101 protein-coding genes, 5 tRNA genes and 1 pseudogene (1 of these 107 cut by a window edge) are annotated in these 87285 nt (G+C 59.0%); 62 read left to right on the forward strand and 45 right to left on the reverse strand.

Annotated features, from left to right (window positions below; all coding sequences use genetic code 11):
* The 5 genes from rplS to gltX form a co-directional block, all read left to right on the forward strand.
* A protein-coding gene (gene rplS / locus FZZ92_RS08250) for a 50S ribosomal protein L19 (RefSeq protein ID WP_226398280.1) crosses the window boundary here: on the forward strand, nt 1-176 show its 3' end. It extends 301 nt beyond the left edge of the window; 176 of the gene's 477 nt are visible here — the last part of the coding sequence; the start codon falls outside the window, past its left edge; the stop codon is at nt 174-176.
* Between the two features lie 57 nt (nt 177-233).
* A tRNA-Trp gene (locus FZZ92_RS08255) sits at nt 234-306 on the forward strand.
* 37 nt (nt 307-343) lie between these two features.
* Nucleotides 344-532 carry a hyperconserved protein Hcp gene (locus tag FZZ92_RS08260; RefSeq protein ID WP_006043540.1) on the forward strand — a complete coding sequence of 63 codons (189 nt, stop codon included), beginning with the start codon at nt 344-346 and terminating at the stop codon, nt 530-532.
* A gap of 217 nt (nt 533-749) precedes the next feature.
* Nucleotides 750-823 (forward strand) — tRNA-Asp (locus FZZ92_RS08265).
* 21 nt (nt 824-844) lie between these two features.
* Nucleotides 845-2278 (forward strand): glutamate--tRNA ligase, encoded by a 1434-nt coding sequence (gene gltX / locus FZZ92_RS08270; protein ID WP_226422986.1) that lies wholly within the window; start codon nt 845-847, stop codon nt 2276-2278.
* Here gltX and FZZ92_RS08275 read toward each other — a convergent pair.
* Genes FZZ92_RS08275 through wecB form a run of 4 tightly spaced genes read right to left on the reverse strand, consistent with a single transcriptional unit; the run spans nt 2222 to nt 5405 of the window.
* A complete protein-coding gene (locus FZZ92_RS08275; RefSeq protein ID WP_226398282.1) occupies nt 2222-3487 on the reverse strand; it encodes a sodium:proton antiporter in 1266 nt (421 codons plus the stop codon). The genes gltX and FZZ92_RS08275 overlap by 57 nt on opposite strands.
* The gene (locus tag FZZ92_RS08280) at nt 3477-3722 is read right to left on the reverse strand and encodes a hypothetical protein (protein ID WP_115024038.1); all 246 of its coding nucleotides are present in this window, start codon (nt 3720-3722) and stop codon (nt 3477-3479) included. The genes FZZ92_RS08275 and FZZ92_RS08280 overlap by 11 nt, the downstream gene beginning before the upstream one ends.
* The gene (locus tag FZZ92_RS08285) at nt 3722-4324 is read right to left on the reverse strand and encodes a DUF1643 domain-containing protein (RefSeq protein ID WP_226422987.1); all 603 of its coding nucleotides are present in this window, start codon (nt 4322-4324) and stop codon (nt 3722-3724) included. The genes FZZ92_RS08280 and FZZ92_RS08285 overlap by 1 nt, the downstream gene beginning before the upstream one ends.
* The gene (wecB, locus tag FZZ92_RS08290) at nt 4293-5405 is read right to left on the reverse strand and encodes a non-hydrolyzing UDP-N-acetylglucosamine 2-epimerase (protein ID WP_226398284.1); all 1113 of its coding nucleotides are present in this window, start codon (nt 5403-5405) and stop codon (nt 4293-4295) included. Before wecB ends, FZZ92_RS08285 begins: the two co-directional genes overlap by 32 nt.
* 198 nt (nt 5406-5603) lie before the next feature.
* Between wecB and FZZ92_RS08295 the strand changes: the two genes are divergently transcribed.
* A complete protein-coding gene (locus tag FZZ92_RS08295; protein WP_226422988.1) occupies nt 5604-6710 on the forward strand; it encodes a type IV pilus twitching motility protein PilT in 1107 nt (368 codons plus the stop codon).
* Here the strand turns inward: FZZ92_RS08295 and FZZ92_RS08300 are convergent, their stop codons facing one another.
* Nucleotides 6711-6887: a chlorophyll a/b-binding protein gene (locus FZZ92_RS08300; RefSeq protein ID WP_115024352.1), complete on the reverse strand. Its 177-nt coding sequence runs from the start codon at nt 6885-6887 to the stop codon at nt 6711-6713.
* Between the two features lie 42 nt (nt 6888-6929).
* Entirely contained in the window at nt 6930-8003 is a 1074-nt protein-coding gene (tsaD, locus tag FZZ92_RS08305; protein ID WP_226422989.1) for a tRNA (adenosine(37)-N6)-threonylcarbamoyltransferase complex transferase subunit TsaD, read from the reverse strand.
* 77 nt (nt 8004-8080) lie between these two features.
* Here tsaD and FZZ92_RS08310 point away from each other — a divergent pair, with 77 nt between their 5' ends.
* Together FZZ92_RS08310 and psaJ are read left to right on the forward strand one after the other, a co-directional pair.
* Nucleotides 8081-8557 (forward strand): Photosystem I reaction center subunit III, encoded by a 477-nt coding sequence (locus FZZ92_RS08310; protein WP_115024045.1) that lies wholly within the window; start codon nt 8081-8083, stop codon nt 8555-8557.
* 32 nt (nt 8558-8589) lie between these two features.
* Nucleotides 8590-8706 carry a photosystem I reaction center subunit IX gene (gene psaJ / locus FZZ92_RS08315; protein ID WP_006850741.1) on the forward strand — a complete coding sequence of 39 codons (117 nt, stop codon included), beginning with the start codon at nt 8590-8592 and terminating at the stop codon, nt 8704-8706.
* Nucleotides 8707-8791: 85 nt separating this feature from the next.
* Here psaJ and gmk read toward each other — a convergent pair whose 3' ends face one another.
* Nucleotides 8792-9349, reverse strand: a complete 558-nt coding sequence (gene gmk, locus FZZ92_RS08320; protein WP_115024046.1) for a guanylate kinase — start codon at nt 9347-9349, stop codon at nt 8792-8794.
* 86 nt (nt 9350-9435) lie between these two features.
* On the opposite strand from gmk, the gene FZZ92_RS08325 reads away from it, so the two are divergent.
* Both FZZ92_RS08325 and tatC read left to right on the forward strand, forming a co-directional pair.
* The gene (locus FZZ92_RS08325; RefSeq protein ID WP_115024354.1) at nt 9436-11115 is read left to right on the forward strand and encodes an NFACT family protein; all 1680 of its coding nucleotides are present in this window, start codon (nt 9436-9438) and stop codon (nt 11113-11115) included.
* A gap of 125 nt (nt 11116-11240) precedes the next feature.
* Nucleotides 11241-11945, forward strand: coding sequence for a twin-arginine translocase subunit TatC (tatC, locus tag FZZ92_RS08330; RefSeq protein ID WP_226398342.1), 705 nt, complete (start codon nt 11241-11243; stop codon nt 11943-11945).
* On the opposite strand, the gene FZZ92_RS08335 is transcribed toward tatC, so the two are convergent.
* On the reverse strand, nt 11926-12342 hold the full coding sequence (locus FZZ92_RS08335) for a DUF3067 family protein (RefSeq protein WP_115024048.1): 417 nt from the start codon (nt 12340-12342) through the stop codon (nt 11926-11928). The genes tatC and FZZ92_RS08335 overlap by 20 nt on opposite strands.
* A gap of 47 nt (nt 12343-12389) precedes the next feature.
* Here FZZ92_RS08335 and petC point away from each other — a divergent pair, with 47 nt between their 5' ends.
* From petC to FZZ92_RS08365, 6 genes are all read left to right on the forward strand, one after another.
* Nucleotides 12390-12926, forward strand: coding sequence for a cytochrome b6-f complex iron-sulfur subunit (petC, locus tag FZZ92_RS08340; RefSeq protein WP_115024049.1), 537 nt, complete (start codon nt 12390-12392; stop codon nt 12924-12926).
* Between the two features lie 38 nt (nt 12927-12964).
* The gene (gene petA, locus FZZ92_RS08345) at nt 12965-13900 is read left to right on the forward strand and encodes a cytochrome f (RefSeq protein WP_115024051.1); all 936 of its coding nucleotides are present in this window, start codon (nt 12965-12967) and stop codon (nt 13898-13900) included.
* Between the two features lie 5 nt (nt 13901-13905).
* Nucleotides 13906-14784: a prolipoprotein diacylglyceryl transferase gene (gene lgt, locus FZZ92_RS08350; protein ID WP_226422990.1), complete on the forward strand. Its 879-nt coding sequence runs from the start codon at nt 13906-13908 to the stop codon at nt 14782-14784.
* Nucleotides 14781-15542 (forward strand): precorrin-4 C(11)-methyltransferase, encoded by a 762-nt coding sequence (gene cobM, locus FZZ92_RS08355; protein WP_226398291.1) that lies wholly within the window; start codon nt 14781-14783, stop codon nt 15540-15542. Before lgt ends, cobM begins: the two co-directional genes overlap by 4 nt.
* Nucleotides 15543-15567: 25 nt before the next feature.
* Nucleotides 15568-15639, forward strand: a tRNA-Val gene (locus tag FZZ92_RS08360).
* Between the two features lie 100 nt (nt 15640-15739).
* Nucleotides 15740-16531, forward strand: coding sequence for a helix-turn-helix transcriptional regulator (locus tag FZZ92_RS08365; RefSeq protein ID WP_226422991.1), 792 nt, complete (start codon nt 15740-15742; stop codon nt 16529-16531).
* On the opposite strand, the gene FZZ92_RS08370 is transcribed toward FZZ92_RS08365, so the two are convergent.
* The gene (locus FZZ92_RS08370) at nt 16515-18152 is read right to left on the reverse strand and encodes a Ppx/GppA phosphatase family protein (RefSeq protein WP_226398344.1); all 1638 of its coding nucleotides are present in this window, start codon (nt 18150-18152) and stop codon (nt 16515-16517) included. The two genes, FZZ92_RS08365 and FZZ92_RS08370, sit on opposite strands and share 17 nt — an antisense overlap.
* Nucleotides 18153-18239: 87 nt before the next feature.
* Here FZZ92_RS08370 and FZZ92_RS08375 point away from each other — a divergent pair, with 87 nt between their 5' ends.
* Both FZZ92_RS08375 and FZZ92_RS08380 read left to right on the forward strand, forming a co-directional pair.
* Entirely contained in the window at nt 18240-19133 is an 894-nt protein-coding gene (locus FZZ92_RS08375) for a 4-hydroxybenzoate polyprenyltransferase (RefSeq protein WP_226398293.1), read from the forward strand.
* Nucleotides 19133-20017 (forward strand): LD-carboxypeptidase, encoded by an 885-nt coding sequence (locus FZZ92_RS08380; RefSeq protein ID WP_226422993.1) that lies wholly within the window; start codon nt 19133-19135, stop codon nt 20015-20017. Before FZZ92_RS08375 ends, FZZ92_RS08380 begins: the two co-directional genes overlap by 1 nt.
* Here the strand turns inward: FZZ92_RS08380 and ispD are convergent.
* A complete protein-coding gene (gene ispD / locus FZZ92_RS08385; RefSeq protein WP_226398345.1) occupies nt 20001-20681 on the reverse strand; it encodes a 2-C-methyl-D-erythritol 4-phosphate cytidylyltransferase in 681 nt (226 codons plus the stop codon). The genes FZZ92_RS08380 and ispD overlap by 17 nt on opposite strands.
* A 72-nt stretch (nt 20682-20753) precedes the next feature.
* Between ispD and FZZ92_RS08390 the strand changes: the two genes are divergently transcribed.
* From FZZ92_RS08390 to fabG, 3 genes are read left to right on the forward strand one after another with little or no spacing between them, the layout of a single operon-like run.
* Nucleotides 20754-21587, forward strand: coding sequence for a glycosyltransferase family 9 protein (locus FZZ92_RS08390; RefSeq protein ID WP_226422994.1), 834 nt, complete (start codon nt 20754-20756; stop codon nt 21585-21587).
* 10 nt (nt 21588-21597) lie between these two features.
* Nucleotides 21598-22653 carry a TrkA family potassium uptake protein gene (locus FZZ92_RS08395; RefSeq protein WP_226398296.1) on the forward strand — a complete coding sequence of 352 codons (1056 nt, stop codon included), beginning with the start codon at nt 21598-21600 and terminating at the stop codon, nt 22651-22653.
* 47 nt (nt 22654-22700) lie between these two features.
* Nucleotides 22701-23453, forward strand: coding sequence for a 3-oxoacyl-[acyl-carrier-protein] reductase (fabG, locus tag FZZ92_RS08400; RefSeq protein WP_115024366.1), 753 nt, complete (start codon nt 22701-22703; stop codon nt 23451-23453).
* A 9-nt stretch (nt 23454-23462) separates the two neighbouring features.
* Here the strand turns inward: fabG and FZZ92_RS08405 are convergent, their stop codons facing one another.
* On the reverse strand, nt 23463-23639 hold the full coding sequence (locus FZZ92_RS08405) for a hypothetical protein (protein ID WP_166017435.1): 177 nt from the start codon (nt 23637-23639) through the stop codon (nt 23463-23465).
* A gap of 131 nt (nt 23640-23770) precedes the next feature.
* Between FZZ92_RS08405 and groL the strand changes: the two genes are divergently transcribed.
* Nucleotides 23771-25468: a chaperonin GroEL gene (gene groL, locus FZZ92_RS08410; RefSeq protein ID WP_226422995.1), complete on the forward strand. Its 1698-nt coding sequence runs from the start codon at nt 23771-23773 to the stop codon at nt 25466-25468.
* Here the strand turns inward: groL and FZZ92_RS08415 are convergent, their stop codons facing one another.
* From FZZ92_RS08415 to FZZ92_RS08440, 6 genes are read right to left on the reverse strand one after another with little or no spacing between them, the layout of a single operon-like run.
* Nucleotides 25469-26158, reverse strand: a complete 690-nt coding sequence (locus FZZ92_RS08415) for an N-acetylmannosamine-6-phosphate 2-epimerase (RefSeq protein ID WP_115024063.1) — start codon at nt 26156-26158, stop codon at nt 25469-25471.
* 5 nt (nt 26159-26163) lie between these two features.
* Nucleotides 26164-26688 carry a hypothetical protein gene (locus FZZ92_RS08420; protein WP_226398298.1) on the reverse strand — a complete coding sequence of 175 codons (525 nt, stop codon included), beginning with the start codon at nt 26686-26688 and terminating at the stop codon, nt 26164-26166.
* Nucleotides 26689-26692: 4 nt separating this feature from the next.
* The gene (locus FZZ92_RS08425; RefSeq protein WP_115024066.1) at nt 26693-27547 is read right to left on the reverse strand and encodes an ABC transporter permease; all 855 of its coding nucleotides are present in this window, start codon (nt 27545-27547) and stop codon (nt 26693-26695) included.
* Between the two features lie 9 nt (nt 27548-27556).
* Nucleotides 27557-28570: an ABC transporter ATP-binding protein gene (locus tag FZZ92_RS08430; protein WP_226398299.1), complete on the reverse strand. Its 1014-nt coding sequence runs from the start codon at nt 28568-28570 to the stop codon at nt 27557-27559.
* Between the two features lie 50 nt (nt 28571-28620).
* Nucleotides 28621-29604: a heme o synthase gene (locus FZZ92_RS08435; RefSeq protein WP_226398300.1), complete on the reverse strand. Its 984-nt coding sequence runs from the start codon at nt 29602-29604 to the stop codon at nt 28621-28623.
* Nucleotides 29597-30526 carry a heme A synthase gene (locus FZZ92_RS08440; protein WP_370631258.1) on the reverse strand — a complete coding sequence of 310 codons (930 nt, stop codon included), beginning with the start codon at nt 30524-30526 and terminating at the stop codon, nt 29597-29599. Before FZZ92_RS08440 ends, FZZ92_RS08435 begins: the two co-directional genes overlap by 8 nt.
* 202 nt (nt 30527-30728) lie before the next feature.
* On the opposite strand from FZZ92_RS08440, the gene FZZ92_RS08445 reads away from it, so the two are divergent.
* The 4 genes from FZZ92_RS08445 to FZZ92_RS08460 are packed head-to-tail and all read left to right on the forward strand — an operon-like array spanning nt 30729 to nt 34250.
* Nucleotides 30729-31559: a cytochrome c oxidase subunit II gene (locus FZZ92_RS08445; protein ID WP_115024072.1), complete on the forward strand. Its 831-nt coding sequence runs from the start codon at nt 30729-30731 to the stop codon at nt 31557-31559.
* A gap of 1 nt (nt 31560) precedes the next feature.
* On the forward strand, nt 31561-33228 hold the full coding sequence (ctaD, locus tag FZZ92_RS08450) for a cytochrome c oxidase subunit I (protein ID WP_226398302.1): 1668 nt from the start codon (nt 31561-31563) through the stop codon (nt 33226-33228).
* Nucleotides 33225-33824, forward strand: a complete 600-nt coding sequence (locus FZZ92_RS08455; protein WP_226398303.1) for a cytochrome c oxidase subunit 3 — start codon at nt 33225-33227, stop codon at nt 33822-33824. Before ctaD ends, FZZ92_RS08455 begins: the two co-directional genes overlap by 4 nt.
* A gap of 54 nt (nt 33825-33878) precedes the next feature.
* Nucleotides 33879-34250 carry an AbrB family transcriptional regulator gene (locus FZZ92_RS08460; protein WP_226398304.1) on the forward strand — a complete coding sequence of 124 codons (372 nt, stop codon included), beginning with the start codon at nt 33879-33881 and terminating at the stop codon, nt 34248-34250.
* Here the strand turns inward: FZZ92_RS08460 and FZZ92_RS08465 are convergent.
* Nucleotides 34235-34888 carry a riboflavin synthase gene (locus FZZ92_RS08465; RefSeq protein ID WP_226398305.1) on the reverse strand — a complete coding sequence of 218 codons (654 nt, stop codon included), beginning with the start codon at nt 34886-34888 and terminating at the stop codon, nt 34235-34237. The two genes, FZZ92_RS08460 and FZZ92_RS08465, sit on opposite strands and share 16 nt — an antisense overlap.
* A 49-nt stretch (nt 34889-34937) precedes the next feature.
* On the opposite strand from FZZ92_RS08465, the gene FZZ92_RS08470 reads away from it, so the two are divergent.
* Both FZZ92_RS08470 and FZZ92_RS08475 read left to right on the forward strand, forming a co-directional pair.
* Entirely contained in the window at nt 34938-35486 is a 549-nt protein-coding gene (locus FZZ92_RS08470) for a bifunctional nuclease family protein (protein WP_226398306.1), read from the forward strand.
* On the forward strand, nt 35483-36604 hold the full coding sequence (locus FZZ92_RS08475; RefSeq protein WP_226398307.1) for an aldo/keto reductase: 1122 nt from the start codon (nt 35483-35485) through the stop codon (nt 36602-36604). Before FZZ92_RS08470 ends, FZZ92_RS08475 begins: the two co-directional genes overlap by 4 nt.
* Here FZZ92_RS08475 and FZZ92_RS08480 read toward each other — a convergent pair.
* Genes FZZ92_RS08480 through topA form a run of 5 tightly spaced genes read right to left on the reverse strand, consistent with a single transcriptional unit; the run spans nt 36593 to nt 42551 of the window.
* Nucleotides 36593-37603 (reverse strand): ABC transporter substrate-binding protein, encoded by a 1011-nt coding sequence (locus FZZ92_RS08480; RefSeq protein ID WP_226398308.1) that lies wholly within the window; start codon nt 37601-37603, stop codon nt 36593-36595. The genes FZZ92_RS08475 and FZZ92_RS08480 overlap by 12 nt on opposite strands.
* Entirely contained in the window at nt 37600-38799 is a 1200-nt protein-coding gene (locus FZZ92_RS08485; protein WP_226422997.1) for a nicotinate-nucleotide--dimethylbenzimidazole phosphoribosyltransferase, read from the reverse strand. Before FZZ92_RS08485 ends, FZZ92_RS08480 begins: the two co-directional genes overlap by 4 nt.
* Complete coding sequence (locus FZZ92_RS08490) at nt 38771-39424, reverse strand: DUF2232 domain-containing protein (protein ID WP_226398310.1); 654 nt, start codon at nt 39422-39424, stop codon at nt 38771-38773. The genes FZZ92_RS08485 and FZZ92_RS08490 overlap by 29 nt, the downstream gene beginning before the upstream one ends.
* Complete coding sequence (locus FZZ92_RS08495) at nt 39421-39852, reverse strand: hypothetical protein (RefSeq protein ID WP_226398311.1); 432 nt, start codon at nt 39850-39852, stop codon at nt 39421-39423. Before FZZ92_RS08495 ends, FZZ92_RS08490 begins: the two co-directional genes overlap by 4 nt.
* Entirely contained in the window at nt 39852-42551 is a 2700-nt protein-coding gene (gene topA, locus FZZ92_RS08500) for a type I DNA topoisomerase (RefSeq protein ID WP_115024088.1), read from the reverse strand. The genes FZZ92_RS08495 and topA overlap by 1 nt, the downstream gene beginning before the upstream one ends.
* A gap of 111 nt (nt 42552-42662) precedes the next feature.
* Here topA and FZZ92_RS08505 point away from each other — a divergent pair, with 111 nt between their 5' ends.
* Genes FZZ92_RS08505 through FZZ92_RS08515 form a run of 3 tightly spaced genes read left to right on the forward strand, consistent with a single transcriptional unit; the run spans nt 42663 to nt 45331 of the window.
* Complete coding sequence (locus FZZ92_RS08505) at nt 42663-44234, forward strand: NAD(P)H-quinone oxidoreductase subunit N (protein ID WP_115024090.1); 1572 nt, start codon at nt 42663-42665, stop codon at nt 44232-44234.
* The gene (locus FZZ92_RS08510) at nt 44227-44913 is read left to right on the forward strand and encodes an ABC transporter ATP-binding protein (RefSeq protein ID WP_115024092.1); all 687 of its coding nucleotides are present in this window, start codon (nt 44227-44229) and stop codon (nt 44911-44913) included. The genes FZZ92_RS08505 and FZZ92_RS08510 overlap by 8 nt, the downstream gene beginning before the upstream one ends.
* Before the next feature lie 31 nt (nt 44914-44944).
* Nucleotides 44945-45331 carry a response regulator transcription factor gene (locus FZZ92_RS08515; protein ID WP_115024093.1) on the forward strand — a complete coding sequence of 129 codons (387 nt, stop codon included), beginning with the start codon at nt 44945-44947 and terminating at the stop codon, nt 45329-45331.
* Here FZZ92_RS08515 and FZZ92_RS08520 read toward each other — a convergent pair.
* Nucleotides 45273-46463: a PAS domain-containing sensor histidine kinase gene (locus tag FZZ92_RS08520; protein ID WP_226422998.1), complete on the reverse strand. Its 1191-nt coding sequence runs from the start codon at nt 46461-46463 to the stop codon at nt 45273-45275. The two genes, FZZ92_RS08515 and FZZ92_RS08520, sit on opposite strands and share 59 nt — an antisense overlap.
* Nucleotides 46464-46478: 15 nt before the next feature.
* The gene (locus tag FZZ92_RS08525; protein WP_115024097.1) at nt 46479-46865 is read right to left on the reverse strand and encodes a PAS domain-containing protein; all 387 of its coding nucleotides are present in this window, start codon (nt 46863-46865) and stop codon (nt 46479-46481) included.
* Nucleotides 46866-46950: 85 nt separating this feature from the next.
* Here FZZ92_RS08525 and FZZ92_RS08530 point away from each other — a divergent pair, with 85 nt between their 5' ends.
* The gene (locus FZZ92_RS08530; protein WP_115024099.1) at nt 46951-47679 is read left to right on the forward strand and encodes a response regulator transcription factor; all 729 of its coding nucleotides are present in this window, start codon (nt 46951-46953) and stop codon (nt 47677-47679) included.
* 24 nt (nt 47680-47703) lie between these two features.
* Here FZZ92_RS08530 and FZZ92_RS08535 read toward each other — a convergent pair whose 3' ends face one another.
* From FZZ92_RS08535 to FZZ92_RS08555, 5 genes are all read right to left on the reverse strand, one after another.
* Nucleotides 47704-48555 (reverse strand): M23 family metallopeptidase, encoded by an 852-nt coding sequence (locus FZZ92_RS08535; RefSeq protein WP_226423017.1) that lies wholly within the window; start codon nt 48553-48555, stop codon nt 47704-47706.
* Nucleotides 48556-48628: 73 nt separating this feature from the next.
* Nucleotides 48629-49396 carry a biotin--[acetyl-CoA-carboxylase] ligase gene (locus FZZ92_RS08540; protein ID WP_226398317.1) on the reverse strand — a complete coding sequence of 256 codons (768 nt, stop codon included), beginning with the start codon at nt 49394-49396 and terminating at the stop codon, nt 48629-48631.
* Nucleotides 49397-49403: 7 nt separating this feature from the next.
* A complete protein-coding gene (locus FZZ92_RS08545; RefSeq protein ID WP_226422999.1) occupies nt 49404-50594 on the reverse strand; it encodes an aminotransferase class I/II-fold pyridoxal phosphate-dependent enzyme in 1191 nt (396 codons plus the stop codon).
* A complete protein-coding gene (gene trxA, locus FZZ92_RS08550) occupies nt 50581-50907 on the reverse strand; it encodes a thioredoxin (protein WP_170952152.1) in 327 nt (108 codons plus the stop codon). The genes FZZ92_RS08545 and trxA overlap by 14 nt, the downstream gene beginning before the upstream one ends.
* A 56-nt stretch (nt 50908-50963) precedes the next feature.
* The gene (locus tag FZZ92_RS08555) at nt 50964-51737 is read right to left on the reverse strand and encodes a PspA/IM30 family protein (protein WP_115024103.1); all 774 of its coding nucleotides are present in this window, start codon (nt 51735-51737) and stop codon (nt 50964-50966) included.
* A 64-nt stretch (nt 51738-51801) separates the two neighbouring features.
* Between FZZ92_RS08555 and FZZ92_RS08560 the strand changes: the two genes are divergently transcribed.
* Entirely contained in the window at nt 51802-52323 is a 522-nt protein-coding gene (locus tag FZZ92_RS08560) for a DUF721 domain-containing protein (RefSeq protein ID WP_226398319.1), read from the forward strand.
* A gap of 11 nt (nt 52324-52334) precedes the next feature.
* On the opposite strand, the gene FZZ92_RS08565 is transcribed toward FZZ92_RS08560, so the two are convergent.
* From FZZ92_RS08565 to FZZ92_RS08575, 3 genes are read right to left on the reverse strand one after another with little or no spacing between them, the layout of a single operon-like run.
* Nucleotides 52335-54164, reverse strand: coding sequence for a glycosyltransferase family 39 protein (locus FZZ92_RS08565; RefSeq protein WP_226423000.1), 1830 nt, complete (start codon nt 54162-54164; stop codon nt 52335-52337).
* The gene (locus FZZ92_RS08570; RefSeq protein ID WP_226398321.1) at nt 54139-55248 is read right to left on the reverse strand and encodes a glycosyltransferase; all 1110 of its coding nucleotides are present in this window, start codon (nt 55246-55248) and stop codon (nt 54139-54141) included. Before FZZ92_RS08570 ends, FZZ92_RS08565 begins: the two co-directional genes overlap by 26 nt.
* Nucleotides 55245-56186 carry a DMT family transporter gene (locus FZZ92_RS08575; RefSeq protein WP_226398322.1) on the reverse strand — a complete coding sequence of 314 codons (942 nt, stop codon included), beginning with the start codon at nt 56184-56186 and terminating at the stop codon, nt 55245-55247. The genes FZZ92_RS08570 and FZZ92_RS08575 overlap by 4 nt, the downstream gene beginning before the upstream one ends.
* 53 nt (nt 56187-56239) lie before the next feature.
* Between FZZ92_RS08575 and sppA the strand changes: the two genes are divergently transcribed.
* The 14 genes from sppA to FZZ92_RS08645 all read left to right on the forward strand — a co-directional run bounded on the left by sppA (nt 56240) and on the right by FZZ92_RS08645 (nt 67627).
* Nucleotides 56240-57052: a signal peptide peptidase SppA gene (gene sppA, locus FZZ92_RS08580; RefSeq protein WP_226423018.1), complete on the forward strand. Its 813-nt coding sequence runs from the start codon at nt 56240-56242 to the stop codon at nt 57050-57052.
* The gene (aroH, locus tag FZZ92_RS08585; RefSeq protein WP_226423001.1) at nt 57049-57432 is read left to right on the forward strand and encodes a chorismate mutase; all 384 of its coding nucleotides are present in this window, start codon (nt 57049-57051) and stop codon (nt 57430-57432) included. The genes sppA and aroH overlap by 4 nt, the downstream gene beginning before the upstream one ends.
* Nucleotides 57433-57508: 76 nt before the next feature.
* Nucleotides 57509-58084: a DUF2808 domain-containing protein gene (locus FZZ92_RS08590; RefSeq protein WP_226398323.1), complete on the forward strand. Its 576-nt coding sequence runs from the start codon at nt 57509-57511 to the stop codon at nt 58082-58084.
* A gap of 46 nt (nt 58085-58130) precedes the next feature.
* Nucleotides 58131-58268, forward strand: coding sequence for a 50S ribosomal protein L34 (gene rpmH / locus FZZ92_RS08595; protein WP_115024114.1), 138 nt, complete (start codon nt 58131-58133; stop codon nt 58266-58268).
* A 61-nt stretch (nt 58269-58329) separates the two neighbouring features.
* Nucleotides 58330-58716 carry a ribonuclease P protein component gene (locus FZZ92_RS08600; protein WP_115024116.1) on the forward strand — a complete coding sequence of 129 codons (387 nt, stop codon included), beginning with the start codon at nt 58330-58332 and terminating at the stop codon, nt 58714-58716.
* Nucleotides 58713-59120 (forward strand): PH domain-containing protein, encoded by a 408-nt coding sequence (locus FZZ92_RS08605; RefSeq protein WP_115024118.1) that lies wholly within the window; start codon nt 58713-58715, stop codon nt 59118-59120. Before FZZ92_RS08600 ends, FZZ92_RS08605 begins: the two co-directional genes overlap by 4 nt.
* Nucleotides 59121-59176: 56 nt before the next feature.
* Nucleotides 59177-60307 (forward strand): membrane protein insertase YidC, encoded by a 1131-nt coding sequence (gene yidC / locus FZZ92_RS08610; RefSeq protein ID WP_115024119.1) that lies wholly within the window; start codon nt 59177-59179, stop codon nt 60305-60307.
* Nucleotides 60304-60840, forward strand: coding sequence for a DUF177 domain-containing protein (locus FZZ92_RS08615; RefSeq protein WP_226398324.1), 537 nt, complete (start codon nt 60304-60306; stop codon nt 60838-60840). The genes yidC and FZZ92_RS08615 overlap by 4 nt, the downstream gene beginning before the upstream one ends.
* Nucleotides 60837-62327 (forward strand): AAA family ATPase, encoded by a 1491-nt coding sequence (locus FZZ92_RS08620; protein ID WP_226398325.1) that lies wholly within the window; start codon nt 60837-60839, stop codon nt 62325-62327. The genes FZZ92_RS08615 and FZZ92_RS08620 overlap by 4 nt, the downstream gene beginning before the upstream one ends.
* A gap of 15 nt (nt 62328-62342) precedes the next feature.
* Entirely contained in the window at nt 62343-62567 is a 225-nt protein-coding gene (locus tag FZZ92_RS08625; protein WP_115024124.1) for a hypothetical protein, read from the forward strand.
* 42 nt (nt 62568-62609) lie between these two features.
* Nucleotides 62610-63887: a serine--tRNA ligase gene (serS, locus tag FZZ92_RS08630; RefSeq protein WP_226398326.1), complete on the forward strand. Its 1278-nt coding sequence runs from the start codon at nt 62610-62612 to the stop codon at nt 63885-63887.
* A 24-nt stretch (nt 63888-63911) separates the two neighbouring features.
* The gene (locus tag FZZ92_RS08635) at nt 63912-64994 is read left to right on the forward strand and encodes an RIP metalloprotease (protein WP_226398327.1); all 1083 of its coding nucleotides are present in this window, start codon (nt 63912-63914) and stop codon (nt 64992-64994) included.
* Between the two features lie 57 nt (nt 64995-65051).
* Nucleotides 65052-65354 carry a 30S ribosomal protein S14 gene (gene rpsN, locus FZZ92_RS08640; protein ID WP_115024129.1) on the forward strand — a complete coding sequence of 101 codons (303 nt, stop codon included), beginning with the start codon at nt 65052-65054 and terminating at the stop codon, nt 65352-65354.
* 107 nt (nt 65355-65461) lie between these two features.
* On the forward strand, nt 65462-67627 hold the full coding sequence (locus FZZ92_RS08645) for a polyribonucleotide nucleotidyltransferase (RefSeq protein WP_226398328.1): 2166 nt from the start codon (nt 65462-65464) through the stop codon (nt 67625-67627).
* 7 nt (nt 67628-67634) lie between these two features.
* On the opposite strand, the gene FZZ92_RS08650 is transcribed toward FZZ92_RS08645, so the two are convergent.
* Complete coding sequence (locus FZZ92_RS08650; RefSeq protein ID WP_115024377.1) at nt 67635-68552, reverse strand: 3'(2'),5'-bisphosphate nucleotidase CysQ; 918 nt, start codon at nt 68550-68552, stop codon at nt 67635-67637.
* A 26-nt stretch (nt 68553-68578) separates the two neighbouring features.
* On the opposite strand from FZZ92_RS08650, the gene rsmI reads away from it, so the two are divergent.
* Together rsmI and FZZ92_RS08660 are read left to right on the forward strand one after the other, a co-directional pair.
* Nucleotides 68579-69436 carry a 16S rRNA (cytidine(1402)-2'-O)-methyltransferase gene (gene rsmI, locus FZZ92_RS08655; RefSeq protein WP_115024375.1) on the forward strand — a complete coding sequence of 286 codons (858 nt, stop codon included), beginning with the start codon at nt 68579-68581 and terminating at the stop codon, nt 69434-69436.
* A gap of 19 nt (nt 69437-69455) precedes the next feature.
* Nucleotides 69456-69692 carry a hypothetical protein gene (locus FZZ92_RS08660; protein ID WP_115024133.1) on the forward strand — a complete coding sequence of 79 codons (237 nt, stop codon included), beginning with the start codon at nt 69456-69458 and terminating at the stop codon, nt 69690-69692.
* Between the two features lie 19 nt (nt 69693-69711).
* Here the strand turns inward: FZZ92_RS08660 and FZZ92_RS08665 are convergent, their stop codons facing one another.
* Entirely contained in the window at nt 69712-70458 is a 747-nt protein-coding gene (locus FZZ92_RS08665; protein ID WP_226423002.1) for a helix-turn-helix domain-containing protein, read from the reverse strand.
* Nucleotides 70459-70546: 88 nt separating this feature from the next.
* Here FZZ92_RS08665 and FZZ92_RS08670 point away from each other — a divergent pair.
* A tRNA-Arg gene (locus FZZ92_RS08670) sits at nt 70547-70620 on the forward strand.
* 1339 nt (nt 70621-71959) lie between these two features.
* On the opposite strand, the gene FZZ92_RS08675 is transcribed toward FZZ92_RS08670, so the two are convergent.
* Nucleotides 71960-72190 carry a hypothetical protein gene (locus FZZ92_RS08675; RefSeq protein WP_226423003.1) on the reverse strand — a complete coding sequence of 77 codons (231 nt, stop codon included), beginning with the start codon at nt 72188-72190 and terminating at the stop codon, nt 71960-71962.
* Between the two features lie 1073 nt (nt 72191-73263).
* Between FZZ92_RS08675 and FZZ92_RS08680 the strand changes: the two genes are divergently transcribed.
* From FZZ92_RS08680 to FZZ92_RS08705, 6 genes are all read left to right on the forward strand, one after another.
* Nucleotides 73264-73342: transfer RNA gene (locus FZZ92_RS08680), tRNA-Arg, on the forward strand.
* Nucleotides 73343-73502: 160 nt separating this feature from the next.
* Complete coding sequence (locus FZZ92_RS08685; protein ID WP_115095021.1) at nt 73503-73682, forward strand: hypothetical protein; 180 nt, start codon at nt 73503-73505, stop codon at nt 73680-73682.
* A gap of 565 nt (nt 73683-74247) precedes the next feature.
* The gene (locus tag FZZ92_RS08690) at nt 74248-74943 is read left to right on the forward strand and encodes a ParA family protein (RefSeq protein ID WP_115024137.1); all 696 of its coding nucleotides are present in this window, start codon (nt 74248-74250) and stop codon (nt 74941-74943) included.
* 277 nt (nt 74944-75220) lie between these two features.
* Complete coding sequence (locus tag FZZ92_RS08695) at nt 75221-75385, forward strand: hypothetical protein (protein WP_170952153.1); 165 nt, start codon at nt 75221-75223, stop codon at nt 75383-75385.
* Nucleotides 75386-76223: 838 nt separating this feature from the next.
* Nucleotides 76224-76400: a hypothetical protein gene (locus FZZ92_RS08700; protein WP_170952154.1), complete on the forward strand. Its 177-nt coding sequence runs from the start codon at nt 76224-76226 to the stop codon at nt 76398-76400.
* A gap of 216 nt (nt 76401-76616) precedes the next feature.
* Entirely contained in the window at nt 76617-76796 is a 180-nt protein-coding gene (locus FZZ92_RS08705; RefSeq protein WP_115024138.1) for a hypothetical protein, read from the forward strand.
* A 646-nt stretch (nt 76797-77442) separates the two neighbouring features.
* Here the strand turns inward: FZZ92_RS08705 and FZZ92_RS08710 are convergent.
* Nucleotides 77443-77649 carry a hypothetical protein gene (locus FZZ92_RS08710; RefSeq protein ID WP_115024142.1) on the reverse strand — a complete coding sequence of 69 codons (207 nt, stop codon included), beginning with the start codon at nt 77647-77649 and terminating at the stop codon, nt 77443-77445.
* Between the two features lie 436 nt (nt 77650-78085).
* Nucleotides 78086-78277: pseudogene (locus tag FZZ92_RS08715) on the reverse strand (DUF1330 domain-containing protein); the annotation flags it as partial.
* A gap of 1007 nt (nt 78278-79284) precedes the next feature.
* On the opposite strand from FZZ92_RS08715, the gene FZZ92_RS08720 reads away from it, so the two are divergent.
* Both FZZ92_RS08720 and FZZ92_RS08725 read left to right on the forward strand, forming a co-directional pair.
* Complete coding sequence (locus tag FZZ92_RS08720; protein ID WP_226423004.1) at nt 79285-79455, forward strand: hypothetical protein; 171 nt, start codon at nt 79285-79287, stop codon at nt 79453-79455.
* Nucleotides 79456-79579: 124 nt separating this feature from the next.
* Nucleotides 79580-79765 (forward strand): hypothetical protein, encoded by a 186-nt coding sequence (locus FZZ92_RS08725; protein WP_115024146.1) that lies wholly within the window; start codon nt 79580-79582, stop codon nt 79763-79765.
* A gap of 1040 nt (nt 79766-80805) precedes the next feature.
* Here FZZ92_RS08725 and FZZ92_RS08730 read toward each other — a convergent pair.
* The 5 genes from FZZ92_RS08730 to FZZ92_RS08750 form a co-directional block, all read right to left on the reverse strand.
* On the reverse strand, nt 80806-81123 hold the full coding sequence (locus FZZ92_RS08730) for a DUF3288 family protein (RefSeq protein WP_226398333.1): 318 nt from the start codon (nt 81121-81123) through the stop codon (nt 80806-80808).
* A gap of 92 nt (nt 81124-81215) precedes the next feature.
* Nucleotides 81216-81407, reverse strand: a complete 192-nt coding sequence (locus tag FZZ92_RS08735; protein ID WP_006850529.1) for a hypothetical protein — start codon at nt 81405-81407, stop codon at nt 81216-81218.
* Between the two features lie 95 nt (nt 81408-81502).
* Nucleotides 81503-81757, reverse strand: a complete 255-nt coding sequence (locus FZZ92_RS08740) for a hypothetical protein (RefSeq protein WP_226423005.1) — start codon at nt 81755-81757, stop codon at nt 81503-81505.
* A gap of 111 nt (nt 81758-81868) precedes the next feature.
* Nucleotides 81869-82075 carry a hypothetical protein gene (locus tag FZZ92_RS08745; protein WP_115024147.1) on the reverse strand — a complete coding sequence of 69 codons (207 nt, stop codon included), beginning with the start codon at nt 82073-82075 and terminating at the stop codon, nt 81869-81871.
* A 194-nt stretch (nt 82076-82269) separates the two neighbouring features.
* Nucleotides 82270-82758, reverse strand: a complete 489-nt coding sequence (locus FZZ92_RS08750; protein WP_115024149.1) for a hypothetical protein — start codon at nt 82756-82758, stop codon at nt 82270-82272.
* 107 nt (nt 82759-82865) lie between these two features.
* On the opposite strand from FZZ92_RS08750, the gene FZZ92_RS08755 reads away from it, so the two are divergent.
* A complete protein-coding gene (locus FZZ92_RS08755; RefSeq protein ID WP_226423006.1) occupies nt 82866-83162 on the forward strand; it encodes a hypothetical protein in 297 nt (98 codons plus the stop codon).
* Between the two features lie 6 nt (nt 83163-83168).
* Here the strand turns inward: FZZ92_RS08755 and FZZ92_RS08760 are convergent, their stop codons facing one another.
* Nucleotides 83169-83462 carry a hypothetical protein gene (locus tag FZZ92_RS08760; protein ID WP_115024152.1) on the reverse strand — a complete coding sequence of 98 codons (294 nt, stop codon included), beginning with the start codon at nt 83460-83462 and terminating at the stop codon, nt 83169-83171.
* Between the two features lie 582 nt (nt 83463-84044).
* Between FZZ92_RS08760 and FZZ92_RS08765 the strand changes: the two genes are divergently transcribed.
* The 3 genes from FZZ92_RS08765 (at nt 84045) to FZZ92_RS08775 (ending at nt 86636) form a co-directional block, all read left to right on the forward strand.
* Nucleotides 84045-84305, forward strand: coding sequence for a hypothetical protein (locus FZZ92_RS08765; RefSeq protein WP_226423007.1), 261 nt, complete (start codon nt 84045-84047; stop codon nt 84303-84305).
* A 320-nt stretch (nt 84306-84625) separates the two neighbouring features.
* The gene (locus tag FZZ92_RS08770; protein ID WP_226398336.1) at nt 84626-85420 is read left to right on the forward strand and encodes a prohibitin family protein; all 795 of its coding nucleotides are present in this window, start codon (nt 84626-84628) and stop codon (nt 85418-85420) included.
* A gap of 13 nt (nt 85421-85433) precedes the next feature.
* A complete protein-coding gene (locus FZZ92_RS08775; protein ID WP_226423008.1) occupies nt 85434-86636 on the forward strand; it encodes a DUF389 domain-containing protein in 1203 nt (400 codons plus the stop codon).
* An 8-nt stretch (nt 86637-86644) separates the two neighbouring features.
* Here FZZ92_RS08775 and FZZ92_RS08780 read toward each other — a convergent pair whose 3' ends face one another.
* The gene (locus FZZ92_RS08780; protein WP_115024159.1) at nt 86645-86851 is read right to left on the reverse strand and encodes a YqaE/Pmp3 family membrane protein; all 207 of its coding nucleotides are present in this window, start codon (nt 86849-86851) and stop codon (nt 86645-86647) included.
* Between the last annotated feature and the right edge of the window lie 434 nt (nt 86852-87285).

The following is an 87285-nucleotide window of genomic DNA, read 5'->3' on the forward strand; positions in this document are numbered from 1 at the left end:
TCACGGTGCGGCGGATTTTCCAAGGCATCGGTGTCGAGCGGGTGTTCATGGTTCATAGCCCCCAGGTGGCTTCCATCAAGGTGGAGCGGCGCGGTAAAGTGCGCAGGGCGAAGCTTTTCTATCTGCGGGAACGGGTGGGCAAGGCCACCCGCGTGAAGCAGCGCTTCGATCGCTGAGGTTTCGACCTCGTTCAATCAGTTGCCAACAACGTTGGCTTAGGGGTTCATCGCCTTGCGCCGTTAGTTCAGTTGGTAGAACGCAGGTCTCCAAAACCTGATGTCGGGGGTTCGAGTCCTCCACGGCGCGTCCGATGTTCCCCTCGTGCAGTTTCCCGGTTCTGAGCATGGAGTTGGATCTTCAACCTGGTGATGTTGTGAAGGTGTTGGAGTCAGCCGCCCTTGGCTGGGTCCGAGCCCGAGTGATACGCGTCAAATCTGGCGGCCGTGTGGTCGTTCAAAGTGATCAAGGTCGTGAGTTCACCGCTCGTGGCAATCAGGTTCGGCTGATTGAACCAGCTGGATTCCGCCCCTGAACTTTGTTCTGTCGGTTTTCAACCGATGTGAGCTGCTTGTCCCGACGACACAGTCGTCGGGATTTTTTTAATGGCAGCGATCTGATGACAAATAAAGCTTCTTCCTCACTTCATGTTGTTGACGGAGGGCAGGGCGACGGTTGATACTGATCAGGTCGCCAAGGCGACTCAGGTCAAGCTGTTCTGAGGAACACTCCTAAAAAGCTTGCTTTGATCTGGGACCGTAGTTCAACCGGTTAGAGCACCGCCCTGTCACGGCGGAAGTTGCGGGTTCGAATCCCGTCGGTCCCGTTCTCACCACCAAGAGCATCGATGGTGCGCGTTCGATTGGCCCCTAGCCCAACGGGCACGCTTCATATTGGAACGGCGCGAACAGCTGTTTTCAACTGGCTTTACGCCAAGCATGAGCAGGGAACATTCGTGCTCCGCATCGAAGACACCGATAAAGAGCGATCAAAACCGGAGTTCACCCAGAACATCCTTGAGGGCTTGCAATGGCTCGGGCTCAACTGGGATGAGGAGCCCGTCATCCAGAGCGAACGGGTCTCCCAGCATCGTGAGGCGATTCAGTCCCTGCTCGATCAAGGATTGGCCTACCGCTGCTACGCCAGCGAATCGGAACTCACGGCCATGCGCGATGCGCAAAAAGCCTCCAACCAGGCTCCGCGCTACGACAACCGTCACAGGAATCTGACACCGGATCAGAAGCAAGCCTTTCAGGCGGAGGGGCGTGAATCAGTGATTCGCTTTCGGATTGATGACGCCGCCGAGATCCGCTGGAACGACCTGGTGCGTGGCGCCATGAGCTGGCGCGGCTCAGACCTCGGCGGAGACATGGTCATTGCCCGTCGGGCACCAGCCGACGTGATCGGAGACCCTCTTTACAACCTTGTGGTGGTGGTGGATGACGCCGCCATGGAGATCACCCACGTGATCCGCGGTGAAGACCACATTGCCAACACGGCCAAGCAACTGCTCCTTTACGAGGCGCTAGGTCTGCCGTTACCCACCTTTGCCCACGCCCCTCTCATCCTCAATTCTGAGGGACGCAAACTCTCCAAACGAGATGGCGTGACGTCCATCAATGACTTCCGCGCCATGGGATACACCCCTGACGCCATTGCCAACTACATGACCCTTTTGGGTTGGTCCGTTCCGGAAGGCATGGAGGAACGATTCAGCTTGAGCGAGGCCGCTGCCGTCTTCAGCTTCGAGCGTGTCAACAAAGCAGGTGCCCGCTTCGACTGGGACAAGCTCAACTGGCTCAACGCCCAGGTTTTGCATGGCTGGACATCGGAGCATCTCCTGAAAAAGCTGACACCACTTTGGGCTGGGCGCGGTTGGGAGCAACCCAACAGCAACAGTTGGAGCCTCGACCTCTGTGCCTTGCTGGGCCCGTCGCTCACCCTGCTGAACGACGGCGTCGATCAGGCGGCACCGTTCTTTGAATGTCCTGAACTCCAGGAGGATGCTCTTGAGCAACTGGCGGTCGACGGAGCGAAAGCGGCCGTCACCAACCTGATTGAGCGCCTTGAGAGCAAACCATGGGATGGCATGGATACCGATCAAGCCAAGGCCTGGTTGGGGGATGCCGCCAAAGCAGCCGGTGTGAAAAAAGGAGTGGTGATGAAATCCCTGCGCGCCGCATTGCTTGGGCGTCTTCAAGGACCGGATTTGATCACAACATGGTCACTGCTGGCCCGAATCGGTGAGGACCTGCCGCGTCTGCGGCGCTGCCTCAGCTGACATTGGTTCAACGTCATCGCCTTTGACCAGACCGAGAGCCCGAGCTAACGGTTGAGCAGTAAGGCCCTGCAGACCAACGGTCATCAGGATTGTCAGAAACACCAGCCCCTGAAGACGTCCAGCCCCCAAAATGCCGGCCTGTTCGAGACGTATGGCGAACAGTGAGGCCACTGATGCAGTAACGATTCCTCTAGGAGCGAGCCAACCCAGAAACAGGCGTTGCTCAAGGTTGTACGGAAGGCCAATTGTGGCCACCCCTACGCCGATCGGGCGCACTACCAGCATCAACGACAGCACACACAGAATCCCGCCCCAACCGAGCGGACTGAGTTCAGCCCAAGACACGTCAGCCGCCAGAAGCGGAAAGAGCATGGTGATCGCCAACTGCGCCAGTTCCTGAATCAGACCATCCAGTTCGGCGGTGTGCGGTCCTGGACGGCGACCGACGACGATGCCTGCTGCCACCGAAGCGGGAAGGGCTGATTCAGGCAGCAGCCACTCACTGACGCCGTACATCAGAAACAGCAAACCCAGGCTGAGCTGAAGCGGTAACCCCTTCAACTGATCGGGATTGAGTCGTCTCAGGACCTCTGACAAGAGCCAGCCGACGCTCCCGCCGATCAGCACACCGCCACCCAATCGATACAACAGGCCGAGCATGACCTCACGCCAGCCATGCAGATTGCCAATAGCAAGCTCCAACAGCAACAGGGCTAAAACAGCGCCGATGGGCTCAAGGACCAGTCCTTCAGCCTCAAGAACTTCACCCAGAGGCGGTGCGAGCCGAATCTGACGCACCAACGGGGTGACCACCGTTGGCCCCGTGGCTAGCACGATGGCGCTGAAGACGGCGGCAAGCGACCAGCTGAGGCCAGCAAGCCAATGGGCCGCCACCAGACCACCTCCAAGGGAGATCAACAGGCGTAGGGCTGCGATGCGCTGCACCGTGGCCTTGATCGTGTCACCGGGCAGGCGGAGATTGAGTCCGCCGTCGAACAGCACCAGGCTGACCAGCAGACCCACCACAGTCCCAAGCCCGGAGCCAAGGTCGAGGGGTTCCACCCAACCCAAACCCGAGCGACCGATCAGCAGCCCAGACAGGAGCAGCAGAACAACTCCAGGCAATCCAGACGTAGCCGCTAGAAGGCGCGCCGAAGCACCCGAGAACACAGTGACGCCCCAGAGGAGGCCCAGACGCTCAGGCGTCATCGACGGAGGAGAACTGAGGTTCCACGCGCACGCCAATCACAGCCTGGGGCCGAACGACCAGATATTCACCCTCCAGATCGCTGATGGGAACGTTGACGAAGCCGCCCTGCGTCTCGGCATTGACCAAACCTTGGTACCACTCCTGAAAGGTCTCGAGTTTCGGGAAGAACACGCGCTCGGTCTGCCCTCCCACAAGGTGGAGATGGACGGCATAACGGCGAGGCGTGCGGGACATCAGTGCGGAAGGACATCCGTCATGGTTTTCACAGGATGACGGATCGGTTCAGGGTCTGCCCAGAGAAAAGGGTGAAGACCTGCCCGTCGCGGGGCATAAAGCGGATGGCGTGGCTGTCCCGAGGCCGTCAACCCCAACATCAAAGGGTGAGGAGAATCGGGAACAGATCGTTTGCGCTCAGCAAGCAACTGTTGAATCCCGTCAAGAACGGCCTGAGCCCGATCCAGTCGCGCCCCATTCACCCCCCAACCGCACCAGAGATCGACCCCAGGCATCAGGGACCAGTGGTTGAGCCATCGCATCAGGAAATAGTCGTTCCGAACACCAATTGGATCCTTCACCCTGAGCAGCGCCGCAGGCGATGGCGAGATGCGAGCAAACAAATTGAGAACGACCAATTCCCGATATCCCCATTCCCTTGTGAAGCCAATCAATCGACGCAGGGTCGGGTCATCGCGCTGTCCATCAGCCCTTGAGGGGTTCAGTCCGATGAAAAGCAGGCAACCCTCCCCAGCGCCCAGGCAACGCCGCAGCCACCAGCGATAGCAGCCATCGCTGCTCAGCAGCGCCTCAGACTCCGAGGTGGCGGCAACACCGCTCAAGAATGCGTTCGCTGGCGTGACCATCGCCGAAGGGATTAACGGCGCGGGACATCTCTTCATAGGCCGTGGGATCCCCAAGCAGGCGCGAGGTCTCTTCCACAATCACATCGGGATCGGTGCCCACCAGCCGAGCCGTTCCCGCATCAACGGCCTCCGGCCGCTCCGTGGTTCGCCGCAAGACCAGAACAGGTTTGCCGAGCGCAGGAGCTTCCTCCTGGAGACCGCCGGAATCGGTCAGCAGCAGGCAGCAGCCTTTCATCGCCGCAACAAGCCGGTCGTAATCCAAAGGTTCGGTCAGAACGACACGGGGATGACTCCCCAGAAGAGCTTGCAATGGCTCACGCACCGTTGGATTGCGATGCATGGGCAGCAGGAGGGCCGTGTCGGGGTATCGATCCAGCACCTGCAGCATGCCTGCAGCGATGTCATGGAGACGATCACCCCAATTCTCCCGCCGATGCACGGTGGCCAGGATCACCCTCTGTTGGGCCCAGTCGAGTCCATCGAACTGGATATCCGGCGCCGATTCCGCCATCAGCAACAACGCATCGATCACTGTGTTTCCAGTCACGGAGATCTCTCCGACAACACCGGATGCTTTCAAATTGGTTTCCGCCTTAGCCGTTGGCGCGAAGTGAAGTGACGCAATCTGAGAGAGCAGTCGACGATTGGCTTCTTCAGGGAAGGGGTCCAGAAGATTGTCGGTCCGCAGACCAGCCTCCACATGCCCAACCGGAATCTGCTCGTAAAACGCTGCCAGGCCAGCGGCAAAGGCCGTGGTGGTATCACCTTGAACCAGGACCAACTGCGGGGGATAGGCCTGAAAGTCTTCGCGCAGCCCTTGAAGCGCTGCACAGGTGACGTGCGTCAGGGTTTGGCGAGGCGCCATCAGGTTGAGATCCTGATCAGCTTGGAGATGAAATAGATCCATCACCTGGGCCACCATTTCACGGTGCTGACCGGTCAGGACGACCCGAGTCTTCAGCGCATTACAGGCCTGGAACATCCGGATCACCGGAGCCAGCTTGATCGCCTCCGGACGCGTTCCCAGAACGATCGTGACGCGGGGCTGTTCAGCCATTCCATCCAGACGGACCGCTGGAGTTTACGGGCGTCAACCCGGAGAGAACAGTGAGAAAACCTTGCCAGCCTCAGCATCGGGACGATCCTGAAGGGGAATCTCTCGCCATCACCGTGGCTCAGCCGGTTTTCCCCCCCCAGCTTCCCGCCGCGCCCGACGTCAGACCGGACCTCTAAGACGTCAGTACGGAGCCCTGCAGTGACTCCGGTCATCCAGAGCCCAGGGCCGAAAGCGGCGAAGGGTGGTTCTCCAAGCCTGGAAGAGATCGTTCGCATCGCCCATGAAGCCGGCCATTCCGATGTGCACCTGGGGGTTGGAGAAGTCCCGCGCTACCGAGCCCGAGGGGACATCCAGGGCACGGAATGGCCCGTGACCGATGCCGATGTTTTTCAGGGATGGCTCCAGGAAATCCTGACGCCTCAGCAAATCGATGCCTTCATCAGCGACAAGGAATTTGACGGCTCCCATGCTTTCGCCTTCGTGCGCGTGCGCATCAACCTGATGGATTCGCTGCGGGGGCCGGCAATGGTGCTGCGCCTGATTCCGCAGACAATCCTCAGCATGGAGCAGCTGAATCTCCCAAGCGTGCTGGAAGGTCTCGCGGCCCGTCCGAAGGGACTAATCCTGGTGACTGGACCGACAGGGTCTGGCAAGAGCACAACGCTGGCGGCCATGATCGATTGGATCAACCGCAACGAAGCTCGACACATCCTCACGATCGAGGACCCCGTGGAATTCGTGCACGAAAGTCGTAAGTCCCTCATCCGTCATCGCGAAGTGGGGTTGCACACGCTGAAGTTCCACAACGCATTACGGGCTGCCTTGCGGGAAGACCCGGACGTGATCTTGGTGGGCGAAATTAGGGATCAAGAAACGCTATCCACGGCGCTCGAAGCCGCGCAGACCGGCCATCTGGTCTTCGGAACGCTTCACACCAATTCAGCGGTCAAGACCGTGGAACGGGTCCTTGGCATGTATCCCCCTGAAGAGCAAGAGAGCGTGCGCCGGTCGTTGTCAGAGGCACTGATCGGGGTGATTGCCCAGGGACTCATCAAGACCACCGATGGGAAGCGGGCGGCTTATCACGACATCCTGATCAACACAGACGCCTGCAAGGACTACATCCAGCGGGGGGCTCTCGATGAGGTGGAGGAAATCATGGAACGCAGCGGCTTCGACGGGATGGTGACGACCAATCAATCCCTTCTGGCCCTGGTGGAGTCGGATCGGATCGAGGGAGATCAGGCTGTTGCCGTGAGCCTCAAACCCAATGAGCTGGCTCAAGCCCTACGGGGCCGGAGCTAATCAACCTCCGCTGAACACACGCACCAGCAGAACGACAGCGATCCCGGCAGACAGGCCGATCATCGCCAGGCGACCGTTCCAGATCTCAGCCTGAGGAGTGAAGCCCCGCTTCCAAGCATTCAGTTCTTCAGCCTCCACGGGCGCCGGGGAATCTGATCTGGATTCGGGTTGGTCCACGACGCTGGTGCCGAAGAGTGGGCATAAGCCTAAAAGGCTTTCTTAAAAGGGTGGATCTGTTGCATAAAGAGCATTGGCCTGGTCCAAGGGCCAGCGAGGGGCGACCCCTGATTCAAGAGACGTCGAGCCTGTGTTCTGGCTCAGGCGCATCAAGGCCGCTGCACCGATCATCGCGGCGTTGTCTGTGCAGTACGCGAGAGGAGCGATTGAGACAGCAATTCCCCGCTCCTGCCCGCGTTCAAGCATGCACTGGCGCAGGCGGCGGTTCGCCGCGACACCGCCCACCATCACCAGTTGGCCAACACCGTGGTCTTCAGCACAGCGGAGGCTGCGCTGCACAAGAACATCGGCCACCACCTGTTCGAAGCTGGCGGCTAGGTCTGCAAGAGGCAGTGGATCCGCTGTCTGTTGGAGTGTTTCGACCGTGCGGAGCATGGCGGTCTTGAGCCCACTAAACGAAAAGTCGTAAGGATGGAACCCCCCGCCCGGCAATGAAATCCGACCCTTAGGCAACTTGAAACATGTTGGATCACCCGTTTCAGCAACGGCCTGAATAGCTGGGCCTCCGGGATAACCAAGATCCAGTAAGCGAGCCACTTTGTCGAAGGCTTCGCCAGCGGCATCATCATGACTTCGCCCAAGTCGCTTCATGCCCCCGTCAACGGTCACAAAAATCAGTTCGGTGTGACCTCCACTGACCAGCAGCACCAGATAGGGAGCCTGAGGAGGGTCCTCTCCAAGCATCACCGAGGCCAGATGGCCCTCCAGATGGTGGATGCCGAGAAAGGGACGCCGGTGCAATGCCGCCAGAGTGCGGCCGGTCACCGACGCCACCATCAGAGCCCCGGCCAACCCCGGCGTGATCGTGGCTGCAATGGCATCCAGCTGACCCAAGGCCAGACCAGCCTCATCAACAACCGCCGCAATCAACCCAGGCAGGGCCTCAACATGGCGACGGGAGGCGATTTCTGGCACAACGCCACCCCAGCGAGCGTGCTCCTCCACCTGGGATGCAATCCGTGAGGCCAGCACTTCAATCCGACCGTCGTCATCACGACGAAGAACCGCAGCAGCGGACTCGTCACAACTTGTTTCGAGGGCAAGCACCGCATGCATCGAAGTGATGCCCCTCCCCTACTCTCCGACTTGTGACATCTTGCCCTTTCGGGGCACCGTTCAGAGGAATCGTTCCGATGCGTCGTCTCTTCGCCGTCGTGCTTTCAGCACTCCTGGTGTTCGGCTTCGCCCCCGTCGCGAAGGCGGATGTGGCTGGCCTCACACCTTGCTCAGAAAGTGCTCGCTTCCAGCAGCGTGCCGCTGCTGCCACAACGCCTCAGGCCAAAGCTCGCTTCGAGATGTACAGCAAAGCATCTTGTGGAGCAGATGGACTTCCCCATCTGATCGTTGATGGTCGCTGGAGCCATGCCGGGGATTTTGTCTATCCCGGGATCATGTTCCTGTACATCACCGGATGCATTGGTTGGGCTGGTCGTGAGTACCTGAAAGCCACCCGCGGCAAAAATGCCGCCAACTACGAAATTTTCATCGATCGCAGCATCGCCATCAAGAGCCTTTTGGCAGCAGCCACTTGGCCGCTGGCTGCTTTTGGTGAATTCACCAGCGGCAAGCTGCTCGAAGACGACAGCAAGGTGACTGTTTCACCTCGCTGATTAATACGACTTCAAACATTGCCTTCTCAAGAATGAACAAATTTCTTACAGCCGCACCTGTCGTTGCAGCCATCTGGTTCACAGCCACTGCTGGAATCCTGATCGAGTGGAATCGCTTCTTCCCCGATCTTCTGTTTCACCCAATGTGATTCACCTGGTGAACTTTGACCTACGTAGGGAACCTTCGGGTTCCCTTTTTTTATGCCTTGAACGTTCCAAGCAGCAACGTCGGGATCAGCTCAACTCCATCAGCGTCTCCACCTGCTGCAAAGCTGATTCAAGATCATCGTTGGTCACGACAGCATCGAATTCATGTTGAGCTTTGAGCTCCTCTTGAGCCCTGATCAAGCGGCGCTCAATGGCCTGCTCAGAGTCGGTTCCTCGCCCACGAATCCGTCGCTCCAATTCCTCAAAGCTGGGGGGAGCCAGAAAAATCTGGAAGCCGTCCGGGAAACTGCGACGCACCTGGCGAGCTCCCTCCAACTCAATCTCCAAGAGCACGGGGCGCCCCCCAGCCATCTGTTCCTCAACAGGATGGCGAGGTGTGCCGTAGCAATTCCCCGCGAATTCCGCCCACTCCAAAAAACCCCCTTCAGCCACCAAGGCCTCAAAAGCAGCACGGCTGTGGAAGAAGTAGTTGATGCCGTCCTGCTCGCCCTGACGCGGGGAACGGGTGGTTGCCGAGACAGACAACCAGATCTTGGGATGGCGTTCCAGAAGCTGGTTCACCAGCGTTCCCTTGCCGACACCGCTCGGCCCCGTGATCAAGGTGAGCTTTCCACTGGTGGACATCGCGGCGTCTGCGTGGGTCAGCAGAGTAGGAAGCACCACTGCCGCACCCGGTGCTCCCGGTGATCGCCTCCACCAGCCTTCAGCCCATGGATCTCACCACGCTTCGCGCGGTGCTCTGGGATCTGCGTCCAAGGCTGGTGCCCAGCCGTTTCGAAAAGGCCCAACAACCTGACCCGGGAACGATTCAACTGGGCTGTCGCAGCCTGAAAGGGATGGTATGGCTGGAACTCAGCTGGCAAGCCGAGGCACCTCGGCTGGTCGAGGTCAACCCTCCCCCGCGCAGCGGCAGCGGCAGCACCTTCGCGCAACAGTTGCAGCACAGCCTCCGTCAGCTGGCTCTCGTCGAACTCCACCAAAGCGGATTTGAGCGAGTCGTGGAATTCCGTTTCGCCCAGCGTCCGGGTGAACCGATTCACAGGATCCTCGTGCTTGAGCTGATGGGACGGCACAGCAACCTGCTGCTCCTCGATGAGCAACGCCGCATCATTGCTCTGGGAAGACAGGTTCGTGAGCATCAATCCCGCGTGCGCCCTCTCTCAACCGGCGATTCCTACAGCCCACCACCAACCCTTCAGGGCTTGGCACCCGATCGAACGGAAAGCTTTGAACGCTGGCAGGCTCGACTCTCTCTCGTCCCGATCCCACTGCGCAAGGCCTTTCAGCAGACCTACCAGGGCATTAGTCCAGCCCTGGCAGCACAGCTCGCCGGTGACAACCTGAACAAACCCGTGGACACCCTGGAGACCAACCAGTGGCGAGACCTCTATGAACGCTGGTGTCTGTGGTTGGACCAACTCCACCTTGAACAGTTCGCCCTCGTGGTTGAAAACGACGGGCGCTACAGGGTGTGGGGATCTCCCGATGCTGGTGTCAACCCACAACCCTCGTTAGCTCTCAAGCTGGGTTCTCTTCACCAGCAGTGCCTGGAACATCGCGCCTTGGCCAGGGTCAGCCATGAGCTACGACAACGCTTGGAGCGATGGCGAAGCAAAGAACAAACTGCCCACGATGACCAACGCCATCGCCTCGAGGCCACCGACGGACACGGGGTCCTTCAGAGCCAGGCGGATGCTCTCCTCTGCCTTGGCAACCCAAGCCGAGACCAGGTGGATGAAGCCCAATCGCTGTATCGCCGTGCCAAAAAACTGCGACGATCACGCCCGATCCTCGAGCAACGGCTTGAGCACCATCAGCAACGTCTTCAACTGATCAGTGAGAGCGAAACGTTTATCGAGGATCAACTGAGCGCGGAATGGCAGGACTACAAGGCACGACTCTCCGCCCTGAATGATCTGCGGGAGGAGCTCGAACAACTGTTGACGCCCAAGGAGCGCCGTCGCGATGCTCGACTGCAGCGTCGACAAGATCAGCCCAGTCCTCTGGAACTGATCACCCCAGGACGGCTCACGGTTCAGGTGGGGCGAAACCATCGCCAAAACGACTGGATTTCTCTTCGCCAGGCCCGAAGCGGTGACCTCTGGTTCCATGCCCAGGAATGTCCAGGAAGTCATGTGGTGCTGAAAAGCTCCAACGGACTTGCCGACGAAGCAGATCTGGCCATGGCGACGGATCTGGCCGCCTATTTCAGTCGAGCTCGTGGCAACAAGCAGGTGGCGGTTGTGATGGTTCCAACCGATCAACTGCAACGGATTCCCGGTGCCGCCCCAGGCACAGTGCGCCATGGTCAAGCTGAAATCCGCTGGGGTGAACCCCAGCGAGCGGAACAACGGCTGCTTGCCCCTAGCCTGAGCCCACAATCGGGCTGACCTGTTGCGCCGCCCGACCCGCGTCCGTGTCTGAGCGCCCCGACGGTCCCCCAGCCTTGCAGCCACCACCACCCATTCGCATTGGGAGGGCTCCTGGTGATGCTGATCTGCCGAATGAGGTGGAGATGCCCCTGGTGGACCACCTGGAAGAACTGCGTCAACGCGTGCTGCGCAGCCTGTTGGCCGTAGTGATCGGTGCACTGGTCTGCCTACTGGGCGTCAAGCCGCTGGTGCGGCTGCTCGAGGCGCCAGCCAGCGGCATTCATTTCCTCCAGCTCGCCCCAGGCGAGTTTCTGTTCGTCTCGCTCAAGGTGGCCGGTTATGCCGGACTCACCTTGGCCCTTCCCTATGTGCTGTTCCAAATCCTGGCTTTTGTTCTGCCAGGCCTGACAGTCCGCGAACGGCGCCTGATCGCCCCCGCCGTTGCTGGGTCAGCTGTTCTCTTCATGGCGGGCTTGGCTTTCGCCTGGTGGGCCCTCGTGCCGGCCGCACTGCGTTTTCTAGTGAGCTACGGCGCCGATGTCGTTGAGCCGCTTTGGTCGATCGAGCGCTACTTGGACTTTGTTCTTCTGCTGATGCTGGCGACCGGGCTGGCGTTTCAGCTGCCGGTGCTGCAGCTGCTCCTGGGTGCCCTGAGGCTGGTGCGCTGGCGGCCGATGCTTGGTGCCTGGCGCTGGGTTGTGCTGGGATCCGCCCTTGCTGGAGCCGTGCTGACGCCGTCCACGGATCCCATCACGATGTTGCTTCTCGCTGGAGCCATCACGGCGCTGTTTCTTATCGGAGTTGGCCTGGTGGCTCTGACCGAATCGCTCAGACCAGAAACTCCTTGATCAGCGTTTCCGCCTCTGGTCCTGACGCCTGCAGCGGAAGACTCAGCGCCTTCCCCAGACGCGGTTTATCACGGGTGGAAGCGAGCCAATCCCGCACCTCACCCGCCAAACCAAGACGATTCACAACATCCAACACTTCACCGAGATGCTGCCGATAGGCCTCGAGGTCCATTTGAAACGACTGTTGCTCCAGATAGGCCCACATCACCTGGAGGTACAAACGGCGGCGTCGAACCACCAGTTGAAGGTCGTAGGTAGCCCGCCAGCGCTGGCGTAGACAGCCAATCACCTCATCGACGCTGATTGGCGGCTGGGGCACGGCGTTGGTGATTTCAAGCACAGAAGCTGATGCGGCAGGTACAGGAAGACACCAGTCGTTGCAAAGCTTGACAGGCACTTAAGCATCCATAATGGTCGGCAATCCGAGCTGGATGAACGTCCGCCATGACCCAACTCTCCTCGAGCGATGTGCCCGGAATGGGTCGTCGGCAGTTCATGAATCTGCTGACGTTTGGCTCCGTGACCGGTGTGGCCCTTGGAGCCCTTTATCCGGTGGCGAACTACTTCATCCCCCCCAAGGCCGCTGGCAGCGGTGGTGGCACCAGCGCCAAGGATGAGCTGGGCAATGCAATCACAGCCAGTGGCTGGCTTGCGAGCCACCCAGAAGGTGATCGCAGCCTTGTTCAGGGACTGAAAGGCGATCCGACCTACCTAATTGTCGAAGGTGAAGACGCCATCGGCAGCTACGGCATCAATGCCATCTGCACCCACCTCGGCTGTGTCGTTCCTTGGAACAGCGGTGCAAATAAGTTCATGTGTCCATGCCATGGCAGCCAATACGACGCCACCGGCAAGGTGGTGCGTGGCCCTGCCCCTCTCTCCTTGGCCCTGGCCAACGTCAGCGTTGAGAACGACAACGTGTTCATGAGCCAGTGGACCGAAACCGATTTCCGAACTGGTGATAAGCCCTGGTGGGCCTGATCTTTCCCTCCCCTACGCCTGCATCCCCTCACCGTCCCATGCGTCGTCACCTCTCGCTTCTCCTTGGATCGCTGGTCATCGGACTGGCGCTGCTAATTGCCCCGTCTGCCAGCTGGGCATATCCCTTCTGGGCTCAACAAAACTATGAAAGCCCCCGGGAAGCCACCGGCAAAATTGTTTGCGCCAACTGCCACCTGGCCAAAAAGCTGACCCAGGCCGAAGTTCCCCAATCAGTTCTGCCTGACAGCGTCTTCACCGCCAGCGTCAAGATTCCCTATGAGCAGGGTCTTCAGGAAATCGGAGCCGATGGAAGCGACGTAGGCCTCCAGGTCGGCGCCGTTGTGATGCTTCCCGATGGCTTCACCCTCGCTCCTCAGGACCGCTGGACCGATGAGATCAAGGAGGAAACGGAAGGGGTCTACTTCACTCAATACAGCGACGACCAGCCGAACATCCTGCTGGTGGGCCCGATTCCAGGTGACCAGCACCAGGAAGTTGTCTTCCCTGTTCTCTCCCCTGATCCAGCCACCGACAGCAACATCCACTTCGGTAAGTACCAGATCCACGTCGGTGGCAACCGCGGTCGCGGCCAGGTTTATCCCACCGGTGAAAAGAGCAACAACACCATCTTCACGGCACCAGCAACCGGCACCATCGCCTCTATCGAACCTGGTGACAACGGCGCGAGCGTGGTCAGCATCACCACGGCTGACGGTGAAAGCGTGAACGAAACCATTCCTGTCGGGCCCCAAGTTCTGGTCAAGGCTGGCGACAGCATCGAAGCCGGCGCTGCTCTCACCGATGACCCCAATGTGGGCGGCTTCGGTCAAGTGGATGCTGAAATTGTTCTCCAGAACCCCGTTCGCATCTACGGATTGCTTGCTTTCTTCGCCGCTGTGGCTCTCGCACAGATCATGTTGGTGCTGAAGAAAAGGCAGATTGAGAAAGTTCAGGCAGCTGAAGCCAACTTCTGATTTCTATGGCTGTTGAAGCCCTGTTTCCCCTGGCGACATTCCAGTCGCCAGGGGAATTTTTGCCTCACACCGAAAACTGGTTTCTGCCGCTTCGGTGGTACGGCCTGCTCATTGCCACGGCAGTGCTGATCGGCTTGAACCTCTCCAGTCGCCTGGCAAAGCTCCGACATCTTGAGAACGGCTTAATCAGCGATCTGCTGCCCGTACTCGTGCTGTTTTCCGTCATCGGGGCACGCATCTACTACGTGGCATTTGAGTGGCACAACTACGCATCGCACCCGCTCAAGGCCCTTGCCATTTGGGAGGGCGGCATCGCCATCCATGGCGCTCTGCTTGCTGGAACACTCACATTGATCCTGTTTTGCCGCTGGCGCCGTCAATCCTTTTGGGATGTGCTCGACGTTCTGGTGCCATCCGTGGCCTTAGGACAAGCGATCGGTCGCTGGGGGAACTTCTTCAACTCTGAGGCATTTGGCGTTCCAACAGATCTGCCGTGGAAACTGTTCATACCAGCGCAGAGCCGCCCGGTTACTTACAGCACTTCGGAATTTTTCCACCCGACATTTCTCTATGAATCGGTGTGGAATCTGCTGCTCTTCGCAGTCCTGCTGCTGATCTTCCGCCGCGGCTTGAAGTCACCCGGGATCCTCCCGGCGGGCGCTATGAGCTGCGTTTACTTGGTCGGTTACAGCCTTGGCCGCGTCTGGATTGAAGGTCTTCGCATCGATCCCCTCTGCATCGGCTCACTTCCCCCCGCATGCGAAGGGGGCATCCGCATCGCCCAACTGATGAGTTGCACGTTGGTCGCTCTCGGCGGGATCGGGCTTTGGTGGCTATATGGACGAAAGCGACCCCTGCCTGATCCATCAGGCCAACGCAGTTGAGTCACGTTGTCAGTTTCGTTGGAGCAGGCCCAGGTGCTCCAGACCTGCTTACCCTTCGCGCTGCTGAACGGCTCAAACGGGCTGAGGTTCTGGTCTGGACGGATTCCTTGGTGTGTCCTGCAATCACCGATCTAGCTCCAGCCGATTGCGAACGGATCCGCACCAGCACGACAACGCTCGAAGAGCTGATCCCTTTGCTCATCGATCGCTACCGCCAGGGCAAACGGGTGGTCCGGCTCCATGACGGCGATACGGCGCTCTACAGCGCCATCAATGAACAGATCTGTGCCTTGAGTGACGCGGACATCCCCGTGGAGGTGGTGCCTGGAATCAGTGCCTACCAAGCTGCAGCAGCTGGACTCGCTAGCGAACTCACGCTTCCAGGAGTGGTGCAGACCATCGTGCTCAGTCGGGCCGGAGGACGCACCGGCGTGCCGGAACGGGAGGAGCTCGGCAGATTGGCAACCCTGCGCGCCAGCCTTTGCATCTACCTCAGCGCCAGACATGTCGAGGAGGTGCAAACCACCCTTCTGGATCACTATCCAGACGACACTCCCGTGGCGATCGGACATCGGGTGAGCTGGCCTGATCAAATGCTCACAGTGGTCCCTTTGAGGGAGATGGCTGCGGCCAGTCAAGAACGCAATCTGATTCGAACCACGCTTTATGTGGTGAGTCCTGCACTCGCCGGTGGCCCTCAACGCTCACGTCTCTACTCCCCTGACCACGACCACCTGTTCCGTCCAAAAACCCAATAGGCGGTGGTTTAGGATCGATTTGTGCGGGCGATTAGCACAGTGGTAGCGCACTTCCTTCACACGGAAGGGGTCACTGGTTCGAATCCAGTATCGCCCATATTTTTTGGTGCCATTGACTCTTGGGGTTCACCAATGGGGCTGACTGAATGATCAACTGGGCTTAAGTTTCGCCAGGAACTAGGTCGACTTACTCATCCATGCACGAGCGGAGTCTTACGGAAGACCAGAGCAAAGATGCGGGCCTGGTCCAAGTAGGGCGACAGTTGGCTGAAGCACGGGGTGGAGCCGGCCTGACACGGGACCAGCTGGCCAGCCAGATGCACATGGGAGTGGAGCAACTCACCGCACTGGAACGAGGCGATCAAGACGCACTGCCAGAACCTGTCTTTATTAAAGCCATGGTGCGTCGGCTCAGCTCCCATCTGGGTTTAGATGCCGACGCCATGGTGCAGGCCATCGGCCCCCTCTCCACCAGCAAGACCCAACAGCCGGCTCCTGGATCCACAAGTCGGGGAATCGCCCAGCAGAAACCGGCAAGACTCAACCCGCTCCCCCTTCTCGCCCTAGCCGGTTTGACAGGCCTGGGGGTGGTTGTGTGGAGCAACGCTTCAGAACTTTCGCGCTTCGCCCAAGGGTTGAGACCTGCGAGTCGAACGCTCGTCGTGAACGAGCCGGCTTCGCCTCCTAAAGCCAAAACAGATGTCGCCTTGGAGGTTGAGATTGAGTCACTCATCGTCCCAGCGCCTCCGACAGCACAAACAGCTCTCACAATCAGCAGCAGCGAACCCAGCTGGATCGCCCTGCGTCGTGAGGGGATTGTGGAATTTGAAGGGCTTCTAAACGGTGAACGCAGGATTGAAAATCCAGAGCTGGTTGAGATCTACGCCGGTCGGCCCGATCTGGTGCAGCTGACGTCGCCAGACGCTGAAAGAAGAACCCTGGGGGCTGTTGACGACATCCGCTGGATCCGACTCAATCCTGAACTCTGACGCGCAGATCGACTCCGACGGCCTCCCGTACGACCTCAGCGCAGCTCTGCAAACTCCACTTCTCAAGACTGACGTTCTGGTTCACCCGCTCGCGAACGATCTCCAGATCCAGGACTCCTCTCACTGCATGAATGCGCAGTGCTGAGATCACTGGTTCTGGCCTGCGATCCAAAGCAGCGGCCAAGCGCAGCAAAATGGCCATCTGATGAACGCAACGACGGTTTTCTCGGTTGGCCAGGAGCTGCCAGGACTCATGACGCTTCTTGGGCAAGCTGCGGCGGTGATAGCGAGCAATCGCCGCCACCATCAGATGTTCCGCTTCTGAATAGCCCAGCAGCTCCCCATGGCGAATCAAGTACCAAGAATGCTTGTGGTACGCGCTGATGTTGATGTGCTGGCCACAGGTATGCAGCATTGCTGCAGCCCAAAGCAGTTCGCGACCTTCGCCACTGTCGTCATGCATCACCCCCCGCGTGGCGTCGAACAGCTGGAGGGCATGGCTGGCGACCCGTTCTGCCCTGCTCTGATTCACCGCAAACCGCTGCACCTGATGAATCACGGTGCGTTGTCGAATGCTGCTCTGAAAGCTGAAGCGATCCTCAAGAAGACCGTGGCGAAGCATCCAATCGACGATGAGACCTTCCCTGAGGGCCCGCTCACTGAGAACTAGGTCGTCAACACCAAGCATTTGCATCGTGGTTTGCAGAATCAGCGCACCGGGAACAATGATTTCGGCCCGCCGGTCATTGATGGGAGCCAAATTCCGCCGTTCAGCGGGGGTCATCGTGATTAAGCGATCTACCACCCGGTCCAGACGCTGCCTGGTGAGTCGATACCCGTGCAACTTGCGCGGTGGACGCTCCTCTTCACTCGCCGCGAGAGAACCAATGGCCATCGCCGTGCCGCTGGTTGCCACCAGCACAGGTGTTTCACCGGGTTTGATCCTGCGACGCACTTTGTCGACCGCAGGTTCGAGCGATCCCTGAATGAACGCCTGCAGAAACGATCGACGTTTGGGGGGCATCGGATCGTCTTTGACGAAGTCCCGCTGGAGACGCACAGCCCCGACACGGGTGCTGGTGAGGGCGCGGGCATCGCGACCATCCGCAAGGATTAGTTCAGTGGAGCCTCCTCCGATATCGAGCAAAAGATGCGGACGATCTCCAAAAGGCATTCCTGAAAGCACACCCAAATAGATCAGCCGGGCCTCTTCAGGGCCACTGACCAGATCCACCTCCATCTCGAGGTCATCCAGGATGGTTTGGAGAAAATCGCGGCCATTTGGGGCTTCCCGGACGGCACTCGTCGCCGCGGTAACGATCTGCTCAACTTGATGGCTAGCGGCGAGATCCTTGAACTGGCGCAGGGTTTCATACCCTCGTTGCATCGCCGCCGCGGTCAGTTCACCGGTCTCAGGATCACGCTCCCCCAGACGCGTGGTGACCTTTTCAGCCTGGATGATGCGGAAGGTGCGCAGCTTTGGATCAATGGCTGCGACCAGTAGATGGAAGGAATTCGTACCGATATCGATCGCTGCAATCCGACGCAGATCTGGATTCGCCCGCTGGGGCAAACCGTTGTTCTGTTCCGTTGGCTTGGCTGGGGCCTCGGCATCCAGCATCAACGTCAGGAAGGGAGGTGAATCCACTCTGCCACTCACAGCCGGAGCCATAAGACCCTGACTAGGGTTCTTCAAATCTCGTTGATTGTGATCAGCAGCTCTGCCCGTCTTCAGCCCTGGATTGAACTGCTCCGCTGGAACAAACCCACCGGACGGCTAATCCTGTTGATCCCAGCGGGCTGGGCCCTCTGGCTGAATCCAACAGCCCCGCCCGGCCTTGGACTGATCCTGCAGATCCTTGTGGGAGGCCTGGCCGTTAGCGGTGCAGGCTGCATCGCCAATGACCTATGGGACCAGCGGTTCGACGGCAAAGTGGAACGCACGAAAAGCCGTCCTCTGGCCAGGGGTGCGCTGCAGCGAGGACCAGCCTTCGCTTTGCTGCTGACCTTGCTGGTCGTCAGCCTGGCTGTCGTGCTGAGTCTTCCGGCCGCCAGTCTCAGGCTCTGTCTCGCGTTGGCCTGCACGGCCGTGCTGCCGATCCTCGGGTATCCATCAGCAAAGCGGTGGTTCGCCTTCCCCCAGGTGATCTTGGCGCTGTGCTGGGGCTTCGCGGTGCTGATCCCCTGGGCCGCTGCAACGGCCTCCTTGAGCTGGAGTCCTGTCCTGGTGTGCAGTTGGCTCGCGACCGTGGTCTGGACCTTTGGTTTCGACACGGTCTATGCCATGGCCGATCGACGTGACGATGCCAGCCTCGGCCTGCACAGCAGCGCCTTGAGCCTCGGATTCCGCGTGGTGCCTGTGGTGCGTGGCTGCTACCTCGTGACAGCCATCACCCTTGCCATTGCGGCCTGGTCGGCTCAGATCCCAGCACCGTTCTGGCCTCTCTGGTTGCTTGCCACAGTCTTCATGCAGCTCAGCTGCAACCCCTTAAACAAGCAAGATGCCTCCATGGGCACCTACGGGAAGCACTTTTCCCAGCAGGTCCAGGCGGGGATACTGCTCTGGCTCGGCCTGGTTCTAGCCAGGGGATGGGGAGTCTGATGCGCATCACCCCGGCTCCACCGCTCCAGAATGGAGACAGTGTGGCCTGCGTGGCCGCCAGTTCAGCCCTGCAGGACGACATCAAGCTGCAACAGGGCATTGCTGTTCTGCAGAGCTGGGGCCTGGATGTTCAAACCCAGGCCTTGGCCACCCGACGTTGGGGCTACTTCGCAGGCCACGATGACGCGCGCCATGCCGATCTGCATCCGGACGAACCCGCAGCGCTGCTCGCCTGTGCCCGCGGTGGATGGGGGGCTGCTCGGCTGCTGGAGCAGCCCATCCGCTGGCAGAGCGGCTGGTTGCTGGGCTTTTCCGATGTCACAGCACTGCTCTGGGCCCGCCAGGCAGCAGGGTTTGCAGGGGGGATCCATGGCCCCTTGCTGACAACGCTTGCAAATGAGCCGGACTGGAGTCGTGACCGATTGCGCAACCTGCTCTTCGGTCAAACCGTCCCCTCACTACAAGGACGAGGTGGTGGTGGAGGGGTGGGGACAGGCCCCCTACTCGTGGCCAATCTGACCGTCGCCACCCACCTGCTGGGGAGCCGCTTCGTCCCCCCCCTCGAGGGAGCCATTTTGGTGCTGGAAGATGTCGGGGAGGCCCCCTACCGGATCGATCGGATGCTGACCCAATGGAGGCTCAATGGCAGTCTGCAAGGCTTGGCAGGTCTCGGGTTTGGCAATTTCGAAGGGTGCGGAGATGAACCGCGAGATGCCTCGGAATGCTTCAACCTCGAGCAGGTTCTTGAGGATCGAACTGCCGACCTCGGCATTCCCAGAGTGATGGACCTGCCCGTTGGTCACCGAGCAGGCAACGCTGCTCTGCCCATAGGAGAGATGGCACGCCTCGACGGCCAGACAGGCCTACTCAGCCTGCTGACCTGAGGGCGAGCACCGCCTCAGCCACGGTCAAGTCAAACGGCGTTGTGACCTTGATGTTTGCAGGTCCAGCATCCAAGACCTGCACAGGCCAACCAAGACGCTCGTACAACGACGCGTCGTCGGTCACCGTCCAGGCCTGAGCCACCGCCTCAGCGTGACCGCGACGCAGCTGGTCGACGGCAAAGCCCTGCGGTGTCTGCGCCGCCCAGAGCTCCGATCGGTCAGGCGTGTCTCGAATCAAACCATCGGATCCCACACGTTTGATCGTGTCACTGACTGGTGTTGCGGCAATCAGGGCCGTACCGGCCTCAACAGCAGCAGCACAACGGTCAAACAAATCCGGTTCAGCCAAACAGCGAGCTCCGTCATGAATCAAGACATGGCGGGCCTGCTCCGGCAGTCCCGCCAGACCACACAAAACCGACTCCTGCCGAGTGCTGCCCCCTTGAATCCACTGCACCGGCTTGCTGGGTGCATCCAGCACGGCCAGGATGGCCTCTCGATCGACCTCTTGGCCGACGATGCCGATCCACTCAATCCGCTCAGAGCGCAAGGCCGCCTCAAGGGTCCAGGCAATGACAGGGCGTCCGGCCAACGGCAAAAGCAGCTTGTTCCGATCCGCACCCATGCGCCGACCGCTTCCTGCCGCAGCAATCAACAGATGCACAAGCGACTCCTGCCCTGGGCAGGCGTAAACGACCTCCATAAAATCAGTTCGCACCATGGATGACGGCGCTGCATGCGAGTTCTTGCCCTAAGCCCGGGTTCGCTCGAAGACCAGCTGGACCGTCTACCAGCCCTGGCCGAGATCTGCCAGAAGCTCAACGCCACATTGCAGGTGGCGTGTGATCCCCAGCAGGCAGCCCCTTGGAAACTCCTGCCATGCCTAGAAAAGCTGTTGCCATTCAGCTTCGAGGCCAACCCCACCCTTGCTGACTGGGCCAATCTGCTCGGCTGTGTGCGGGAACCTGACTTCCAGGTGTGCATCAACTTTGCTGAAGGTCAGCAGGTCAACCTGATGCTGTCGATGAGTCATATCCCCAAACGGCTGGGATCTGAAGGCTTTGCCTGCACCGACAGGCTCAGCATCGACCAGGGCTGGACTGCGCAGCGTCTGGCTCCTTACCTCCAGGCCCTTGGTCTTGAACTCGAGGCCGAGCAGTTCCGCGTGCCCCTGGCGGCAGGTGTTCTCGATGAAGCCCGAGAAGCATTACCCCGCGGCGATGGTCCTCTGCTGCTGCTGTCCCCGACAGGCCAAGGTCATGACTGGCCTGCAGCCGAATGGCACAAGCTTCCTGAAACCATCAAAAGCCGCCTTCCGGCGCTGCGCAGCATGTTGCTTCCAGCAAAGCTCAGCCTGGCCAAGCGTGCAGCCCTGATTGCCTGTGCCGATGTTGTGCTCAGCAGCTGCCCGATTTCACAACGTCTGGCGACCTATTGCGGCACCCCCTTAGTTGCCCTTGGAGCAGCGGCAAAAGATCTCCCCGAGCGCGCCGAGATCCGCTGTCTCGGCCGCTCTGATGAGCTCGCCACGCTGAAGAGCAGTGAAGTTCTGACAGCCCTCGGTTTCTGAAGGAGGTCCAATGAGGCGCCGCAGAGCCAGAGGACAGCTGAAGCTGATCACAGCTCCATGGCGGGGCCCCATCAGTGCCCTGAGTGCTGTGATCTTCGCCGGTGCCCTTGGATACCGAATCACTGAGGGCTGGGACTGGGGCGATTGCCTCTGGATGGTGCTGATCACGATCAGCACCATCGGCTACGGCGAGGTGGAAGTCCTGTCACCCCAGGGGCGCCTGGTCACCGTGCTGATCGTGGTTGGTGGATTGGTGGTTGTTCAACTGGCCATCCAACGCGTTCTCGGGCTGAAGGACTCGGGATATTTCCTCAGACTGCGTGAATTCCGCTTTCACCGAATGCTGGAAAGCCTGCACAACCATGTGATCCTTTGCGGCTATGGCCGAATCGGGCAGGAAATCGCGGCCCAACTCCAACGCGATGGGGTACCTCTCGTGGTGATCGAGACGGATCCCAATCGAAGGGATGTCGCTGAAATGAAGGGGATGCGTGTTCTGCAGGCGGATGCAACCTTGGACGAAACGTTGCTGGACGCAGGACTCGAACGCTGCTGCAGCCTCGTTGCAGCCCTTCCGAGCGATGCTTCCAATCTTTATGTGATCCTCAGCGCCAAGGATCTAAGGCCGGATTGCCGCTTAATTGCCCGCGCAAACAGCGATGAAGCGGCTTCAAAGCTGCGTCTGGCAGGGGCCACTGTCGTGGTCAGTCCCTATGTGGCTGGTGGCCGCGTGATGGCGGCTTCTGCTCTGCGGCCCCTGGCACTCAACTTCATGGAGCTTCTGGCTGGCTCTGATTACGAGATCGAGGAATTCCAGCTGAGTCACGACCCACTGCACCTGATGGAGATCCGTGGGCGCAGCCTGTCTGAACTGGAGCTGGGCCGCCGCAGTGGAGCCATGGTGCTCGCGATCCGAGAAAAGGGAAAGCTGATCGCCAATCCAGGCGGAGACACCCAGATGGCACCGGGACAACTCCTGATCGTGCTGGGGAGCAAGACCCAACTCGCGACCTTTCAAGCGTTACTGGGGGAGGCCGTCGACACGATTGAAACCATGCCGGGTTGAGGTTGATGACGGCGGCTCCGTACGATCCTGCGATCAAAGGTTCCTCCATGTCTCCCAGCGCTTCTCTTGCCGGTCAGACCGCCCTGGTGACAGGAGGAGGTCGCGGCATCGGCCGTGCCATCGCCCTAGCCCTGGGCGAAGCAGGAGCAGAAGTCGTCGTGAACTACTCCAATTCCGCCGCCGCAGCGGACGACGTGGTCGCTGCGATCACTGCAGCTGGGGGCCAGGCCTACGCCCTGAAAGCCAATGTGTCTGTCGAGGCAGAGGTGGATGGCCTGATCAAACAGGTGCTTGAACGCAGCGGCCGTCTGGATGTGTTGGTGAACAACGCCGGCATCACACGGGACGGCCTGCTGATGCGAATGAAAACCGACGATTGGCAAGCGGTGATCGACCTCAACCTCAGTGGTGTGTTCCTCTGCACGAGAGCTGTGGCACGCCCGATGCTGAAGCAGAAGAGTGGCCGGATCATCAACATCACCTCTGTTGTGGGGCTGATGGGCAACGCTGGCCAGGCCAACTACGCCGCCGCCAAAGCCGGCGTCATCGGTCTGACCCGCAGCACCGCGAAGGAGCTCGCTAGCCGTGGCATCACCGTGAACGCGGTGGCTCCAGGCTTCATCGCCACGGACATGACCAAGGACCTCGATGCGGAGGCCATTCTCAAAGACATCCCGCTGGGGACCTTTGGAACCCAGGAGCAGGTGGCTGGTGCCGTGCGCTTCCTTGCCTCCGACCCAGCAGCGGCCTACATCACAGGCCAGGTGCTGCAGGTTGATGGCGGCATGGTGATGGCCTGAGAACAAGAATCAGGGATCAAGGGGTTGGGCCAATTGATCACGCAAGCGGCGGATGCGCTGGAGCAGGCGAAGGCGACGGCTGCGGGCTGTCGCTGTCAGAAAAATTCGCAAGGGGACGTAAACCAGGGCCATTGAACCGGCCAGCCCCGCCATCAGGACAAAAAAGAGCGCTCCCGATTCAGCCATGACCGGACCCTAATGAGTTCGTTAAGGGGGGGCATCCAGGCGACTCGAAACCATTCGGCTTTCCCCACCACAAGACCTCTCCACGAGTGCCACATCGCTATGGGACAGTGACCAACGGCGTCCCCGCGACTATGGCCAAACTCCTTTCTTTCTCTGACGAATCCCGCAGCGCCCTTGAGCGGGGTGTAGATGCACTCGCCGATGCAGTGCGCGTCACGATCGGCCCCCGGGGTCGCAACGTTGTGCTCGAAAACAAATTCGGCGCACCCGACATCGTCAACGACGGCGACTCGATCGCACGCGAAATCGAACTGGATGATCCGTTCGAGAACCTCGGCGCCAAGCTGATGCAGCAGGTGTCGTCAAAGACCAAAGACAAAGCCGGAGACGGCACCACGACCGCAACAGTCCTGGCTCAGGCCATGGTGCGGGAAGGTCTGCGCAACACAGCTGCTGGCGCAAGCCCCGTGGAACTCCGCCGTGGCATGGAGAAAGCCGCCGCACAGATTGTTGCGGGACTGGGCGAGCGGAGCCAGGCCGTCGCCGGCGATGCCATTCGTCAGGTGGCCACGGTGAGCTCCGGGGGTGACGAAGAAGTCGGTCAGATGATTGCGGAGGCGATGGACAAGGTGAGCACCGATGGGGTGATCACTGTTGAGGAATCGAAATCCCTGGCAACGGAACTCGAAATCACCGAAGGCATGGCCTTCGACCGCGGTTACAGCTCCCCTTACTTCGTCACTGATGCCGATCGTCAGGTCTGTGAATTCGAAAACCCACTGATCCTGCTAACGGACCGCAAAATCAGCACGATCACAGATCTGGTCCCCGTGCTGGAGACCGTTCAGAAAAGTGGATCACCTCTGTTGATCCTCTCGGAGGAAGTGGAAGGCGAGGCTCTGGCAACGCTTGTGATGAACAAGAGCCGTGGGGTTCTGCAGGTGGCCGCTGTTCGGGCTCCCTCATTCGGAGAACGTCGCAAGGCAGCCCTCGCCGATATCGCCATCCTCACCGGCGGAACGCTGATCAGCGAGGACAAGGCGATGACCCTCGACAAGGTGACCCTCGAGGATCTCGGTAAAGCGCGCCGCGTCACCATCAGCAAGGAGAGCACCACGATTGTCGCCACGGACGACCATCGCCAGGCCGTGAGCGAACGCGTTGGCGCGATCCGACGTGAGCTGGAGGCCACCGAATCCGACTACGACCGCGAGAAGCTCAGCGAGCGGATCGCCAAGCTGGCCGGTGGCGTTGCAGTGATCAAGGTCGGTGCCCCAACGGAAACGGAATTGAAGAACCGCAAACTGAGAATCGAGGATGCCCTGAATGCAACCCGTGCCGCTATCGAAGAGGGCATTGTTGCCGGCGGCGGCAGCACATTGCTGCAACTCGCCGACAGCCTGAACTCGCTGGCGTCAAGCCTCAACGGCGACCAACGCACCGGTGTGGAGATTGTGCAACGGGCGCTGACCGCACCGATTCATCAGATCGCTACCAATGCCGGGCAGAACGGCGATGTTGTGATCGCTGGCATGCGCAGCAGTGGCCAGGGATTCAACGCCCTCAGTGGTGCTTATGAAGACCTGATGGCTGCAGGCATCGTCGACGCCGCAAAGGTGGTGCGTCTGGCTGTGCAGGATTCGATCTCAATCGCCTCTCTTCTAATCACGACCGAGGTTGTGATCGCCGACAAACCGGAACCTCCAGCACCTGCTCCGGCAGGAGACGGCGATCCCATGGGTGGCATGGGTGGCATGGGTGGAATGGGCGGCATGGGCATGCCGGGAATGGGTGGCATGGGTGGAATGGGCATGCCCGGAATGATGTGATCAGCTGATCATTCCCTCGCGATAAGCGGTCACCTGGAGATCCACTCCGGTGATCGCCGTCCCAACGACCACGGTGTCTGCACCGGCCTGCAACGCTGAACGGGCGTCGGCCGGTGAGGAAATTCCCCCCTCACAGATCAGGCGCACAGAGCTGGGAAGGTCTGCGCGGAGCTGGGGGAGAAGATCAAGCGCAGGTGGGCGCTGCTGCGCTGTCGCCTCCGTGTAGCCGTAGAGCGTGGTCCCAACCCAGTCACAGCCAAGTTCGGCCGCACGCAGTCCATTGTCGAGCGAATCCACATCAGCCATCAGGGGAGCACGCAGCTCATCACGGGTGCGCTGCACCAACGTTGCAAGGTCCTGACCAGCAGGCCGCTTACGGGCTGTAGCGTCAATCGCGATCACATCGGCACCTGCAGACCACACAGCCTGGATTTCTTTCCATCCCGGGGTGATGTACACCGAACTATCGGGGAACGTGCACTTCCACAAGCCGATGATCAAGGCATCTGGGCAGCGACGACGCACAGCACCAATGTGTTCAGGGCTTTCCAAGCGCACACCGACTGCCCCATTTCGCAGGGAGGCTTCGGCCATGGCAGCGATCACATCAGGGTGGCGCATCGGCGAACCTTGTGGTGCCTGCACCGAAACGATCAGCCCCTGATCAAGGGATTCAGGGTTCGGAATCATGGTGTTCAGGCAGCCTTCTGGAAATCGCCATCCTCTCGGCGCGGAAGCCAACGCCGAAGTGAACGCGGAGTAGTGATGGGGGGAGCCGGCACAGGACCAGCAGTGAAGGTCTGTTGAAGAGCCGTTCCTTCAACCAACAACTCTTCCTCCGCTACAACCTCTTCCTCAACCAACAACTCTTCCTCCGCTACAACCTCTTCCTCAACCAACAACTCTTCCTCCGCCAGGATCTCAGGAGCGAAGCAAGGCTCATCAGCAACCGCAATCTGCAACGGTTCAACAGCAGGAGAAACGCTGGAGTCAGCCACTGTGGAACTGAACTCACGAGTGGAACTGAACTCACGATCCGAGACCGTCGGCTCAGGCAAGCTCAGGTCAAGATCACCAGCGCTTTTAAATCCGTAGCGGTGAACCCACTGACTAATCAGGCGAGACAGCAAGGCCTCATCGCTTGTGGTCCTGGCCTCCTGGATCTGAAGGGCCAGAGCGTTCTGTCGACGCGACGGCTGCTGAAACGGGGAAGAAAGCACGGATTCAGGAGAGTTTGCGGTTGAGCAGCGGGCGAATCACAAGAAACAGCCCGATGGTGAGGAGCAGCAGGATCAGCAGGCAAGTGGTGCCGGTGACATCCCCGTAGGGGGCCTCCAACAAAACTGCCGAGAGGTCAAGAGGACCTTGGTAGGCCGCTCGAATGGGTTCAATCGCGAAGGTAAGAGGATTCAAGGCCGCAAGCCACCCCAGCCAGGTCGGCATGAAGGACAAAGGGGCAAGGGCCGTGCTGGCGAAGAGCAAGGGCAAGTTGGCCACAAAAATCACGGCGATCAACTCGATGTGGCCCGGCAAAGCGAACGCCAACCCAAGGCTGAGGGCTGTCACGGCAAACACCAGGAGCAGCAGCGTCACCAGCACCAAAACAAGGCCGCTGACGCCAGGCCACCCGTAACCGAGCACGGCCGCCGTGCCCATGATGACCAAACTCTGCAGCAGGCTGAGCGCGGTGATGTAGATCACCGACGCAAGCACGATGGAACTGCGGCTTCGCAGGGGTGCCACAAGTAAACGATTGAGGAAGCCGAATTCACGGTCGAACATCACCGGTAGCCCGGCGTTCAGAGCTCCGCTGAATGCCGTGAAGACAATGACTCCAGCGCCAAGAAAACGGCCATAGCTCATCCCGCCTGGGAGCAGGCCCTCAGGGGCGTTAGCGAAGAGCGCGCCGAACAGAATCAACCAAATCAATGGTTGCAGAATCCCAGCGATCAAGGTCGAGGGACGACGCATCAACTGAAGAAACAGACGCCGGGTGAGGGCCCACGTCTCCTGGCTGAGCTCAGCGAAGGCTCCGGATTGCTGCTGCTGAAGAGCAATTGATGCTGTGGGGGAGGTCATCATTGGCACTCAACGCATGGATTGACGCTTTTCCTGCTTGACGTCGCGCTGGCCTGCAATGGCCAGTTCAGCATCCATCAGGGTGCGTCCTGTTGCCTGAAGGTAGACATCATCGAGGCTTGGACGGCTTTGGGCCAAGGCAAAGACAGGGAGGCCTGCACCATCAAGGGTTTGACGAAGCTGGTCGATCACGGGCCCACCTTCAATTACCAGGTTGAGCGAAAAGCCCTGAGCTCGGTTGACCACCACCTCAAGCACCCCATTCAGCGGTTCAAGCAGCGCACGCACCTTGGCCGCCTCTTCAGCAGTGCTGAACTCTCGGACCCGGAGGGTGACGCGATCACCCCCAAGCCTTTGCTTGAGCTGGTCCGGAGTGCCTTCAGCAATCACCCGACCGTCATCAATGATCGCCATCTGATCAGCAAGTGCCTCCACCTCTTCCAGGTAGTGACTACTCAGAAGAACAGTGGTGCCCTCCTGAACCAGCTGACGCAACAGTTGCCAGATGGCACTCCTGCTCTCGATGTCCAATCCAACGGTGGGTTCATCAAGCACGAGCAACCGGGGACGGTGCAGCAAACCGGCCGCCAGATCGAGCCGACGACGCATGCCACCGGAATAGGTACCGCAGCGGCGATCAATCCAGTCGCCCATGGAGAGGCGTTCAATCAGATCAGCAATTCGGGTTTCGCGATCCTTCCGCTGCAAGTGGTACAGATCACCTTGAAGCTGCAGCAGTTCTCGACCGCTCAGAATCTTGTCAATAGCGACCTCTTGGGCCACATAACCCATGAGTTGGCGGACGGCTCTTGGCTCCGCCAGCCCGTCCACACCGCCCACATGTACGGAACCGCCATCCGGGGCAAGCAGGGTGGCCAGAATGCGCATGGCCGTTGTTTTACCGGCACCATTCGGGCCAAGAAGCCCGTAGAGGCACCCTTCAGGAACGGTGAGATCAAGCTCACGTAGAGCCGTAACCGAGCCGTAGGACTTGGAAATCTTGCGCAGTTCAATCAACGCCATCAGGCACCGTCAGGGACATCCTCGGGCAATCCAGGGAATCTAAAGAGTGTTCATTGAATCCCCATGAGCAGGTAGAGAAGCTGCATCACCTGGTAAGCAAAGCCTGATGCAAGATCCGTTCGACTGAGAATCAGCAGCAGGCACACACCGAACAGGTAAAGAATCGACCAACGGAACAGAGCCTTGGCATTCAGAAGGCTGTCGGGATCAAGAGAAAGTCGGTCGACGAGCTGCAGCAGCCGACCGTTGTAGGGAAGCAGCAACAGACCGTAGAAGACACCACCGGAGGGCAGGGCGAACACTCCCAAACCGCTCAGCAGGACGGTGATCCAGCCATAGGTCTTGATCGCCCGCGCTGTCACCACAGGCCCTTTGACGACCGGCAGCATCGGAATACCAACAGCGCGGTAGTCCTCGCGCAACAAAAGTGCCAACGCCCAGAAGTGGGCTGGCGTCCAGACCATCACCAGAGCAAACAGCCACCAGCCCCCGAGGCCAACATGACCGGTGGCGGCAGCAGCCCCCACAAGGGGTGGAATCGCCCCGGCAACGCCACCAATGACGATGTTCTGTGACGTCCGCGGCTTGAGCAGCGCTGTATAGAGCAGGACGTAACTGCAAAGACCGAGCAGGGACAGTCCGGCAGCGAGACAGTTCACACCACTCACCAGCAACATCGCCGCTGCCAAAGTGCATGCGATGGCTCCGGCGAACGCACTGGTGGGCGAAAGCCGACCGGAGGGAAGTGCCCGACCGCTGGTGCGGGCCATCCGGCCATCGAGATCCTGTTCCCACAAACAGTTCAGAACACCAGCGGCAGCTGAAGCGAGAGCTCCTCCCCCCAGGGTGCAAACCAGCCGCGGCGAGGAGAGGGGCCACCCCTCGCTGAGAGCCATTCCCCCCAGAGTGGTGGCAAGCAGCAGAGGGATGAGTCGCGGTTTGGCGACTTCCAGCCAGGCTGGAAGTTTCACCCGCTTGCGGGAGGGAACCACCTCCTCACGGGTCGGACGAACGATTGCTGTGAGTTCAGCCATGACAGGCCTCCAACGAGGTGTCGTCGAGAACGACGGAACGGGACGGTGAGGGGCGGCCCGCCGGAGATCGGACCAGAAGCGCCGCCATCAGGGCGATCAACAGGGCAGCCACGAGCTGGTGCGCAACGGTTACCGCGGGTTGCGACAGACCGAGGCGAAGGGTGAGGACACCCAGCGCCACCTGAGTCAGCACCAGGAGAACCACCCCAGCAAGCCAGGGCCACTGGCGGCGGGCCCAACCACCAGCCAGCAGTGCCACTCCGGCGAAGACCAGCAGAACAACGGCCACCGGCATCGCCGTGACGCGATGGGAGAGAACCAAATGACAGGCCTCGCCCCCAGCGAGGCAACGCTGCCCTGCCCAAGAGGTGGCTAGTCGACCACCGAGAAGACATTGGGAAAAGACCGACAACAGTCCAAGCAGTGCCGAGATGCGCCACCAGAGCGGAGCGGCGACGGCAGCGGGATGAAGCAGGCGTTGCGTCAACCCACTGAGCAGTGCAACAAGCGTTAGAGCAAGAGCCAAGTGGGCAGTCACGACATCCGATGGGAGCAGGTGGGTCACCGTCAAAGCACCCAGCCCTCCCTGCATGGCCACAAGAACCATCAGGCCAGCCGCCAGCCAGGGCAGCCATGAAGGCAGCTGACGCCGCCGAACCATCGTCGTCACAGCCATCACCACCAGGGCGACGCCAACGACGAAAGCGTCAAGGCGATGAAACCACTCCAGAAACACCTGAACATTCATTTGGCGACCCGGCAGAAATGAGCCAAAGCACAAAGGCCAGTCGGGACAGGCCAAGCCGGCCTCCATCACGCGCGTCGCGCCACCGATCACCACCAAAGCGATGACGGCGACTACCAAGTGCGCCGATAACAACCCAAGACGTCGACGAAGGGTCGACATTGAAGAAAGGATCATCGAACAAGCTCCATCCGATGCAACCCAGAAGGGATTGCTCGGACCGTAGCGATGCAGAACATGGCGTCATGCTTTATGGCCATCTGCGAAACAAAAGAGGGAAAGATCATCCCCTTTCCCTGACAGAAATGAGGCCTTAACAATCACTTCATGGAGATACGCAGCCAGGCCCATACGCTGATGAAAACCTGGGATTCATCGGGTGCAGATCCCATCCGCCATTCTCACGTTAGTGATTGGGATGGTCCTTGCTTTGGGCGGTCTTTGGATCGGCCAGAACATCAACCTCCTTCCCATCGACGCGAGCGCCAACGCGCCAATTTACGACGAACTGTTTAAGGTTCTGTTCACGATTGGCAGCATTCTTTTTGTTGGAATTACTGGTCTTCTCGTCTTCAGCTTGATTCGATTCCGACGGCGTAGCGGTCAACTTGGTGATGGTTTAGCCATTGAAGGCAATCTTCCCCTTGAAATTTTCTGGACAGCAGTTCCAGCTGTTGTCGTTCTTTTTGTTGGCCTATACAGCTACGACATCTACGACCGGATGGGTGGCATGGTGCCACTGGCCCATGACCATATGGGTGGGGCCCACGAGGAGCAGATATGGGGAGGCATCAGTTCCGGATCGATTGAATCAGCGGCAGCAACGAATGTCTTGCCCGTTGAAGTGACGGCCATGCAATTTGCCTTTCTCTTTCATTACCCAGATGGGGATATCACTTCAGGCGAGCTTCATGTTCCATCCGATCGACCAATCACCCTTCGCATGGAAGCAAAAGATGTGATTCATGCATTTTGGGTCCCTGAATTTCGCTTGAAACAGGATGTCATCCCAGGCCAACCAACCCAGCTGAGCTTTACGCCAACCCGCACGGGACGCTATCCGATCGTTTGCGCCGAACTCTGTGGCCCTTACCACGGCGGAATGCGCTCCACTGTCGTAGTGGAAAGCCCGGAAGACTGGAACAACTGGTACAAACAAAACGCCAAAGCAGCACCGGAAGACGAGCCCATCAACATCGCGAACGCCTGACATGACCATCAGCCTGCCCCCTGAAACATCCAGTCCCCCACGTCTTCAACCCAGCGGATGGTTGCGGTATTTCAGCTTCAGCGTTGATCACAAAGTGATCGGGCTGCAGTACCTCGTTTGTGGCTTTGCTTTTTATCTCATTGGCGGAGCACTGGCGGGTGCGATTCGAACGGAACTCACCAGCCCCGTTTCCGACTTCATGGCACGGGATGTCTACAACCAGGTTTTAACCCTCCACGGCACTGTGATGATCTTCCTCTGGATCGTCCCTGTGGTGAATGGTGCCTTTGGGAACTATTTAATCCCTTTTTATGTTGGAGCGCGGGACATGGCTTTCCCACGCCTTAATGCTGTTGCTTTTTGGTTGATTCCTCCAGCCGGATTAATGCTGATCACCAGCTATTTCCTAACAGGTGCTGCTCAATCTGGCTGGACCGCTTATCCACCACTCAGCATCACGACGCCAGCCACAGGACAAGTCATCTGGATCCTGAGCGTGCTGCTGCTTGGCGGAAGCTCGATCTTCGGAGGCATTAATTTCATCGCCACAATTCTCAAGCTGCGTCGCCCCGGCCTGAAGTTGATGCAGCTACCCATGTATTGCTGGGCGATGTTGGGAACCAGCATTCTTGTGGTTCTCTCAACACCAGTTCTCGCCGGAACATTGGTGTTACTAAGTTTCGATATTGTTGCCCACACAGGATTTTTCAACCCAACCCTTGGCGGAAATGTTGTCGTCTACCAGCATCTGTTCTGGTTCTATTCTCACCCAGCCGTTTACATCATGGTCTTGCCAGCCTTTGGCTTGGTGAGCGAAATCTTGCCGGTTCATGCCCGCAAGCCGCTTTTCGGCTACGTGACCATGGTGTACTCGATCATGGCCATTGTTGTTTTGGGCCTGATCGTGTGGGCCCACCACATGTTCACCAGCGGAACACCTCCCTGGATGCGACTGTTTTTCACCATTGCCACAGCCTTCATTGCTGTTCCAACCGGCATTAAATTCTTCAATTGGTTGGCAACACTCTGGGGCGGACGCATCAGCCTCAACAGCGCCATGCTGTTTTCTTGCGGCTTCATTGTGAACTTCGTTCTTGGAGGCATCACAGGCGTCGCCTTGGCACAGGTGCCTTTCGACATCCATGTCCACGACACCTACTTCGTCGTCGCTCATTTCCACTACATCGTCTTCGGTGGTTCGGTCTTTGTAATCTTCGCGTCGATTTACCACTGGTACCCCAAATTCACCGGCCGAATGCTGAATGAGGATCTTGGTCGGCTGCACTGTGCTCTCACCTTCATCGGTTTCAATCTGTGCTTCGGTCCGCAGCACTGGTTGGGCCTCAACGGCATGCCGCGACGTGTTGCTGAATACGACCCCCAATTCACCCTGATCAATCAGATCAGCTCCGTCGGAGCCCTGCTGATGGCCATCAGCACCCTGCCCTTCCTTTGGAATGTGATCCACAGCGCCCTGAGCGGTCCTGTCGCAGGAGACAACCCCTGGGAAGCGCTGACTCCCGAATGGCTGACCAGTTCTCCGCCACCAGTTGAAAACTGGATCGGCGAAGCCCCTCTCGTGGAAGAGCCCTACGGATATGGCGTCCCACCAGACGAGCTTGACCTCACCGCAACCAGCGGTCGTGATCTCTGGAGAAGCGGCAAATGACCACCACAGTGACCACCAAAGATCAGGATCACGGCCATACGGAGCATGCCGAGCATCCCGATCACCGCATGTTCGGCCTCGCCACTTTTCTAGTGGCGGACGCCATGACCTTCGCCGGCTTCTTTGCGGCCTACCTCACCTTTAAAGCGGTGAACCCACTCCCGGACGGGGCCATCTATGAACTCGAACTGCCCCTGCCGATCCTGAACACCGTTCTGCTGCTGGTGAGCAGTGCCACCTTCCACCGTGCCGGCCAGGCCATCCGCCAGGACGACCACAGGCGCTGCCGACGCTGGCTTCTGATCACCGCAGGCCTCGGACTGGCCTTTCTGGTGAGTCAGATGGTCGAATATTTCACTCTCCCCTTCGGCCTGACCGACAACCTTTTCGCTAGCACCTTTTTCGCCGCCACGGGATTTCATGGTCTCCATGTAACCCTCGGCGCCCTGATGACCCTGATTGTCTGGTGGCAGGCAAGGCAACCGGAGGGCCGTGTAACCGCAGCCGACCACTTCCCCCTGGAGGCAGCGGAGTTGTACTGGCACTTTGTGGATGGGATCTGGGTGGTTCTTTTCGTGATCCTTTATCTGCTCTGATCCCTTGCCTTGATTGGCGGGCGTGGCCAGAATTCAGTTGAATTAATTCCTGAAATGCTGGTCGGCAAGGAACTGCTAGACAAGGCCAGATCGCTCAGCAATCGGCCGGAAGACGACATTGCCCGCGGCTGTGGCTATGTGGGTCCGAGTGGACGTCTGCTCAAAAAAAGTTTTTATCGCGCCCTGGTGGAGGCCAAAGCGGCGGCCCAGGGATGGCAATTGCCGAAAAGCAACAGCAGTTCCTCAGGCGGCAGCCGTGGTCGGCAGGCCGACTTCCGAACCCGTGTTCATGGCAACGGCAACCTGTTGATCGGCCACGCCTATACCCGTCGGCTTGGCCTTGAGCCCGGACAGGAATTCAAGATCGAACTCCAGCGGGACTCCGGAATGATTGTTCTTCAGCAGATGGATCAAGACCAGCCGTGAGCGGCCAGCCAGTCGGATGACAGCCCCTCCTCCGTGCTGCGGCCATCGGAAGGATCGGCATGCAGCAGACGCTCGGCATAACGAGCCAGTTGATCGGCTTCCAGATTCACAGTGTCTCCAACGGCCAGGTTCCTCAGGGTTGTTGCATCCCAGGTGTGGGGAATGACGGCGAGGGAGAAAGTCGTTCCATCCGCTGAACACTCCGCCACTGTGAGGCTGATGCCGTCCACAGCAATGCTGGCCTTCTCACAGACGTAACGGCCAAATCGGGCTTCAGACCAGCGAATCGACAGAGCCCAGGAATGGGGGAGGGTCTCCACGCAGGTGACTTCACCGGTGGCATCCACATGGCCACTCACCAAATGTCCCCCAAGCCGGTCGCTCAGCCGAAGCGCGGGCTCGAGGTTCACAGCTCCACCTCGGTCCGCTTTTCGTCCCAGGGTGGTGCGGCGCAGGGTTTCCTCACTCACATCGGCGCGGAAGCCATCCGCCATCAGCTCAGCCGCCGTCAGGCAGACACCATCAACGGCGACGCTATCGCCAAGCGCCAGGGGAGCAAAGGGAGCACATCCCCAGACCACGACAGCCCCGGCACGACGCTCAATTCTTCCCACTGACTGCACCAGCCCCGTGAACATCGCTCGCAGCGGCTACTTAGCCATAATCGGATAGAGCCGCGCCGACGACATGGTCGAAATGAGCGTCGCCGGAATTGCCCTCGATGCCGCCAGTCGAACCCCCATGGTGCTCCTGCGGGATCCAAGCGGTCGACGACAAGTTCCGATCTGGATCGACCAGGCACAAGCCCACAACATCATGGCCGGCCTGCAGGGCGGAGCACCACCGCGGCCCCTCAGCCATGACCTGATGGCAGCGCTGCTGGTGGCTGGGGGGCTCGAGCTGGAGCGCGTGATTGTCCATGCGATCGAAGACAGCACCTTTCACGCAGTCTTGAAGCTGCGACCTGATCTGGATGAAGGGGAATTAGCCGAAGACGAAGCGCTGGAACTCATTGAAGTGGATGCCCGACCCAGCGACGCCATCGCGCTGGCGATCAGAACTGGGAGCGGCATCTGGATGCTGGAGGAAGTCGTAGCTGAAGCATCGATCCCGGTGGATGCGGAGGCCGATGCAGAAGATCAAAGTGCCTTCAGCCGTTTTGTCGACGACCTCAGCCCTGCCGCACTGGTGCGCCATCTGCGCAACCAGGACAACGAAGCCCCCTCGGAGGAGTGAAAACCCGCGCCTTTGGTAGCGGCCGCCCCGTCAGCCTGTTCAGCCTGGGAACGATGCGAGCCCTCGACTCAGGGTCCCAGATGGCGGAGGTGCTCGAAGCGGCAGCGGCAGCGGGGATCAACCACCTTGAAACCGCCCCTGCCTATGGACCTGCCGAACGTTTTCTGGGAGAGGCTCTTCGACAGAACACCCGGAGAGCTTCAGACCACTGGGTGATCACCAGCAAACTGCTGCCGGGGTTGACCTTCGAGGAGGGGCAACGTCGCCTTGACCAGATCCTGGAGCGCCTGGGCTGCCCACACCTCGACAACCTTGCAGTCCATGGCATCAACCTGGAGGACCACCTTGACTGGGCTCTGGTGGGGCACGGTTCCAAACTTCTCGACTGGGCCCTCAACAGCGGCCGCGTTACCCAGGTGGGCTTCAGCAGCCATGGCAGCAATCCGCTGATCGATCGGGCACTGCGCAGCCAGCGATTCACCTTCTGCAGCCTGCACTTGCATTGGCTTGACCCCAAGAGGCTGCCCTTAGCTCACTGGGCATTGAGCCATGGGCTTGGAGTGATGGCGATCTCTCCCGCAGACAAAGGAGGGCGCCTACAGGCACCGAGCCCAACGCTGGTGGAGGACTGCACCCCGTTTGAGCCCTTGCAACTGGCCTACAGATTCCTGCTGTCGCAAGGCATCAGCACCCTGACTGTTGGTGCTGCCGTTCCCGATGATCTCCAACTCGCTGCAAGGCTGGCGCAAGCAGATGGCCCGCTCAATGATGCAGAGCAACAGGCCTTATTCACGGCACAGGGGCGCCAGGAAGAACGACTCGGCCAAGAGCAATGCAAACAGTGTCAGGCGTGCCTCCCCTGTCCAAAGCAGGTTCCGATTCCCGAACTGTTGCGTCTGCGCAACCTGGCCATCGGCCATGAGCTCAACGCTTTTGCGCAGGAGCGTTACAACCTGATCGGCCGTGCAGGCCACTGGTGGGAAGAGCACGATGCCTCGGCCTGTGAACGCTGTGGGGAGTGCCTGCCCCGATGCCCACATCAACTGCCCATCCCTGATCTGCTGGCGGACACCCACCAACGGTTGGTGGCTTCACCGCGACGGCGCCTATGGAGCTGACTCACTCCAGAGGCGTTCCAACTCCTCCCGCCCTTGCGGCGGCAGCGGCGGCAGGGACCAACAGCGCGACCAGGTGTCGGCGGGAGGAAACAGCAGGGGCTGAAGACGAGCAGGCAGAGCGTTTTGATCCGCCATTGCCCCTGGCATCGAATCTGACGAGGTGATGGGAGCCCGCCAACCCAGCTGCACGAGGCGGCGGCGCAGGGGATTCCGCCAACCCTGTTCAACCCAGCCTTGGGGCACCGGCTCGCGGCTGGCTTCCGGTCGGAGCAGAACGGTCCAGTGCAAGGGTGCGCCGGATTTGGGCAGAACAGCCCGAAGACGCGGATCCCGTCTCAGCAGAGCGATGCAACGGTTGAGCGGGAGAACAACCACCCGGGCATCACCTTTGAGCAGCCAATTGCTGGCCTGACGATCATCAAAGGTGAGCACCTGTCGACGGAGCTGGCTCAAAGCCTGCCCCCCACCCAAATGGTCCGCCAGGCTCAGCACCAGTCGGGGGCTGGCGGGCAGCACCACACGCCCTGCCAAGGCGGAATCCAGCAACAGGGGCCAACCCTCCTGCGCCACGGCCCCGTCATCCCGCAGCAACATCACCCAGGGACTAACGGCCAGCGGCAACACTCGACCCTGCAGCGCCCCCAGCGCTCCCAGCAAAGACTTGGCCTGGCCATCCAACTGACGGAAAAGCGGTTCAGAGGCAATGGGCTGCAGCGTGTCAGGCGAGTGGGCGTCGAGCCAACCATCCCCCATCACCAGAAGATCGGCGCGCGCCCGATCCTGCGGCGTCCAGTCCTGCTGCGATGGAGCAAGCGTCAACCGCCATGGCTTGGGCAGAGCATCAGCCCACGGTTTCGGCAACACTCCAGCCGGGGCCATCAGGGTTGGAGCCTCTGTCGCCTGACGACAGCCCGCCAGCACAACTGACCCCGTCGCCCCGATCATCTGGAGCACATGGCGCCGGCTCAGGGGACCCAACCGCTCACTCCAGACGTTCATGGCGTTGACGTTACGGGGCGGTTGAGCAGCTGCTCCAAAGCACGCTCACAATCCCGCACCAGGTCGGAACAAGTGCATCCGCGCAGCTGGGCAAGCAGCAACAGTGCACCGGCCCCCACACCTTCTTTCACGTATCCCCGCTCATAGTCCAGCAACGGCTGATGGATGCTGCTGTGAAAGCGCACGCCACAGGCCAGGACGGACAGTGAAGTATCCACAAGGCCTGCGGTGGCATCCACAAGCCCCCCCAAAGGGGACTGGCTTGTGGCAGCGGCCCCCTCATCAGCGAGCCAACCGGTTGTGCCGATGAGCACCTGGTCCGCCAGGCGCTGCCGCTGACTGGCGGGCAGGGCCTGCATCGCCAGTGCCAGAACAGCCAGCATCTGGCACCCCCCACCCAGCAACAGCGGTTGTCCCGACGACACCGCTCCCACCAACACCCCTGCGGTGAAGGCCTGAAAGGGGTCACCGACAGCGGCCAGGATCTGCTCGGCCGCAGGATGTGCCCCAAGGGACGCCCGCTGCAGCCCTTGGGTCACCAGCTCTTGCTTGAGCTGCTGAGGGGGGTGACGTGCACTGCCGCTGATCAGATGGGCGACCTCCACGCCGAGGGCCGTCAGCACCGCTTGAGCGGTTGTGGTCCCTCCCGGCACACATTCCGCGAGCACTAGGGGGCGTTGCAACCGCCTGCCCAAGAGCTCTCCACGTCGCCAAAGGTGCTGCACCCGCGGCAACGGCATCGCCGCTCCGCTCGACAGACACGCCGATGGCCCCTGATCCAGGGTTTCAATCTCCAGGTGGGGGAAATCGGGTCTCTGCGTTAGGCCGAGAGCCGCCACCTGCGGGTTCAACTTCAATCGGCGCGCCGCAACATGGCTGAGCAGGGCGGGGGAGACACCAGCGGGCAGCGGCGGCAGAGGCCAACGGCGCTGCCCAGCCGGCCCATGGATCAGGAGCTCCGCATCAGCAAGGGCCGTAAAGCGACGCGAGGCCGCAGTGGCGCCTGCGGCAGAGATTCCCTCATGCTCCGCCGTCTGCGTGGCAGCCAGCACCAGTAACAGATCCACGGATTGATCCCTGGACTTCCAAGGATGGAGGGACTCCTCATGCAGAGGGCTTGCTCCGAGACGTCCCAGCTGCTGACAGCCCTGGGGCAACGCGGACGGATCAGAGGGGGTCGAGGGCAACGAGTCCATGCAGCAGCCTCGGAGGCTCCGGAATCGGTGATCGCAGGCGGGGAAAAATCCAGTACGCCAGAGCATGCAGCGAAAGGACGTAGATGACCTCCTGAACCACTACCAAAAGAAGCGCTATCAACTGAACCTGGGTGAGATCGGGGGTGATCGGAAGATGAAGCGCCACGATCACTCGGTCGAGCAGAGCAGAACCTGCACGGGTGATGACGACCCAGAGGTTTTCTCCCACCAGCAACGAGAGCACCACAACTCTGACCAGGAAGCCTGCTGTTCCAAGAACGACTCCGCCCGACCAGCTCAGCCACCAGCTGACACCCCGGCACCAGCTCCAGCCCAGCCACAGTGATAAAAGCCCGTAAGGGAACAGCAGAAGTGGGCCACGCAATGGACCCATCAGCGCTGTGAGCAGCAGCACAGAAAGCAGCAGACCCTCGGCACCGGAGCGGCTGCCACGGCGCAACTGCAGCAGGATCAGTGGAAGAGGCAGGGCCAGGCGGAAGAGAGCACCACCCACCGGGAGGTAGTAAAGAGCCAGCCAAATCAGACCCGTCGCAGCAGCGAGATAAGCCCCCTCAACCAGCCTCAGTGCCTGCTGGCGACTCAACCGGGGGGGTTCTGCGGTCATGGCTCGACCCGCTCAATCCGTTCAACCGCAAAGCCGACATCCGCCTCACGCAGAGCTCGGGTGACGGCCTCAGCCGGAGCCGCAGGATCGGCTCCGGCCAAACGGATGGTGATCCGGTAAGGCGCCTGGGGCAGACGTTGTGATGCGGTTGGCCGAAGTGTTGTCTCCGGCACTGTCTCCTGCGAATCCTGAGAAACAGGGGCAGAGATCGCTGGGGTTGGGGAGTTCGGCTCTGCAGGTGATGCAGCCTCAGGTGCCGATCCAGTGGAACGGTCCCCCGTTGGGCTGGTCTTGGAAGCCTGAACTGGCGCAACCTGCATCGGCCTGTCTTCAGGCACCGCAAAGGACCGTTCCAACTGCTCGGCGACCGGTGTCCCTGCACAGGCCTGCAGAAGCCCGACGGGCAGCATCCAAAGCAGACGGGGCATCAGTTTTCAGCTGGCTTGATCACCCGCACCGCACTGGCCCTAAGACGACCAGTCTTTGTGGTGGCGGGGGGTTTTTTAGCCGCAGGCTTTTTGGCTGCTGGCTTCTTTGCCGCTGTTTTTTTGGCGGCGGTTTTGCGCGCGCCCTTTTTCGAGGCCGCCTTGGCGGCGAGCAGTTCTACCGCTTCCTCGAGGGTCACATCATCAGCACCCTTGCCTTCCGGCAGCGAAGCATTCACCTTGCCCTGCTTGACATAAAGGCCATAGGGGCCGTCATAGACCTGAATCGTTTCATCACTACCCTCCGGCTTGCCGAGGTCTTTAAGGGCGGTGCGTCCACCCCGCCCACGTTTGGGCATGGCCAGCAACTCGAGAGCACGGCTCAGTCCCACCCCCAGAACATCGTCGTCGCCCTTCAGGGATCGGTAGTCCTTCTCGCCCTTGCCTTTATCCCAAACCACGTAGGGGCCAAAGCGGCCCAGCCCCGCCTGAATGCGCCCACCATCCGGGTGCTCGCCCAGAAGACGCGGCAACCGCAGTAGTCCAAGCGCATCCTCCAAGGTGAGGTCCTCAGGCTTCTGTCCCTTGGGAAGGGACGCGCGTTTGGGCTTGGGATTCTCATCACTCACCTGCCCCCGCTGCACATACGGGCCGTACTGACCAAACAGCAGGTAGACCAGGTCACCCGTTTCCGGATCCTCGCCAATGGATTCGGGGCCGTCAGCCTTCTGTTTGAGGATCAGTTCGGCCTGATCTTCATCCAGATCAGCCGGGGTGATCTCCCGGGGCAAGGTGGCCTTGATCAGCTCCTCCTCACCATCGTCGCTGACTCGTTTGGCCTCCAAATAGGCGCCAAAACGGCCGATGCGCACCACGGAGGACAAACCCTCGAGGTCGATGGTGCGGGATGCACCGGGATCGATGTCCCCTTCCCGCTGCTGAACCTGGGTTTCAAGACCCTCATCACCCTTATAAAAGCCCTCGAGATAGGGAAGCCACTGCACCTTGCCGTGGGAGATCTCATCCAGAGTGTTCTCCATCCGAGCGGTGAAACTGGTGTCGACCAGCTCGGGGAAATGCTCCTCCAGCAACGCCGTCACAGCAAAAGCGGTGAAGCTGGGGGTGAGTGCATTGCCCAGGAGCGTGGCGTAACCACGATCAACGATCGTTCCGATGATCGAGGCGTAGGTCGAGGGCCGACCGATGCCCTCTTTTTCCAGCATCTTCACGAGGGAAGCCTCGCTGAACCGTGCCGGGGGTTGGGTCTGATGACCCAGCGGCTCAACAGCCTTCGGCTTTGGTGCATCCCCAACGCTCAGCGCCGGCAACAACACTTCCTGACCTTCAAGTGCTGCATCCGGATCATCACTTCCCTCCACGTAGGCACGGAAGAAACCGGGAAAGTCGATGCGCTTGCCGCTGGATCGGAAACTGGCTTCTCCTGAACTGAGATCCACCGACAGCATCGTCAGCCTTGCTTCGGCCATCTGACTGGCAACGGTGCGCTTCCAGATCAGTTCGTAGACCGCCAGGTCTCTCCCATCGAGGCCGGTTTCGCCGGGGGTGCGGAAGCTTTCGCCTGAGGGACGAATCGCTTCGTGAGCCTCCTGGGCGTTGCGGGCTTTGGTGCTGAATTGCCGCGGCCCCTTGCTCAGATACTCCTTGCCGTAAAGGCTCTCAACACAGCTGCGCGATGCATTGATCGCTTGATCAGACAAATGCACCGAGTCGGTCCGCATGTAAGTGATGAAACCGCGTTCGTAGAGCCCCTGGGCACAGCGCATGGTTTCCCGGGCTGAGAGGCGTAGCTTGCGATTGGCCTCCTGTTGGAGGGTGCTGGTGGTGAAGGGAGGCACCGGCTTGCGCACGGTGGGCTTCTCCTCCACCGCATCCACCGTCCAGGCGTTCGATCGCACGGTTTCAGCCAAGGCCTTGGCCTCGCTCTCACTGAGCAGCCGAACGGCACTGCCCGCCTTCAGCCCACCGGTGCTTTCATCAAAATCATTGCCGGTGGCAATGCGCTGTCCACCCACGTGAGTGAGCTTGGCCTCAAAGGCACTGCCCGACTGCTCGAGCTTGGCCTTGAGGTCCCAGTAACTTCCGCTGCGGAAGGCCCTGCGGGCCCGCTCCCGTTGCACCAGAAGCCGAACCGCAACGGACTGCACACGTCCCGCGGAGAGCCCCCAGGCCACCTTTTTCCAGAGGAGAGGAGAAAGGGTGTAACCCACAAGGCGATCGAGGATGCGCCTGGTCTCCTGGGCGTGGACCAGCTCCATATCGAGATCGCGGGTCTGATCCAGCGCTTTGCCGATGGCTTCCTTGGTGATTTCGTGGAACACCATCCGCTTCACAGGCACCTTTGGAGCCAAAAGCTGCAGCAGGTGCCAGCTAATGCTCTCTCCTTCCCGGTCTTCGTCCGTTGCCAGCAGCAACTGATCAGCACCCTTGAGGGCGTCTTTCAACTCCCGAACCACTTTTTTCTTGTCCTTCGGGACCACATACAGCGGATCAAAATCCGCTTCCGTGTTCACGCCAAGGTTGGCCCACTTCTGCCCTTTGGCAGATGCCGGAATCTCGCTGGCGTTGTTGGGAAGGTCGCGGACATGCCCCATAGAGGCTTCAACTTTGAATCCCTTGGGAAGGAAGCCACGGATGGTCTTGGCCTTCGTGGGGCTTTCAACGATGACGAGGGTGTGCGCCACTAGCGGCAAGTGAACCGTTCCCCTTCTTTATCGCACCAAGCATCTCTCTGCATGTCCGTCTGCGCGTCAAGCGCCGCTACAGTCGCCGCAGCGCAACGGTTCCAGGCTGCCATGCCCGACATGGGTGCATTCCTTCTCGCCACCCAGGCCATGGCCGCCCCTGGTGAGCTGCTGAATCTCTCTCTCAATGCCTCCGCAGTACTGCCTGAAGGCGCAGTGCTGCTGGCGATGATTGCCACCCTCTTGGTGGACCTGGCCGGTGAAAAGGTCGCCACACGTTGGGTACCCCCGATTTGCTATCTCGGCCTGGGCAGCTCCCTTGTCCTGCTGGCCTTGCAGTGGAATGCTCCCCTAGAGCCCTCGTTCCTCGGGGCCTTTCTCGCCGACAACCTTGCGGTGGCCTTCAGGGCTGTCATCGCCCTGTCCACCCTGCTGTCGCTGCTGATCAGCTGGCGCTATGCCGAGAAGAGCGGTACGCCTGTTGGCGAATACGCAGCCATCCTTCTCGCAGCCACACTCGGGGCGATGCTGCTTTGCGGCGCAACAGATCTGGTGAGTGTGTTCATTTCACTGGAGACGCTCTCCGTGGCCAGCTACCTGCTGTCGGGCTACATGAAGCGGGATGCCCGCAGCTCCGAAGCAGCGCTCAAATATTTACTGGTGGGTTCGGCAGCTGCGGCTGTTTTTCTCTATGGCTCCTCGTTGCTGTACGGCCTAAGCGGCAGCACAAGCCTCGACACCATCGGACTCGCCCTGCAGACCAGCACCACTCCTCTCGCCGCCTTGGCATTGGTATTTGTGCTGGCCACAGTTGCCTTCAAGATCGCTGCAGTTCCCTTCCACCAGTGGACTCCAGACGTCTACGAGGGCTCTCCAACCCCTGTGGTGGCTTTCCTGTCCGTGGGCTCCAAAGCTGCGGGTTTTGCTTTGGCTCTCCGCATCCTCGTTGGCTGTTTTGGTGCCTTCGATGGCCAGTGGAAGCTGTTGTTCACAGTGCTGGCCGTTCTGAGCATGACCCTCGGAAACGTGGTGGCTCTGGCACAGACCTCAATGAAGCGAATGCTGGCCTACAGCTCCATCGGCCAGGCCGGCTTCGTGATGATCGGCATGGTCTGCGGCACCGAAGACGGTTTCGCCGCGATGGTTCTGTATATGGCGGCGTATCTGTTTATGAACCTCGGGGCCTTTGCCTGCATCATTCTCTTCTCCATCCGTACGGGCAGTGATCGGATTTCGGATTACGCCGGTCTTTACCAAAAAGATCCCCTCATCACTCTTGGCCTGAGCCTCTGTCTGCTCTCCCTGGGTGGAATCCCACCGATGCTTGGTTTCTTCGGAAAGATCTATCTGTTCTTTGCCGGTTGGGCGAACCACCAATACCTGTTGGTGGTGGTCGGCCTGGTCACTTCTGTGGTCTCGATTTACTACTACATCTCCGTCATCAAGATGATGGTGGTGAAGGAGCCCCAAGAAGCTTCCGATGTCGTTAAGGCCTACCCAGAGGTCAACTGGTCCTTGATGGGCATGCAGCCTCTGCGTGTTGCTCTGATTGGGTGTGTGGCGATCACCGCTGTTGGAGGGATCCTCTCCAACCCCCTCTTCCAGTGGGCCAACACAGCAGTTTCAGGCACACCACTGCTGCAGCAAGCCATCGCTCTGTCCAGCTTGAAAGGCCTTGGCTAAGGGATCACAAGCGGCAGTCGCTGAACTCAATGAAATCAGCAAGATCTATGGATCCGGTGATCTCGAGGTCAAAGCACTTGATCAACTGAATCTCACCGTCCGCGAGGGGGATTACCTGGCGGTTATGGGAGCCAGTGGATCCGGCAAAAGCACGGCGATGAATATTCTTGGCTGTCTCGACCGGCCCACTCGTGGGTCTTACCGGCTGAATGGAGTGGCCGTGGAACAGTTGGACGACGATGCGCTAGCGGACGTCCGTAACCGCTCGCTCGGGTTTGTCTTTCAGCAGTTCCATCTCCTTGGTCATGCCAGCGCCATGGAGAATGTGATGCTGCCGATGATCTACGCGGGAGTTCCGAAGGACGAGCGCATTGAGCGCGCCCAAGCGGCCCTGAGCCGCGTTGGCCTAGCGCAGCGTCTAGAGAACAAGCCCAACCAGCTGTCCGGAGGTCAGCAGCAACGGGTTGCCATCGCCAGGGCCATCATCAATCGCCCCAGCCTTCTGCTGGCGGACGAACCCACTGGCGCCCTTGATTCCAGCACCACCGCCGAGGTGCTGGAGCTGTTTGATGAACTTCACCAGCAGGGCATCACCTTGGTGATGGTCACCCATGAGGACGATGTTGCGGCCCGAGCGCAGCGGATTGCGCAGTTCCAGGATGGTCGGGTGCTCAAGTGATGACCACAATGGGTGCAGTGCTCCAGCAGTAATGGAAGAGACCCCTAAGGCTCTTCGTGTTGCACTCGTTGAGGATGACCCGCGCATTCAGCAACTGATCTGCGCTGAAATCACCGATGAGGGGCACGACTGCTTCAGCTTCGGTTCCGCAGAAGACTTCCTCGACGCAGCAGGCTCCGACAGGTTTGATCTGGTGCTGTTGGACCTCATGCTGCCGGGCATGGACGGCTTGACCTGTCTGAAACAGCTGCAGCTGAAGGCAGCCTCAGGAGCAGCCCGGAGGGTGGTGATCGTGACGGCTCTCAATGATGACGACAAGCGACGAGAGGCTCTCTCCAACGGAGCAGAGGCCTACGTGCTCAAGCCGGATCTGTTCGAACAACTGCCTCAACTGCTCCGGATGCCGTCGATGCCCTGAGCCTGAGAAGCAACCGCACGATCGTGGATGTTCCTTGCGATGAGGGCTGCTGGTGGAGGGTCAGCATTCCTCCACACCCACTGACCAGTTCGCGCGCCAAGGCGAGCCCCAATCCAGGGCCCTCCACCTTGTCCCCATCCCGGTCAGGCTTGCCCCGGAAAAAAGGTGACGACCACCGTTCCAGAGCCTCGGAAGGCACAGGGGCATCAAGGCTCTGACTGGTGAACTCCAGGATGCAGTGGTCCAGCCCATCGCCCCCAGCAAAGGTGAGCTCAATCGGCATGGATCGATCGCCGTGCTGACAGGCGTTGTCGAGCAACTGATCCAACGCCAGCATCAAGGCCCTTGGATCGGTTTGGACCACCACGTCATCCCCGCATTCCAGAGCCTGCAGCTTGAGATTCGGAGCTAACTCCCGGGAGGCGTCATACCAGCGCTGAAGCAGAGGCCCCAAGGGGTGGTCGCCACAGCAGACCAGATCCGGATCCACCTCCAGGCGCGTTAGCAGCGAGAGATGACCGATCAACTTTTGAATCCTGGCCATTTCCTCTCGAGCCATCGTGAGGCGGGAGCTCACTGCGTTGGAAAGGTTCTTCAACCGAGCCATCCGTTGCAGATTTCCGCTCACGATCGCCAGGGGCGTGCGCAGCTCATGGGTCAGATCGGTCATGAAGCGCTGCTGCTGAACCAGGGCCCGTTCCTCGGGGCTGAGGTCGCGCAACGACAGCAACAGGAACGACGACTGAATCAACTCGACCGGCCGCCAACGCAACAACTGCACCTGTGATCCATCTCCATCCCGAGACAGCACATGACAACGACTCTCTCCAGAGGTTCGCGGCAAAGGCATCTGAGGATCCAACAGCTGAAGAGCTGTTTTGGCGTGAGCATCCAAGGGCCTGAGCTTCAGAACATCAGCCAGGGTTTGATTCACCACCTGAATAGGAACCCCTCCCACGAACAGTTCAGCAGAGGCTTGATTGGCCCAGTGGATCCTGCGATCCACATCGACGATCACCATGGCTTCGCTGGCCGCATCGAAAGCGACCTGCAGCATTCCAAGGGACTGCCGCAGTTGCGCGATCAGTTCACTGTCCCTCGAGGATGAAGAAGAGGAGGCTGAGCTGTTCATGCCAGACGGCTCATCTCAGCACGATTCCATCAAAGGTCGCAGCGTTGCTGCAAACGACCAGCTGCCGTCATCGTGTTTCTCAGCCACGATGAAATGTTCACTCTCAATGGCATGCCCATCCGAGCAAAACGTTGCCAGTTTCAACGGGTGATTCAGCACCTTCGACACCTCCGTCAGTTTGAAACGAGCAAACCCAGCGTGATGAGAATCGCGAAAGCTTGGAGGCAGGATCAGACCGAGGGATTGACCGAGTAGAGCTGCTTCGGTCCAGCCGTAAACGGCCTTAAAAGGTTCGTTGATTTCCTGCACGATTCCCGAAGCATCAGCACGAACAAACGGGAGGTCTTCCTGCTCTCGGAGTGCTCGGATTCGATCCTCTGTCCAGGCTCCTGGTGACGACATAGCGAAAAGCAGCCGATTTCAATGTAGGGACAAAATCTTTGAAATTACTTTCTGTGCCTAGAGTGGAATGAGGTTTTGAGGCCGGATGTCACTGGAATCCCAGCCCCGTCTCCGTGTCCTTCTTGTTGACGACGAACACAAACTGACCGATCTGCTTCGTCTGGAGCTTGATGTTGAGGGGTACGACGTTGATGTCGCTTCTGATGGAGCGACCGGCCTGATCCGCAGCCGCTCCGAACCTGCTCCTGACCTGATCATCCTTGATTGGAACTTGCCGGACTTCAGCGGCATCGACATCTGTCAGCGCATCCGAGCCGGGGGAATCACCATCCCAATCCTGATGCTCACGGGGCACGACGAAATCACCGATCGGGTCAAAGCTCTGGATGCCGGGGTTGATGATTACCTGGTCAAACCCTTTTCCATCGACGAATTGATGGCACGGCTGCGTGCCATGCACCGCCGCGCTGAAACGTTCTCAGGGCCTGCCAATGGATCCGACGTCAACGAAGTTCTCCAGGTCGCCGACCTCTCCATGAACACCCGGACCCGGGATGTGAAACGTGGAGATCGAGCCATCAAACTGTCCGTGAAGGAATACGACCTGCTCAATTTCCTGATGCGAGGTGCCGGCAGGGTGCTGGAACGTCAGGAGATCATGCATGGGGTTTGGGGAGAAAACTTTTATGGAGACGACAACCTCCTCGATGTCTACATCCGCTATCTGCGTCAAAAAGTCGAACTGGACGATGCTCCAGCCCTGATCCATACCGTCCGCGGCGTTGGATTCATCCTCAGGGAACAATCGAGCTGAGAACTTTGTTTCGCTCAGGTGCCCTTAGGGCTGCTGCCGTTCAAGGCTTCGCAACACCTGGCCAAGCAGCACCGAGACAGGATCATTTTCGAGACTCATCACAGAGGACAAATCCAAATCCCCTGGATCAACGGCCTGCCAACCAGCCCGCGATGGTGTGCGCAACTCAAAATGCAGATGCGGACCCGTGCTTAGGCCTGTGCTGCCAACGCGTCCAATCACCTCTCCCTGACGCACCTGCTGACCGGGTCGTACGTAGATCTCCGAGAGGTGGCCATAGAGCGTGCGACGCAATGGATCGGCATGTTCCAGTTCGATGGCGACGCCATAGCCCCCCGCAAGACCACTGGTTAAAACCTGGCCGGAGAGAGCCGCCACGACGGGAGTCCCCTCAGGTGCCGCGAAATCCCGACCGGCATGCATCAGCCAACTCCCCAGGATCGGATGCAGACGCCAGCCAAACCCACTGCTCTTGAAGGCGTCTCCAGCAACAGGGAAGAGCAGTCGGCTATCGCCGTTTCCAGGGCTTGGCAGAGGACGCGGCGTGACCGCAAAGACGGATTCCAACCGGAATCTGCCGCCATCGCGGGCGAGAAGCGCTGACACGGGAATACGCAGCGGCTGCTTGGAGGGGATCAAGCGAACACGGGCAGAGGACGGTGCCCCAGGCGAACGCCTAGCCACACCGGAGGCACACTCACGACGCGACAGAGCCCCACTGCGACAGGCGTCTTCGAAACGACTGCGGCCCATGGGAACCGCTGGAGCACCACCACGCTGGAGCATCTTGCGCTCCTGGGGAGTGATCACCCGTTGGCGCTCCAGAGCATCAAGAGACTGGTCAAAACCCTGAGCAGCCGCTGATGGGATCAGCATCCAGATCGCCGCTAACCAGCTCAACACTGGATGAGACATCGTCTAGGACAAATCCTATGGACGGCGGCGCAACTCAGGGCCAGCGTCGCCAGCTTTCGGTCCTTGAACCCTGACGCAACCGAAGAGCACCATCGTTTTCAAGACCAGTGATTTGCCAGATCTGACCATCCTGAGGATGAAGGAGCTGATCCGACCAGAGACGGGCCTGAACTCCATCGATGCACCAGGCACCATCGCCTCCAAGGCCGTGGCAGTGATCCAAGGCAAGCAGGACCTCCGCTGTCCAACGGATCGGATCCGCAGCCTGCTGCCCTTCAAGCCTCCGCAGGGCAATGCCCTCGCCAGGAACAGGATTCCGCACATTCAGGCCCAGTCCGATGCGCAGCAAACGCAGCTGGGAACCACGCTGCACCACCCCCGGGAGAAGACCGGCCAATTTGCGGCCCTGAACCAACAGGTCATTGGGCCATTTGATCTGAATCGAAAGGCCCCGCCGCTCAAGCCGTTGCGTCACTGACAGTGCCAGCGCCAAGCCAAGGAGACCGGCTTGACCAGATGCATGACTCCTCCAAGGCAAAGCGGCACTGATCCAGACACCACCTTCAGGGGAAAGCCAGGTTCGACCCAACTGGCCAACTCCCCTGCGCTGGTGGGTGGCGATCACAGCGCGCGGCCCCGTCAACGAGGGCTGATCCCGCAACCAAACCGCCAGCAAGTCCTCTGTACTGCTGCACACAGGCACCCGACGAATGGTCCATGGGCGCGCTGATGCACCTGCGATACGGCGGTAGATCGCCATCAAACGACCACCACCCCGTTGAGGGCGTCGATGCTTGGTCATCCATCGATCAGCCATCCATTGCATCCGCAAGACGCGATGCGGCCTCCACCAGTTCGTTGACGGGCCGTACCAGCGCCATACGCAGCCACTGGCGGCCGCCGGCACCGAAACCCGACCCTGGGGTCAGCGCGACACCGCTGCGCTGGAGCAGTTCCCTGGCGGCATCCTCATCACTCCAGCCCTGACGACGGGCCGCAGCAGGCAAGGGGAACCAGAGGTACATCGCCATCTCTGGACAGGGAACCGACCATCCACGTGCCGTGAGGGTCTCCACCACACGATCCCTGCGCTCGCGATAGATCGGATGCAACTGCTGCGGCCAATCAGGGAAGGCTTGCAACGCCTGGATCGCACCCTGCTGCAGAGCCAGGCTCTGATTGAAATCGATGACAGCCTTGGTGCGACGCAATGCGGCAATCACTGGCGCTGCACCAACCGCAAAACCCAGCCTGAACCCTCCTAGGCACCAGCCCTTTGACAGGGAGAAAAATTCAATGCCGGACGTCCTCCAGTTCGGAGCCTGCAACAGGCAGGGAGGCTGCCCATCCAGGGCAAGATCGACATAGGGATTGTCGTGAGCAATCACCACATCGTGCCGGGCACCGTTGGCCATGATTTGGTTGAGGTCTTCCTGATCCCCGACCCTGGCTGAAGGGTTGTGGGGATAGCCCAGCACGAACAACTTGAGCTGATCCCAGAGCGAGGAGGTAAGTCCCGTCAGATCCGGTCGCCAGTCCTGTTCCGGGGAAAGCGGCAAGGCCTTGGTTCTTGCTGCCGCAAGATGCAGCCCACCGGTGTGGGACGGATAACAGGGGTCTAGATGCAGGGCAGCGTCACCTGCATCGAGCACCGCCAGCGGTAGATGGGCGGTTCCTTCCTGGGATCCCACCAGGAACTGAACCTCCTGCTCGGGATCCACAGCAACATCGAAGCGATGGCGACACCAGTCCGAGACGGCGGCATGCAGAGGCCTCAGACCGGTCTGAAGGCAATAGGAACCGCTGCTGGGGTCCATGACCGCTGAGGCCATCGTTTCGAGCAGGGCCGTGGGTGGCCGTAGATCGGACGATCCGATGGAGAGATCCACCAGATCTGGACGCGCAGATGACGACGCCTGGACCCGGTAAGCATGCTTGGCAGCATCAACGCGGGCGAAAACGGCGCTGCCCAGCGACGCGAGCCGCTTAGAGGTTGGCATCCAGGAAGGACTGCAGCTGCGCTTTGGCAATGGCACCTTCATGCCGCGCCACCACCTCACCGTCGCGGTAGAGGATCAGCGTGGGAATCCCTTGCACCTGATAGGCGTCACGGGTCTTCGGATTGGCATCAACTTCGATCTTGCCAACGCTCAGGCGATCGCCATAGGCATCAGCGACCCAATCCATAAGAGGGGCGATCAGTCGACAGGGACCACACCAGGCAGCCCAATAGTCCACAAGGACAGTGCCGGAAGCCTTCAGCACTTCACTTTCAAAACCAGCGTCGGTGAAATCGGCAACAGCTCCAGCCAAGGCACTCAAATGACTGAACCGATCCTATGGAAAACCGGATGACTTTCCCCGGATGGTCAGAGCTTGTCGATGGATCGCTTCAAATCTTCGAGCTCGGCATCCACTTCCTCCACCTGCACTGGCTTCACAGCCTCGGCCGCATCGGCCGCCGGCAGAGCGACCGCTTCAGGGCCTCCCTTCAGCTGAGCGCGCAACGCTTCGAGATCCTCATCAACGCCACCACCGCTTTCCAGGGCTGCGAACTGGCTCTCAAGATCAGATCCAGCCAGCTCAGCCGCAGCCTGACCGGTGGCCTCCATGGCCTCCACCTTTTCCTCCATCCTCTCGAAGGCAGCCATGGCTGAATCGGTGCCGATGTTGCCGACGGCGCTCTGCAGCTGCTGCTGAGCCTTGGCGGCCTGCGCTCGGGCCTTGAGCATGTCTTTTTTGGTCTTGGCCTCGGCGATTTTTCCTTCGAGGGCGACCAGACTTTTCTTGAGGGATTCCACCTGCCCGTCTTGGGCCTGCACCTGGGATGTCAGTGACGTCGCCGTCTCCTGGAAGGTCTTACGACGGGTGAGTGCTTCACGAGCGAGGGATTCCTCACCCTTTTTAAGAGCCAGCTCAGCACGCTCGTACCAGGTCTTCGATTGGGCAGCGGCCTGTTCAGCCTGGTTGGTCAAACGCTTTTGACTTGCAATCGCGAGAGCAACGGCCTGACGCAACTTGACCAGATCCGCCTGCATGTCGGAGACGGACTGGTCGAGGATCTTGGCCGGGTCCTCCATACCGCTGACAGCAGCGTTGGCATTGGCGCGAACCAGCCTGCTCAGCCGATCAAAGAAACCCATTACTTGGCCTCAGACGCGCTGAGATTAGCGAGGTTCTCGCAACGGTTCTGCCTAGGATTAATTGATGGCGGTTGCACCTGATTCCCAACGGCGGCGTCTCCCGGGCCTGGAACTGCTCCAATCAGCGCCCCCGCCGCCTGCAGAACCTTTGAAAACCTGTCTGGGCGCGCTTCAGAGGGAGTGGCGCAAAGACGATCATCTGGCCGCGCTGTGGCAGGACTGGCCCCGGGTGGCAGGCGCCCAACTGGCTCCTCACTGCCGCCCCTTATCGCTGCAACGTGGAGTGCTGACTGTGGGAGCCAGCCATCCCCAATGGCGCCAGGCTCTCCTCTACAACCGCCCCCAACTGATCAGCGCCCTGCATCAAGCCGGCCATGCGGTGCGTGATCTGCGCATCCAGCAACACCATTCCAATAAAGCCCCAGTTCTGGAGAGCGAAGCCAGCATTTGGGCCCAACATCCAAGTCGCACGGATGTCCATGGCATGGGGGCCTGCCCTGACTGCGGTAGACCGGCACCCAACGGCGAAATGAAGCTCTGGGGGCACTGCGGGTTCTGCCACCGTCAGACGTTGTCTGAGTCATAGAGCTCTACTGCTCAGAAACGCTCAGGACGCGGCTCTCGCCAGTCGGCCTCAACACCTTCGTCCTGCAGGGTTCTTGCCCGTTGCTCAAGGCGACTGCGGTCCAGACGCCACACGTCGTAAATCCCAATGCGTCCCAGCCGCTCAGGTTGCAGGTCGCTCCAGTGATCACGTTGTGCCGTCCCGCGATCGATCAGCACCAGCACGGTGCTGGATGCACCCGGGCTGCCGAGGGGGTATCCCCGCCATCCCCGCCGCTGTTCATGGGCCAGGCGATCCGCAATGTTGACCAGGGCGCCATCGGATTGCCCCTCATACAAGATCACCTGTCTTGTGTAGAAGTGCAGCGAAGGCTTCATGGCGCCAACCATGGCCATTGGTTCTCCGCTGCGCTGTTGCGACAGCATTAATGCTGCAGCGTCGCGGACCGGACGCTGACGCAGACGGTCTGCAAGTTCGGCAATCGGCACCAGAGCCGTGAGGTGAAAGCCCAGCAGGCAGGCCTGCATGGCCAGCAACGCCTGACCAGCGGAGCGTCGCTGCAGCAGCAGCAACGTCCCAAGAGTTGCTGCTGCACTGAACCAGATGGCGGCATGCCCCAAAAGACCACTGGCCAACAGATCCACCGACAACGTCGGCATCTCTGGATCGTCGATCAGCGGAACCCAGAGCGATCCCAGCCAAAAGCCACCAGCCAGGACGGCGATCAGAGCCAGGCTGGTGCCCCAGGCCAGCCGTTGCCAACGCGATGAGCCCAGCGTGGCCTGGGCCACCAGGAGGGCCGCCGCAGGGGTGGCGGGCAACCAATAACTCGGCAATTTTGTGGCTGCTGTGGTGAACAGCAGCAGAACCGCCAACAGCCAACAGGCAGCGAATTGCTGCAATGAATCCTCCGGTGCAATCCGCGATCGAGGCACCCGCGCCAGCCCCAACAACAGGTATGGCGTGAAGGGCAGCGCAGCCACGAGCATTACCGGGCCGAAAAACCACCAAGGCTGGAGGTGATCATTCACCACGGACGTGAACCGTTGAAGATTGTGGTAGCCGAAAAAGCTGTCCCAGAAAGGCTGTCCTTCCACCAGCAGCTCTAGGACGTACCAGGGAAGACTGATCAGGGCCGTCAGCAGCAACCCAGGCAACGGTCGCAGCCTCTGCCAGGGTTGAACGAGATCCCGTCGCAACGCTGCGAACATCAGCAGAGCGAGTCCTGAAAGCACAACAGCGACCGGCCCCTTGGCCAGAACCGCGAAACCGAGGATCACCCAAGCCGGCCACCACGCCACCTCTTGAGGGGCGGCAAAACGACGCCACTGCAGCAACAGGCTGAGACCCAGCAGGCCACATAGCAGGGCATCACTCACCGCGGTGCGGCTCCAGACGAGCACCAGGGGCGAGAAGGCAAATGCCAGCGATGCAATCAGAGCTGTACAGCGGGGACGCGCATCACCGGGGAACGGCCAGCGCAGCAAGGTATCGGCGATGCCAAGCATCAGCCCGACCGTGGCCAAGGCGGAAGGAAGTCGTGCCGCCCAACTTCCGAGAGGATCCCAAACTTCACGTCCGGGGAGGGCGTAACCGAACCCCATCAGCCAGTACACCAGGGGCGGTTTATCGAAACGAGGCAAGCCGTTGACCCGAGGCGTCAGCCAGTCGCCGGTGTCGGCCATGGCCCGCCCCGCTGCGGCGAACAATGGCGGTGTTTCATCCACGACGCCGGTGGATCCCAGCCCCCAGAGCGTGATCACGAGTCCCAGGGCCAGAACAAACGCCAGAACCTGGTGTCGCTGTCGTCCTGAAACATTGACCGACAAGGAACTCTCAGCGCCTGGGGGTGATGCTGACATCCGCCATCAGTCCTGTTCGAATCCAGGCTTCAACACGCTGGCTAAAGACCTCGCAGGAGGCATGGGCCTCAGCCCAGCTGCGGCAGGCGGAGCGCTCAATGCTGCCGACATGTCGCAAGGCCTCCGTAAGAGCGTCAACATCGTCGGGAGGAACCAGCCAGCCCGTGCGGCCTGAACAGATCAGTTCCCCCGGTCCGCCGCGGTCATAGGCGACAACCGGAACACCACAGGCCAGGGCCTCCACCACAACATTGCCGTAGGCCTCATTCCATTTCGGTGTGTTGACCAGAGCGCGGCAGCGCCCCAACTCCTGCTGAAGCTCTGTGGTCGATCGAAAACCGCGCCAATCGATCGTGCCTTCAGGAACACTCGCTTGCACCTGCCGGGCGTAGACCTCATCCTCTCGCAACCCCCAAACAAGAAGCTGTTCTCCTAGGGCAGCGGCCGCAGCAGCCGCATCCTCCAGCCCCTTTTCCGGAGCGATGCGCCCCGCCCAGCCCAGGGGGCCATTCGTCTGCGTCTGAAAGGTGTAGTTGGCCAAGTCAAATCCGTTGCCCACAACATTGGCGGGAGCTGGCAGCTGAAAATCAGCGGCCTGGCGTTGCGTATGGAAAGCGAGGCGGTGCGGGTCCCAGGCGGCGACGGCTTCGATCACATCGCGCATCACCGCAGCCACATCCCCCATGCTGATGAGATGAAAGAGCTTGGCGCTGACCCGTTGCGTCAGCCAGATCGGCAGCCAGTCGTAGCCACCGTTGATCACGGCATCGGCTGATTGACCTGCATCGAGGGCGGTCTCCCAAAGAGCAGGCAAAAGACCATTGCGGGGAATCTCGACCGGTGCAAGCTCTGCGACGTGCTGCCAGCTCGGCTGATTCACACCCTCCACCTCCAGCAACTCAACACCGCTGCAATCGTCGGGAAGTGTTGAGCCTTTGGCGGCCACAACGGTAAGCCTGTGACCACGCCGTACTAGCCCCTGAACCAGCGATCGCAGGGTGAGCTCCACACCACCTCCCTCGCCACTGCCGAGGGCCCCGATTGGCGTGTTGACAACGACGAGATGGAGCGGAGCAGCCGTCATGAAGAGGCGTCCGTGATCGACAGCGGCTCCCAGATTCTTCGCCTTTGACTCACGAAGATCACCGACACCAGCACCATCACAACACCAATCCACTGGAGCAGATCAAGGCGCTCGCCCAGCAACCAACCTCCGGTGGCCAGCGCGAAAACCGGTGTCAGGAATCCCAGGCTGCTGAAACTGGTGAGATCGCGTTGATTGGCGAACCAGAAGAACAGCCCATAGGCCAAAGCGCTTCCGAGAAGGCTCGCGTAGCCCATACGCGTCCAGTCTGTTGCCGTCCAGGCCAGACCAGCATCAGTTCGCTGCAGGGCATGGACCAAAAGCAGAGGAAGTCCCCCCAGCAACATGTGCCATGCCGTCACGGTGACCGGATCGCTGTGGCGTGAGGCAAAGCGAATCAACACCGTTCCAGCGGCCATGGCGACGGCCGCCAGCAACATCCAGCCCTCGCCGGGCTGAAACAGCTGCTGCACCAATGGCGGGTCAGCCAGCAGCCACCAGTGACCCAGCAGCTCAGCGGGCAAACCGATGCAGACGATGCCTGCCAGACCAATGGCCAGCCCCATCCAGCCGATGGGATTGATCGACTCCGTGAACAGAACGCGAGCCATCAAGGCCACCAGCAGAGGCTGGCAATCAATCAAGACAGAACCGAGACCCGCACCAGTCCCCTCCAACCCCCGCGCCAAAAGCCCTTGAAACAAGGTGGCATCCACCAAGGTGAACAGGACGAACCAAACCAGGTCGCGCGAATCGATCGTCAGGCCACGACCGGTGCACTGCCCCCAGAGCAGAAGGGCCAAACCTGCTGGGACCAGTCGCAAGCCAGCGACAAGCCATGGGCCAGCGCTATCGAGCAAAGGAGCCATGGCAGTCATGGCGGTTCCCCAGAGCGCGAAGGGCAGCACCATCAGAAACCAGAGTCGCAGTGACGGCATGAATGGGCGCTTGGGTGCTCTTTTTAAGATCTGGAGTGATGCAGATGCGCAACATGTTCTGGCCCTGGCGGCGCAAATCCCGACGACGAATGGCTCGCATCGTTGTTGACGGCCCCATTACGGGTGCCACCCGGCAGCGGGTGTTGAAAGCTCTGCGGGAGGTGAAGCAGAGGGAATTTCCAGCCTTGCTGCTGCGAATTGACAGCCCAGGCGGCACGGTTGGAGACAGCCAGGAAATTCATGCGGCCCTCCTGCGGCTCAGAGAACAGGGCTGTCGCGTGGTGGCCAGCTTTGGCAACATCTCCGCCTCCGGTGGTGTCTACATCGGCGTCGCAGCGGAGAAGATCGTTGCCAATCCAGGCACGATCACCGGTTCAATCGGTGTGATCCTGCGGGGCAACGACCTCTCCAAGGTGTTCGAACGGATTGGAATTCGCTTCGACACAGTGAAGAGTGGTCCGTTCAAGGACATCCTTTCCCCTGATCGCCCGCTCAGCGATGCGGAACGCGCTCTGCTTCAGGAACTCATCGACAGCAGTTATGGCCAATTTGTGGGCGTTGTGGCGAAGGGGCGAAACCTTGAGGTGGAGACGGTGAAGCGTTTCGCCGATGGACGGGTGTTCAGCGGTGAACAGGCGCAGGCCCTGGGATTGGTTGATGAACTCGGGGACGAAGACCATGCCCGGCGCCTCGCGGCGAAGCTGGTAGAGCTCGACGAGGACGACATCCGTCCCGTCACCCTGGGCAAACAACGCCGAAAACTCAGCGGTCTGCTGCCGGGATCCCAGCTCTTGCATCAACTTCAGCAGCGCCTGTCGCTCGAGTTGATGGGAAGCGGTCAGGTGCTCTGGCTTTACCGCCCATGACCAGCTCTCCCCTCGTTCTGAGAGGCCTGCGTGGGGCCACCACCTGCACGGAGAACAGCACGGTCGCCATCAAAGCCGCTGTGAGCGCGTTGATGGACGCCCTGGTGGATCGCAATGGGCTAACCCCAGACCAGTTGGTTTCAGTGACCTTCTCGGTTACAGCCGACCTGGACGCCTGCTTCCCAGCCGCCATCGCCCGGCGACGCCCCGGCTGGGACACGGTGGCCTTGCTCGACTGCCAACAAATGGCCGTCCAAGGAGATCTCCCTCGCTGCATCCGTGTTCTGGCCCACGCCTGGATTCCTCAGGACCAGACGCCCATGCACCCCTATCAAGGCGACGCACAGCGGCTACGACCAGATAGATCTGGTCACAACTGACAGATCACCCTCCGGCCCCTGAATTCACCGCCCAGCGATTGGACTCAGGAGAATCCCATTTAACGAGACGTTTCCTATGGCCCGTTCCACTACAAGACGTTTGCTCGCTGGAGCCGGCACTGCAGCGGCCCTGCTGATTGGCTCAACACTGACCGGCATTTCAGAGCAGACCGCGAACGCACAGGGCACTCCTGGCCTGATGGAATTCCGCTGGGACACGGACCGCGACTACCGCAAGCTGTACTACTACCAGACCTCCAACATCGAGAGCGACCGCTCTGAATGGTTTCTGACCTTGCGTGAAAAAGACCGCAAGACAGCGATCCTCAAACTCACCGTCACCGTGCCGGACTACTTCGACTCCAAGCTGAAACCCCACCGCATGCGCCTGTGCCGTACCACCGTTGGCGGCATGATGAGCCGGAGCAAGTGCCTCGAAGAGATCCCAGCCGTCATCCAGGTCAACGAAGACCAGACAGCGATTGAAGTCTTCCCCGACACACCGCTGCCTTCAGACGGCGACTACTCGCTTTCCATCAAGTTGTTCAATCCCCAGGGGAAGCGCATGTATCAGTTCAACGCCCTGGTGCAGGCTCCCGGAGATGTGCCGATGTCCGGCTACCGCGGCAGCTGGCTGATTGATGTGGACTGACTGATAAAATCCCAGATTCAGATCGGCCGGTAGCCAGGAGACGTCCATGACTAAGCGCACCCTCGGAGGAACAAGCCGCAAGAGGAAGCGCGTCTCGGGTTTCCGTGTACGCATGCGCTCCCACACCGGCCGTCGCGTGATCCGTACACGTCGCAAACGCGGCCGCGCTCGTCTCGCAGCCTGATCGTTGGGGATGAATCCAGGGGGTTCATCCCGTCTTCGACCCCACTCAACAGGATTGGTTGATGGTCCTTCCCGCCTCCATGCGATTGCGCGGGCATCGATGCTTCAACCGCTTGCACCGATCCTCAAAGCGCCAACACGGAACCTTGATGGTTCTGCGCGTTGCCGCGGGAGACTCCAATCTGCTTCGTCGAGAGCTGCGGGGCATCCAGGATCAGTCCTGTCGCTGCGCTCTGGTGATCAGCAGCAAGGTGAGCAAGCGCGCCGTCAAGCGAAACCGTCTCAGGCGACTTCTGCACACTCACCTGCGTCGACGTTTCGAACGACGTAGCGATCTGGCAGGGCGCTGGCTTTTGATCAGCCTTCGTCCGGAAGCCGCGGAAGCCGAACCCACACAGTTGCTCGAAGAATGCGACAGTCTTCTGAGAAGCGCCGGACTGGATCCATGACCAGCATTCAGGAAGATGTCCACTACGACGGTGGACCAGCCCGCGGAGACCTGATCTTCAACATTCTGCTCGGCTTCACGCTGATCGGTCTTCCCTTCACCATCGGCGCCGTTGTGCGTGCCCTGTGGCTGCGCTTCCGCATCACCAGTCGCCGGATCTCGGTGACGGGCGGCTGGATGGGAAAAGACAAAACCCAAGTGGTTTATTCCCAGATCACCGAGGTCCGCACCGTTCCCAGAGGCTTTGGCGCCTGGGGAGACATGGTGTTGGTTCTCCAGGATGGCGCCAGGCTCGAAATGCGCTCGATGCCTCGTTTCCGGGAGGTGGAGGCCTACATCCTCGAGCGAATCAGCAGCCGGGCTGCAAATGCCCAGCAGAAATCGACTGAAGGTTTCGCCGCCTGAGTGCAGCTGTTCATGCACACTGGCCTCACAACGTCCCGCCCCCCCGTTTCTTCAACGTGATCGGATACATCTCCGACAACCTGCTGATTCCAATCCTGGACTTCTTCTACGGATTGGTGCCCAGCTATGGCTTGGCCATCGTCGCCCTCACTCTCGTCATTCGGATCGCGCTCTATCCCCTGAGCGCAGGATCGATTCGCAGCGCCCGGCGCATGCGTATCGCTCAGCCCGTGATTCAGAAACGACAGGCTGAAATCAAGAGCCGGTTTGCCAACAACCCTCAGAAGCAGCAAGAGGAACTGGGCAATGTGATGAAGGAGTTCGGCAGCCCCCTGGCGGGATGTCTGCCGCTGTTGGTGCAGATGCCGATCCTGTTCGCTTTGTTTGCAACGCTGCGGGGTTCGCCGTTCGCGGACGTTCCGTACACCTTGAACATGAAGGTGATGCCGGCGGACCAGATCGCTGCGGTTGAACCCAAGCCGTTCAACAGCGCCAGCCATTCGATCTTCATTAGCGAAACCGACCACGTTCCGGTGATTGCCAGCCTGCCCCGGGGCACAAAAATAGGCGTTGGCGACAGTGCCATGGTGAACCTTCACACGAAGGATGGTCGAGCCTTCAGTGACGTTCTCACCGGCGTTGAAAACTCTGGACGCTTCGCCCCGAGGTGGGAAGTGACCAAGGGTGATGACATCGTGAGCGTCAGCGATGACGGCACGATCAAGGCAATCGCCGCCGGCGATGCCACCGTTGAAGCGAAGATTCCAGGCCTGGCAGCCCGCAGCGGCTTCCTGTTCATCAAAGCCCTGGGCCAGGTCGGCTTCTATGCCGATGGTGCAATCAATTGGGATATCGCCATTCTTGTTGCCGGCTTCGGCATCACCTTGTTCATCTCCCAACTGCTGTCGGGCATGGGGATGCCTGCCAACCCCCAGCAGTCCACAGCCAACAAAATCACCCCCGTGATGATCACGGGAATGTTTTTGTTCTTCCCACTCCCGGCCGGCGTTCTGCTCTACATGCTGATCGCCAACGTGTTCCAGGCACTGCAGACCTTCATCCTCAGCAAAGAGGCACTGCCCGACAACCTTCAGAAAATCCTGGACCAGCAGATGGCTCAGAAAACGGTGACGGTTTCGGCCACTTCGGGCGGTTCACGGCTGCCGTTTGAACCGAAGGGCAAGTGATCGAGGCACTGGAGCCTGTTCCCCTCCAGGAGCTCCGGGCCTTGGGCACACCGAAGGTCTGGGAGGTTGAGGGAGAGCTCGATCAGCTCCCCTCTCTCACACCAGTACGAGGCCATGTCTCTGCAGAGCACCGCGGCAACGTCTTGGCGGTTCAGGGGAAACTCAGCACGATCGTGACCCTCTGTTGTGATCGCTGTCTGAACCAGTTCAATCAAAACCTCAGCTGCGCCCCCTCTGAATTGATCTGGCTGGGCGCAGCCCCACCAACGGCAGACCAGCTAGAGCATTCTGGAGAGGTCGCCGAGATGGAAGGTCTGGTGGATGTTCTCGATCCACGCGGCGAATTCGATCCCCAGCAATGGGCGTTCGAGCAGCTCAATCTGATGCTGCCCGTCGTGAATCACTGCGGTGATCACTGTCCAGGACCACCTGGCTTAAACCTAACGCCCGTGACCTCAGACTCCACATCGAAGGAGGTTGATCCGCGCTGGCAGGCCCTTCAACAGCTCCAACAGCGGCTGGAGCAGCAATGAGCAGTGCAGCCTGGGGACACCAGATCGACCTTCTGGTCCGTGCACGCACGCCACTGATCTGGGTCCGCAGCAACGAGGAAGCACGGGTTGAAAGCCTTTTGGGAGAAGCCGCTCAGCGACTTGCACGCCAGCTGGTCTGCTGGAATTTCATTGATGGCATCAGCGGGCCGGTGAATGCCGATGGCCAGGGAAGTCGTCAACCGATGGCCATGCTGCAGTGGCTCCAGCAACGGGATGCGGGCAGTCCGACCCTGCTGCTCGCCAAGGATTTTCATCGCTTTTGCGATGACCCTGGCGTCGCCCGGATGCTGCGCAATCTCGAAGGATCGCTACGCACAACACCACACACTCTGGTGCTGTGTTGTGGGCAATGGACACCCCCAGGCGATCTCGAAGAAAGCCTCACCCTTCTGGATCTCCCCCTTCCCGACAACGACGACCTGCGCCGACTGATCAGCAGCATCAGCACCAGCAGCGGCAGTCCCCTCCCAGCTCATGTGTTGGATGAACTGGCGCAGGCCTGCAGTGGGCTCAGTGAGATGCGGGTTCGCCAGGTCGCTGCCCGCTCCCTGGCCCGCCGCGGCCAGCTGGGGCCGGACGATCTTCAAGACGTGCTCGAGGAAAAACGCCAGACCATTGCCCGCAGTGAGGTGCTGGAGTTCTGCCGCAGCGACGCGGGCACGGAAGCCATTGGTGGCCTCGAGGGTCTCAAAACCTGGCTGCAACAACGGCACAGGGCATTCTCGGAAGATGCGCGGCGCTTCGGACTGCCTCTCCCCCGTGGGGTGCTGCTTGTTGGCCCCCAGGGAACAGGGAAGTCACTCACCGCCAAGGCGATCGCCTGCAGTTGGTCCATGCCCCTGCTTCGTCTGGATGTGGGGCGTCTGTTCGCAGGTCTGGTGGGGGCCAGCGAGGCACGCACCCGCGAAATGATCCAACGCGCTGAAGCGATGGCGCCCTGCGTGCTCTGGATCGATGAAATCGACAAGGGCTTCGGGGGAGATGGCCGCAGCGATGGCGGCACAACCCAGCGGGTTCTGGCCAACGTGCTCACCTGGATGGCGGAGAAACAGTCACCGGTGTTCGTCGTCGCCACGGCCAACGGCGTCGAGAAACTTCCACCAGAGCTGCTGCGCAAGGGGCGTTTCGATGAGATTTTTATGCTTGATCTGCCCAGCAGCGCTGAACGCAACAGCATCCTTCAGCTGCATCTGGAACAGAGACGACCTGGGCTGAAGCTTCCCCTAGCGACCGTGGTGAGCCGTAGTGATGGGTTCTCTGGAGCCGAGCTGGAGCAAACCGTGATCGAGGCGATGCACCTGGCCTTTGCCGACAACCGTGAATTGACGGAACCGGATCTGATTGGTGCCGCCTCCCAGCTGATCCCTCTCTCACGCACAGCCAGCGAACAGCTGGAGAAGCTGAAACAGTGGGCGGCCGGCGGCCGCGCCCGCCCCGCTTCTGTTGCTGCAGGTAACGAAGCCTGACGCGGCGTAACGAACGTGGCGCTGGATCAAGGCGACAGCCAGCGCTCTCCCTACGGTCCAACCAATTGCCTGACTCCCGTGGAGCGCCACAACGACATCGCCACCCAGCTGTGTGTGGCCTGCCTCGGCGCTGGTGTGATCACCACCATGGCCGTTGCTCAGGGTCAGAGCCCCCTTACCGCCCTTGGCATCACCCTGTTTTCAGGCATCGCAGCGGTGATGGTTGGCCAGGTGCTCTGAAACGGCCTGCCATAGGCTGCCGGCGCTGACCCCCCTGAAACCGTGCTCGATCAGCGCCTTGTGCGTGACAACCCCGAAACGATCGCCCAGCAACTGGGGCGACGAGGCAAGGCGGTTGATCTCACCAAACTGCAGCTGATCGCTCAGCAACAGCGTGATCTGGAGCAACAACGCAGCAGCCTTCAGGCGGAAGGCAACCAGATCGGCAAAGAGGTCGGCCAGCGGATCAAGGCAGGTGCCGATCCCAAAGGCGAGGACGTCGCCGAACTGCGCCAAAAGGGCAATGCCATCAAGCAGAAGGTGGCTGTTCTTGAGGACGAGGAAAAGCAGCTGTCGAGTGAGCTCAAGCAACAGCTGCTTGGTTTCCCCAACCTGCCGGCCGAAGCCTGCCCTGACGGCCGCAGTGAGGAGGACAACATTGAGGTGCGCCGCTGGGGCAGCCCAAGGGTTGAAGACAACCTGGAAGAGCACTGGCAGATCGCTGAACGCCTGCAGCTGCTCGATACCGAACGATCCGTCCGCATCGCTCAGAGCCGGTTCGTCACCTTGCTGGGCCAGGGAGCACGCCTGGAGCGTGGCCTGATCAACTTCATGCTCGACCTCCATGGGAGCAAGGGGTACCGGGAAGTGCTGCCCCCGGTGCTTGTGAACAGCGCCAGCCTCACCGGATCGGGACAGCTGCCCAAGTTCGCTGAGGAGAGCTTCCGTTGCGCGGATGACGACCTCTGGCTGACACCGACCGCCGAGGTGCCGGTGACCTCCCTACACCGGGATGAAATCATCCCGGCGGATCAACTGCCGCTGCGCTACGCCGCCTACAGCCCCTGTTTCCGCCGTGAGGCCGGCAGCTATGGCCGCGACACCCGAGGTCTGATTCGCCTGCACCAGTTCAACAAGGTGGAGCTGTACTGGTTTGTACATCCGGATCACTCCGAGGAAGCCCACCAGCAGATCACCGCTGATGCAGAAGCTGTGCTGCAAGCCCTGGAGCTCCCCTATCGAGTCTTAGACCTGTGCACCGCCGACCTTGGCTTCTCAGCGCGCCGGACCTACGACCTCGAGGTCTGGCTGCCTGGGGCGGGTGCCTACCGGGAAATCTCCAGTTGCAGCGTCTGTGGCGATTTCCAGGCGCGACGTTCCTCCATCCGCACCAAAGAAGGCAAGGCAACGAAACTGGTCCACACCCTGAACGGCAGCGGTCTGGCCATCGGCAGAACCATGGCGGCCCTGCTGGAGACCGGTCAACAGGCAGACGGCAGCGTTCTGCTGCCCAAAGCCTTAGTGCCTTACGTCGGCCGCGAGCGACTCCAGCCAGAATGATCCGATCAGAATCCTGACGGGGATATGAACGTATTGGCGGCCCTCCTGGTCCTTGCTCTACTGATCGTGGTGCATGAAGCAGGACATTTCCTTGCAGCCACGCTCCAGGGCATCCGCGTCAGCGGCTTCTCGATCGGCTTCGGTCCTGCACTGATCAAGAGGCAACGTCGCGGTGTGACCTACGCCCTGCGGCTGTTTCCCCTTGGTGGCTTCGTCGCCTTCCCTGACGACGACGAAGACAGCACGATCCCAGCGGATGATCCGGATTTGCTGCGCAACCGGCCGATCCCCCAGCAAGCCCTGGTGGTTGCAGCGGGGGTGATGGCCAATCTGGCGTTGGCTCTGGTGGTGCTGTTGGGTCAGGCAGCTTTTGTCGGTGTTCCTGCCGCGCCGGAACCGGGGGTCCTGGTGGTTCAGGTGCAACCTGGTGGAGCCGCCGCCCGCTCCGGCCTCCGTGCCGGCGACCAGATCCTCAGTCTGAACACCAAACCCCTCACTGCAGGTCAACGCGGCGTCGAGGCAATGGTGCGGGATGTGAAAGCAGCACCGCAACAATCCATCCGTGTGGAGCGAAAACGGGGGGACGAGACGACCACCGTTCAACTGATCCCCGACGATCAGCAGGGCATGGGGAAAATCGGGGCCCAACTGCAAGCCAACATCAGCGGAACGATGCGCCCAGTGCGTCATCCCGGGGAACTCCTTCTCACCACCGGCTCCCAGTTCAGCCAACTGCTGCAGCAAACCGTGCGTGGCTACGCCGGTCTGTTCATCAACTTCAGAGCCACGGCAGGCCAGGTGAGTGGTCCGGTGAAGATCGTTGAAATGGGGGCTCAGCTCAGCCAGCAGGGGGGATCGGGGTTGGTGCTCTTCTCAGCACTCATTTCGATCAATCTGGCGGTGCTCAATTCGCTCCCGCTGCCACTGCTCGATGGCTGGCAGATGATGATGCTTGCGATCCAATCCGTTCGCGGTCGTCCTGTTTCGGAACGGATTCAAATGGCCTTTGCACAATCTGGTTTTCTTCTTCTGGTGGGTCTCACCCTTGTGCTGATCGTGCGTGACACCAGTCAGCTGCCCGTGGTTCAGCAATTGATGGGTCGCTGAGGCAGAGAGGGCGCCCGTGTATCGTTGACGATTCAATCGCTCGCTGCCCCCCGCTGCATGGCCAAGAAGTCGATGATCGCTCGCGATGTGAAGCGCAAGAAAATGGTTGAGCGCTATGCGGCGAAGCGCGCAGCACTGATGGCAGCGTTTAATGCAGCCGAAGATCCGATGGATCGTCTTGAGATCCACCGCAAGATTCAGGCTCTCCCCCGCAACAGTGCACGCATCCGTGTTCGCAACCGCTGCTGGGCCACAGGCAAGCCCCGCGGTGTTTATAGGGATTTCGGCCTTTGCCGCAACCAGCTTCGTGAGCGCGCCCATAAAGGAGAACTGCCCGGCGTGGTTAAGTCCAGCTGGTGATCCATTCCTCGCCATGGCGTTGTCACGGGGAGGTTTGACCTCCCCTTTCTTGTGAAGAGCAGCCATGAAATGTCAGACTTGGGATTGACAAAAGGACATAAGACGTCGTGCAAGGACAAACCCAGTCGATCTCCTTTGACGGACGTGAGATTCGACTGACCACCGGGCGCTTTGCCCCTCAGGCGGGAGGATCCGTCTTGGTGGAGTGTGGCGACACCGCCGTGCTTGTCACAGCAACCCGTTCCGGGGGCCGTGAGGGCATTGATTTCCTGCCACTGATCTGCGACTACGAAGAGCGCCTCTATGCGGCTGGGCGCATTCCCGGCAGCTACATGCGTCGTGAAAGCCGCCCACCAGAACGGGCCACCCTCACGGCTCGGCTGATTGACCGCCCCATGCGGCCCTTGTTCCCCAGCTGGATGCGTGATGACCTGCAGGTGGTGGCCACTTGCTTGTCTCTCGATGAAAGGGTCCCCGCCGATGTTCTGGCGGTAACGGGCGCTTCCATTGCCACCCTTCTGGCAGGCATCCCTTTCAACGGCCCCATGGCGGCGGTGCGCGTGGGTCTGCTGGGGGACGATTTCGTCCTCAATCCGAGTTACCGGGAAATTGAACGGGGTGATCTGGACCTCGTGGTCGCCGGAACCCCTGACGGCGTGGTGATGGTCGAGGCCGGTGCCAACCAGCTGCCGGAACAGGACGTGATCGAAGCGATTGATTTCGGCTACGAAGCGATCTGCGAACTCATCAAGGCTCAGGAACAACTCCTCAAGGATCTGGGCATCACCCAGGTGAAGCCGGAGACCCCCGAACAGGACAGCACAGTTCCCGCCTATCTGGCCAAGCAGTGCACCAAAGCCATCAGCGCTGTCCTCAGCAAATTTGATCAGAGCAAGGAGGAACGGGATACAGCCCTTGAGAAAGTGAAGGGCGAGGTTTCAGAAGCCATCGCAGCCCTCAAGGACGACCATGCCGTCCGCCAGGCTCTGGCCAGCAGCTCGAAGTTGCTCGGCAACAGCTTCAAGGCGCTTACCAAGACGTTGATGCGTCAACAGATCCTCAAGGACGGCAAGCGCGTCGATGGACGTGGCCTCGACGAGGTGCGTCAGATCAGTGCCATGGCCGGAGTCCTGCCGCGCCGAGTGCACGGCTCAGGTCTGTTCCAGCGCGGACTGACCCAGGTGCTGTCCACCGCAACGCTGGGCACTCCCAGCGATGCCCAGGAGATGGACGACCTCCATCCCAATACCGAGAAGCTGTATCTGCACCATTACAACTTCCCTCCCTACTCCGTCGGTGAGACCCGGCCGATGCGTTCACCCGGACGTCGTGAAATCGGCCACGGAGCGTTGGCCGAGCGGGCCATTCTTCCCGTTCTCCCTGAGAAGGACACCTTCCCCTATGTGGTGCGTGTGGTTAGCGAAGTGCTCAGCTCGAATGGCTCCACCTCCATGGGTTCTGTTTGCGGCAGCACCCTGTCCCTGATGGATGCTGGTGTGCCGTTGAAAGCCCCCGTGAGTGGCGCTGCCATGGGCCTGATCAAGGAGGGCGATGAGGTGCGGATCCTCACCGACATCCAGGGAATCGAGGATTTCCTCGGCGACATGGACTTCAAGGTGGCCGGAAGCGAAAAGGGCATCACAGCCCTGCAGATGGACATGAAGATCACCGGCCTGCCAGTGAAGACGGTGGCCGAAGCCGTCAATCAGGCGCGCCCGGCGCGACTCCACATCCTCGAGAAAATGCTCGAGGCGATCGACACACCGCGGGACAACCTCTCTCCTCACGCCCCACGCCTGCTCAGCTTCAGGATTGATCCTGAGCTGATCGGCACCGTGATCGGTCCCGGCGGACGCACCATCAAGGGCATCACCGAACGCACGAACACCAAGATCGACATCGAGGACGGCGGCATCGTGACCATCGCGTCCCACGATGGTGCTGCAGCTGAAGAAGCCCAGAAGATCATCGAAGGCCTGACCCGCAAGGTCAACGAAGGCGAGGTGTTCTCCGGGTCGATCACCCGCATCATCCCCATTGGTGCCTTTGTGGAGATCCTTCCTGGCAAGGAAGGCATGATCCACATCTCGCAGCTGTCCGAAGCGCGGGTGGAAAAGGTCGAGGATGTCGTGAAGGTGGGCGACGAAGTCACCGTGCGGGTACGAGAAATCGACAACCGCGGACGCATCAACCTCACCCTGCGCGGTGTGCCCCAGGCCGGTGAGACCTCCGAGGTGGAGCCTCAGCCCACCCCGGTAGCACCGCTCAGCTGATCAGGTCTCAGACCTGAAAGCCGGGATCGATCTCGGCCATGGCCCGCGTCGCACGCTCTCCGAGCTCGGCGTGGGCTTTTCCATGGCTGGCGATCAGACAGCCGGCCTGACGAACATCGCCGGTGTTGTAGGTGAGGTCGGCCTGATCCGAATGGGTGAAGCGACCACCGGCTGCCAGCAGCACCGCTTCCGGAGCCGCCATGTCCCAATCCTTGGGAGCGCTCTTGCCGGATAGGGAGACGTAGAGGTCGGTTTCGCCTCTCAGGATCGTGGCCACCTTGAAGCCAACGCTGCCCACTGCTTTGGAACCGCCGAGATTGAGGGCATCAATCAGCTTCACCAGACGGTCGTCGCGGTGGCTGCGGCTGGCCACCAGGATTAGATCCGAAACCGCGGTTCTGTCGCTGAAGCGAACCGGCGACCGCTCACCTTGACGGTCTTCACACCATGCTCCTTCGCCGACGATGCCGATCCAGAGTTCGTCGGCTTCCGGCAGCAGCACCACCCCAAGAACGGGGCGCCGCCCCCGCACCAGAGCCAGATGAACGGCGTATTCGCCTGTGCCCTGCAGGAAATCCTTGGTGCCGTCCAGGGGGTCGAGGATCCAGAGCCACTCTGCAGGCAGTGGTTGGCCTTCAGTGAGCTGCTCCTTAGCAGTCTCCTCACTTAACAGCGTCCAGTCGGCATCCGCAAAGGAGCTGGACAGACCATCCAGCAACCACTTGTTGACGGCCAGGTCAGCCGCAGACACCGGCCCCTCTCCGCCGTCATCAACACTCAAAGCTTTGGGAAAACCGTGAGGGGGTTGCTCACCGCGGGCATAGGCCCGCAAGATGTCGGCTGCTCCCCAGCTGAGGCGACGAAGTTCCGTCAGCAGAGCCTCCTGGTTGACGCCGGAGGGGAGAACGGCAGAGCTGGGCATCATGATCAATGCAGGCGCTCGCCATTGTGATGCAGCGGGATGAACCAAGCGGCGGCAGCCTCTATCTGGTGGGCACCCCCATTGGTCATCTGGGGGATCTATCCCCGCGAGCCCGCGACGTGCTCAAGAACGTCGATGTGATCGCCTGTGAAGACACCCGCCACAGCGGACAGCTGCTGAGCAACCTTGGCGCCAGGGCCCGCAAGGTGTCCTTTCATCAGCACAACACCCGCACACGCGTGCCCCAACTTCTGGATGTTCTGGCTGAAGGGCAAAGCCTCGCCGTGATCAGTGATGCAGGCCTGCCTGGCATCAGCGACCCCGGCGAAGAACTGGTGGCCGCTGCGCACCAGGCCGGCCATCCGGTGATCTGTATTCCAGGCCCCTGCGCAGCCACCACTGCTCTTGTGAGCAGTGGATTGCCCAGCGGACGCTTTTGCTTCGAAGGATTTCTGCCTGCCAAGGGGAAGGAGCGACGGGCCCGCCTCGAAGCCATCAGCAACGAAAGTCGAACCACCGTGCTGTACGAAGCACCACACCGACTGATCACGCTGCTCGAGGAACTTCAGCAACACTGCGGAGGAAGCCGTGCCCTTCAGGTGGCACGAGAACTGACCAAACGCCACGAAGAGCAGGTAGGGCCGACGGTGGAACAAGCCCTGCAGCACTTTCAGCATCACCCCCCGCAGGGTGAATGCACTGTTGTGCTGGGAGGAGCACAACCGGCAGAGCCGGAGGAACCCGACGACAGTGACCTGCTCAAGCAACTGCAGGCGTTGCAGGATGCCGGCGCAACCGCCAGTGACGCGGCACGGCAACTGGCCCAGGCCACAGGTCTGTCAAGACGACGGCTGTATTCCCTCCTGCACCAGGGCACGTCAAACTGAGCCTGTCGACGGTTGTGCTGTGTTGATTCGCCTGCGTCTTCTGCTGATCAGCCTGGGGAGTGGTCTGCTGCTCCTGCTGCTGCTCTGCCTTGGAGCGCAGAACCTTCAGGATCGCCAAGCGCTCAAGCTTGGGGGGCAGCGCTCCGTTCCTCTTCCCACCGGTTTTCTCGTGGGGATAGCGCTGGTGATTGGCGTGATCAGTGGCGGAACAAGCACCGCTGTCTTGCTTCCCGATCAACGCGATCGATTCGATTAGTGGTGTTCAGCTGGATCGCTCAGGCGTCAAGCGCGATCAGCGTTCCATCCAACACCAGCCTTGTGATGCCTCGGGCAAGCAGATAGCTGCTGGTGCGCTGAAAGACAGCGGTATCGGGGACCTTGATCACTCTTTGGCTGCGACCGCACTGGCGTTTGGCCTCTCGAGGACTCGCAAACAGACACAGCCCCTGGCGTGTCTGCTCGGCGTCATCCAGGAAGCCCAACTCTGGAAACTCCTTGAGGGGCCGGGCATCCAGCTCGACCACCTTGTCGACGAGCATGTAGGCGCTGTCAGGGAGCAAATCGACACTGAACGGTTGCGCCTGATTCAGCGGTCGATCAGTGAGGTCGCCAACACCGACGAGGGGCACGAGCTCTGTGAAAGTCTCAGTGATGCCGATGTCGTCGTCTTCGTTGAGCTCTTCTTCAGCGTCCTCGCCGAAATCATCAGCGTCATCGAGGGCCAGACTGCTTTCATCACCTGTGAGGGAGTCATCCTCGGGCTCCTTCTGTGGGGATGCAACAGCAGGGGGCTCCGGTTCAGCCTGAATGACGGGATTGACCGGGGGAGAGGCCGTCGATCCCTTGAGGCGAGTGGCTTTCAGCGCGGCATAAGCATCAGCTGGCAGCAGTGACTTCACCGTGCGGCTGACGGTATTGGGGCTGCAGCCGAAGGCCTCAGCCAAAGCAGCTGTTGACTCGCCGGCCTTGTAGCGACCGACCAGATCCTGCTTCTCGCTGTCGCTGAGACGACGCGGCGCCATTGATGCCGACCAACAGCTCATCACCTTAGGAGGCATAAGGCATGGAAATCCAGCCCGCCTGAAGCAGCCTGCCAAAATGAGATCGCTTGCTCCCTTAGCTCAGCTGGATAGAGCAACTGCCTTCTAAGCAGTCGGTCGATGGTTCGAATCCATCAGGGGGCGTCACCAAAAACATAGCCACAGCAGGGGGCCGGTCCCTGAATCCGTGATCCAGTGGAGATCTCCTGCAGAGGAGGGCACCTCTTTCGAGCGGGTGCCCTCCTCACCCCTAATGGGTGATAAAACCCGCTGAATAAATCACTCAATTAGAGGAGTTGATTCCCAGCTGAAATGGAGATGGTGAAGAGATCCAGGAGGTATGACCTCCGCAACACTTCAAACCAATGACCAACAACACCAAAGCCGCCAAGACTTCCTTAGTTAAGTAAGCCGCAACTGGAGTCGTATTCGCACTGGCTCCTTTCGCAGTCGTCACTGGCATTGCTGCAGTCAGTGCCCCTCTGCTGATACATACGGCACACGTTGCACCACTCAGTGCTTCAACTACAGATGTGAAACCCGCTGCTATTGATCAGATAAAACCCTTGTCGGGAAGCCTGAAGTCTTCGAACTGAAAGCTATACAAAACCCTTCGGGGAAAAGCAGGGGGCGTTGTGATTGTCGCTATCCATCTCCCGACAAAACCTCACACACCATTCACCCCGTCAGCGATGGCGGGGTTTTTATATATCCACCGCTCAGGCCAGCCTGTAGTCAGTCACCTCACTTGATTTCATTTGGTCGGCACCAACAACTCAATTTCAACTGCACTGGCTTTGCATCAACGCCATGGTGTTATCGGAGTTTCCCCTCCATCCAATGGTCCCTGCATGACTATTGGGCGCTGAGTGTCAGCGTTTAATCCGTCGCCGACACAGCAAGCAACGGCCTGACTCCTTGCAACGAAGGCGGGGAGTCAGATCAGCGCATCTCTCAAAAACAAGCCTGCTGATCAGAAGCCCCGTCAGTAATGGCGGGGTTTTTGTTTGCTTGATCGATCACGGCTCAACCTCGGCACCCCAAGCAGGGTCATTGGCTGACCAGCCCAATGCAGAAGCTCTTTCCAGCGTTGTTCTGCAGCATCGCGGAATAAGAGACAAGTCCCTCACCTTCAACCAAGTCGGTGCCTAGAGCTTGCAGCGCTTCTTCAGGTGCTGCCCCTGCTATTGATCTCAGCCATCGAGCCCACAACATCTACCGCTGTTCACCAAAACACTGAACGAGCTTCGGGAGCAGTGCGCGCTGGAGGGGCTGGAGGCTTAACCCTGTTGTCTGTCCGCAGGGGTGCAAACAGCAGCATATTTCCGCCAACCAGCCCCGCAGTCACAACGATTGCGGCAAGCACTTCCAAAGATTCGCTCGGTTCGTTTTGCATGGCTCGTCCATGCAATCTGTCGAACTGAACCTCAAGTGGTTGTCAGTTTTTCAACAACCCAGCCACTCATTAATCAGCTTCCTCGCTTCATCCCGCTTCTGGATCCCAGCCCATTTCTTTCTGCCAGGTGGGCGCCCAGAGCTTGCACCGCTTCTTTAGATGCTGTCCCTGCTGGAGCTGCTTCTGCCTGAGGTTGCAGCCCACCATCGTGTGGCAGTGCTGATCGACGCCATAGGTGAAGTGCTGGAAAGTCATGCAGACCACACCGCCTTTCCAGTTCTGCAGATCTCGCTCATCAACGAAGTCCCACTCCTCCATCACGACCCTGGCCAGCACAGATGCACTAGCCAGGGTGGCGATGGGCGATCAAGTGGCGGAACCAGCTGCTCGCAGGCAGCCAGGCACGCCACCCCAACATTCGATGGGCCAGGCCATCAAGGCAATGCGCCTTAATGCCGATGACTTTGTGCCCTTAAGGCACAAAACTGAGTGCATCGAAATCGGAGGAACCCATGACGGCCGAAACTCCACCCCAGCAGATTTAAGAAGCAGACTGACTTTCTGGCCCCTGCTCCAACAGTCTCAAAAATGACCTGGGTTGGTCGTTTGGTTAGGTACACATCAGATACGTCACGCCAATCGACGCTCCACTTGCATCGTCTCAGGTGCCCTCGGAGAAAACGACCCAACACCTAGAGCAAATGGCCCCAGGGCGCCTCTAGCCAGAAGCTTCGACTCTCTCTCTCTTCAGCAGTGATGGGTTGAACCATGCACAAACGAGCGAGCTAGGCCGTCTCTCCACCGGGAGGGGCGGCCTTCCGCTTTGGGCATTAGATCTTGCGCCTGATGACAGGCCGAACAGCAGAGGAAAGTAACAAGTAATACATAATTTGAGAGTATCTGTAACCGCACAAACACGTTCCTCCGGTTACAAAAAGACGGCCATTGGCTCTTCTGTCATGTTCGAAAAGCTTGTTGTTATTCAGCTTGGCGCTCTCCTCTTCGCCAACACTCATGATCACGACACGGAGTGGGTGAAGTGGGGAGGGATCGTCGTTTCTATTGCAACGATCGTTGTGGGCGTAGCGACTTGAGGCCCATCGCCCTAACAATCGACTAACCCTGCATGAGCGAGCTAGGCCGTCTTTCCACCGGGAAGGGCGGCCTTCCTCTTTGAGCCCTCACTCAGACAAACCATCTTTCGCTCGGATATCGACAACCCCAAAAAGCTCGCTCCCACCGACCGGCATATGCCAGCCAGAGCCCCGGGATTTAGGCAACGAGAAAAGTCGCATAATTCTCGCCAGCACTGACGACAGAGGAGCAATCACTGGTCTTCAGGCATGGCTAAACGCTTTTAGCCACCGATTACAGACTGGCGCTTTCGATACCGCTCAGCCGTCAGCCAACCACCGACAAAGGGGCAACTGCCTTCTAAGCAGTCAGTCGATGGTTCGAATCCATCAGGGGGCGTTCAGTTCCAGCCTCAGGTGCCCAACCCATTTCCTTCTGCCAGGTGGGTGCCCAGAGCTTGCATCGCTTCTTGAGGTGTTGGCGGTAGCTGCTTTCCACCAACTGGTTGATTTGTGAGGGCCGTCGCTATACAGCGACTAACTGCCGTCAAATGCTGATGAGCTGGCGTCTGAATGGTCTTGCTCCGTGGAAACCGGTCCGCGCTGTCGTCTTCGCAGACAAGAAGGTCTTCTTCTGGATCAAGGGAAAGCTCGGTCTCTCTGAGTACCAGATGGCTGCGCTGGTCTGGCTGAAAGGTCTGGTGATCGGCGTGCTGTTGGGGGCCTGGTTGTTCTGACCAGACCGCGAAGAGATCGATCAGTTCAGTATCAAGTCACGCGCTGAGCCGATCAAGCCCAGGGTTACGACGTCATTGCCCGAGGAACGACATGGTCAATTGACCGGTGGTTCCACCTGAGAGGAATCTCCGGAACGACTAACCAATGGACTCTTCTACCGATGGGATAGGAGCCGTTGCATAGCGACCATCAGCTCATCCCTTCGAGGAGGGGCGAATAGGTCACCAGAGGTGGGAATAGGGAGCCTCCTTTTTCGTGGGTTCCTGACCTCAGTACTCTTTTGGTCGTCATGGCAACCACTAATAGGTATTTCTTACGTCAATGTGTAATCGCTCCCTTTTGGCGAGGGGGTGATGCGTCGTGCAGGGAGAGGGTGGGACCTCTCCTTTTTTTTGGCAGTTCGCAAAAGTCGCCCTTACCTCTTAAGGAAGGTGGTTGTGCTGTCTGAAAATGACTTGGGGACTCGTAGCTGACTGACGCTGTCATCGCGGAAGCAGCAACAACCCACGTATTGCCTTCCAGAAAAAAAACGCGACCCTTTAAGGAGTCATTAGTCGCTGCGCGATGTTCATCACTGTTTTTGGCCAGAAAGGTGGTGTTGCCAAGACGTGTAGCAGCGTTCACATAGCAGCAACCTGGAGCCATCAACAAAAACGGGTAGTCCTGGTTGATGCCGACCGCAATAGATCGGCCACTGCTTATGGCGCCAGAGGACTCTTGCCCTGCCCAGTCGTGCCGATTGAAGCGGCAGCCAAAGCCACTCGATTGGCAGAGATTATTGTCACAGATGGACAAGCAAGCAGCAACGAAGAAGAAATGAAAAACTTAGTAGAGGGAGCCGATTTCATTCTGCTGCCCACTACTACGCAGAGCAGATCCATCGAATTAACTGTTGAAATGTCACAGATGCTGAAGCAATACAAGATCCCCTACGCTGCACTACTTGTGAAAGTTGATTCACGCAAAGAAGCTGCAGCAGAAAAAGCCAAAGAATTGCTGCAAGGATTCGACATAAAGGTTCTAGATGCACAAATTCCATTGCTTAGCGCATTTGAACAAGCGGAAACAGAAGGAGTCACCGTTGATCAAGCGATTGACAAGCGTGGGCGAGCAAATCCACGAAGAATGATTGGTTGGGCGGCATACTGCACAGCCTGCAGGGAAATTGAAGATCTATTCGAAGAGCACCGAAAGCTGAATCAAATTCAGTCACCGATTGGATGGGACTTCACACCCATTGAACAGCGTATAGCCGCTTAAATATGGCTGCAAATTGACTGCAAAACCGACTGACCGCCTGGCCAGTAACGCCTTAGGAAAACACTATCAACATGCCACTGGCATGAACCCTGAAGCGTCTTCATGAATTCATCAAAGTCGAGCATTCGCTGCAAAGCTTTTGTTGGCATCACATCGATAGCATCTTCTTAAGGTGATCTTCCACAGCATCCCTCCAGGGGGAGTCAATTCTGTGTCACTTGATGCAAGTCGCATTGTTCAGAGTTTTTAACTTGATAGCCATACCTATCGAATAGTTATGGCCTTTGACGAACTCGACCGGACGACGCGATACATCCGGGATGCCAAGTCTCGTGCCCTCGAAGTGCTCAATGAAACCTGTCCAAAACTCACGGCTCTTGAAAAGGCGATGTGGGTGAAGTTGAAGCGGGGTGAAAGCCCTTGCAAGCAGAGCAATGGCTAATGGTGCGGGCGCTTCAACCCAATTTTTTTTTTGGGAGGGGATAAGGCTGCAGCACATGCGACAGCATTTGGTTGACGTGGATGGGCTGCGGGTGAAGCTGGAGTGCATCTGCCAATGGCGAGCCGACAGTGTCTTCATGAGGAGCTGCCCCCCTCCTATGCACTTAAGGGCGTGATGGGTGCCTCTGCGCTGGTTGGCAAGTGGCTGACAAAGCTTTTCCAGGTAAGAACCTGCTCTTAACCCGCACGGGGTTAACGATCTGAGATTCTCTGAGCATGACAAGTACACAGCGAAAGCAAGCTCCCAAATGGTTGGGTTGGGAGTCAGCTCAACGGAAGCGTTACCTCCGTTCTGTTGAGCAGGATCTGGCCACAGAGCTGGGGCCTGATTGGCGCGACAAGATCGCAGATAGCACTGAGAGTTAATTCGTCGGCCACCAGTAGAGAGCTTCGCGGCCTTCGTCAAACAGAAAGAACAGCTCACCGTGATCGACATTTGTGAGCAGTTGGGAGTTCTCCCACTTATGGGTCGGCAGGCATCTCGTTAGTTGCCAGCGATAGCAATGGACTGACTCTCAGCAGATTTTCCGGATACCGAAAACTGCCTGAAAAGTCGCTGCAAATTCCGTCGCTCCCCCCAACGAACTAGGGGCTCATAGCGAGTAACTCTCTTAGGCGACCTCGTCGCACCGGGATCGTGCAAGCGCCCCCCCCCTGACCAGCACCCGACCAAGGCCAACAGACGGAGGCCAACAGACCGACGCAAGTGTCGATAGCGTCATCCCACGCGGTTGGGCCGGAACGCCACCACGCGAGATCTGAATAACGACCAACGACAAATGAGCCGAAGAGGAATTCATCCCCTACTGATGGGGCTCGACAAACCTGCGCAGCAGGACGAGAAGAGCAGCACCAACACACCTAATCGCGAAACAGCAGAGACATCCGGCCTGGAATCGGCTCAACGCAAGAGATTTCTGCGATCAGAGGAAGAGGAGGCCGACCAGCAGGGCTGATGGCCTGGACGAGTCAGCAGCTGTCCACTTTTGTTGTCACAGTGCCAGCAGCTTTGCAAGCTTGAAGTTGTGAGGAGGATCGCCTCACGGGAGTGGAAACAAGGTGACACTCCTGAAACGCGTTCCGTGGCCCCTGCCTTTGGCGGGGGCTTCTCATTGGAATGTGGTCCTGAATGGAAGATCTAGCTAGGGGTTGAGTACGAGCAGCCGATCTAGATGAACGCTGGATTTCCAGAAGTGACAGAGCAGGACCCTTCGCTGCCGGAGCAGCCAGGGAAGCGACAGGAACGGCTCGCCAAGTTCGTGATGGAGTTGTGGGCGCAACATCGCCACGTTGCAGAAACTCGCCGCCACATCAATAAGAGGCTGGCCGACGAGACGGAACTCCTCAACTAATCGACCATCAGGCTGAGGGAGAAGACACGAACCAGCAGAGCGTCGGATGTCAGCCGATCAACAGGTTCATCTGCGCATGAGCCGGGGTGTGACAACCCGGTTTTTTTGTGCCGATCGGACTGGGGGTGAAAACCAACGCCACAACGTCGTTGCCGCTCATTTGGTCGCTGCCATCGCCTCATTCGAACGGCACCTAAACCATGACCGGGGTGATGGTGACTTTGGAGCTTCGAGCTCTCCATCCAATGGTTCCTCCAATAACCATTGGGCGCTGAGTGTCAGCTGACTCTTCTTCTCAACCGGAGGAGTCAGAACAGCGTCCTAAACGCCGACACAGCAATGCACAGCCTGACTCCTCTTATGAAGGGGAGGAGTCAGATCAGCGCAATCTCACTTCGCAACCTTGCCGTTGCTCATTTGAACCGCGTCTCCGCGTCATCTGAAGCCAACGCCCCCTTGCTTCAACCCAAGCTGCTAAAGGAAGTTCCCGCCGCAGGAAACCTCCATCAAATGGCCTAACCCTTGCCATTGGGCGCCGAAGCAAAAGCTGACTCCTCTTCTGAACGGGGGGAGTCAGGTTGGCGTTATCGCACGTTGTAGTGAGTACTCAGTAGTGAGCGCTGTGTAGTGAGCACTTGCGCCAGGTTCAATCCTCGGGATCGTGCAGCTGTTCCCATCGGCCGAGGATGGGCTCCAACAAAGGCTCTGGATAGCCCTGGTCGTTAAGACGCCAGAACTCATCGTTGAACCTGTAGCCGTGGATCGCCGCCATGACGGGTTCATGCAGAGGGTTACCTCCCATTGGCTGACGCAGGCCCTCATGCCATGAATGCAGATCGTTGGTCTTGCCCATGCCGCCATTCTGACGCCGTGGAACAGCTTTATCTCACTGGTGGTGAACACCGTCGCCAGCCTGTTCAACATCTTGTTCAACGCCTCAATGGCGTAGCGCTGCATCCACTCGACGCCTAATTAGGCGTTAATGCTTGGTACGCATGAGCACAAAAAAAACCTAGGTTGGCCCTAGGTCTGTTCAGCGCTTCGTTGTGAAGCTGGCCTGATCTGTTGGGGGCCGCCGCCAAGCTCGCCCCCTCCCAACCTCAGGCTTTAGAAGGCTTGCTGGTTAAAGCTGCGGACATGGCAGTGGCTAAGAGCATGCAGCCTGCAACAGCGAGGAATCCCATCGGTTTGAGGTGACTGAGGGAATCATTCCCGTTCCCCGCCCCTACCGCCTGTCGCGGTTGCAACAGAACTGAAAGGAAGTCCTGCCACCCCGACGACGCCTCTCATTAGTGAGCGGCGCGATCACCTTCTTCAAGGATCGAAAGCGAGACATTGCTGTGGGGTTGACGAAGCTGGAGCATCTCTTGATATTCGGGCGCCTCATAGGCAGCTTTCGCTGCAGCCAGTGATTCGAACTCGAGGATCACGGTCAGATCTCCGGCATTGCCTTCGCGAACATCCGTCTGGAGATCTCTGCAGAGAAATCGAGCTCAGCACTTAGCCAGATAGGGCTCGGCAGCTGAGATGTACGCCCCCATTCCTTCAGGGTTGGTGATTGCGCCAGAAACGCTCCAGTAGCCCTTGACCATTTCGCTCAACAAGAGATGTCCGCAGCAATGCATGACTCAGGTCCGGCATCCCAGGGCTGTGCCACGGCGTCAACATCGATGCGAGCTTGCTTACCCAGCTTCATGAAGGCAAGTCTCTCTCGCTGAACTTTTATACATTGATCAGTGTTAATTCGAGAAACCGCATAGCTTTGTTTTGGTCTATCGGGATCCATAGGGGACCTGCCATCACAGCTCCTTTTATTAATCATGACTGACTCAAAAAACAACCCCAATCAATTACAAGTTGAGCAGTCAATAGTCCGACCTGCTCCAGCAGGATGGGGATTAAAACTATTGAAAGCGCTGAAGCTAGAAAAGCTTTTAAAACTGGGTAGTCGATGAGTTAAATGAAGATTTCACGGCATCAGCACTTGCCCACTCCAGGGTTTCCTCAGGGGTCGTGACGGCGTGTTTGCAGAGTGCGAAGCGACGAAGACCTGAAAACGTTGCATTCACTACCCCAAGACGAGAGCCACCGAGGCCATGACACAAGAGCGCCTTAAGCAAGTCCGATGCCCCCAGCAGATCTGATTGTGCAGACACCACGAGGCTCATCCATCCAAAAAACTGAAGAAGGCCAATTCCTGGTGTGCGATGCCGAAAATCAGTGCCACTTGACGCACAGCCTTTACCTGGCGGAGGAGAAACTCAAGGGGATGGAATGTGGATATGTCTTCCCCTACGCAACCAACTACCGCAAAAGCTTCACCTGACGCGAAGAAGCTCATGGGAGCAGGGCCACCACTGCCACACCAGCGACAAAACAAGAGCTGATCGATCTTGAATCGACAAATCAACGGTTTCGAGTCCGAAGCATGACAGCGCAAGATGACTTGTAAGCAGGTCATCTTGCGTCAAGCGTGAAGCACGGTTACATGAGAACCATTCAGCAACTTGGCGCGATGCCGGAGCTTCTCAAGCGTCAGATTGACCGCCTGGAAACCGCCATTGACCTTTCGACAGACTGGCTGGAAATTCAATATCTGATGGTTGAGCTCGACCAACTCAAAGCGTTGTATGACGACACAACATCAGAAGCTGCATGAGCGGCGGCTCTTGACGTAGACCACCGGCCTGAAAATCTGTAGAGATCAGCAACACATCAAGCCAATGCACAGAGACGGCTTGAGCAATCTCTGTCAGGTTGAGGATCGGGCTCATTAGCCAATCATGAACGACGAGCAGCAGAGCGAACTGGAACGCCTAAACCGTGTGCTTGCGGTGGCCAAGAAGAACGGAAACCAGCTCTTCATCCAGAACATTGAACGTGAGATTGCAGCCATTCAGCGTGGCGATTGCTCGCCCCTCATTGAGGAGTACCTCACAGAATCAGAACAGGCATCGATACAACGCTGAGAGGCCTGGCAGCTCAACAGGTCGAGCCCAGTGATGTGTCGAAGTCCAGACCGAGGTCTGTCGACAGCTTGTGCTCCATTGACAGTTTCCTAGCGTTTAAAGGACTCCAGCCCTGTAGGCCCACTCCAGGCAGCCAGCTGCTCCGCGCACGCTGCCTGGAACGCCAATCGATGACTGACCACACCCTCGACATCTCAGCTGCATTGCGCGAAGCCCACCTGCAGCACCTCGAGGCCTCTCTGGCAGTCAAAGCTGCAACGAAACCCGGCAGCACGAACGCAACGACAAGAAAACCAGGATTAAACAAAAACAAGAGAACTGCCTTAAGCGACTGATCGCTCGTCGACACCCAGTCCCTTGATCAATCAACCCTGGCCATGGCAGCTCAAGCTTGCTTGGAGTCTCGCGACAGAGCTGGAGGCGTCCCTGCCCATGTTGAACACCTAGGAAAAGCCTGCTTTAGGCAAGCCACCCCAACAATCGATGGCGCAGGCCATCAAGGCAATGCGCCTTAATGCCGATGACTTTGTGCCTTCAAGGCACAAAACTGAGTGCATTGAGATCGGAGGCGTTCATGAAAGACGACGGTCCAACCGAGCAGTTTCCAGAAGCAGACTGACTTTCTGGCCCCTGCTCCAACAGTCTCAAAAATGACCTGGGTTGGTCCTTTGGTAGGCGCGCAATGGTCCGCCACGCCAATCGACGCTCCACTTGCACCGCCTTAGGTGCCCTCGGAGAAAACGACCCAACACCTAGAGCACATGGCCCCAGGGCGCCTCGAGCCAGAAGCTTCGCTCCTCTCTCTTTACTGAAGTGATGGGTTGAACAATGCACAAACGAGCGAGCTAGGCCGTCTTTCTATCGGGAAGGGCGGCCTTCCTCTTTGGAGACTTGAACCCTGGCTTTGACTTGAGAAGCCTGCAAGAAACGTGAGTCACCAGCTTTAGCTTTCATTCAGAGCCCTCAAACAACATCGAAAATCAATAAGTTTCCATATTCACCTTTAAAGCAAGTTCACTGCGATCCAATCGCAGAAAGCATCAAGATTCAGCATCTTCAACGTCAGCCCCTGAGCCAACACCCTCAGCGACAGGATCTTGTCCTGGACGCCAGCCGCTTCTCCAGATCTCTCGTGTCTTGATGTTTAGATCTTCGCGAGAAAGCCCCCAAAGCGTGAGGCATTTCTGCAAGTCATCGCGGATGTCATCTGCTCCAGGAAAATCCGCATATCGAGAAAACAATGCGGCGATCGTTGTCAGCTGCTGAGGGCCTGGCTCGCCATCGTGGCCCAACACAGCATCGATCTGATCGCGATCAATGGCGTAGAGCGGATGCGTCTGTTGGGTGTCGTCGGTCATGCAAAGATCATGCCCGATCAGGGCGATCAAAGCAGCACATCAAATCGAAGTACTAATGACACCTAACAGCACCCGACAGCCTGAGGACGACGTCAGTCGAGCTCCCAGCACTCGGAACCGCGGCTGGTGAGCAGGCAAACAACATGCTTCTCCTCGCTGATCAATCGATACGTGTGCCCATCAGCATCACTACGGGCACGTGCATGCCAAAACGCATTGTCTTTGGAGGCATGCTCCGCACGATTCGACCAGCCATCCACTGTCAACTCCTGAACCGCAAACATGACATTCATTCGAACTGCACAAAGGTTCGAGGGCCATGCCGATCATGAGTAGGATCAACAGAAACTCGTTGGGATCGCTTGATCAGCTGTTGTAATCAGCGCAAAGCAGAGATTTTGTCAACGCTTGAGCCAATCTCTTCGATGGAGAGCCATTCAGTAGCAGCATCATTGTGAAGGCGAAAAAGAAAACCATTGACCCACGCCGTCTCTTTGTTGTTCACCTCATGGCCACGATCAACAAAACCGGGCTGTTGATGGAAAAGATGAAGAAGAATGGTCAGAACATCTTGAGGGGAGAGATTTTCGGGGTCAATCGATGGCAATTGATCTCTGACATCCAGATAGGACATTGATCCTGTGGTCGCGACATCAAATGGCACTGTCAACTTGAATTCGAAGTCTGACCATCCAAACAAAAAGCCCCGCCTAGGCGGGGCATCATCCCTTGAATGAAACAGGGATCAAAGCCAATTGGCACGCATCGCTTCGTAAGACACCCCTCTGTATTTCAACTGGGTTGAGAAGACTTTCTCTTGAGCCAGCTTGACCGGAGAGAGGTGAGCGGAGGTGTAATCACTTGATTCAGATCCGCGGGCCACTGCCTTCTTGGAGTTGTTGCGGAGCTGCGCGCGCAGCTCACGCTCTTTCAGGAGCTGAAGAGCATTCATGGTGTTCCTCGTAGAAAGCTCAGGCCCCGTTCCATGCCCTGAGTCGAACTGCGCTTCGCTATGTAGCGAAGTGAACGCTTGTAGCTGTTGCTACAAATAAATACTAGGCCATGCAGGTTCTTTTCTGCTGTTCAGCCTGTTACAGCTCTGGGCAATCCATCGCGAACCAACTGTGGTGTCCTGGCCATGGGCCATCAAATCAACTTCAAATGCAACGACTTCCCCAACGACAGAGAATTGTGATCGTCTTCGTTGGTCGTTCTTAATTCGAGGTTGAAAAACAAAGCCGATCGGTCATGAATAAAGGGTCCGGCATGCCAAGTTCCCGGATGAAGCTTGAACGCTTCACCAGGTTGGAACTTGATCAGGGCAATGGAGGTCGCAGAAGGCGGACAGCCAGGATCCGTTGAGGGGGCCATCGCCAGCCACCAGGGTTGTGCATCTGCAGACCCCAAACACTGACTCACGCGATGATGTCGCGTCATCGCCTTGAGAACAGGCGGACGGCGGCGGATCCGCATCACATAAAAACGCGGCCGACCTGCGGGATCGAAATACAGGTCAGCATCTACTGAGCCAAACAATGCTGGATCGTCCTGCGGACACAAGAGAGTTCCACAGCGTTCCAACCAGGACGTATGCGATGGGATCGGCGTCAGGCTCGAAATTTCATCGTGATCCATCCCGTCAGGATATGAAAATCAGGTCCTTTCCCAGGACAAGAAATGGTGTCTTGGGCCACTGAAGCCAAGAACGGAACTCCCTATCACCTGAGAAAGGTGAACTGATCATGCTGACCACATCAACACGATTAAAACTTCAAGACATCTGCAGTCGATTGGCCCAGGGACAATTTGTGTCGCTCCAGGAACGTGTTTACCTTCAAAAATTTGCCGAACGCGATCGCAGCGTGAGCACATGGGTGAACAGAGCGCAACGTTTTCAACTGGAAGGCGCACAACACGGGCTCGACGGTTTGATCGCCGACCTCGACCTGGGGCGACGCCATCCAGAGGATCCCGAGCACCCAGAAGATGATCTCGGAGACTGGTTCAGCAATGCTTCCCCTTGGCTGCGTCGCGACTGACGACCATCAACAGGAATCGTCCAGCGGGCCGAAATGATGGATAGCAACCTCCTGCAGAGTCTTCAACGATTGAAGAGCAGCAAGTCGTTGCCTGGCCTGAGCAAGCATCGGCTTGCCATGGGGAACGCAAGATTCGATCAGGGATGCTGCCTCTGATGCTTCAGCTTTGACCCAGCCTGTGCATCGCTCGAGTCGGGTCGTGAGATCGCCATCGCGCAAAGCACCGGAGTAGTTCGGCCCTGCGAAAACCTCGAGAAGTGTCGCCAGTGCGTCCCTGGCCTGCTCACGGTTCACCGTCATGGGGCTTGTGGAATACAGGCCCAGACTGACAGGGCAGACACAAAAAAGCCGCCTCGAACGGGCGGCCGGGTGATGGGGATATCCACAGCCTACCTGAAAGACCTAGTGATTGCAGGCCATTTGAAGAAACGGCGACAACAAAGTTCTACGGACTTTTCCACCGCCCTGTGGATAAGCCTCCAAGACGTGGCGCACCGTAAAGTTGATCCCACTAGGTGTGGTGGATCAGCTGCAGAAACTTGACGAGAAGCACTACACTTATGGAAACGCCAGGTGATGGGGATTACTTGGCATATTCCTCCGTTCAACGGAGGTTTTTTTATGGCTTGTTCAACGACAAACCAACACAGTGTTAATGGCCTTCAAGACCAAGAAGCTTGTCCTGGCCAGCATGCAGGGCGTTGAGATGATCACCGTGTTTGGTGATCTGAGCTCAATGAGCCGACTACCGCTTCAGCAGTGAAGCAATCCAGTGACATCCTGAGACAACTCCACCAGAAAAGAGTTAGATCAATCCATCTACACCCCATAGGCTCCATCCAGCCAAAACAACATTCAGGCAAAATGCGTGCGCTCGTCGGATTGCTGCTGCTGTCGATTGCCCTAAGTGCTATCTCGTCTGCCTCCCGCGCTCAGGAGCTCGGTCGTTGTGAACCCACCAAGGCGGTGAAGGTCATCGATGGTGCGCTCAGAGAAGGAAAAACACTCCAGCAAGCCATGGAGATGATGATCAAAGCAAAAGTCTTTGACGGATCAAAGGCATGCATCACATTCATCCGTGAAACCTCCATGACCATGCGTGATGCACATCCAAGCGCCTTCAAATCACTCTGGATGAACTAAGAAGCAGTCAGACACCAGGCCAATACTCGAGACAAATGGACTAAATCAGGCATTAAGTGCATCACCATCAGAGGCGGCAAACTCAATTTCATCAAGGATACTGATCACACAGAGTGTTAATTGCACCATCAGGATCAGCACCAATATCAACAATCTCGAGTGTTTTCATCCTCTCCAAATTTCTCCAGTCTTGGGAAGGTTGCTGATTGCATGAATCCTGAAAGTCAGTTCCAGACGGTGTCGATTCAGTGGAAAACCAGGCACTGAGACAACGGTGCACGCCCAAACCCGACATCATCAGCACAAGCACATGCCTAAGGATGCAAAGCCCTAGACGGATCAACGACCCCGCCAACAGCCTCGCCGTGCTGGTCGCCGTCGTTCTCAGCACATTGTTGTTATTGGGGCAGGCCCTGTTCATCGTTCCGGCCGGCAAAGTTGCCGTGGTCACCACCTTGGGCAAGGTGAGCGGAGGATCGCGTCTGCCTGGTCTCAATCTCAAGGTCCCATTTATTCAAGCGGTGTACCCCTTTGATGTGCGCACCCAGGTCAAACCAGAAGAATTCGCCACCCTCACTAAGGACCTCCAAGTCATTGAGGCCACCGCGACCGTGAAATACGCCGTTCGTCCCAATGAAGCCGGACGGATTTACCGGACAATCGCCGGTAATGACCGTGAGATCTACCCCCGCATCATCCAGCCGTCATTGCTGAAAGCACTGAAGTCAGTGTTCTCCCAATACGAGCTCGTCACCATTGCCACCGAATGGAACGACATCTCCGCATTGGTGGAGAGAACTGTGGCGGAAGAGCTCGACAAATTTGATTACGTGGAAGTCCGCGGTCTGGACCTCACAGGGCTGCAGATCGCCGAGGAATATCGCGCCGCCATTGAGCAGAAGCAGATTGCAGAGCAGCAACTGCTCCGCGCCCAGACCGAAGTCAAGATCGCTGAACAGGAAGCCCTCCGTTACGACACGCTCAATCGCAGCCTTGACGACCAAGTGCTCTACAAACTGTTCCTCGACAAATGGGATGGGCAAACGGAAGTGGTACCGGCACTTCCGGGAAGCAACGGCAGCACGCCTCCAGTAATTGTGGGGCGTCGCAGCTGATGGAACGACAGCCGTGGTGGTTGATCAACAATCGCTTCTCGAAGAGGAAGATCGTCTTGACGCACTGCACCGCAGTTACGACGGCGAAGCACGGCTGAACGAATCCTTCATCGTTCTGACCATTGGCGCCAGCCTGATCGCCAGCTTGGGGGTGCTTGCCAACAACGCCGCTGTGGTCATCGGGGCCATGGTCGTTGCCCCCTGGATCCTGCCGCTGCGAGTGGCGGTGTTTGCTGTTCTGATCGGGCAAGCCAGGCTGCTGTCCCGATCCCTGATCACCCTGGCAGCTGGTGCAGGTATCACCCTGCTCCTGTCGATGGGATTGGGCCTCATCGCACGAAGCCAAGGCTTGCTTTTAGCGGAGGCCCTGCCTGAACAGGTCACAGCTCGACTTGAACCCAATATTCTCGATTTGGGGATCGCGCTGGCAGCGGGTGCTGTCGCGACTTACGCCAAGGTGAATCCTGGTGCCGTGAGTTCCATGGCGGGCACAGCCATCGCCGTAGCTCTGGTTCCACCGGTGTGCGTGATGGGATTGATGCTCTCCGCCCAGGATCTGAGCGGCGCTCAAGGGGCTGCACTTCTCTATGCCGCCAACCTGCTGGGAATTCTGATTGGTGGAATCAGTGTGCTGGCGATTCGAGAGCCGTATTTCCGCGAGAAACTCAGACGCCGGCGACGCTCACGCCTGCCAGTGCTGTTAGCCGTGGGCTTGGCAGTTCTGGTGGGTCAAAAACTCTATGAGAGGTATGAGCGACACCTGTTCAAACTCAAGCAGGAGGCAGCCAAAGAACAGATTGAATCAGATATCCGCTACTACCTCAAGAATGAGACGTTGACCTTTGGTGCTAACGAAGCACTAGAACTCGAAAAAATCGTCTTCGACTGGCCTAATTATTGGGAACAAAACCAGGCCCCAACCCTTCAGGTGGTTGTGCGTGTGACCGATCCGACGACGCCGAGCTACAAACAGGTTCAGGAAATTCAAGACAACATCAACTCCAAGCTTTCATGGCAGTTCCAGGGCCTTGAACTGCAGATGCAGGTACAACGCATCAACGTAAGTGTGGTGCAAGGCAATGAGGTGGACGAAAGCCTCTTTGACCTGGAGCAGATTTTCAACGAAGCCGACACTGCACTTGCACCAATGCAAGTAGATGAGGAGGAACTGGAAGATCCCAGCGAAGCAGAGATCTGTTCAGAGCCAAACTGCTAACGCCCTATTCACTTGCGGGTCAGGATCACAAACAAGGCATGGATCACAGCGGCTGGCCACATGCCGAACAAGACTGGGAAACCAAGGCCACCCACAGCAAAGAGATAGATCACAAGGTTGATCCAGAAGGCCCGTGAAAGACCCACCTGGGTAAACACCCCCAGAGGTGGGATGAACAGCGCAATGATGATCCGAAAGATATCGCCGCAGGTCATGGGAAGGATCATGCAAGTTCTCTTGTCTTAGCAATCACCACCGAGAGCGGAGCAGCTCGCGCCCCTCCCTGGCCGGACACGCATGCCAAACCAGGCACCGACAAAGACAACACAATGTGGAGGCTCAGGGTCCACTGCACAAGGAGTCCTGACTAGAAAACCGAGCGATCAAAAAAAATCATCTTTCAAAACATCCTGCATCGCCAAACTCTCTAGCAATGGTGGGAGTGATCGTGTCGTGCTTTAAGGCTGTTGGCTTGATCCTTTGACCGGTTCAATACCCAACAAAAAGCCCCCTCGTGAGAGGGGGCTTTCCGATTCAGTTGATCTGAATCGTTTGATCTGTTCCAGAAGGAACAGGTTGATTCCAGATCAACCGATGGCAGGAGCCTGCAGAGCCACAGGAGTGGACTCAGCAGCAGCCAGGTCGAGGG

The organism is Synechococcus sp. MU1611, assembly GCF_020514255.1.
Classification (GTDB): domain Bacteria; phylum Cyanobacteriota; class Cyanobacteriia; order PCC-6307; family Cyanobiaceae; genus Parasynechococcus.

Coding starts and splice junctions, on each gene's coding strand:
- FZZ92_RS08260 (WP_006043540.1), top strand. CDS start 344: ATGGAGTTGGATCTTCAACCTGGTGATGTTGTGAAGGTGTTGGAGTCA.
- gltX (WP_226422986.1), top strand. CDS start 845: ATGGTGCGCGTTCGATTGGCCCCTAGCCCAACGGGCACGCTTCATATT.
- FZZ92_RS08275 (WP_226398282.1), bottom strand. CDS start 3,487: ATGACGCCTGAGCGTCTGGGCCTCCTCTGGGGCGTCACTGTGTTCTCG.
- FZZ92_RS08280 (WP_115024038.1), bottom strand. CDS start 3,722: ATGTCCCGCACGCCTCGCCGTTATGCCGTCCATCTCCACCTTGTGGGA.
- wecB (WP_226398284.1), bottom strand. CDS start 5,405: ATGGCTGAACAGCCCCGCGTCACGATCGTTCTGGGAACGCGTCCGGAG.
- tsaD (WP_226422989.1), bottom strand. CDS start 8,003: ATGCATGCGGTGCTTGCCCTCGAAACAAGTTGTGACGAGTCCGCTGCT.
- FZZ92_RS08310 (WP_115024045.1), top strand. CDS start 8,081: ATGCGTCGTCTCTTCGCCGTCGTGCTTTCAGCACTCCTGGTGTTCGGC.
- psaJ (WP_006850741.1), top strand. CDS start 8,590: ATGAACAAATTTCTTACAGCCGCACCTGTCGTTGCAGCCATCTGGTTC.
- gmk (WP_115024046.1), bottom strand. CDS start 9,349: ATGTCCACCAGTGGAAAGCTCACCTTGATCACGGGGCCGAGCGGTGTC.
- FZZ92_RS08325 (WP_115024354.1), top strand. CDS start 9,436: ATGGATCTCACCACGCTTCGCGCGGTGCTCTGGGATCTGCGTCCAAGG.
- tatC (WP_226398342.1), top strand. CDS start 11,241: ATGCCCCTGGTGGACCACCTGGAAGAACTGCGTCAACGCGTGCTGCGC.
- petC (WP_115024049.1), top strand. CDS start 12,390: ATGACCCAACTCTCCTCGAGCGATGTGCCCGGAATGGGTCGTCGGCAG.
- petA (WP_115024051.1), top strand. CDS start 12,965: ATGCGTCGTCACCTCTCGCTTCTCCTTGGATCGCTGGTCATCGGACTG.
- lgt (WP_226422990.1), top strand. CDS start 13,906: ATGGCTGTTGAAGCCCTGTTTCCCCTGGCGACATTCCAGTCGCCAGGG.
- FZZ92_RS08365 (WP_226422991.1), top strand. CDS start 15,740: ATGCACGAGCGGAGTCTTACGGAAGACCAGAGCAAAGATGCGGGCCTG.
- FZZ92_RS08370 (WP_226398344.1), bottom strand. CDS start 18,152: ATGCTGGATGCCGAGGCCCCAGCCAAGCCAACGGAACAGAACAACGGT.
- FZZ92_RS08380 (WP_226422993.1), top strand. CDS start 19,133: ATGCGCATCACCCCGGCTCCACCGCTCCAGAATGGAGACAGTGTGGCC.
- FZZ92_RS08390 (WP_226422994.1), top strand. CDS start 20,754: ATGCGAGTTCTTGCCCTAAGCCCGGGTTCGCTCGAAGACCAGCTGGAC.
- FZZ92_RS08395 (WP_226398296.1), top strand. CDS start 21,598: ATGAGGCGCCGCAGAGCCAGAGGACAGCTGAAGCTGATCACAGCTCCA.
- fabG (WP_115024366.1), top strand. CDS start 22,701: ATGTCTCCCAGCGCTTCTCTTGCCGGTCAGACCGCCCTGGTGACAGGA.
- FZZ92_RS08405 (WP_166017435.1), bottom strand. CDS start 23,639: ATGGCTGAATCGGGAGCGCTCTTTTTTGTCCTGATGGCGGGGCTGGCC.
- groL (WP_226422995.1), top strand. CDS start 23,771: ATGGCCAAACTCCTTTCTTTCTCTGACGAATCCCGCAGCGCCCTTGAG.
- FZZ92_RS08415 (WP_115024063.1), bottom strand. CDS start 26,158: ATGATTCCGAACCCTGAATCCCTTGATCAGGGGCTGATCGTTTCGGTG.
- FZZ92_RS08425 (WP_115024066.1), bottom strand. CDS start 27,547: ATGACCTCCCCCACAGCATCAATTGCTCTTCAGCAGCAGCAATCCGGA.
- FZZ92_RS08430 (WP_226398299.1), bottom strand. CDS start 28,570: ATGGCGTTGATTGAACTGCGCAAGATTTCCAAGTCCTACGGCTCGGTT.
- FZZ92_RS08435 (WP_226398300.1), bottom strand. CDS start 29,604: ATGGCTGAACTCACAGCAATCGTTCGTCCGACCCGTGAGGAGGTGGTT.
- FZZ92_RS08440 (WP_370631258.1), bottom strand. CDS start 30,526: ATGATCCTTTCTTCAATGTCGACCCTTCGTCGACGTCTTGGGTTGTTA.
- ctaD (WP_226398302.1), top strand. CDS start 31,561: ATGACCATCAGCCTGCCCCCTGAAACATCCAGTCCCCCACGTCTTCAA.
- FZZ92_RS08455 (WP_226398303.1), top strand. CDS start 33,225: ATGACCACCACAGTGACCACCAAAGATCAGGATCACGGCCATACGGAG.
- FZZ92_RS08460 (WP_226398304.1), top strand. CDS start 33,879: ATGCTGGTCGGCAAGGAACTGCTAGACAAGGCCAGATCGCTCAGCAAT.
- FZZ92_RS08465 (WP_226398305.1), bottom strand. CDS start 34,888: ATGTTCACGGGGCTGGTGCAGTCAGTGGGAAGAATTGAGCGTCGTGCC.
- FZZ92_RS08470 (WP_226398306.1), top strand. CDS start 34,938: ATGGTCGAAATGAGCGTCGCCGGAATTGCCCTCGATGCCGCCAGTCGA.
- FZZ92_RS08480 (WP_226398308.1), bottom strand. CDS start 37,603: ATGAACGTCTGGAGTGAGCGGTTGGGTCCCCTGAGCCGGCGCCATGTG.
- FZZ92_RS08485 (WP_226422997.1), bottom strand. CDS start 38,799: ATGGACTCGTTGCCCTCGACCCCCTCTGATCCGTCCGCGTTGCCCCAG.
- FZZ92_RS08490 (WP_226398310.1), bottom strand. CDS start 39,424: ATGACCGCAGAACCCCCCCGGTTGAGTCGCCAGCAGGCACTGAGGCTG.
- FZZ92_RS08495 (WP_226398311.1), bottom strand. CDS start 39,852: ATGCCCCGTCTGCTTTGGATGCTGCCCGTCGGGCTTCTGCAGGCCTGT.
- FZZ92_RS08505 (WP_115024090.1), top strand. CDS start 42,663: ATGCCCGACATGGGTGCATTCCTTCTCGCCACCCAGGCCATGGCCGCC.
- FZZ92_RS08515 (WP_115024093.1), top strand. CDS start 44,945: ATGGAAGAGACCCCTAAGGCTCTTCGTGTTGCACTCGTTGAGGATGAC.
- FZZ92_RS08520 (WP_226422998.1), bottom strand. CDS start 46,463: ATGAACAGCTCAGCCTCCTCTTCTTCATCCTCGAGGGACAGTGAACTG.
- FZZ92_RS08525 (WP_115024097.1), bottom strand. CDS start 46,865: ATGTCGTCACCAGGAGCCTGGACAGAGGATCGAATCCGAGCACTCCGA.
- FZZ92_RS08530 (WP_115024099.1), top strand. CDS start 46,951: ATGTCACTGGAATCCCAGCCCCGTCTCCGTGTCCTTCTTGTTGACGAC.
- FZZ92_RS08535 (WP_226423017.1), bottom strand. CDS start 48,555: ATGCTGATCCCATCAGCGGCTGCTCAGGGTTTTGACCAGTCTCTTGAT.
- FZZ92_RS08540 (WP_226398317.1), bottom strand. CDS start 49,396: ATGACCAAGCATCGACGCCCTCAACGGGGTGGTGGTCGTTTGATGGCG.
- FZZ92_RS08545 (WP_226422999.1), bottom strand. CDS start 50,594: ATGCCAACCTCTAAGCGGCTCGCGTCGCTGGGCAGCGCCGTTTTCGCC.
- FZZ92_RS08555 (WP_115024103.1), bottom strand. CDS start 51,737: ATGGGTTTCTTTGATCGGCTGAGCAGGCTGGTTCGCGCCAATGCCAAC.
- FZZ92_RS08560 (WP_226398319.1), top strand. CDS start 51,802: ATGGCGGTTGCACCTGATTCCCAACGGCGGCGTCTCCCGGGCCTGGAA.
- FZZ92_RS08565 (WP_226423000.1), bottom strand. CDS start 54,164: ATGTCAGCATCACCCCCAGGCGCTGAGAGTTCCTTGTCGGTCAATGTT.
- FZZ92_RS08570 (WP_226398321.1), bottom strand. CDS start 55,248: ATGACGGCTGCTCCGCTCCATCTCGTCGTTGTCAACACGCCAATCGGG.
- FZZ92_RS08575 (WP_226398322.1), bottom strand. CDS start 56,186: ATGCCGTCACTGCGACTCTGGTTTCTGATGGTGCTGCCCTTCGCGCTC.
- sppA (WP_226423018.1), top strand. CDS start 56,240: ATGTTCTGGCCCTGGCGGCGCAAATCCCGACGACGAATGGCTCGCATC.
- aroH (WP_226423001.1), top strand. CDS start 57,049: ATGACCAGCTCTCCCCTCGTTCTGAGAGGCCTGCGTGGGGCCACCACC.
- FZZ92_RS08590 (WP_226398323.1), top strand. CDS start 57,509: ATGGCCCGTTCCACTACAAGACGTTTGCTCGCTGGAGCCGGCACTGCA.
- rpmH (WP_115024114.1), top strand. CDS start 58,131: ATGACTAAGCGCACCCTCGGAGGAACAAGCCGCAAGAGGAAGCGCGTC.
- FZZ92_RS08600 (WP_115024116.1), top strand. CDS start 58,330: ATGGTCCTTCCCGCCTCCATGCGATTGCGCGGGCATCGATGCTTCAAC.
- FZZ92_RS08605 (WP_115024118.1), top strand. CDS start 58,713: ATGACCAGCATTCAGGAAGATGTCCACTACGACGGTGGACCAGCCCGC.
- FZZ92_RS08620 (WP_226398325.1), top strand. CDS start 60,837: ATGAGCAGTGCAGCCTGGGGACACCAGATCGACCTTCTGGTCCGTGCA.
- FZZ92_RS08635 (WP_226398327.1), top strand. CDS start 63,912: ATGAACGTATTGGCGGCCCTCCTGGTCCTTGCTCTACTGATCGTGGTG.
- rpsN (WP_115024129.1), top strand. CDS start 65,052: ATGGCCAAGAAGTCGATGATCGCTCGCGATGTGAAGCGCAAGAAAATG.
- FZZ92_RS08650 (WP_115024377.1), bottom strand. CDS start 68,552: ATGATGCCCAGCTCTGCCGTTCTCCCCTCCGGCGTCAACCAGGAGGCT.
- rsmI (WP_115024375.1), top strand. CDS start 68,579: ATGCAGCGGGATGAACCAAGCGGCGGCAGCCTCTATCTGGTGGGCACC.
- FZZ92_RS08665 (WP_226423002.1), bottom strand. CDS start 70,458: ATGGCGCCGCGTCGTCTCAGCGACAGCGAGAAGCAGGATCTGGTCGGT.
- FZZ92_RS08675 (WP_226423003.1), bottom strand. CDS start 72,190: ATGGAGGAGTGGGACTTCGTTGATGAGCGAGATCTGCAGAACTGGAAA.
- FZZ92_RS08685 (WP_115095021.1), top strand. CDS start 73,503: ATGAGCTGGCGTCTGAATGGTCTTGCTCCGTGGAAACCGGTCCGCGCT.
- FZZ92_RS08690 (WP_115024137.1), top strand. CDS start 74,248: ATGTTCATCACTGTTTTTGGCCAGAAAGGTGGTGTTGCCAAGACGTGT.
- FZZ92_RS08695 (WP_170952153.1), top strand. CDS start 75,221: ATGGCCTTTGACGAACTCGACCGGACGACGCGATACATCCGGGATGCC.
- FZZ92_RS08700 (WP_170952154.1), top strand. CDS start 76,224: ATGAGCCGAAGAGGAATTCATCCCCTACTGATGGGGCTCGACAAACCT.
- FZZ92_RS08705 (WP_115024138.1), top strand. CDS start 76,617: ATGAACGCTGGATTTCCAGAAGTGACAGAGCAGGACCCTTCGCTGCCG.
- FZZ92_RS08710 (WP_115024142.1), bottom strand. CDS start 77,649: ATGGGCAAGACCAACGATCTGCATTCATGGCATGAGGGCCTGCGTCAG.
- FZZ92_RS08720 (WP_226423004.1), top strand. CDS start 79,285: ATGAGAACCATTCAGCAACTTGGCGCGATGCCGGAGCTTCTCAAGCGT.
- FZZ92_RS08725 (WP_115024146.1), top strand. CDS start 79,580: ATGAACGACGAGCAGCAGAGCGAACTGGAACGCCTAAACCGTGTGCTT.
- FZZ92_RS08730 (WP_226398333.1), bottom strand. CDS start 81,123: ATGACCGACGACACCCAACAGACGCATCCGCTCTACGCCATTGATCGC.
- FZZ92_RS08735 (WP_006850529.1), bottom strand. CDS start 81,407: ATGTTTGCGGTTCAGGAGTTGACAGTGGATGGCTGGTCGAATCGTGCG.
- FZZ92_RS08740 (WP_226423005.1), bottom strand. CDS start 81,757: ATGTCCTATCTGGATGTCAGAGATCAATTGCCATCGATTGACCCCGAA.
- FZZ92_RS08745 (WP_115024147.1), bottom strand. CDS start 82,075: ATGAATGCTCTTCAGCTCCTGAAAGAGCGTGAGCTGCGCGCGCAGCTC.
- FZZ92_RS08750 (WP_115024149.1), bottom strand. CDS start 82,758: ATGGATCACGATGAAATTTCGAGCCTGACGCCGATCCCATCGCATACG.
- FZZ92_RS08755 (WP_226423006.1), top strand. CDS start 82,866: ATGCTGACCACATCAACACGATTAAAACTTCAAGACATCTGCAGTCGA.
- FZZ92_RS08760 (WP_115024152.1), bottom strand. CDS start 83,462: ATGACGGTGAACCGTGAGCAGGCCAGGGACGCACTGGCGACACTTCTC.
- FZZ92_RS08770 (WP_226398336.1), top strand. CDS start 84,626: ATGCAAAGCCCTAGACGGATCAACGACCCCGCCAACAGCCTCGCCGTG.
- FZZ92_RS08780 (WP_115024159.1), bottom strand. CDS start 86,851: ATGACCTGCGGCGATATCTTTCGGATCATCATTGCGCTGTTCATCCCA.